The 115,000-nt window shown below is 40.2% G+C and carries 117 protein-coding genes, 4 tRNA genes and 1 pseudogene (2 of these 122 cut by a window edge); 87 read left to right on the top strand and 35 right to left on the bottom strand.

Annotated features, from left to right (window positions below):
* The 4 genes from AC25JC_RS01830 to AC25JC_RS01815 form a co-directional block, all read left to right on the top strand.
* Nucleotides 1–168, top strand: partial view of a LysR family transcriptional regulator gene (locus AC25JC_RS01830; protein WP_078189020.1) — the end only. 753 nt of this gene lie to the left of the window's left edge; 168 of the gene's 921 nt are visible here — the last part of the coding sequence; its start codon lies beyond the left edge, outside the window; the stop codon is at nt 166–168.
* Between the two features lie 69 nt (nt 169–237).
* Nucleotides 238–504: a gamma-glutamylcyclotransferase family protein gene (locus AC25JC_RS01825; protein ID WP_227591810.1), complete on the top strand. Its 267-nt coding sequence runs from the start codon at nt 238–240 to the stop codon at nt 502–504.
* Between the two features lie 251 nt (nt 505–755).
* Complete coding sequence (locus AC25JC_RS01820; protein WP_180115275.1) at nt 756–1,766, top strand: sensor domain-containing diguanylate cyclase; 1,011 nt, start codon at nt 756–758, stop codon at nt 1,764–1,766.
* Between the two features lie 321 nt (nt 1,767–2,087).
* Nucleotides 2,088–3,254: an MFS transporter gene (locus tag AC25JC_RS01815; RefSeq protein WP_257223710.1), complete on the top strand. Its 1,167-nt coding sequence runs from the start codon at nt 2,088–2,090 to the stop codon at nt 3,252–3,254.
* Between the two features lie 32 nt (nt 3,255–3,286).
* Here the strand turns inward: AC25JC_RS01815 and AC25JC_RS01810 are convergent, their stop codons facing one another.
* Nucleotides 3,287–3,742: a DUF441 domain-containing protein gene (locus tag AC25JC_RS01810; RefSeq protein ID WP_111885075.1), complete on the bottom strand. Its 456-nt coding sequence runs from the start codon at nt 3,740–3,742 to the stop codon at nt 3,287–3,289.
* 151 nt (nt 3,743–3,893) lie between these two features.
* On the opposite strand from AC25JC_RS01810, the gene AC25JC_RS01805 reads away from it, so the two are divergent.
* Nucleotides 3,894–4,613 (top strand): pseudouridine synthase, encoded by a 720-nt coding sequence (locus tag AC25JC_RS01805; protein WP_486923336.1) that lies wholly within the window; start codon nt 3,894–3,896, stop codon nt 4,611–4,613.
* Nucleotides 4,614–4,746: 133 nt separating this feature from the next.
* Here AC25JC_RS01805 and AC25JC_RS01800 read toward each other — a convergent pair whose 3' ends face one another.
* The 3 genes from AC25JC_RS01800 to AC25JC_RS01790 all read right to left on the bottom strand — a co-directional run bounded on the left by AC25JC_RS01800 (nt 4,747) and on the right by AC25JC_RS01790 (nt 6,653).
* A complete protein-coding gene (locus AC25JC_RS01800; protein WP_168378877.1) occupies nt 4,747–5,190 on the bottom strand; it encodes a GNAT family N-acetyltransferase in 444 nt (147 codons plus the stop codon).
* Nucleotides 5,191–5,287: 97 nt separating this feature from the next.
* Nucleotides 5,288–5,635 (bottom strand): type II toxin-antitoxin system RelB/DinJ family antitoxin, encoded by a 348-nt coding sequence (locus AC25JC_RS01795; RefSeq protein ID WP_427987438.1) that lies wholly within the window; start codon nt 5,633–5,635, stop codon nt 5,288–5,290.
* A 112-nt stretch (nt 5,636–5,747) separates the two neighbouring features.
* Nucleotides 5,748–6,653 carry a pseudouridine synthase gene (locus AC25JC_RS01790; protein ID WP_486923335.1) on the bottom strand — a complete coding sequence of 302 codons (906 nt, stop codon included), beginning with the start codon at nt 6,651–6,653 and terminating at the stop codon, nt 5,748–5,750.
* A gap of 135 nt (nt 6,654–6,788) precedes the next feature.
* On the opposite strand from AC25JC_RS01790, the gene tsaE reads away from it, so the two are divergent.
* The 4 genes from tsaE to hfq all read left to right on the top strand — a co-directional run bounded on the left by tsaE (nt 6,789) and on the right by hfq (nt 10,823).
* Entirely contained in the window at nt 6,789–7,268 is a 480-nt protein-coding gene (gene tsaE, locus AC25JC_RS01785) for a tRNA (adenosine(37)-N6)-threonylcarbamoyltransferase complex ATPase subunit type 1 TsaE (RefSeq protein ID WP_486923334.1), read from the top strand.
* Entirely contained in the window at nt 7,258–9,270 is a 2,013-nt protein-coding gene (mutL, locus tag AC25JC_RS01780) for a DNA mismatch repair endonuclease MutL (protein ID WP_486923333.1), read from the top strand. The genes tsaE and mutL overlap by 11 nt, the downstream gene beginning before the upstream one ends.
* A 6-nt stretch (nt 9,271–9,276) precedes the next feature.
* Complete coding sequence (gene miaA, locus AC25JC_RS01775; RefSeq protein ID WP_180034682.1) at nt 9,277–10,221, top strand: tRNA (adenosine(37)-N6)-dimethylallyltransferase MiaA; 945 nt, start codon at nt 9,277–9,279, stop codon at nt 10,219–10,221.
* A 92-nt stretch (nt 10,222–10,313) separates the two neighbouring features.
* On the top strand, nt 10,314–10,823 hold the full coding sequence (gene hfq / locus AC25JC_RS01770; protein WP_180023922.1) for an RNA chaperone Hfq: 510 nt from the start codon (nt 10,314–10,316) through the stop codon (nt 10,821–10,823).
* A gap of 153 nt (nt 10,824–10,976) precedes the next feature.
* Here the strand turns inward: hfq and AC25JC_RS01765 are convergent, their stop codons facing one another.
* Entirely contained in the window at nt 10,977–12,284 is a 1,308-nt protein-coding gene (locus tag AC25JC_RS01765; protein WP_486923332.1) for a peptidylprolyl isomerase, read from the bottom strand.
* Complete coding sequence (locus AC25JC_RS01760; protein WP_180115268.1) at nt 12,284–14,764, bottom strand: LPS-assembly protein LptD; 2,481 nt, start codon at nt 14,762–14,764, stop codon at nt 12,284–12,286. The genes AC25JC_RS01765 and AC25JC_RS01760 overlap by 1 nt, the downstream gene beginning before the upstream one ends.
* Before the next feature lie 120 nt (nt 14,765–14,884).
* On the opposite strand from AC25JC_RS01760, the gene AC25JC_RS01755 reads away from it, so the two are divergent.
* The 28 genes from AC25JC_RS01755 to pyrF all read left to right on the top strand — a co-directional run bounded on the left by AC25JC_RS01755 (nt 14,885) and on the right by pyrF (nt 36,917).
* Entirely contained in the window at nt 14,885–15,898 is a 1,014-nt protein-coding gene (locus tag AC25JC_RS01755) for an aminoglycoside phosphotransferase family protein (protein WP_180115267.1), read from the top strand.
* Nucleotides 15,898–16,587, top strand: a complete 690-nt coding sequence (gene murU / locus AC25JC_RS01750; protein WP_180115266.1) for an N-acetylmuramate alpha-1-phosphate uridylyltransferase MurU — start codon at nt 15,898–15,900, stop codon at nt 16,585–16,587. The genes AC25JC_RS01755 and murU overlap by 1 nt, the downstream gene beginning before the upstream one ends.
* A gap of 84 nt (nt 16,588–16,671) precedes the next feature.
* Nucleotides 16,672–17,304, top strand: coding sequence for a 16S rRNA (guanine(527)-N(7))-methyltransferase RsmG (gene rsmG / locus AC25JC_RS01745; RefSeq protein ID WP_180003083.1), 633 nt, complete (start codon nt 16,672–16,674; stop codon nt 17,302–17,304).
* Between the two features lie 24 nt (nt 17,305–17,328).
* Nucleotides 17,329–18,111: a ParA family protein gene (locus AC25JC_RS01740; RefSeq protein ID WP_180034688.1), complete on the top strand. Its 783-nt coding sequence runs from the start codon at nt 17,329–17,331 to the stop codon at nt 18,109–18,111.
* On the top strand, nt 18,108–18,995 hold the full coding sequence (locus tag AC25JC_RS01735) for a ParB/RepB/Spo0J family partition protein (RefSeq protein ID WP_111885065.1): 888 nt from the start codon (nt 18,108–18,110) through the stop codon (nt 18,993–18,995). The genes AC25JC_RS01740 and AC25JC_RS01735 overlap by 4 nt, the downstream gene beginning before the upstream one ends.
* Nucleotides 18,996–19,026: 31 nt before the next feature.
* Complete coding sequence (locus AC25JC_RS01730) at nt 19,027–19,668, top strand: MotA/TolQ/ExbB proton channel family protein (protein ID WP_078188956.1); 642 nt, start codon at nt 19,027–19,029, stop codon at nt 19,666–19,668.
* A 13-nt stretch (nt 19,669–19,681) separates the two neighbouring features.
* Complete coding sequence (locus tag AC25JC_RS01725) at nt 19,682–20,104, top strand: ExbD/TolR family protein (RefSeq protein WP_078193671.1); 423 nt, start codon at nt 19,682–19,684, stop codon at nt 20,102–20,104.
* Entirely contained in the window at nt 20,104–21,831 is a 1,728-nt protein-coding gene (msbA, locus tag AC25JC_RS01720) for a lipid A export permease/ATP-binding protein MsbA (protein ID WP_486923331.1), read from the top strand. The genes AC25JC_RS01725 and msbA overlap by 1 nt, the downstream gene beginning before the upstream one ends.
* A 3-nt stretch (nt 21,832–21,834) precedes the next feature.
* Nucleotides 21,835–22,848 (top strand): tetraacyldisaccharide 4'-kinase, encoded by a 1,014-nt coding sequence (gene lpxK, locus AC25JC_RS01715; RefSeq protein WP_078193669.1) that lies wholly within the window; start codon nt 21,835–21,837, stop codon nt 22,846–22,848.
* A 3-nt stretch (nt 22,849–22,851) separates the two neighbouring features.
* Nucleotides 22,852–23,613, top strand: coding sequence for a 3-deoxy-manno-octulosonate cytidylyltransferase (kdsB, locus tag AC25JC_RS01710; protein ID WP_486923330.1), 762 nt, complete (start codon nt 22,852–22,854; stop codon nt 23,611–23,613).
* Between the two features lie 13 nt (nt 23,614–23,626).
* Nucleotides 23,627–24,610, top strand: coding sequence for a DNA polymerase III subunit delta' (locus AC25JC_RS01705; protein ID WP_486923329.1), 984 nt, complete (start codon nt 23,627–23,629; stop codon nt 24,608–24,610).
* 15 nt (nt 24,611–24,625) lie between these two features.
* Nucleotides 24,626–24,967, top strand: coding sequence for a PilZ domain-containing protein (locus tag AC25JC_RS01700; protein ID WP_111885061.1), 342 nt, complete (start codon nt 24,626–24,628; stop codon nt 24,965–24,967).
* 31 nt (nt 24,968–24,998) lie between these two features.
* A complete protein-coding gene (locus AC25JC_RS01695; protein ID WP_111885060.1) occupies nt 24,999–25,772 on the top strand; it encodes a TatD family hydrolase in 774 nt (257 codons plus the stop codon).
* Nucleotides 25,773–25,814: 42 nt separating this feature from the next.
* Entirely contained in the window at nt 25,815–26,429 is a 615-nt protein-coding gene (locus AC25JC_RS01690) for a TetR/AcrR family transcriptional regulator (RefSeq protein ID WP_078193665.1), read from the top strand.
* A 9-nt stretch (nt 26,430–26,438) separates the two neighbouring features.
* Nucleotides 26,439–26,996, top strand: coding sequence for a prepilin-type N-terminal cleavage/methylation domain-containing protein (locus tag AC25JC_RS01685; protein WP_486923328.1), 558 nt, complete (start codon nt 26,439–26,441; stop codon nt 26,994–26,996).
* On the top strand, nt 26,986–27,378 hold the full coding sequence (gene gspI / locus AC25JC_RS01680; protein WP_111885058.1) for a type II secretion system minor pseudopilin GspI: 393 nt from the start codon (nt 26,986–26,988) through the stop codon (nt 27,376–27,378). Before AC25JC_RS01685 ends, gspI begins: the two co-directional genes overlap by 11 nt.
* Before the next feature lie 46 nt (nt 27,379–27,424).
* Nucleotides 27,425–28,054, top strand: coding sequence for a type II secretion system minor pseudopilin GspJ (gene gspJ, locus AC25JC_RS01675; protein ID WP_486923352.1), 630 nt, complete (start codon nt 27,425–27,427; stop codon nt 28,052–28,054).
* A 39-nt stretch (nt 28,055–28,093) separates the two neighbouring features.
* Nucleotides 28,094–29,041: a type II secretion system minor pseudopilin GspK gene (gene gspK / locus AC25JC_RS01670; RefSeq protein WP_486923327.1), complete on the top strand. Its 948-nt coding sequence runs from the start codon at nt 28,094–28,096 to the stop codon at nt 29,039–29,041.
* Nucleotides 29,042–29,171: 130 nt separating this feature from the next.
* Nucleotides 29,172–29,768, top strand: coding sequence for a 6-pyruvoyl trahydropterin synthase family protein (locus tag AC25JC_RS01665; RefSeq protein WP_180077646.1), 597 nt, complete (start codon nt 29,172–29,174; stop codon nt 29,766–29,768).
* A 36-nt stretch (nt 29,769–29,804) separates the two neighbouring features.
* Nucleotides 29,805–30,518: a uracil-DNA glycosylase gene (gene ung / locus AC25JC_RS01660; RefSeq protein WP_078193660.1), complete on the top strand. Its 714-nt coding sequence runs from the start codon at nt 29,805–29,807 to the stop codon at nt 30,516–30,518.
* Nucleotides 30,515–31,636, top strand: a complete 1,122-nt coding sequence (locus AC25JC_RS01655; RefSeq protein WP_078188941.1) for an enoyl-CoA hydratase/isomerase family protein — start codon at nt 30,515–30,517, stop codon at nt 31,634–31,636. The genes ung and AC25JC_RS01655 overlap by 4 nt, the downstream gene beginning before the upstream one ends.
* Nucleotides 31,637–31,643: 7 nt before the next feature.
* Entirely contained in the window at nt 31,644–32,252 is a 609-nt protein-coding gene (gene tadA / locus AC25JC_RS01650) for a tRNA adenosine(34) deaminase TadA (protein ID WP_486923326.1), read from the top strand.
* Entirely contained in the window at nt 32,221–32,652 is a 432-nt protein-coding gene (locus AC25JC_RS01645) for an SRPBCC family protein (protein ID WP_486923325.1), read from the top strand. The genes tadA and AC25JC_RS01645 overlap by 32 nt, the downstream gene beginning before the upstream one ends.
* Nucleotides 32,653–32,669: 17 nt before the next feature.
* The gene (gene cmk, locus AC25JC_RS01640; RefSeq protein ID WP_078193656.1) at nt 32,670–33,353 is read left to right on the top strand and encodes a (d)CMP kinase; all 684 of its coding nucleotides are present in this window, start codon (nt 32,670–32,672) and stop codon (nt 33,351–33,353) included.
* A 107-nt stretch (nt 33,354–33,460) separates the two neighbouring features.
* Entirely contained in the window at nt 33,461–35,140 is a 1,680-nt protein-coding gene (rpsA, locus tag AC25JC_RS01635; RefSeq protein ID WP_078193655.1) for a 30S ribosomal protein S1, read from the top strand.
* Between the two features lie 162 nt (nt 35,141–35,302).
* Nucleotides 35,303–35,605 carry an integration host factor subunit beta gene (locus AC25JC_RS01630; RefSeq protein ID WP_067767464.1) on the top strand — a complete coding sequence of 101 codons (303 nt, stop codon included), beginning with the start codon at nt 35,303–35,305 and terminating at the stop codon, nt 35,603–35,605.
* A 24-nt stretch (nt 35,606–35,629) separates the two neighbouring features.
* Nucleotides 35,630–35,995, top strand: coding sequence for a lipopolysaccharide assembly protein LapA domain-containing protein (locus AC25JC_RS01625; RefSeq protein ID WP_180023907.1), 366 nt, complete (start codon nt 35,630–35,632; stop codon nt 35,993–35,995).
* Nucleotides 35,996–36,236: 241 nt separating this feature from the next.
* Nucleotides 36,237–36,917, top strand: a complete 681-nt coding sequence (gene pyrF, locus AC25JC_RS01620; RefSeq protein ID WP_078193653.1) for an orotidine-5'-phosphate decarboxylase — start codon at nt 36,237–36,239, stop codon at nt 36,915–36,917.
* A gap of 84 nt (nt 36,918–37,001) precedes the next feature.
* Here the strand turns inward: pyrF and AC25JC_RS01615 are convergent, their stop codons facing one another.
* Both AC25JC_RS01615 and AC25JC_RS01610 read right to left on the bottom strand, forming a co-directional pair.
* Nucleotides 37,002–37,910, bottom strand: coding sequence for a LysO family transporter (locus AC25JC_RS01615; RefSeq protein ID WP_233944295.1), 909 nt, complete (start codon nt 37,908–37,910; stop codon nt 37,002–37,004).
* A 49-nt stretch (nt 37,911–37,959) separates the two neighbouring features.
* Nucleotides 37,960–39,489 (bottom strand): flavin-containing monooxygenase, encoded by a 1,530-nt coding sequence (locus AC25JC_RS01610; protein ID WP_180024001.1) that lies wholly within the window; start codon nt 39,487–39,489, stop codon nt 37,960–37,962.
* 157 nt (nt 39,490–39,646) lie between these two features.
* Here AC25JC_RS01610 and AC25JC_RS01605 point away from each other — a divergent pair, with 157 nt between their 5' ends.
* From AC25JC_RS01605 to AC25JC_RS01585, 5 genes are all read left to right on the top strand, one after another.
* Nucleotides 39,647–40,654, top strand: a complete 1,008-nt coding sequence (locus AC25JC_RS01605) for an AraC family transcriptional regulator (protein ID WP_180007330.1) — start codon at nt 39,647–39,649, stop codon at nt 40,652–40,654.
* A gap of 84 nt (nt 40,655–40,738) precedes the next feature.
* The gene (gene zapE, locus AC25JC_RS01600) at nt 40,739–41,890 is read left to right on the top strand and encodes a cell division protein ZapE (RefSeq protein WP_111885050.1); all 1,152 of its coding nucleotides are present in this window, start codon (nt 40,739–40,741) and stop codon (nt 41,888–41,890) included.
* Between the two features lie 526 nt (nt 41,891–42,416).
* Entirely contained in the window at nt 42,417–44,579 is a 2,163-nt protein-coding gene (locus AC25JC_RS01595; protein ID WP_486923324.1) for a malate synthase G, read from the top strand.
* An 89-nt stretch (nt 44,580–44,668) separates the two neighbouring features.
* Nucleotides 44,669–45,145, top strand: coding sequence for a hypothetical protein (locus AC25JC_RS01590; protein WP_486923323.1), 477 nt, complete (start codon nt 44,669–44,671; stop codon nt 45,143–45,145).
* 111 nt (nt 45,146–45,256) lie between these two features.
* Nucleotides 45,257–46,699: an aldehyde dehydrogenase family protein gene (locus AC25JC_RS01585; protein ID WP_486923322.1), complete on the top strand. Its 1,443-nt coding sequence runs from the start codon at nt 45,257–45,259 to the stop codon at nt 46,697–46,699.
* Here AC25JC_RS01585 and AC25JC_RS01580 read toward each other — a convergent pair.
* A complete protein-coding gene (locus AC25JC_RS01580) occupies nt 46,665–47,762 on the bottom strand; it encodes a hypothetical protein (RefSeq protein ID WP_486923321.1) in 1,098 nt (365 codons plus the stop codon). The genes AC25JC_RS01585 and AC25JC_RS01580 overlap by 35 nt on opposite strands.
* A gap of 38 nt (nt 47,763–47,800) precedes the next feature.
* Here AC25JC_RS01580 and AC25JC_RS01575 point away from each other — a divergent pair, with 38 nt between their 5' ends.
* On the top strand, nt 47,801–48,460 hold the full coding sequence (locus tag AC25JC_RS01575) for an SOS response-associated peptidase family protein (protein WP_180063125.1): 660 nt from the start codon (nt 47,801–47,803) through the stop codon (nt 48,458–48,460).
* Nucleotides 48,461–48,481: 21 nt separating this feature from the next.
* Here AC25JC_RS01575 and AC25JC_RS01570 read toward each other — a convergent pair whose 3' ends face one another.
* The gene (locus AC25JC_RS01570; protein ID WP_078193646.1) at nt 48,482–48,946 is read right to left on the bottom strand and encodes a MarR family winged helix-turn-helix transcriptional regulator; all 465 of its coding nucleotides are present in this window, start codon (nt 48,944–48,946) and stop codon (nt 48,482–48,484) included.
* 616 nt (nt 48,947–49,562) lie between these two features.
* Here AC25JC_RS01570 and AC25JC_RS01565 point away from each other — a divergent pair.
* The 3 genes from AC25JC_RS01565 (at nt 49,563) to AC25JC_RS01555 (ending at nt 52,762) form a co-directional block, all read left to right on the top strand.
* Nucleotides 49,563–51,083, top strand: a complete 1,521-nt coding sequence (locus AC25JC_RS01565) for a TerC family protein (protein ID WP_180084229.1) — start codon at nt 49,563–49,565, stop codon at nt 51,081–51,083.
* A gap of 379 nt (nt 51,084–51,462) precedes the next feature.
* Nucleotides 51,463–52,191: a hypothetical protein gene (locus AC25JC_RS01560; RefSeq protein ID WP_486923320.1), complete on the top strand. Its 729-nt coding sequence runs from the start codon at nt 51,463–51,465 to the stop codon at nt 52,189–52,191.
* 19 nt (nt 52,192–52,210) lie between these two features.
* Nucleotides 52,211–52,762: a hypothetical protein gene (locus AC25JC_RS01555; RefSeq protein WP_486923319.1), complete on the top strand. Its 552-nt coding sequence runs from the start codon at nt 52,211–52,213 to the stop codon at nt 52,760–52,762.
* Between the two features lie 101 nt (nt 52,763–52,863).
* Here the strand turns inward: AC25JC_RS01555 and thiM are convergent, their stop codons facing one another.
* From thiM to AC25JC_RS01540, 3 genes are all read right to left on the bottom strand, one after another.
* Nucleotides 52,864–53,733, bottom strand: a complete 870-nt coding sequence (gene thiM / locus AC25JC_RS01550) for a hydroxyethylthiazole kinase (RefSeq protein ID WP_486923318.1) — start codon at nt 53,731–53,733, stop codon at nt 52,864–52,866.
* 11 nt (nt 53,734–53,744) lie between these two features.
* Complete coding sequence (locus AC25JC_RS01545; protein ID WP_486923317.1) at nt 53,745–54,902, bottom strand: hypothetical protein; 1,158 nt, start codon at nt 54,900–54,902, stop codon at nt 53,745–53,747.
* A gap of 148 nt (nt 54,903–55,050) precedes the next feature.
* Nucleotides 55,051–55,314 carry a hypothetical protein gene (locus AC25JC_RS01540; RefSeq protein ID WP_078193641.1) on the bottom strand — a complete coding sequence of 88 codons (264 nt, stop codon included), beginning with the start codon at nt 55,312–55,314 and terminating at the stop codon, nt 55,051–55,053.
* Between the two features lie 495 nt (nt 55,315–55,809).
* Here AC25JC_RS01540 and AC25JC_RS01535 point away from each other — a divergent pair, with 495 nt between their 5' ends.
* The 6 genes from AC25JC_RS01535 to AC25JC_RS01510 all read left to right on the top strand — a co-directional run bounded on the left by AC25JC_RS01535 (nt 55,810) and on the right by AC25JC_RS01510 (nt 63,173).
* Nucleotides 55,810–56,085: a hypothetical protein gene (locus AC25JC_RS01535; RefSeq protein ID WP_486923316.1), complete on the top strand. Its 276-nt coding sequence runs from the start codon at nt 55,810–55,812 to the stop codon at nt 56,083–56,085.
* A gap of 353 nt (nt 56,086–56,438) precedes the next feature.
* Entirely contained in the window at nt 56,439–59,048 is a 2,610-nt protein-coding gene (gene pepN, locus AC25JC_RS01530; protein ID WP_486923315.1) for an aminopeptidase N, read from the top strand.
* Nucleotides 59,049–59,379: 331 nt separating this feature from the next.
* Nucleotides 59,380–59,592 (top strand): hypothetical protein, encoded by a 213-nt coding sequence (locus AC25JC_RS01525; RefSeq protein WP_078193638.1) that lies wholly within the window; start codon nt 59,380–59,382, stop codon nt 59,590–59,592.
* Nucleotides 59,593–59,819: 227 nt separating this feature from the next.
* Nucleotides 59,820–60,596, top strand: a complete 777-nt coding sequence (locus tag AC25JC_RS01520; protein WP_486923314.1) for a Rossmann-like and DUF2520 domain-containing protein — start codon at nt 59,820–59,822, stop codon at nt 60,594–60,596.
* A gap of 62 nt (nt 60,597–60,658) precedes the next feature.
* A complete protein-coding gene (locus AC25JC_RS01515; RefSeq protein ID WP_486923313.1) occupies nt 60,659–61,342 on the top strand; it encodes a class I SAM-dependent methyltransferase in 684 nt (227 codons plus the stop codon).
* A gap of 214 nt (nt 61,343–61,556) precedes the next feature.
* Nucleotides 61,557–63,173 (top strand): GMC family oxidoreductase, encoded by a 1,617-nt coding sequence (locus tag AC25JC_RS01510; RefSeq protein ID WP_486923312.1) that lies wholly within the window; start codon nt 61,557–61,559, stop codon nt 63,171–63,173.
* Between the two features lie 104 nt (nt 63,174–63,277).
* On the opposite strand, the gene trmB is transcribed toward AC25JC_RS01510, so the two are convergent.
* The 3 genes from trmB to AC25JC_RS01495 all read right to left on the bottom strand — a co-directional run bounded on the left by trmB (nt 63,278) and on the right by AC25JC_RS01495 (nt 67,843).
* Nucleotides 63,278–63,994, bottom strand: a complete 717-nt coding sequence (gene trmB / locus AC25JC_RS01505) for a tRNA (guanosine(46)-N7)-methyltransferase TrmB (protein ID WP_078188891.1) — start codon at nt 63,992–63,994, stop codon at nt 63,278–63,280.
* A gap of 174 nt (nt 63,995–64,168) precedes the next feature.
* Complete coding sequence (locus AC25JC_RS01500; protein ID WP_486923351.1) at nt 64,169–66,109, bottom strand: sensor histidine kinase; 1,941 nt, start codon at nt 66,107–66,109, stop codon at nt 64,169–64,171.
* A 291-nt stretch (nt 66,110–66,400) separates the two neighbouring features.
* Nucleotides 66,401–67,843, bottom strand: coding sequence for a SulP family inorganic anion transporter (locus AC25JC_RS01495; protein ID WP_486923311.1), 1,443 nt, complete (start codon nt 67,841–67,843; stop codon nt 66,401–66,403).
* Nucleotides 67,844–68,058: 215 nt separating this feature from the next.
* Between AC25JC_RS01495 and AC25JC_RS01490 the strand changes: the two genes are divergently transcribed.
* On the top strand, nt 68,059–68,670 hold the full coding sequence (locus AC25JC_RS01490; RefSeq protein WP_180115241.1) for a glutathione binding-like protein: 612 nt from the start codon (nt 68,059–68,061) through the stop codon (nt 68,668–68,670).
* 81 nt (nt 68,671–68,751) lie between these two features.
* Here the strand turns inward: AC25JC_RS01490 and AC25JC_RS01485 are convergent, their stop codons facing one another.
* The 6 genes from AC25JC_RS01485 to AC25JC_RS01460 all read right to left on the bottom strand — a co-directional run bounded on the left by AC25JC_RS01485 (nt 68,752) and on the right by AC25JC_RS01460 (nt 72,301).
* Nucleotides 68,752–69,324: a hypothetical protein gene (locus AC25JC_RS01485; RefSeq protein WP_180115240.1), complete on the bottom strand. Its 573-nt coding sequence runs from the start codon at nt 69,322–69,324 to the stop codon at nt 68,752–68,754.
* Nucleotides 69,325–69,505: 181 nt separating this feature from the next.
* A complete protein-coding gene (locus tag AC25JC_RS01480) occupies nt 69,506–70,291 on the bottom strand; it encodes a thiazole synthase (RefSeq protein WP_111885685.1) in 786 nt (261 codons plus the stop codon).
* A gap of 12 nt (nt 70,292–70,303) precedes the next feature.
* Nucleotides 70,304–70,501: a sulfur carrier protein ThiS gene (gene thiS, locus AC25JC_RS01475; protein WP_180007313.1), complete on the bottom strand. Its 198-nt coding sequence runs from the start codon at nt 70,499–70,501 to the stop codon at nt 70,304–70,306.
* A gap of 57 nt (nt 70,502–70,558) precedes the next feature.
* Nucleotides 70,559–70,924, bottom strand: coding sequence for a DUF423 domain-containing protein (locus AC25JC_RS01470; protein ID WP_180115239.1), 366 nt, complete (start codon nt 70,922–70,924; stop codon nt 70,559–70,561).
* 170 nt (nt 70,925–71,094) lie between these two features.
* Nucleotides 71,095–71,964, bottom strand: a complete 870-nt coding sequence (gene rpoH / locus AC25JC_RS01465; protein WP_078188879.1) for an RNA polymerase sigma factor RpoH — start codon at nt 71,962–71,964, stop codon at nt 71,095–71,097.
* A gap of 142 nt (nt 71,965–72,106) precedes the next feature.
* Nucleotides 72,107–72,301 (bottom strand): sulfurtransferase TusA family protein, encoded by a 195-nt coding sequence (locus AC25JC_RS01460; RefSeq protein WP_078189214.1) that lies wholly within the window; start codon nt 72,299–72,301, stop codon nt 72,107–72,109.
* A gap of 415 nt (nt 72,302–72,716) precedes the next feature.
* On the opposite strand from AC25JC_RS01460, the gene AC25JC_RS01455 reads away from it, so the two are divergent.
* Together AC25JC_RS01455 and rhlB are read left to right on the top strand one after the other, a co-directional pair.
* Nucleotides 72,717–72,929, top strand: a complete 213-nt coding sequence (locus AC25JC_RS01455; protein WP_005014923.1) for a cold-shock protein — start codon at nt 72,717–72,719, stop codon at nt 72,927–72,929.
* A gap of 99 nt (nt 72,930–73,028) precedes the next feature.
* On the top strand, nt 73,029–74,180 hold the full coding sequence (gene rhlB / locus AC25JC_RS01450; RefSeq protein WP_180003018.1) for an ATP-dependent RNA helicase RhlB: 1,152 nt from the start codon (nt 73,029–73,031) through the stop codon (nt 74,178–74,180).
* Nucleotides 74,181–74,278: 98 nt separating this feature from the next.
* On the opposite strand, the gene AC25JC_RS01445 is transcribed toward rhlB, so the two are convergent.
* Nucleotides 74,279–74,668 (bottom strand): hypothetical protein, encoded by a 390-nt coding sequence (locus tag AC25JC_RS01445; RefSeq protein WP_078188876.1) that lies wholly within the window; start codon nt 74,666–74,668, stop codon nt 74,279–74,281.
* 212 nt (nt 74,669–74,880) lie between these two features.
* Between AC25JC_RS01445 and AC25JC_RS01440 the strand changes: the two genes are divergently transcribed.
* From AC25JC_RS01440 to AC25JC_RS01375, 14 genes are all read left to right on the top strand, one after another.
* Entirely contained in the window at nt 74,881–75,471 is a 591-nt protein-coding gene (locus AC25JC_RS01440; protein WP_171525909.1) for a nitroreductase family protein, read from the top strand.
* A gap of 60 nt (nt 75,472–75,531) precedes the next feature.
* The gene (locus AC25JC_RS01435; RefSeq protein ID WP_078188874.1) at nt 75,532–76,605 is read left to right on the top strand and encodes an NAD(P)H-dependent glycerol-3-phosphate dehydrogenase; all 1,074 of its coding nucleotides are present in this window, start codon (nt 75,532–75,534) and stop codon (nt 76,603–76,605) included.
* A gap of 79 nt (nt 76,606–76,684) precedes the next feature.
* Nucleotides 76,685–77,140 carry a phosphoglycerate mutase family protein gene (locus tag AC25JC_RS01430; protein WP_180102679.1) on the top strand — a complete coding sequence of 152 codons (456 nt, stop codon included), beginning with the start codon at nt 76,685–76,687 and terminating at the stop codon, nt 77,138–77,140.
* A 27-nt stretch (nt 77,141–77,167) separates the two neighbouring features.
* A complete protein-coding gene (gene gspL, locus AC25JC_RS01425) occupies nt 77,168–78,307 on the top strand; it encodes a type II secretion system protein GspL (protein ID WP_486923310.1) in 1,140 nt (379 codons plus the stop codon).
* Nucleotides 78,307–78,786, top strand: coding sequence for a type II secretion system protein GspM (gene gspM / locus AC25JC_RS01420; RefSeq protein WP_168378926.1), 480 nt, complete (start codon nt 78,307–78,309; stop codon nt 78,784–78,786). Before gspL ends, gspM begins: the two co-directional genes overlap by 1 nt.
* 90 nt (nt 78,787–78,876) lie before the next feature.
* Nucleotides 78,877–79,878: a quinone-dependent dihydroorotate dehydrogenase gene (locus AC25JC_RS01415; protein WP_078188867.1), complete on the top strand. Its 1,002-nt coding sequence runs from the start codon at nt 78,877–78,879 to the stop codon at nt 79,876–79,878.
* Nucleotides 79,879–79,883: 5 nt separating this feature from the next.
* Nucleotides 79,884–80,471, top strand: a complete 588-nt coding sequence (locus tag AC25JC_RS01410) for a CvpA family protein (protein ID WP_078188866.1) — start codon at nt 79,884–79,886, stop codon at nt 80,469–80,471.
* Between the two features lie 24 nt (nt 80,472–80,495).
* On the top strand, nt 80,496–82,034 hold the full coding sequence (gene purF / locus AC25JC_RS01405; RefSeq protein WP_180115235.1) for an amidophosphoribosyltransferase: 1,539 nt from the start codon (nt 80,496–80,498) through the stop codon (nt 82,032–82,034).
* A 91-nt stretch (nt 82,035–82,125) separates the two neighbouring features.
* Nucleotides 82,126–84,015: a M48 family metalloprotease gene (locus AC25JC_RS01400; RefSeq protein WP_180007308.1), complete on the top strand. Its 1,890-nt coding sequence runs from the start codon at nt 82,126–82,128 to the stop codon at nt 84,013–84,015.
* Nucleotides 84,016–84,189: 174 nt separating this feature from the next.
* Nucleotides 84,190–84,837, top strand: coding sequence for a hypothetical protein (locus AC25JC_RS01395; protein WP_180106617.1), 648 nt, complete (start codon nt 84,190–84,192; stop codon nt 84,835–84,837).
* 20 nt (nt 84,838–84,857) lie between these two features.
* Nucleotides 84,858–85,829, top strand: coding sequence for a 2-hydroxyacid dehydrogenase (locus tag AC25JC_RS01390; protein ID WP_180133013.1), 972 nt, complete (start codon nt 84,858–84,860; stop codon nt 85,827–85,829).
* Between the two features lie 85 nt (nt 85,830–85,914).
* Nucleotides 85,915–87,354, top strand: coding sequence for a M48 family metalloprotease (locus AC25JC_RS01385; RefSeq protein WP_486923309.1), 1,440 nt, complete (start codon nt 85,915–85,917; stop codon nt 87,352–87,354).
* 121 nt (nt 87,355–87,475) lie between these two features.
* The gene (locus tag AC25JC_RS01380; protein ID WP_180023875.1) at nt 87,476–87,835 is read left to right on the top strand and encodes a hypothetical protein; all 360 of its coding nucleotides are present in this window, start codon (nt 87,476–87,478) and stop codon (nt 87,833–87,835) included.
* A gap of 47 nt (nt 87,836–87,882) precedes the next feature.
* Complete coding sequence (locus AC25JC_RS01375) at nt 87,883–88,440, top strand: GNAT family N-acetyltransferase (protein ID WP_180023874.1); 558 nt, start codon at nt 87,883–87,885, stop codon at nt 88,438–88,440.
* A 114-nt stretch (nt 88,441–88,554) separates the two neighbouring features.
* Here AC25JC_RS01375 and AC25JC_RS01370 read toward each other — a convergent pair whose 3' ends face one another.
* The gene (locus tag AC25JC_RS01370) at nt 88,555–89,001 is read right to left on the bottom strand and encodes a GatB/YqeY domain-containing protein (protein ID WP_078193617.1); all 447 of its coding nucleotides are present in this window, start codon (nt 88,999–89,001) and stop codon (nt 88,555–88,557) included.
* Nucleotides 89,002–89,040: 39 nt separating this feature from the next.
* Nucleotides 89,041–89,256, bottom strand: a complete 216-nt coding sequence (gene rpsU, locus AC25JC_RS01365; protein ID WP_001136722.1) for a 30S ribosomal protein S21 — start codon at nt 89,254–89,256, stop codon at nt 89,041–89,043.
* A gap of 146 nt (nt 89,257–89,402) precedes the next feature.
* Between rpsU and tsaD the strand changes: the two genes are divergently transcribed.
* Nucleotides 89,403–90,419, top strand: coding sequence for a tRNA (adenosine(37)-N6)-threonylcarbamoyltransferase complex transferase subunit TsaD (gene tsaD, locus AC25JC_RS01360; RefSeq protein ID WP_180023873.1), 1,017 nt, complete (start codon nt 89,403–89,405; stop codon nt 90,417–90,419).
* 38 nt (nt 90,420–90,457) lie between these two features.
* Here the strand turns inward: tsaD and AC25JC_RS01355 are convergent, their stop codons facing one another.
* Nucleotides 90,458–91,426: an Lrp/AsnC family transcriptional regulator gene (locus AC25JC_RS01355; RefSeq protein WP_486923308.1), complete on the bottom strand. Its 969-nt coding sequence runs from the start codon at nt 91,424–91,426 to the stop codon at nt 90,458–90,460.
* A 97-nt stretch (nt 91,427–91,523) separates the two neighbouring features.
* Here AC25JC_RS01355 and AC25JC_RS01350 point away from each other — a divergent pair, with 97 nt between their 5' ends.
* Both AC25JC_RS01350 and AC25JC_RS01345 read left to right on the top strand, forming a co-directional pair.
* Complete coding sequence (locus tag AC25JC_RS01350) at nt 91,524–92,819, top strand: MFS transporter (protein WP_486923307.1); 1,296 nt, start codon at nt 91,524–91,526, stop codon at nt 92,817–92,819.
* Nucleotides 92,816–94,159 carry an amidase gene (locus AC25JC_RS01345; RefSeq protein ID WP_486923306.1) on the top strand — a complete coding sequence of 448 codons (1,344 nt, stop codon included), beginning with the start codon at nt 92,816–92,818 and terminating at the stop codon, nt 94,157–94,159. Before AC25JC_RS01350 ends, AC25JC_RS01345 begins: the two co-directional genes overlap by 4 nt.
* Before the next feature lie 70 nt (nt 94,160–94,229).
* Here AC25JC_RS01345 and AC25JC_RS01340 read toward each other — a convergent pair whose 3' ends face one another.
* Entirely contained in the window at nt 94,230–95,102 is an 873-nt protein-coding gene (locus AC25JC_RS01340) for an ATP-binding protein (RefSeq protein WP_486923305.1), read from the bottom strand.
* A gap of 189 nt (nt 95,103–95,291) precedes the next feature.
* Here AC25JC_RS01340 and AC25JC_RS01335 point away from each other — a divergent pair, with 189 nt between their 5' ends.
* From AC25JC_RS01335 to AC25JC_RS01310, 6 genes are all read left to right on the top strand, one after another.
* Entirely contained in the window at nt 95,292–96,803 is a 1,512-nt protein-coding gene (locus AC25JC_RS01335) for a DUF3336 domain-containing protein (protein WP_180102671.1), read from the top strand.
* Nucleotides 96,781–97,605, top strand: a complete 825-nt coding sequence (locus AC25JC_RS01330) for a protein kinase domain-containing protein (RefSeq protein ID WP_486923304.1) — start codon at nt 96,781–96,783, stop codon at nt 97,603–97,605. Before AC25JC_RS01335 ends, AC25JC_RS01330 begins: the two co-directional genes overlap by 23 nt.
* A 107-nt stretch (nt 97,606–97,712) precedes the next feature.
* A tRNA-Leu gene (locus AC25JC_RS01325) sits at nt 97,713–97,797 on the top strand.
* A gap of 37 nt (nt 97,798–97,834) precedes the next feature.
* Nucleotides 97,835–97,908, top strand: a tRNA-Trp gene (locus AC25JC_RS01320).
* A gap of 36 nt (nt 97,909–97,944) precedes the next feature.
* A tRNA-Leu gene (locus tag AC25JC_RS01315) sits at nt 97,945–98,029 on the top strand.
* 72 nt (nt 98,030–98,101) lie between these two features.
* A tRNA-Leu gene (locus tag AC25JC_RS01310) sits at nt 98,102–98,186 on the top strand.
* Between the two features lie 304 nt (nt 98,187–98,490).
* Here the strand turns inward: AC25JC_RS01310 and AC25JC_RS01305 are convergent.
* Nucleotides 98,491–98,694 (bottom strand): hypothetical protein, encoded by a 204-nt coding sequence (locus AC25JC_RS01305; RefSeq protein WP_078188846.1) that lies wholly within the window; start codon nt 98,692–98,694, stop codon nt 98,491–98,493.
* Nucleotides 98,695–99,135: 441 nt separating this feature from the next.
* Here AC25JC_RS01305 and AC25JC_RS01300 point away from each other — a divergent pair, with 441 nt between their 5' ends.
* Nucleotides 99,136–99,402: a hypothetical protein gene (locus tag AC25JC_RS01300; RefSeq protein WP_249748755.1), complete on the top strand. Its 267-nt coding sequence runs from the start codon at nt 99,136–99,138 to the stop codon at nt 99,400–99,402.
* Between the two features lie 91 nt (nt 99,403–99,493).
* On the opposite strand, the gene gloB is transcribed toward AC25JC_RS01300, so the two are convergent.
* Both gloB and AC25JC_RS01290 read right to left on the bottom strand, forming a co-directional pair.
* Nucleotides 99,494–100,225 carry a hydroxyacylglutathione hydrolase gene (gene gloB / locus AC25JC_RS01295; protein WP_078193608.1) on the bottom strand — a complete coding sequence of 244 codons (732 nt, stop codon included), beginning with the start codon at nt 100,223–100,225 and terminating at the stop codon, nt 99,494–99,496.
* A gap of 109 nt (nt 100,226–100,334) precedes the next feature.
* A complete protein-coding gene (locus AC25JC_RS01290; RefSeq protein ID WP_180034732.1) occupies nt 100,335–100,943 on the bottom strand; it encodes a flavin reductase family protein in 609 nt (202 codons plus the stop codon).
* 104 nt (nt 100,944–101,047) lie between these two features.
* Between AC25JC_RS01290 and AC25JC_RS01285 the strand changes: the two genes are divergently transcribed.
* Nucleotides 101,048–101,869 carry a PhzF family phenazine biosynthesis protein gene (locus AC25JC_RS01285; protein WP_180063096.1) on the top strand — a complete coding sequence of 274 codons (822 nt, stop codon included), beginning with the start codon at nt 101,048–101,050 and terminating at the stop codon, nt 101,867–101,869.
* A 149-nt stretch (nt 101,870–102,018) separates the two neighbouring features.
* Nucleotides 102,019–104,787, top strand: coding sequence for a M16 family metallopeptidase (locus AC25JC_RS01280; RefSeq protein WP_486923303.1), 2,769 nt, complete (start codon nt 102,019–102,021; stop codon nt 104,785–104,787).
* 81 nt (nt 104,788–104,868) lie between these two features.
* Here the strand turns inward: AC25JC_RS01280 and AC25JC_RS01275 are convergent, their stop codons facing one another.
* Together AC25JC_RS01275 and AC25JC_RS01270 are read right to left on the bottom strand one after the other, a co-directional pair.
* Nucleotides 104,869–105,933 (bottom strand): amidohydrolase family protein, encoded by a 1,065-nt coding sequence (locus AC25JC_RS01275; protein WP_486923302.1) that lies wholly within the window; start codon nt 105,931–105,933, stop codon nt 104,869–104,871.
* A gap of 172 nt (nt 105,934–106,105) precedes the next feature.
* Nucleotides 106,106–106,507 (bottom strand): DUF3144 domain-containing protein, encoded by a 402-nt coding sequence (locus tag AC25JC_RS01270; protein WP_078188837.1) that lies wholly within the window; start codon nt 106,505–106,507, stop codon nt 106,106–106,108.
* Nucleotides 106,508–106,613: 106 nt separating this feature from the next.
* Between AC25JC_RS01270 and AC25JC_RS01265 the strand changes: the two genes are divergently transcribed.
* Complete coding sequence (locus AC25JC_RS01265; RefSeq protein ID WP_180034736.1) at nt 106,614–107,246, top strand: hypothetical protein; 633 nt, start codon at nt 106,614–106,616, stop codon at nt 107,244–107,246.
* 35 nt (nt 107,247–107,281) lie between these two features.
* Here the strand turns inward: AC25JC_RS01265 and AC25JC_RS01260 are convergent, their stop codons facing one another.
* Complete coding sequence (locus AC25JC_RS01260) at nt 107,282–108,526, bottom strand: MFS transporter (protein ID WP_486923301.1); 1,245 nt, start codon at nt 108,524–108,526, stop codon at nt 107,282–107,284.
* A gap of 120 nt (nt 108,527–108,646) precedes the next feature.
* Between AC25JC_RS01260 and AC25JC_RS01255 the strand changes: the two genes are divergently transcribed.
* A complete protein-coding gene (locus AC25JC_RS01255) occupies nt 108,647–109,333 on the top strand; it encodes a TetR/AcrR family transcriptional regulator (protein WP_486923350.1) in 687 nt (228 codons plus the stop codon).
* A 67-nt stretch (nt 109,334–109,400) separates the two neighbouring features.
* On the opposite strand, the gene AC25JC_RS01250 is transcribed toward AC25JC_RS01255, so the two are convergent.
* Nucleotides 109,401–109,832, bottom strand: a complete 432-nt coding sequence (locus AC25JC_RS01250) for a hypothetical protein (RefSeq protein WP_180034738.1) — start codon at nt 109,830–109,832, stop codon at nt 109,401–109,403.
* A gap of 222 nt (nt 109,833–110,054) precedes the next feature.
* A complete protein-coding gene (locus AC25JC_RS01245; RefSeq protein ID WP_486923349.1) occupies nt 110,055–111,515 on the bottom strand; it encodes a CYTH domain-containing protein in 1,461 nt (486 codons plus the stop codon).
* Between the two features lie 320 nt (nt 111,516–111,835).
* Between AC25JC_RS01245 and AC25JC_RS01240 the strand changes: the two are divergent.
* From AC25JC_RS01240 to AC25JC_RS01225, 4 genes and pseudogenes are all read left to right on the top strand, one after another.
* A pseudogene (locus AC25JC_RS01240) lies at nt 111,836–112,218 on the top strand (Mpo1-like protein).
* Between the two features lie 591 nt (nt 112,219–112,809).
* On the top strand, nt 112,810–113,430 hold the full coding sequence (thiE, locus tag AC25JC_RS01235) for a thiamine phosphate synthase (protein ID WP_078188828.1): 621 nt from the start codon (nt 112,810–112,812) through the stop codon (nt 113,428–113,430).
* 35 nt (nt 113,431–113,465) lie between these two features.
* A complete protein-coding gene (gene hemL / locus AC25JC_RS01230) occupies nt 113,466–114,764 on the top strand; it encodes a glutamate-1-semialdehyde 2,1-aminomutase (RefSeq protein ID WP_249735040.1) in 1,299 nt (432 codons plus the stop codon).
* Between the two features lie 103 nt (nt 114,765–114,867).
* Nucleotides 114,868–115,000 carry the start of a GlcG/HbpS family heme-binding protein gene (locus tag AC25JC_RS01225; RefSeq protein WP_249748748.1) on the top strand. It continues 284 nt past the right edge of the window, so the window shows 133 of its 417 coding nt (coding positions 1–133); its start codon is at nt 114,868–114,870; the stop codon falls past the right edge of the window.

Below are 115,000 nucleotides of genomic sequence, written 5' to 3'. Positions count from 1 at the left end.
AAAGGTTGGGTGACCTCTCGACGTTTAGATTGTGTTTCACCTGAAGGTTTAAGACGGACATTGTACGCCGGTTATCGTACCGAAGAGGCTGAAAAAAGCTATTTTGAAGGCTTCCTAAAACAGTTGGCCAAATTCTCACAAAAACGCAATCAATATTATTCCAACTAAGGAGGAGCTATGACTCAGAGTCTTTTTGTATACGGGACATGACGTCTAGGTCAGCCCAATGCACACGTGATGGAGCGTATTGGTGGCGAGTGGAAGAAAGGTGTAGTTTGGGGTGAATTAGAACATAAAGGCTGGGGTGCGGCGATGGGCAGTCCGGGTATTCGTTTATCGAAGGCAGGTCAAGCCATTGAAGGCTATGTTTTTATCTCTGAAAACTTAGCCGCACATTGGGCGGCTTTAGATGAATTTGAAGGGGCTGAATATCAACGTGTGGCTGTCGATGTGCAATTGGAAGGCGGAGAATGGATGCAGAGTGAAATTTACGCCTTGAAATAATATTGAGGGGAGAGTCGTAAAATACGTGGGTCATCCATACATCATGACTTTCCCCTAACCTTCGAAATATTTATCGATGATTCTGCTTGCTCTGTTTTTTCCTTGAGTGCTTTTTTTTAAGAGCAGTATTTGAAAGAGTTGTATCTAAAGTGCTTGAATGAACAGAAATCACTTTAAGATTGCTATACAAGTGGATGAATAATTTTTAGAATTGAGCTGTATCTCATACTGAACACTGTTTGAACTCAATCATGCCGAATACTATAGAACCCTCACCAACTCAACTCATGTCTGTGATTCAAACGCAGACAGCTATTGCCAAACTGGGTTTAGATCTAAATGCAGTGATGACCGTGGTCGCAGAACAGGCGCAGCAGATTACACATGCTAAAGGTGCAGTTGTAGAGTTGGCTGAAGATGGTGATATGGTCTATCGTGCAGTGTCTGGTGGGGCGAGCCATTTACTAGGTTTAAGACTACATATTGAAAACAGCTTATCAGGTCTATGTATTGCACAAAAACAAACACTGTATTGCCAAGATTCGGAAAAAGATGCACGGGTAGATCGCGTGGCATGTCAACGTGTTGGATTGCGTTCGATGGCAGTAGTGCCATTGATTCACTGTGATGAAGGTGTCGGTGTTTTAAAGATTTACTCTGATCAAGTCGATGCCTTTCAGGAAGCTGATTTACATATATTGAGTTTGATGTCTGAGTTGATCGCTGCGGCGATGTACCATGCGACACGTTTCGGTGCGACAGAGTTATATAAATTGGCGACTCAAGATAGCTTAACAGGCTTAGCCAATCGGGCTTTGTTTGTCGACTTTTTACGCCAAGGGATAGAAAAAGCACGTGCGCAGAAAAAAGTACTGGGTATCTTGATGATTGATATGGATGGTCTGAAGCCGATTAATGATCAGTTTGGACATCGCATTGGGGATGCTGCACTGAAAGAAATTGCACAGCGCATTTTGCGTGAAACACGTCAAGATGACTTGGTTGCACGCTTGGGTGGTGATGAATTTGCTGTGATCTTAACCAATATTGCCAACCTAGAACGTGCACAAACGGCGATGAATCGAATCGCAGAAAGTTGCGGACTGCCGTTTGCATTTGAGCAAATGAGCTTGAAAATTGGTGCCAGTATAGGCATGGCTTTATTTCCAGAAGATGCTCAATCTATCGATCAATTGGTCGAAATGGCTGATTTAAAAATGTACGCCAATAAGCGTGAACGGAAACAAATCAATCCTGAATAACTCACTGCCTAAATATCTCACTGCTGAAATAATTCACTCATAGTTATGCAGGTGAATTCCTTCACTACCGCCAAATTATTGAAAGTATCAGAAAAAACATTTTTGATGGGAATACGTGTTGTCTCAAACAATTGCAGATGACATGACTAAGTATCGTTGTTTAATTTAAATCAAAGTGCGCTTAGCATGTGACGGTGCAAGATGATTAAATAATTGAAAAATCATCTAAGGTCATTTGTTTTTTGACTCAAAATAATATTTTGAATTGTTAAGCTGTGCACTATTGCATGGCGAAAAGAGCATGACAATTCAATGAAAGGGATGTCAAAAGATTTATTCATTATTGCGGCAGGTTTTATTGCTGCAATGCATATCGGGAAATTACCGCCCGCGATACCTGTATTACAGCAGCAACTTGGTATTAGCTTTATTCAGTCTGGTTTATTGCTTTCATTGGTACAGGGCGCAGGAATGTGCTTTGCATTGTTGATTGGTAGTTATATCCAAAAAATTGGATTTAAACTGTGTATCTTATTGGGCTTAAGTCTATTGACGATAGCAAGTGCATGGGGGAGCTTTGCACAAAGCTTTGATGTCTTATTGCTACTGCGTGTCATAGAAGGATTTGGCTTCTTATTGGTGACACTCACAGGGCCTGCATTTATCCGTCAGCTTGTACCGCTACAGCACATCAGTGCAAAGATGGGACTGTGGAGTGCTTATATGGGCGGAGGTATGGGCATAGCCTTATTGGTTGCGCCATTTCTAATTGCTCAATATGGTTGGAGTGTGGTTTGGCTCAGTTTCGCTATGATTACTGCAGCATTACTACTCTGTATCGCTATGTTTATTCCTCAGCCTAATGTGGCGCTGAATACAACACCTATTGTTGGTCTCATTCGGGATACTCTGAAACATCCTGCAGCATGGCTTTTGGCGCTCATTTTTGGGACATATGCAGGGCAGTGGTTTGCATTGGTGGGCTTCTTACCGATGATTTATGCCCAAAACCAAATTTCAGCAGAACTGGCGGGTGCTTTAACAGCCAGTGTTGCCGTTGCGAATGCTGTGGGCACATGGGGGTGTGGACTGCTATTGCAGCGTGGTTTTCAAGCTAAAACTTTAGTCCAACTGGGTTTTGCTGTTTTGATCATTTGCTCCTTAGGGTTTTATCTCTCTAAAGATGCGTTACCTTTTTTACTGCAATATTTAACGGTGTTTAGTTTTTCGCTTTTTGGAGGCTTGGTTGCTGCGACGGTCTTTGCGCAATCACTGCATTTTGCACCTTATCCTGCGGCAATTAGTACGACGATCGGCATGATTTTACAATGCTCTGCCATTTCCCAATTTGTTCTGCCACCTGTGATTGCCACCGTAGTTTCACAAACTGGAGCGTGGTTTTGGGCGGGGATCTTGATGTCAGCATTATCATTCGTTGGAATCATGCTTAGTCGACGTTTATTTCAAATGCAGCATGGCTCAAATTAAAATTTTGTTAAACCGCTATGTCAGCAACGGCCTTATTGTTTAATCCCAATCAGTAGCGACAAGATGCCTGCTGCAATGAGTGGGCCGACAGGTACACCACGCAGCATGGCAACACCTGCGACTGTCCCAATTAATAGTCCGGCAACCACATCTGGCTGATTGGACATCAGTTTGACACCACGTCCGCCTAGCCATGCGACAAAGATGCCAATGGCGATTGCGACGAGGGATTTCCAACTTAAAAAGGATTTTAAAATCGAATCACCGGGTATTTTTCCGCTAGCGATCGGCGTGAGTACGCCAATGGTTAAAATAATAATGCCAATGTTTAAGCCATATTGTTGCAGATAGGGGAAAAATTCACTTAAAGGCGTGATGCGGAAAACAATCAAGACACCTGCTGCTATGGTGATCGCTGTATTGTGGCTAAAGATGCCACAAGCCAATAACACCAATAACACGATCAGATTTAAATCCAACTGAGACATAGGATATTCGTGAGAAACTTCAATAAATAATCAATAGTGTAGCGCAGAAACATTAAAAACTGGCGTTCAAGATCATTTCCGCTATTTTTCCTGCAAGTTGGCTCGTTGTTCAGTATAAAATAGCAATATATGGTGTTTATTAGGTTGTTCTATGGTTTTGGAAAAAATGCTGCAATCACAAGGTTTTGGTTCGCGTAAATATTGCCAACAGTTGATTAAAAATGGTGCGGTCGAAATACACGGTGAGATTGTAGATAATCCAAAGCAAAAACTGGACTTGAATGATTTAACTTACAGTGTGCATGGACAGGACTATACCTATCGTGAGCATGTTTACATCGCGTTAAATAAACCCCAAGGTTATGAATGTTCACATCAGGCAACTCATCATTTCAGTGTTTTTGAATTATTTGATGATGTGCTGTTAAATCGTGGTCTGCAATGCGTCGGGCGACTGGATCAAGACACCACGGGACTGTTGCTGCTCACGGATGATGGTCAATATCTACAAGCGCTGACACACCCTAAAAAGCATGTTGCCAAAGTATATTCAATGCATACAGCAGATCCTGTGACGCCTGAGCAAATACAACAATTAGAACAAGGCGTGGAGCTGCGAAACGAAAAAGGCATCTTTGCTGCAACCGACGTACAGCTATTGGCTTCACATCAATTGCAAATAACTGTTCATCAAGGGGTATATCATCAAGTGAAGCGGATGTTGGCGGCTGTCGGCAATAAAGTTGAAACTTTACATCGTGCTCAAATAGGACAATTAAAGCTTGATGATCTAGCTGAGGGTGAATGGATCTATTTGAATGCAGCGCAGATTGAACAATCGAAATTTCGCGAAAATATCGCTCTACAGTAATGGGTACTGGGCTTTGATAGGTCATCATTTGAAGGATGAATGTGCGGTATTAAAGCCCATAAATATGTCTGCTAATTATTTAAAGATGCGTTTCTAATATGCGTTGATGATGTTTTTAATGCCTAGCAGAGCATTAGCGAATAAAGTAATGATAGGTTTGAAATTCATCATCTTTAATGAAGCCCATCGATTCATAGAGTTGATGTGAGTGATAGTTATTTTTTTGAGTTTCGAGGCTGATTCGAAGCGCACCTTCATGTTGAGCAAAGAGAACCGCAGTATCGATCAATTGTTTGGCTGAACCTTGACGACGATATACAGGGCTGACATAGACATCATCTAAAATATAGTAGGTTGAACAAGCTACAGATGAAAAGCCTAAATACAGTAAGATAAACCCAGTAATGACATCATCTTTTAAGCAAATAAAAATTACGCTTTCATTATTTTCAAAACGTTGTCTTAGAAATTTATATGAAATATCAAGATTAGAAGAGGTGCCATAAAATTGGCGATATTCATCAAATAAAACAGCAAGTGGATGAAGGTCTGCTTCTGTTGCGCGTCGAACGATCATTTTTTCTATACTCCATGCTATTTTTATCAGTCTTGCATGAAGCATATCGAAATTTCGAAATTGGTTGATTTATAAATTGTTTATAAATGCGACAGTGTTAAGTTTTGTCACCTTCACCCAAAATTGCATTGAGTTCTTCAAACAAGTCGAGATGATCATCATCTAATAATGGATCATTATTTAAAATTTCTAATTCAGCAGGGCTAATTTCAATGGTTGAAATGGATTGGGCTTCTTGTTGTTTTAATTTGCGTAACTTAATCAATTGTTCAATATTGATATTTTGGTTTTCAATAGAGAAGGGGATCGATTTGGTTAAAACAACTTGTTTAAAGAATAGACGTACAGCCTGTGCAGGTGTAATGCCTAATTGTTTAAACACGGCAAAGGCTTGTTTCTTTTCCTGTGAATCGAGACGGATTTGGTAGACTTCAGTTTTTCTCATATTCTTAGAAAGCTTTTAAATACTTAACTTTTCGCATTTATTCTAATCAAAACTGTTATAAATTCAAGAAAGTTTGGCAGTATTTTCTCAATTTAATGTAATGACAATAGATTTACAGTGTCAATTCATAGGCAGAACTGAATTGAAAAGCCTGCTCTGTCACAGGATCGATAAACTCAAGCTGTTTCGCAAGTAGTTGTAAAGGTTGGCTGAAATCGTCATCTGCCTTATGTTGTACTACTGGATAAAAGGGATCATTTTGAATTGGAATGCCCAAAGCATTTAAATGCACACGAAGTTGGTGTTGCTTGCCGGTATGGGGATTTAATTCATACTTTGCATGGTTTCCATGCTGCTGGAGGAGCTTAATGTATGTTTCACTATTAGGCTCACCATCTACCAGTTGCATTGTATAAAATGGCTGACCTTTTTCCATACGATAGCGAGTTGTGATTGGGAAATTTAAGTCATCTCGATAAGCTGCAATGGCATGATAGGTTTTTTGAACTTGCCGCTTGGCAAACATCTGTTGATATAGCCCACGGCTTTCGACACATTTGGAGAAGAGAACCACACCGGCAGTTTCACGATCTAAACGATGAATCGGTGTCAGGTGTTCAAGCTGCGTTTGTTTTTTGAGTCGAACCAACAAGGTTTCTTGTACATACTGACCGGTCGGACTCATGGTGAGAAAATGCGGTTTATCGACCACGATGAAATGATCATTTTCAAATAAAATCTGATGCTCAAAGGGAACATGGATTTCATGCGCTAAGAATCGATAATAATAAACATGACGATTTGCTTCAAAAGGACTGTCTATCGTTAAAGCGTCACCATCTGCAGCATAGACTAGACCATCCTTAAATCGTTGTTGCCACTCTGCTGCTTGGATATGAGGAAATTGCTCACACAAATATGCATAGACCGTTGTGGCTTGTGTGTGTTGACCGTCAAGGAAGACTTTACTGGCACTAACACCATTGATCATCGGGGGAGTAAATTCAAAACTATGCATGAAGAAAGATCTAAAAACTGAGCAAATAAAGCAGAGAACACATCATGAAAAATGCTCAATCTATAGTGTGAACATATCCATTTTAGCCAGTGCGATGCTATCATATTTAATTCTTATGTACATGTTGTGAGTAATATGCAGTATTCATTCAGTCTGGAACTTAATAGTGAAGTCGATACCCAAAACTTAGCTACCGTACTGGCGACGCATTTTACGACGGGTGTAGCGTATTTAATTGGTGACTTGGGTGCAGGAAAGACCACGTTAACACGTTATTTTTTACAACACTTGGGTCATCAAGGTGCGGTAAAAAGTCCAACCTATACATTGGTTGAACCTTACAATATTCAAGGACAAGATATTTTTCATTTTGATTTATATCGTCTGAATGACCCCTATGAGCTTGAACTTATGGGTATCCGTGATTATTTAGAAACGCCGAACGCCCTATTTTTATTTGAATGGCCATCTAAAGGGGGCGACGAAATCCCTGCGGCTGATTTAATTATTAATATTGAAAAGTCTGCGGATGAAAGAACCCGTACAGCGACTTTAAGCTCTTCTTCAGAAACTTTGCAAAATGCTTTGGAGCAAAAATTTAACCATGCTGAATGAAATCAGTGCCCGCCGCATTCGAACGCTTGATCCTGCCTTAGCCAACCAAATTGCCGCAGGGGAAGTGATTGAACGTCCTGCTTCTGTGGTCAAAGAATTACTGGAAAATGCCATTGATGCAGGGGCGACTGAGCTGATTGTTCGTATTGAACAAGGTGGCAGTACACTGATTGAAATAATAGACAATGGTCGGGGCATCCACCCTGAAGATCTACCTTTGGCGGTCATGCGCCATGCCACCAGTAAAATCCAAACTGCTGAAGATTTGCATGCCATTGTAAGTCTAGGTTTTCGTGGGGAAGCCTTGGCTTCGATCGCTGCGGTGTCTCGTTTGACATTGACCAGTAGCCAAAATGATGACGGTGTAGGCTATCAGGTCGAAGTAAATGGCACTGCATTTGATTCACAAGAAATTCAGCCTGTGGCAGCGACGCAAGGCACCACCATTCGTGTGCAAGATTTATTTTTTAATGTGCCTGCACGGCGTAAGTTTCTCAAAAAACCGGGGACTGAGTTTGGACATATCGAAGAAATTGTCCGTCGTTTGGCACTGACCCATTTTGATATACGTTTTGTCCTTGAGCATAACAATAGTATTAAGCTGAACTTGCCTATTGCAGACAGTGGTAAGCTGCGTTTTCAGCGGGTGCAGCAGTTACTAGGCCGTCAATTTACTGAAAATGCGTACTGGATAGATGCTGATAGCGTCAATATGCGTCTCAGTGGTTGGTTAGGCCATCCTTCAGATGCGCGTGCGCAGGCCGATATGCAATACGTCTATGTGAATGGACGTATCGTAAAAGACAAGACAGTTTCACATGCACTTCGCATGGCTTATGACGGTATTTTGCATGGACATCAACATGCCGCTTATTTGTTATTTATGGAAGTGGATCCTGAAAATATCGATGTGAATGTGCATCCGACCAAGCATGAAATTCGGTTTCTAAATCAACGTGAAGTACATGAGTTTGTTCGTCATTTTGCCAAATCGACATTAGCGCAATTTCAAACTGCGACAGCTGAATTGTCATCTGCAATGAAAATTGATGGGCAGGCACACGAAAATATCATTCCGCAGCCCCGTCATCAGGAACAATTTTCATTACATCAACCCCAGCCAGTTGCAGAGCAAGGCACAAATTTTGTCAGTCCAGAGATCGCAGGTGGACTCACTGACTTTAGTTCGCCAGCAACGGTGCAATATGCTTCAAATCATGCGCCAACAGGTCAGGAAACTTATACACAGCAATATTCAAATGCGTCGAACAATAGCACTGGATATCAGTCAAATATAGCGGGTTCCAGACAGCTCAATAATGCATTGCAAAGTTATTTAGCGCCTTTACGTCAAACTGAGTCGTTAAATGATCCGGATACCGCTTTAGCTGAACATATTCAGCAGAAAGTTGATGAGCATCCTTTGGGGATTGCCATTGCGCAATTGCATGGTATTTATATTTTGGCCCAAAACACCGAAGGTTTAATCATTGTTGATATGCATGCGGCACATGAACGCATTGTTTTGCAACAGATGAAAACAGCTTGGGATAAACCTGAGTTTTGGACATCACAGCAGTTGCTGATTCCTAAAGTCGTCAGTATCAGTCGGATGCAAGCGATGCGCGTCGATGAGCTCAAAGAACAATTGGCACGCCTAGGTTTAGAAATAGACCAATATGGCGATGAGCAAGTCATTGTCCGAGGTGTTCCTGCCATTTTGCATAAAGCAGACTTTGATGCGCTGATTCCAGATTTATTAAATGATTTAGACCCAAGTGATCAGGTTGCAGGGTTACTACAAAAGCGTGATCAAATATTGGCAGGCATGGCCTGTCACGGCGCTGTACGCGCACACCGTATTTTAAGTCTATCTGAAATGAATGCATTACTGCGTCAGATGGAACAAACTGAATTTGCCAGCCAATGTAACCATGGGCGTCCGACGTGGCGTGCGTTTCCATTGGCACAGCTAGATAAACTTTTTGCTCGGGGAGAGTAGTTTTACATGTCAAATCAATTGCCGGTCATCAACTTAATGGGACCAACTGCAAGCGGTAAAACCGCCTTGGCATGTGAGTTATACGAGCAAGGTGGATTCGAATTAATTTCAGTCGATTCTGCTTTGGTTTTTCAGGATATGGATATTGGTACGGCCAAGCCGAGTAAAGCTGAGTTGGAGAAATATCCACATCATTTGATTGATATTATCAGTCCGCTAGAAGTGTATTCGGCAGCGAACTTTGTGGAAGATGCGTGTGTACTGATTGATGATATGCATGTACGAGGTAAAACACCGATTTTAGTCGGTGGTACAATGTTGTATTACAAGGCTTTATTGGAAGGGTTGTCTTCAAACTTACCAAGTGCAGACTATGCTGTACGTGCTGAAATTGAAGCCAAAGCTGAGTCGCAAGGTTGGGATGCTGTATATGCAGAACTGTGCAATGTAGACCCATTGGCAGGTGAAAAATTTAAACCGAGTGATAAGCAACGAATTATCCGTGCGCTCGAAGTTTTTAAGTTAACAGGTAAACCCATTACGCAGTTACAAGCTGAGCAACCTAAAAACGTACCATACCGTTACAATTTTCATAATTACGCATTATTGCCCGACCGATTAGAATTACATGAGCGTATAGCTCAACGTCTAAAAACAATGTGGGAAATTGGATTTTTAAATGAAGTGAAAGCTCTCATTGAAAAATACGATTTAGATGAAAATTTACCCTCTATGCGCTCAGTTGGATATCGTCAAGCTTTAGATTTTTTGAAAAATAGTGATCAAAGTAGCGAAAAACAGCGTGAAATGGAGGATAAGGCACTTTTTGCAACACGACAACTTGCAAAACGTCAATATACTTGGTTAAGATCTTTGCAAGAAACGCATAAATTTACTACATATTTAACTGCGCAGCAGGCTCAAGAAGACTTGCGAAAGTGCTACGGATAAAGCAAAATTTACAGACTACCTTTTTGATAATTTTTAATTGAAAAGTAAAGGTAGCTTTTGCGCTGATTTTTATTATTTTTTGGAGTTATAACATGTCTAAAGGTCAAACTTTACAAGATCCGTTCTTAAATTCTCTCCGTAAAGAACGTATTCCTGTGTCGATCTTCCTTGTCAACGGTATTAAATTACAAGGTCATATTGAATCTTTCGACCAATACGTTGTTTTATTAAAAAATACTGTAAGCCAAATGGTTTACAAACACGCTATTTCAACTGTTGTTCCAGCACGTAACCCACGTCCTGCTGGTGCTCCTGCTGGTGCTCAAGGCGCTGCCGGCTTCGGTGGTCAACAAGGCGGCTTCGGCGGTCAACAAGGTGGCTTTGGTGGCCAAGGCGGCTTTGGTGGTCAAGGTGGCTTCGGTGGTCAAGGTGGCTTCGGTGGCCAAGGTGGCTTCGGTGGTCAAGGTGGCTTTGGCGCTCAAGGTGGCTTCGGTGGTCAAGGTGGCTTCGGTGGTCAAAGTGGATTCGGCGGTCAAAATGCTGGTTTTGATGGCGAAACTAAATTTGAAGATGCTCAAGACGACGAAAACAACAATCGTTAATTGAATTAAAAAAACCTCCCAAATGGGAGGTTTTTTTTGCCTATAAAAGAGTAGATTGTTTTCACAAAGGGTATGTAATAATTACTAAAGTGCTGAATGATGATAAGAATCGACATAAAAAAACCAGCCGAAGCTGGTTTTTTGTTTATTCACTTATTTCTTTTTACGATCTAGAGTAGGATCTTTAATTTCAACATAGGCATTGTTGCGAATTTCACGTAACCAGCTGTCCAGTTCAGTGTCAAATTGACGCTCACCTAAAATCTGACGGGCCATACGTTCTTGTACTTCATGTGTCATATCTTGTTGACGTGTATCGGTCACTTGAAGGATGTGCCAACCAAACTGTGACTGAAAAGGCTTGCTGATTTCACCTTTCGCTGTTGATTTCATCATTGCTTCAAATTCTGGAACCATCACACCTGGGCTAACCCAACCTAAACTACCACCATTGGCAGCAGAACCAGTGTCATTCGAGAACGTTGAAGCCAAGACCGCAAAATCTTCACCCTTTTGCAGGCGATTATACAAGTTGTCGATCATTTGCTTGGCATTTTCAGGACTCACGACCTCAGATGGTTGAATCAGGATATGGCGAGTTTGGTATTGAGGAACAATGGCTTTTTGTTCTCCACTTTTACGGTCGACCAATTTTAAAACATGAACGCCATCACGTACTGAAATTAGTTCAGTGGTTTGACCAACTTGCAAAGGTGCTACACGTGCAGCAAGTTCATCTGGAATATCAGATAAGTTGCGGAAGCCCATATCGGCACCGTCAACTTTAATGTCTTTGGTGCTGTATTTGCTAGTAACCGCTTTTACATCGTTGCTTGCTGCAAGTTCTTTACGAATTTCTTCCGCGATTTTAACGGCATTATCACTGCTAGCTACACGTACATGTAAGACATGAACTTGATTACCTAACGCAGCTTGACCTTGTGGTGAGCTTAAGAAGTTTTTCACATCTTGGTCACTGATTTGAATGCGAGAAGTGACCAACTGTTGGCGTAGACGTTGTAAAGCGATGTCTTCAGCGATACGTGCACGTAAACCTGCATAGGTATTTGGTGCAACAGCATCTAATTTTTGCTGAAACGCTTCTAAGCTTGGAGAGCCGGCATCTTTCGCAACTTTAAGTACGGCTTCATTGAGCGATTTTTCATCCGCTTTGACATTATATCGTTTAACCTGTTCAAGCTGTGCTTGGCGCGAAATCAGCTGTTCTAAAGCTTGTTGCTGCAAATATTCAGTCGGTGGGACGGTTTGTTTTTTTGCTTGAAATTGATGAGTGATCTCGGCAATGCTTTGATTAAGATCACTACGTAGAATCACGCTATTGTCAACGACAGCTACAATTTCATCTTTAGGTTGCGCAGCAGCAAATACAGATACAGAAGTCGATAGGCAAAGTGCCAAGGCTGACGCTTTAAAAATTTGTTTTAACTGTTTTGTCTTCATTAACGTTCTGTCCAAGATTGATTAATATTGTTAAAACCCAACACTCGGTTTTCAAGCAAAGAGGTTAATTTATTGTTGAAGCCACCTAAACCTTTTAGGGTGAACTCCGCCATAATGGCACGTTTTGGTTTAACATCTGAAGATGTTACATCATCTAAATCGTTATAGTACGAACGACCATAAACTGAAACACCCCAGCAGCATGACTCGTAGTTCACACCAAGTAAATATTCACGCGCAATACTGTTGTCGAGGTCATATTGTGCATGACCAATAATACGCCAGTTATTGTGTATAGGTTGAATAAACGATGCTACTGCTTGGTCATAGCTGTCTTGGCGGTTAGGAATGTATTTACGATAGAAATAACCGACATTGTATAAATTGCCTTTATTTCCTGTGTAATACATTTGAATATCACGCTGAGCATTATCACCATTCGCCATCCATGCTGAATTGGCATTCACACTGATGCTGTCAGATAATTGGCTAGAAATGCTCACGACAGGGCCGGTATGGCGTTCGGTATCAAATTTATCAGAGACGTTGTTCAGTGTGACACGACGGTCTTCAAAATAGAAACTTTGACCCACGCTAGCTTTTAAACGCTCAAGACCAACATCATCAAATAAACTATAGCTCAAGCCTAGAGATGCGAAGTTGTTGTCTTCTAAACGGTCATTACCATAGAACCGACGCGGGCTAAACAATTGGTCATAATTAATTGACGCTGTGGTTGAGTCAAAGTTCGGGTTAGCGTCTTGGTTTTTGTATGGAGAATACGCATAAAAGAAACGTGGCGTTAAGGTTTGTAGATAACGACCTTCACGCTCCATCACAAGACCCGCATCTAAAGTTAATTGCGGTACAATGACCGATTTACTTTCACTACTAGAGTGATTGTTATTTGTATTTGCACGATCAACGGTATCTTGGTCGTAAATCGTGTTGACGTTACGAATAGACACTTCTGGTATTACAAAAGACCATGGGTTACGATAGTTATAACGCACACTAAAGTCGTTATAAATACGTGCACCACTTGGCTCATACATTGTCGCATCACTATTGTTTTGCGGAATATTATCGCCACGCAGATTCTTTTTAAAATACGCTGTATCGTTATTGAATTCGTACTGTAAGCCGAGCGGATTACCATTCTTGTAGTTCAGTAGGAATTGCGGCAAGCGCGCATATGGACGGTCTTCATCACTGACAGTTTTATCCAGTGTTTGGAAGTCTTCAACTTTAAGCTGTGCTTTTAGGCCAGGGATACCATTTTTATAATTGAGTTCCCATGCACGGCGTAAGTTTAGGTCAGTTTTTGAGTTTGGATTATTATTGAGATCTGAGAAATAGTCTTTATCAGATGCATAATTGTATTCTAAATTGGTTGTAAATTGATCGTTAATTTTCCAGTTATGTAGGAAATGTAAGTCTTTACGATCCTGATCATCATACTTTTGGTCGGATGGTAAATAACCACCCCACACCATCCCTGAACCAAAGTTTTTTGTCAAATAACGGAATTCGCCTTCCATCATTGCGCCACGGTCTGCAATATAACGTGGTGTTACTGTAGCATCATAGTTTGGCGAAAGGTTTAAATAAACTGGAACTGCAAGTTCAATACCGCCATCATTGGTAAAACCAAAGGTTGGGGTCAAAATACCTGTGGTACGACGGTCATCAATCGGGAAGTTGAAATAGGGCACAGCCATCACAGGAACATCTTTTACATAAAGTGTTGTTCCTTTGGTTTCACCACGACCGGTTTCTTGATTCAGCTTAATTTGGTCTGCTTGAATTTTCCATGTCGGTTTTTCATCGGGTGGACAAGTGGTATAAACAGCGTTTTCTAATTCGAGTGTTTCGGTTGAAGTGCGTGAAATTTTTTCAGCACGACCATGTGCATGTTGCTGTTCAGCAATAAAGAAGCTGTTATTTAAATCACCCTGTTGTGTTTTTAAATTGTAATCAATCGAATCACTTTGTGAAATCAGCCCAGACTGTGCCATTTGCACGCGGCCTGAAGCATTGGCATAGGTTTGGGTTTTATCAATTTTGATTTGATCGGCACGAATTTGACGACCTTCTTGGTCAATCAGAACATTACCTTCAAGAATGGAATCGCCATTCGGATCAAAATGACCATAGTCTGCGGTAATGGTAGAGGTTGCATCTTCTGGGGCAACAGCTTTTGTTGTTGGAGCAACTGGGGTAATCCATGTGCCTGTACAAAACGCAGAACTTAATTGATTGGTGTTACGAATCTGTGCTTCAGGTGCAGATTTATCGACATAATATTGTTCGAAGAACTGCTGCCCTGGATAAGCTTCTGAAATGCTTTGTTTGAGTTGTTCTGTATCGTCATCCGTGGACGGGTTTGAAACAGGTGCTGCATAGCTTGGTAACGAGCTACCACATAGAAGGGTTAAGATCGCAGTCGCTAAAGGATTAAATTTAAACTGATGCTTCATTTGTCTCATTAACCAGGTATGCTTAATCGCAATTAATTATTGTCGCATCATAGAGAAAAAGTTGATAAGTAGCTACACTTAGCACTTTAAAAACTCAGCCTGTATTAGAATTTATCGCAAATGAATACACAACGTGAACAATTGATACAAACATGGATTTCATCTGTACTCGGTTCAGATCAATTTGAAATTAACTTCTTAGCAGGCGATGCAAGCTTCCGTCGTTATGCACGAATCAAATTGAATAATAAAACATTTATGCTCATGGATGCACCACCAGAAAAAGAAGATTGTGGTCCTTTTGTGTCGATTGATGAATTTTTTGATGCACATGGCGTGCGTGTACCACATATCGTGGCCAAAGACCTCGATCAAGGCTTCTTATTGTTGGAAGATTTTGGTGATGTTTTGTTGTCTACGCTGTTAAATGATCAAACCGTAGACGCACATTATGCTCAAAGTTTTAAACAGTTGATTCAATTGCAGTCAATTGATGGAACTGCTCATTTTCCTGCATATGCCTATGAAAAGCTGATTTCTGAAATGGAGCTGTTAACCGATTGGTTATTGCCATCTCTACAAGTGCAGCCAACTGCAGAAGAATCGGCACTCATTAAACGTACCTTTGCTATCTTAGCCAATGCTGCATTGGCTCAGCCTCAAGTGGTTGTGCATCGTGATTTTCATAGCCGTAATTTGATGGTACTTGATGGTGAGCAAGATCAAGGCGTGATTGATTTCCAAGATGCAGTGATTGGTGCAGATACTTATGATTTGATTTCTATTACACGTGATGCTTATGTGCAGTGGAATGCAGATCGTGTTTATGCATGGTTTAAGACGTTCTATGATTTGTTACCTGCATCGGCTAAAGAAGATCGTAGCTTTGAGCAATTCAAACAAGACGCCGACCTGATGGCGATTCAACGTCATATCAAAATTTTAGGTATTTTTGTGCGCTTATTTGAGCGTGATGGTAAGTCAGGTTATCTCAAAGATTTGCCTCGTGTGATGTGGTATTTACTTGAAGAAAGTAAACCATATGCAGAATTACAACCTTTTATGCAATTTATTCGCGCTAAAGTATTGCCGAAATTTGAAGCCAAATACGGCACTTATGAGGTTGTTGCATAATGAAAGCCATGATTTTAGCGGCGGGTCTCGGAAATCGGATGCGCCCTTTAACATTGTATAAGCCAAAGCCTTTGCTTGAAGTGGGTGGAAAACCACTGATTGTTTGGCATATAGAAAAGTTAAAAAAAATTGGCGTAACTGAAATCATCATCAATTCTGCATGGCTTGCAGATATCCTGATTGGTACTTTGGGTGATGGTTCGCAGTTTGGTGTGAATATTCGCTGGACACGTGAAACGGAAGGTCTGGAAACAGCCGGTGGCATTATTAATGCTTTACCTTTGCTTGGGACAGAACCGTTTATTTTGGTGAATGGTGACGTTTGGACGACCTACGATTTTTCAGCCTTGCTCAATATTGAGCTAAAAGATGACTTGGCACACTTGGTCTATGTGACTAACCCAGCGCAACATCCGAAGGGTGATTTTATCTTGGATGCTGGGCGTAGTTATACCTTTGAGCAAGAACATGCAGGCGAGGCACTCACCTATAGTGGGATCGCAGTTATACATCCAAATATGTTTAATGGATTGGAAGCTGGTAAGCGTCCGCTCGCACCTTTATTGAAACAGGCTATGTTGGATGGAAAAATTTCTGCAGAGAAAATGCAAACTGCGTGGGTTGATGTTGGCACACCTGAGCGTTTAAGTGATCTAGATCTACAGATTCGCCAAGGCATGTACGATTAAGTGCATATTCGCTAAGCGTTAGCTACTGTTCCACGGCTTAGAAATCGGTATACTTCAGTTAATTTTTATTGAGATGTCTTCTTTATGCATCCTTTTTTTCAAGACTTAAAGCAAGGTAGTCAAAAGCTTGGCTTAGATTTGAGTGAAGAAGCATTAAATCTATTGCTGAAATACCAAGATGCCCTAGTGCTGTGGAACAAAGCGTATAACTTGACTGCTATTCGTGATCCTAAAGAAATGTTGGTTAAACATTTATTGGATAGCTTAAGTATCCTAAATGATTTGCCTGCAGGTCGTTTATTGGATATCGGTACGGGTGGTGGCATGCCGGGCATGATCATTGCACTGTGTCAGCCTGAACGTGAATGTGTGCTTTTAGATGCCAACGGTAAAAAAATTCGATTCTTAAAACAATTTATTGCTGACTTAAAACTAAAAAATGTCATTGCGGTACAAACACGTGTCGAAAATGAAGACAGCATTAATGAACTGGGACAGTTTGATGTGATCACCAGTCGTGCTTTTGCATCGTTAACGGATTTTGTGGATGCGTCTAAACCGTATATGCATGCGCAAAGTATTATCGCGTCGATGAAAGGCTTAATTCCTGAAGAAGAAGTTGAAACACTAAAAAGTGATTTCAAGATTGATATCGTTGCATTAAAAGTTCCACGACTTGATGAGCAGCGTCATTTAATTTTTCTTAAACGTATTTAAAATTTTCAAAGGACTGGGGTTACCATGGCTCAAATTATTGCGATTGCAAACCAAAAAGGTGGCGTAGGTAAAACCACAACGGCTGTGAACTTGGCTGCATCTCTAGCCATATTAAAAAAACGAGTTTTACTTGTGGACATGGATTCACAAGGCAATGCCACGATGGGTTCGGGCATTCAAAAAAATGATTTGTTGTATTCAGTCACGGATGTCTTACTTGGTGAAGTGCCAATTGAAACCGCTATTTATAAAGCGGAAGTGGGCTATAAAGTTTTAGGTGCAAACCGTGACTTAGCTGGCGTTGAGCTTGCAATTGCAGATCAAGACGGTCGTGAGTTTATTTTACGTGAAGCGTTGGCAAGCGTTGAAAAAGACTTTGACTATATTATTATCGATTGTGCGCCAAGTTTAAGTTTGATCACTGTCAATGCCCTTGCAGCAGTACGTGCTGTGCTTATTCCAATGCAGTGTGAATATTATGCCCTAGAAGGTTTGGCTGACCTAACCCAAACCATTGATCGTATTCAGCAAGCTTTAAACCCAGATCTAGAGATCGTGGGTGTGCTTCGTACCATGTACGATGCGCGTAATGCCTTAACACGTGATGTGTCTGCTGAGCTTGAACAATACTTCGGTCAGAAACTTTATGACACGGTCATTCCGCGTAATATTCGTTTGGCTGAAGCGCCTGCGCACGGTTTGCCAGTGATTTATTTTGAAAAAAGCTCGAAGGGTGCAGTTGCTTATTTGAACTTGGCAGCTGAGATGTTAAAAAAAACCAAAGTAAAAAAAGGAACTAAAGCATGACCGTAAAAAAACGCGGACTGGCTAAAGGTCGTGGTCTGGATGCCTTACTCGGCTCAATCCAAAAAGAAAAACTACAGCTCGAAGCAAAAGCTTTAGATCATGGACAGTTAAAACAAATTGATGTGCATTTATTGAAACGCGGTGAGTATCAACCGCGTCGTTTCATTAAAGAACAAGATTTACAAGAACTTGCTGCATCGATTGAAAAGCATGGCGTCATGCAACCAATCGTCATTCGTCCTGTCGAAGATGAAAAGCATCCCTACGAAATTATTGCAGGTGAGCGTCGTTGGCGTGCGGCTCAGCTTGCAGGTTTAACCGAAGTTCCAGCCATTGTTCGTGACTTGAGTGACCAAGTGGCAATTGCCTTGGCATTGATTGAAAACATTCAACGCCAAGATTTGAACCCAATCGATCAAGCCATGGCTTTACAACGCTTCCATGACGAATTTGGTTTAAGTCATCAAGAGATTGCTGATACGGTCGGTAAAGCACGTACCACGATTAGTAACTTGCTACGCCTCTTGTCTTTAGCGGATCAAGTCAAAGACTTTATGCAGCAAGGTTTGCTCGATATGGGGCATGCACGTGCGATCTTGACGTTAAAAGCCAAAGATCAGCTTAAAGTTGCTGAAATGGTGATTGAAAAAAGTATGTCTGTACGTCAAACCGAACAATTTGTTCGTGATTTGAATGCACCAAAACAACAAAAAGCTAAACCAATTGTTTCATCAGACATTCAACAACTGACACAACGTCTCTCTGATCGTTTCAGTGCAGACGTGAAAATTGATCATAATAAACAAGGGAAAGGCAAGCTGGTGATTAGCTACCATACTCTTGAAGAGCTAGATGGTATTTTAAATATTTGTCTAGCTGAATAATTTTTAAATTCGATTTATTGGGGAAAATCAAATGTGGGAATTAGTCAAAGCGGGCGGGTGGTTAATGATCCCGCTCGTCATTTGTTCGATCTTTACGGTAGCCATTACCATTGAGCGCTTTATTCGTTTAAAGAAATCAATGGTGTTACCAAAAGACTTGATGATGAATGTAAACACATCGGTGAAAGATGTGGTGCAGCAGCTAAAGCAAAGTCCAACTTTACAACAAAGTACATTGGGTCGTGTATTGGGCGCAGGTTACGCTAGTAAAGATCAAAACGAGCAATATGCACGTGCGCAAATGGAAGTCACAGCGTCACAAGAAATTGGTTATTTAGAAAAAAATATCAACTTTTTGGGCACTTTAAGCGCTGTTGCACCTTTACTAGGTTTGTTGGGTACGGTGATCGGTATTATTGAAGCATTCTTAATGATTGATATAGGCACCAATAGTGATCCAGTGTTGATGATGCCAGGTATTTCTAAAGCCTTGATTACCACGGCTGCCGGTATGTTAATTGCTGTACCTGCATTATTTGCGCATCGCTATTTCCAACGTTTGGTTCAGGAATATGTGGCTGAGTTAGAACAGCAGTCGACGTTATTTCATGCCGCTTTGTTTTATAAAAAAACACCTGAAGTAGAAAGTCAGGACATTCAGAAAGCCAGCTGAGTGGAGACTGCGCATGAAATTTAAACGTCGTCAGGTTGAAGATATTCATATCAACCTCACACCGATGATTGACTGTTTGATGTTCATTTTGGTGTTCTTGTTGCTCTCGACCACCTTTAACCAGATGAGTCGAATGAATCTGACTTTGCCAGATGCACAGGGTGTTCCACCTAAAAACTATGATCAAAAGATTGAAGTTGTGGTGGATTCAACTGGACATTATTCTGTCAATGGTCAGTCATTGGCGAGTAAAGAAGTCTCTGATTTGAATACTGCAATTAAACAGACAGCCAATGATCGTCGTGATTTAATGTTTGTGATTGCCGCAGATGCAAAAGCAACACATCAAGATGTGATTCGGGTGATGGATGTTGCAGGTCAACTTGGATTTGTGAATATCAACATCAGTACCAAAGTTCCAACTCGAGGTTATTAGTGAAGCACGATTTTAAGGTCTATTTACGCCTATTAAGTTATTTAAAACCTTTTTGGGGAATCGGCCTGCTGGTTTTGCTTGGTTTCGGTATTAATGCTGCGACAGAAGTTTCTGTCGCAAAATTATTGGAACGCATTATTGAAGCCATTCAAAACAAAGATCAAAGCTTTACAACCTTATTTCCACTCTTGGTGGTTTTATTGATGTTCTTCCGTGGACTCGGTTTGTTCATGGGGGGATATTTTACCGCAGTGATTTCTCGAAACTTAATCTTTAATATTCGTCAGCAAGTATTCGCAAAACTCATGCGTTTACCTTCGCAATATTATTTAGATAATTCGAGCGGTCATATCACTGCAAAAATTATGTATAACGTTGAACAGTTGACGGCGGCATCGTCTGAGTCACTGAAAACGATTGTACAACAGGGTCTGATTACCATTGCATTATTGGGTTATTTGCTCTATACCAATTGGCGTTTAACCCTGTGTATTTTGATTTTTGGCCCGATTATTGGTCTTATTATTCGTAAAGCGTCCAAGCGCATGCGTAAATTATCCATGCAAGTACAAAATACCATGGGTGATGTTAACCATGTGGTGCAAGAGACAGTACAAGGCAACTTGGTGGTGAAGGGCTTTGCAGGGCAAGATTATGAACAAAAACGTTTTTATGAAAGCTCAATGGAGAACTTACGCCGCGGCTTAAAAATGGTTGTGGTGCAGCAACTCAATAGCCCAATTGTTCAGCTGATTATGTCGATCGCACTCAGTATCGTGATGTATATCGCGCTACGCCCTGAGATTTTACAAGATACAACAGCGGGTGAGTTTGTAGCGTATATCACTGCCGCAGGTATGCTGAGTAAACCAATTAAAACCTTGACGGATGTCAACGAAAAACTACAACGAGGTATGGCAGCAGCTTATTCAGTTTTTGAATTGCTTGATATGCCTGAAGAAGTAAATAACGGCACGCTGAAGCCTGCTTTGAAAGGCGATGTCGAATTTAAAAATGTTAATTTGATCTATGCCGATGGTCACCATGCGATTCATGACTTCAATTTAAAAGTTAATGCAGGGCAAACCGTTGCATTGGTTGGGCGTTCAGGTGCAGGTAAAACCTCACTGGTCAATCTGTTGGTGCGTTACCAAGAGGTGTCTTCTGGACAATTGTTGCTTGATCAGCATGATATTCACGACATAGAACTCAATAGCTTGCGTACTCAGATTTCGATGGTCAATCAGCAAGTGGTTTTGTTTAACCGTACTGTGCGTGAAAATATTGCTTATGGACAGCTCGAGCATGCAACAGATGAACAAGTCATTGCTGCTGCTAAAGCTGCATTTGCACATGATTTTATTATGGATTTACCGCAAGGTTATGACACGCCGTTGGGTGCCCAAGGTTTAAATCTGTCTGGTGGTCAACGTCAACGGATTGCGATTGCGCGTGCGATTTTGAAAAATGCACCGATTTTAATTTTAGATGAAGCGACCAGTGCGCTCGATAACGAATCTGAATTTTTCATTCAGCAAGCATTTGACGCTGCGATGCAAGATCGTACCACGATCGTGATTGCGCATCGTTTATCGACCATTGAAAATGCAGACTGTATTGTAGTGATGGATAAAGGGCGTATTATTGAACAAGGTTCGCATACGGAATTGATGGCACAACGTGGTGCATATTACCAACTTCATCAGCGTAATTTTGAGGAAAAATAAGTCATGTCTTTTGCACAATTGATTCAGGATGCTTGGAATGAACAGGCAAAGTGGCTCGTTGTGTTTAGACCTTTGTCATGGCTTTATCGTGGCGGCTTTTTACTCAATAAAAAACTCTATCAATCAGGTATTAAGCAAAGCTATAAAGCGCCTATTCCAGTCATGGTTATTGGAAACATCACAGTGGGTGGGAGTGGCAAAACCCCCTTGCTCATTCACTTGGTCAGTTATTTAAATAGCTTGAACCTGCGTGTTGGTGTGATCAGTCGTGGCTATGGTGGTCAAGGACCATTTCCGGCCTATGTGGATTTAGACTCGACGGCTGAAATCGTGGGTGATGAACCGAGCTTAATCGTTCAGTCTACAGGTGTGCCAATGGCGGTCGGTCCAAATCGCCAGCAAAGTATTGAGCTGCTACTATCCAAGCATGAATTGGATTTGATCATCTGTGACGATGGTTTGCAGCATTGGGCGCTTCAACGTCAGTTGGAATGGATCGTACTGGATAATAATCGTGGTTTAGGTAATGAAAAATTATTACCCGAAGGTTATTTGCGTGAACCGAAAAAGCGCCTTGCCAGTGGAACGGTCATTGAGCATTCAGCAGATCCAAGTTCTCCACTGAATATGCACCTAGAAGCAGCGCAGCCTTATTTGCTCAATAAAGATCTTGTGACGACATTTGATGCAAACAAAGATTTCTATGCTGTGGTGGGTATCGGATTTCCGCAACGATTTTATAAAACTTTGGAAAATATAGGGATTCATCAATTTCAATGTCATGAATTCCCAGATCATTATGAATATGAACTGAGTGATTTGCAGTTTGAAGATGCCAATCCCATCATTACCACTGAAAAAGATGCAGTGAAAATTTTAGCGATCCTCAAAAATAATCCAGATTTTAAAAGAGAAATATGGGTTGTTCCTGTAGATGCAGTGTTATCACCTGCGTGTTATGAAACTTTGCATGCGCAGTTGAAACAACTGGGTCTGAAACTTCCCGAAGGCATTTAATTTATGAAACATATTGTTATTCCTGCACGTTTTTCAAGTTCACGTTTACCAGGTAAGCCATTGCTTGAAATTCACGGCCGTCCGATGATTTTACGTGTGGTTGATCAAGCCAAAAAAGTTGCAGGATTCGATGACCTTTGTGTCGCTACAGATGATGAGCGTATTGCAGCAGTATGTCGTGCGGAAGGGGTTGATGTGGTATTGACCTCTGCAGAGCATCCATCTGGGACAGATCGTTTAAGTGAAGTTGCACGCATCAAAGGTTGGGCGAGTGATGACATTATTGTCAATGTGCAGGGTGATGAACCTTTGCTTCCCGCTCAACTAGTAAAACAAGTTGCACAATTACTTGTAGATCAGCCGACATGTTCAATGTCGACACTCTGCGAGCCGATTCATAGTCTAGATGAGTTTCAACGTAACAGTATCGTCAAAGTGGTGATGTCAAAGCACAATCAAGCGCTGTATTTCAGCCGGGCGACTATTCCTTATGACCGTGATGGTGCAAAGCAAGTAGAACAAACCTTGCATGATCAAGCCTTTCGTCATTTAGGACTTTATGCATACCGCGTAAAACTCCTTCAAGAATATGTCACTTGGGATATGGGTGTACTAGAAAAATTAGAAAGCCTTGAACAATTACGCGTTTTGGAAAATGGTCATCGTATTGCCATTGCTGTGGCCGAAGCGAACCTTCCACCGGGTGTAGACACTCAAGCAGACCTTGATCGTTTGAACTACATGGATGTTTCAAACTTCGAATAAGGTTAAACGATTTATGCAAAATGAAATTGTGGCGCAAGTGTACCCTTGGCAGCAAAACACATGGAATACATTAACCAGCCGTTTTCCACAACTGGGACATGGCGTACTTTTGTATGGCAAAAAAGGCTGCGGTAAAGAGGCATTTGCAAAACAATTTCTTGCATGGGTGCTGTGTCAAAAACGTGATGAGCGGACTGAGCCATGTGGTGAGTGCGGGAGTTGCCAGTGGTTAAAGTCAGATACACATCCAAATTTTGTCCACATCAGTACAGATGAAGACAATAAAAAGCAAAACGCCAAAATTAAAATCGAAAAAATTCGTGATTTATTGCCCTTTGTGCAGCAAACCGTAGACGGTTGGCGAGTTGTGTTGATTGAGCCTGCTGAAGCATTAAACATTGCGTCATCAAATGCTTTGCTCAAAACATTGGAAGAGCCTGGCGAACGCATTGTGATTATGTTGTTGGCAGAGCATTATTTGAAATTGCCGGCAACTATTCGTAGTCGAATGCAGCACTACGCATTGGATCGTATTGAACCCGAACAATTACAGCAATATTTACAGCAGCATTTGCCCGATAGTGGTGAAACCCAGCGCAAAGTTCTCATGAACTTAGCCAGTCAAATGCCATTACAAGCGATTTCATTGGCAAATAGCGAATGGCTAAATATGCGCCAAGAGTTTTTACAAGATTGGCAAAAACTTGTGACACAAAAAAACATGCCGATGGCAATTGCGAGCAAGTGGAATAAAGCACTGAGTTTTAGTGATTTTAGTCAAATGTTTGAATACTTGTTGTCCGATATAATTTGTGTCAAGCTAAATCAATCCATAAAAAATATAGATTTGGATTTTGGGGTGTTGGCAGAGCAATATTCGCTCGAAACACTCTTTGGGATTTATACAGAATTACAGCAGTCTAAGCGGTTCATCGAGCAGAACGTACAGGGGAATCTGGTCGTAGATGAGCTTTGCATCAAACTGATGAATGTTTAATTAAGGGGAAACATCATGCAACCACGTATGGGCGGGATTGTTCACGCTAATATTCCAGATGTGGAAACACTTTTTGCGAGCTACATGCCTTATGTCGTTGGTGGCGGTTTATTTGTACCATCAAAGCAAGCTGTGAAAATGGGTGATGAGGTTTTCTTATTGGCGACTTTGCCTGAACAAAGTATAAAAATTCCTTTGACAGGAAAAGTGATTTGGATTTCGCAAAAGCAAAATGGCATTAAACCACAAGGCTTTGGAATTCAATTAAGCGGCGAAAAAGGCGTTTATTTCAAAACAGAAGCAGAACGTTTACTTGCAGGGCTTAAATCTGAGGGGCGTAGAAGTTACACTATGTAGTTACAACAGTGAAGACTTGTAGGTACATATTGTGTTTGTAGATACCCATTGCCATTTAACCATGCTCGACTTAAGCCCTTACGAGGGTAATTTAGATCTTGCATTGGATCAGGCTCGTCAAGCCGGGGTCTCAAAATTTATGAGTATCTCGGTTGATCTAGATGACCATATTGAACTTTCAAAAATTGCTGCACGTCATGCCGATGTAGGTTATTCCGTTGGGGTACACCCGTGTGAAGATCCTGCAACGATGGCTCGGGCAACAGAAGAATATCTCATTGAATTAGCACAACCTGAAAAGGTTTGGGCGATTGGTGAAACAGGGCTGGACTATTTTCATAGTACAGACTTTATTGCAGAGCAAAAAGAATGCTTTGCCCGCCATATTCACGCATCACAAGCTGTAAAAAAACCAGTGGTTGTTCATACCCGTTCTGCAAAGCATGATACGGTGGATATTATCCGTGCAGAGAAATCCACTCACGGGATTTTGCATTGTTTTACTGAAGATTGGGAAACAGCAAAAGCGGTCTTAGATTGTGGTTATTACGTGTCATTTTCAGGCATTGTTTCTTTTAAAAATGCGCAAGATTTACGTGATGTGGCTAAGCAAGTACCACTGGATCGCGTGCTGATTGAAACAGATAGCCCATACCTTGCACCGATGCCCTATAGAGGAAAGTCTAATGAACCAAAATACGTTCCTTATGTAGCCAAAGCCTTAAGTGATGTATATGATAAGTCAATTGAAGAGATGGCTTTCATTACAATGCAAAACTTTGAAAATCTCCTCAATCTTAAGTAAATAATTTGAATTGATATAAGAGTAAGAGAGTATAGGGTGAAGATGGATCGTCAAGCTCAGTTTAGAGCAAGAGAGGCATTAATTTTCCAAGTGGCAGAGCAGCTGCTATTGGAAAATGGCGAAGCAGGGATGACACTAGATGCGCTAGCGGCAGAACTCGACTTGGCAAAAGGGACGTTATATAAACATTTTCAAAGTAAAGATGAACTATATATGTTGCTCATTATTCGTAATGAACGCATGTTATTGGAAATGATTAAAGACACCGATAAAGCTTTTCCTGAACACCTTGCTTTCTTTATGTTGCATCACTTACATCACCCAGAACGTACAGTGTTGTTTCATCAAATTGAAGAGCGTTTATCGACAACGGGTGTGGGTATTCAACACTTGTTTAGTGAACTTTATCAAGTGCGCAAACAGCGTCTAAGATTGATTATTCGTATGACTGAGCATTATTTGGAGTCGATTCAAAGTAGCATGCCAGTACGTGATTATCTTGCTTCGATTTGGTCACTTACACATGGCGCTGCAGCAATTTTGAACTCTAGTTTTTATCAGCGTTATTTGGGTTCAAGAGACACCTTGCGGGTTGCGTATATTGATCAAGCCTTGGCCTTACCAAAACAAGTGCATGCGGTTGCTCAATTCGCTTAAAGGCTACTTATGAAAATAGCATCACCATCATTGGTTCGTGGCTTCACCCTCGTAGAATTGATGGTGGTGATTGTGATTATGGGCATCATGGCCTCATTGGTGCTTTTGAATATCGGTGGGACAGATCAACGCAAAGCCATGCAGGCACGTGAAGTGTTTGTGATGGATCTGAAACGAATATTACGTGATGCAAATGATCAAGCTGTGATATTGGCCTTGCAGCAAAAAGCTGGAACAGATGCCAACACGCAAAGCTATGCGGTACAAGAATATTTACCAGAACAAAAACGTGTAGAAAATAGTATTTTAAATCAGAATAATAAATGGCAAAACTATAAAAACTTTGAAACCCGAGTATTACCTGAAAATGTCTCTTTTACGATTCAGCCTTTAGACCAGCAGTATGAAAATGCCAATAATGATGATTTGTTAAATACCAATGCACCCAAGTTGATTTGGTTAGGTAATGGGGAAGTGAAGCCTGTGCGTATACAGTTTTATTTTGAAGAACGTCCCATTGGCAATGAAATCGAAATCGATCATTTAGGGAAAGTTAATGGGGGCTAAAGGATTTACGCTACTTGAAGTCATGGTGGCATTGGCGATTTTTGCGACTGCGGCAATGGCTTTGTCTAATGTTGCGATGCAGTATACACAGTCGACAGCACACGCAATTTTAAGAAATAAAGCACAATTCGTTGCGCTGAATGAAATCGCTAAGATGGAAATCAATCGTGAATGGATGACGGGTACTGCATCTAAACAAGTCACTGAACAAGGCGAACAATGGCAAATTGACAAAAAAGCCCAAGCCACCATTAGTCCAAATGTACAACGGATTGATATCCAAGTGAGTTTGATGAATGCTGAAACTGGGGATGTAGAAGCAGGGATTAGTAGTTTGGTGTTCTTTAACTATAAGGCTCCGTTGGATGAAAATAATAACTAGAAAAAAACGTACATCTCAAGATATGCCTGTGCTTGTACAGCAAGGAATGAAGAATCAAGCAGGATTTACCTTAGTTGAGCTTTTGGTTGCGATTGCTATTTTCGCAGTGCTGTCTGCTTTGGGTTGGAAGGTTTTTGATTATGTCTCGAAAGTGAAGGAACGAAACGTAACCCATGAGGCAAGGCTGAGTCAGTTGCAAGATGCCCATCAGCAAATACTCAGAGACACTGTACAAGCTGTGCCCTTAACTGCCAATATTAATGGAGATATTCAACCAGCGTTAGTATTGCAAAATGGCCGATTTAATTTCAGTAAGACAGGTGTCACTGATCCATTAAATCAGGGCATTGCACCTGACGAGCGAGTGGAATATCAATACAAAGCTGATGAAAAAAAATTGTATCGGCTAAAATTTAAAAATCTCAACCAAACGGGGCATGATCAGCCAGATTCGAGTGTTTTACTGGATAATGTTGAACAATATAAAATCACGGTACTCAATCCAAATGAGTTAGAGAATTGGCCAGATGCTGCCGCTGATTTGAATAATGAAAAAACCATTCAACTGTTACCGCGGGGTATCAGGATGCAGCTCACAGTTGATGGGACAAACTACGAATGGTTATTCAGTTTGTTAAATACTGATTTTTTATTGGATAAAAATAAGAATGGTTAGCGGTCAGGTAGTAGAGTCATTTGAAGTTCGGAGTTACGTATGAAACAGCAACGTGGCATCGCTTTGTTAACTATCCTGATGATGGTAGCTTTGGCAACCATAGTTGCAGCAGGCATCGCAAAACAACAAGCCAATACTTCTGAAAACACCGCCTATGTGATGCGCCAAAATCAATCGATGTTATATGCGAAAAGTGCTGAAGCATTTTTTGCTGAACTTTTGGTAAATGATGCCGAAAATGCAGGGCAGGTGGATCACCTCCAAGAAAATTGGGCTCAGCCTATGCCAGCCTTTCCTGTGGAAGGTGGAACTGTTGCAGGTGTGCTCCAAGACGAATCTGGAAAATTTAACCTCAATAGTTTGGTTTCAGAAGAGGGTGTGGTAAATGACAAAGCAAAGCTATGGTTTGAAAAAATATTGCAGCGTGTTGGTTTACCCGCAGAATTAAGTCAAGCCGTGATTGATTGGCAAGATGAAGATGATGAGACCTCTGGCCCGATGGGCGCAGAGCTAGCGTACTATCGTGGTTTAAATAATGCGGCGCTACCACCAAATGCAAAATTTCATAGTGTGGAAGAGCTGAAATCAGTCCGTGGTTTTGACGGTGCTCAATATAAACTGATTGCGCCCTATGTGAGTAGCTTGCCCTCGCATGAAACAACGGTAAACATTAATACCGCTCCTGCATTTTTGTTAGCGACTATGGATGATCGTTTAGATGTCAATGCAGTTGAGCAAGCTTTGCAACAAAAAGCTGCCAAATTTGAACATTTCGAAAATATCAATGATTTATGGGCAATGGAGCCATTTGCACAGGTGAGCACAGAAAATAGGGAAGTTTTAAATTCACAATTGGGTGTGCAGTCGAACTATTTTAAAGCGCAAATTGAAATTATTTTAAATGAAAGAAAGCGTCAATTTACCAGTGAGTTAGTGCGAAAAGATAAAGATGTATATGTGGCTTTTCGCAGTATGGCACCATTTTAGGTCTTAAAGGTCGCTAAATTTTCATGATGCCTTTTCCCAATTGTGCTGAATAGCAAAATTAATGCCTCTTGTTAGACTTTTGCATTATAATCTCTGAGAACCCATAGATTATTTGATTGCATTACGACATATGTTAATTCGTAAGTTATTTAAGTTTGAAAACGCGCATATCGTGCGTAATTGCACGTCAGACCGTTGCAAACGTTCCATTCATGGACACAGTTATAAAGTCGAACTATTACTTAAAGCGTCGAAACTTGACCATGGGCAAATGGTTTACGATTTCGGTTTGCTCAAAGGGGTAATTAAAGACTTATTTGACAGTTTTGATCACGCGATTTGTTTTTGGCAACACGATGATGCCGAGTACATTCGTGCCTGCAAACAGTTCAGCGCACGTTGGGTTGAACTACCTGTATCGCCTTCAGCAGAGCAGTTTTCACGAATCTTCTTTTACTTGGCACAACAAGTTCTAAAATCAACAGAAACTCAAAATGGTGAGGGTGATGTTGAGGTGTATTCTGTGATTGTGCATGAGACAGACACAGGCTATGCGCAAAGCTTCTTAGAAGATATCGACAACGCACAAATGGGGTTGTTGCAGTTAGATCAAATTATCTTCTCCGAACAGGTTCAGTCGGAATGGAACGATACTCAGATGTATGAAAAATTAAAACAGGGTCAAAAATTTTTAAACCCTGCAGTTGATTTACAAGTTAGAATTTAAGTAAATATTTGGTTTTATTAGGATTGGTTAACAGTGATGTCTTTAACAGAAGAGCAACAAGCAAAACTAGCTAAAGTGCAGCTTGAGCCTAGCTGGAAATATGCCCTAAGTGAGTTTTTGCTTAGCCCTCGCATGGATGAGTTAAAAGACTTTCTGCTACAACAAATCAAACAGGATAAAGTGATTTATCCACCGAATCCGCTGATCTTTAATGCCTTAAACACGACGCCTATGGCGAATGTAAAGGTGGTGATTTTAGGCCAAGACCCGTATCATGGGCCAAATCAGGCACATGGCTTGAGTTTTTCGGTACAAAAGGGGGTTGCATTACCACCTTCTTTACGTAATATTTTCCATGAGTTAAATACCGACCTTGGGGTACCAGTGTCAAAACATGGGGACTTAACACGCTGGGCAGAACAAGGTGTTTTGCTTTTAAATGCGGTACTGACTGTTGAGGCTGGGCAACCAACTTCACATCAAAAACGTGGCTGGGAAGATTTTACAGACCATGTGATTGATGTTTTAAATGAACAACGTGAGCATATTGTCTTTATTTTATGGGGGGCATATGCACAGCGTAAGGGACAACGCATTGACCAAAATAAGCACTTGGTGCTAAAAGCCGCGCATCCATCACCTTTGGCTGCAAACCGCGGTGGATTTTTTGGTTGTAAGGTGTTTTCAAAAAGTAATAATTATCTTAAACAAAATGGCATTGAGCCAATAGACTGGCAGCTGGACGCATGACTTATTCTCCCGTTTCAAAAAATTATCACCCAGATCTGATTGTTGAAGAAGCGAAAAAGGGCTGGCGCATTGTTCGCTTGAATCGCCCAAAATCGCTTCATGCATTAGATGAATCAATCTGTACAGCGTTGCTTGAAGTCTTTCAGGACTTTCAACACGACGATGCAGTAAAAGCGATTTGGTTAGATTCCACTACGCCAAAAGCATTTTGTGCAGGTGGCGATGTACGCAAATTGCGACAATTGGTGGTCAATGATGAAGTTGAAACGGCGAATAAATTCTTTGAACAAGAATATGCCCTAGATTTGCTGCTGCATAATTATGCAAAGCCGATTTTGGTTTGGGGTGAAGGTTATGTCATGGGTGGTGGTTTAGGTCTGTTTATGGCTGCACCTTTCCGTTTGGTCACACCTTATTCACGTTTAGCAATGCCTGAGATTAATATCGGTTTGTATCCAGATGTGGGTGCGACGCGTTTCCTCGCTGACCGTGGTGCCATAGGGTTGTTTACTGGGTTAACCGGCTCGATTATGACCGCAGCAGGTGCTTATGGTATCGGCTGGGCAACGCATATTTGTGATGCACAGCGTGATAACGTACTTGAAACTGTCATCAATATTGATTGGGATCATTATCCAGCGGGTGATTTTCGTGCCATCGATGACACTTTAAATAGTATGCATCGTCCTGTGGGGCCTGGGCCATTACAAAACTCGTTAGATGTGATTCAAAGTGTGTGCCGTGGGCATAATTTTGAACATGACTATGAATCAATTATAGGTTTAAGTGATGCGCGTAGTGATTGGTTACGTCAAGCCAGTGAAAATCTACAAAAAGGTTCACCTGCAACCGCCGCATTAACATGGTTGTTATGGCAGTGGGGCAAGCAGGTACATTCTTGGAATGAAGTGTTTGAACTTGAAACCCAAATTTCGGATTGGAAAATTCGTCATGCAGACTTTGTGGAAGGTGTGCGCGCACGTCTAGTCGATAAAGACCTGTCTCCAGAATGGAAAAAAGGTACAGATCTTTCCCTTAAAGGAATTCTGGCTGATGAGCCTCCTGTAACCAATATTGACAGTTGGAATGCACTGTTAAGACAGTATGGTGTAATTTAATTAATTGATGTCTGAACAAAACCAATATAGTGATGAACATTGGATGCAGCTTGCTTTTGAGCAGGCTGCACAGGCTGCCGAATTGCAAGAAATTCCTGTAGGTGCAGTCATTGTGAGTCAAAATCAAGTCATAGGTGCAGGGTTTAATGCGCCGATTTCTTTGAAAGATCCCACCGCACATGCGGAAGTACAAGCTTTGCGTCAAGCTTGTTTGAATATCGATAATTACCGTTTACCTGACGATGCAACCTTATATGTGACTTTGGAACCATGCACAATGTGTGTGGGCGCTTTGGTACATTCGAGAATTAAGCGTGTGGTATTTGCGACGACTGAGCCTAAAGCAGGTTCTTTGGTCAGTTCGCGTCAATTATTAAATTCAGGCTACTATAATCATATCTTTGAGTTTGAGCATGGTTGCCTACAAGAGCAATGCTCCCAACAATTAAGTGATTTTTTTAAAATGCGTCGTGAACAAAAACGACTGATGAAGTTACAGGAAAAAGCTACTTTGACTGAACTTAATTTAAAAAATCAAGTAAACTCTACTGACAATTTATATTGTCAAAAAAATAGGGTACACCATGAAATCCATTCAAGTAAAAAAAGAATTTAATGCACCGGTCGAGCAGGTTTTTGAATTACTTTCAAAACATTCGACCTATAACGTGGCTTTTGCGCCGATTCAAGTGGTGCGCATCAAAGATTCAGCAGATCCTGAACGTCCTGATGGTGTGGGTTCTGTACATCGTATGGGCTTTGGGCCAGTGAAGCCGTTACAAGAGCAAATTACCTTGCTTGAGCCAAACCAACGCATTGAATATAAGATTATTAAAAACCCTTTGGTTAAACATCATTTGGGTGTGATTCAATTCGAAGCGATTGATGCTGCGCGTACTTTAGTCACTTATACGATTGAATTACAGGCGCGTGCGCCATTCGTTAGTCAATTAATCCTTGCGCAACTGAAGTCAGCGATTAAAATTGGTTTTTCAAAACTTGCAAAAACCGTATAAACAAAAGTGGAAGAGCAATGACAGTTCAAATCATTACAATTGATGGCCCAAGTGGCTCAGGTAAAGGAACATTGGCAGCAAAAATTGCGGCACATTATCAGTTCCACTTACTCGACTCAGGTGCGTTATATCGTCTGTTGGGATTGTCATTGCATAAGCAAGACTTAATTGATGCATTAGACTCAAAGCTCGATGAATGTGTAAAAATTGCAACAAATTTAGACATACAATTTGTGACAAATGAAGCAGGTGTTTCGGTGCTTTTAGATGGTGAAGATGTCTCAAAAGTTATCCGTACTGAGAGAGTCGGAGAGTTTGCCTCAAAAGTTGCTGCAATTCCTGCACTTAGAACTGCGCTTTTAGAACGTCAGCATGCCTTTGCCCAAGCACCTGGTTTGGTTGCAGATGGCCGTGACATGGCAACTACGATTTTTCCAAATGCTCAAGCCAAGATTTATTTAACGGCTTCTGCTCAGTCCCGTGCGGAGCGCCGTGTAAATCAGTTGCAGGCTATGGGCGTGGATGTTAAAATAAACGACATTTTAGCTAATATCGAAGCGCGTGATAAGCGAGATATGGAACGCGCAGTCGCTCCACTCAAGCCTGCGCCAGATGCTTACTTCATTGATAGTTCAACTTTAAGTATTGATGAAGTATTCACGCTGATGACGAATTACATCGATCAGCAATTAGCAAACTAAAGAATTTTCAGCAGAAGCATAGCTTGATCAGTCTTATACGGACTATGTAGACGCTTAATTAAACCGGCCTTGTCTGATCCAAGACCGCTGACTTTACTAGGTATATCATGACCGAATCTTTTGCAGCCCTCTTTGAAGAAAGCGAATTAAACCTCAACGTTGAAAAGGGTGCTGTCATCCAAGGCGTTGTAGTAAGCATCGACTCTGACTGGGTAACAGTTGACACTGGCCTTAAATCAGAAGGTATTGTTGACCGCGCTGAATTCTTAAATGAACAACGTGAACTTGAAGTTCAAGTTGGCGACACTGTTGATGTAGTTGTTGAAGCTCTTGACAACGGTATGGGTCAAACAGTTTTATCACGTGAAAAAGCTAAACGTGCTGAAACTTGGACTAAACTTGAAAAAATCTTTGAAGACGGCGAAATCGTTACTGGTGTTATCTCTGGTAAGGTTAAAGGCGGTTTCACTGTTGACATCGGTCCAGTTCGTGCGTTCCTTCCAGGTTCTTTAGTTGATACTCGTCCTATTCGTGATACTACTCACTTAGAAGGTAAAGAGTTAGAATTTAAAGTAATCAAACTAGATGCTAAACGTAACAACGTTGTTGTATCTCGTCGTGCTGTTATGGAAGCTGAATCTTCAGCTGACCGTGAAGCTCTTCTTGCTCAGCTTGAAGAAGGTCAAACAGTTACTGGTACTATCAAAAATCTTACTGACTACGGCGCGTTCGTTGACCTTGGTGGTATTGATGGTCTTCTTCACATCACTGATATGGCTTGGAAACGTATCAAGCATCCTTCAGAAGTTGTTGAAGTTGGTCAAGAAGTTACTGTTAAAGTACTTAAATTCGACCGCGAACGTAACCGCGTATCTTTAGGCCTTAAACAATTAGGCGAAGATCCATGGTTAGCGATCATGAACCGTTACCCTAAAGGTTCTATCGTTAAAGCTCGTGTAACTAACTTAACTGACTACGGTTGCTTCGCTGAAATCGCTGAAGGCGTTGAAGGCTTAGTACACGTTTCAGAAATGGACCATACTAACAAAAACATCCACCCATCTAAAGTTGTTCAGATCGGTGACGAAGTTGACGTTATGGTTCTTGAAGTTGATGAAGAGCGTCGTCGTATTTCTCTTGGTATCAAACAAACTCGTGCTAACCCATGGGAAGAGTTTGCTAAAGAACACGACAAAGGTGAAAAAGTTTCAGGTACTATCAAGTCAATCACTGACTTCGGTATCTTCATCGGTTTACCAGGCGGTATCGATGGTCTAGTTCACTTGTCTGACATTTCTTGGAACGAACAAGGCGAAGAAGCTATCCGTCGTTACAAGAAAGGTGACACAGTTGAAGCGGTTATCCTTTCAGTAGACGCTGAAGGCAACCGTATCAGCCTTGGCATCAAACAAATGAACAGCGATCCGTTCAACGATTTCTTAGCTGCTAACGAACGCGGTGCGCTTGTTAAAGGTACTGTAACTGCAGTTGACGCTAAAGGCGCTACTGTTAAGTTAGCTGACGAAGTTGAAGCGACTCTTAAAGCATCTGAAATCAACCGCGACCGCGTTGAAGATGCAACTAAGTTCCTTGAAGTTGGTCAAGAAGTTGAAGCTAAAATCATCAACGTAGACCGCAAATCACGTTCTATCAACTTGTCTATCAAAGCGAAAGACGAAGCTGAAGAAAAAGAAGCAGTAGCTAACTTGAACAAGACAGCTACAGCAACTTCAGACAATGGTCCTAAGACTATTGGTGATTTGATCAAAGCTCAAATGAACCACTAAGTAAGTGTTTGAATTGTATTGTTAATGTAAATTAATTAATATATTTTACACAATTACTGTAACGGTAGCGTAGTAAGTGATTATTACGCTACCGTTTTGTATTTAAACAGGTTATTATCAGGAAACTGATCCTAGGTAGCTTGATAATTAAAGAGGTCGCAGATGACTACTGAAGCACTTAATAAGTCTGACTTAATAGAGCGTATTTCTCTTAAAAACCCACACTTAGCTGAACCCTTAGTGGAAGAGGCCGTTAAGATAATGATCGATCAAATGATCGAAGCTTTGTCTACAGACAACCGAATTGAAATCCGTGGTTTTGGTAGTTTTGCATTACATCACCGTGAGCCACGTGTGGGTCGTAACCCAAAAACCGGCAAATCTGTTGAAGTTGCAGCAAAAGCTGTTCCGCACTTTAAACCTGGTAAAGCTTTACGTGATGCGGTAAACGAATCTGCAAACTAATTTAAAACATAGTTAGGGGTGTTTATGCGTTACGTATTGGTCGTAATTCTATTAGTCCTATTTGGATACTCATTGGCTTTGGTACTGCAAAACGGAACTGAACTTTCAGTCGATTTGTTGTTTACACAAGTGCCTGCAATGCGTTTAGGGCTTTTATTGCTATTAACATTGTCATTAGGTTTGGTTTTAGGTCTTTTATTGGCAGTGCAAGTATTCCGAGTATTTCAAAATAACTGGGAAATTAAACGTCTACGTAAAGATATTGAGCGCCTACGTAAAGAGCAAATTCAAACTGCTCAACTGGCTGCTGCTGAAGCGGCTGCACATACACGTCATGAAAAAACAGTTTTAGATATTGATGCAAATGAGCGTCCTTCTAACCCGTTATAATTGGGTTTATGAAGTAAATTAACTACTTTTATGAGTATAGTTAAATTTTATATTAAACACTCTGGTGGATCATCGGGGTGTTTTTTTTATGGGCTGAAAAAATAAGCCATATATCTTAAATAAAATAATGAGATAGCTCAATTCAAATTAATCATTTCAATTAACATGAGTTTTATGACTTTCTGATCAAGTTGAATCCATCTATAATGCACTAATTTTGTCAAAATGAAGGGTAAGTCTCTTGAGTATCATCGTTGCACTAGATGCTAAAAGCCAATATGACGCACTTACAATTGCAGAGCAGTTAGATCCTGCATTATGTCGAGTTAAGGTTGGTAAAGAGTTATTTACCCATGAGGGTTCAAGTATCGTTAAAGCATTGCACGATAAAGGTTTTGAAGTATTTCTAGATCTTAAATTCCATGATATTCCAAACACCACAGCACAAGCAGTTTGTGCAGCTGCGGATATGGGTGTGTGGATGGTCAATGTCCATGCATCAGGTGGCCGTAAAATGATGGAAACCTGTGTAGAGCGCCTAAAGGCGGGCAATTACAATACTCAGTTAATTGCTGTTACGGTTTTGACATCAATGGGTCGTGAAGATCTTGCGGAATTAGGCTTAGATGTGGAACCTTTTGAACATGTGAAGCGTCTTGCGACTTTAACGAAAGAAAGTGGTTTGGATGGTGTAGTTTGTTCGGCACAAGAAGCGAAAATGTTACGTGAAACTTTGGGTGCTGACTTTGCATTGGTAACACCGGGTATCCGTCCTGAGGGTTCTGCAGCGGATGATCAAAAACGAATTGTGACACCTAAACAAGCTATGCTTGATGGTTCTACACATTTGGTGATTGGCCGTCCAATTACTAAATCGGACAATATGCGTCAAACTTTAAAAGATATTTTGGCGACACTTTAAAATTTACCCTCTCTCTAACTCTCTCCCAAAGGGAGAGAGGAAGTCCTTTCCCTCTCTGGGAGAGGAAGAGGACTTAGGTGAGGGTTAGATAGCTGCTAATATACTCACCAATATAGGTGCAAGTACAGAAAGGATAAAGCCGCTGACCATGGCATGTGGAATAAAATCATTACCACAGGCTTGTTTGACCATAGGTAAGGTGACATCCATAGCTGTTGCACCCGCAGATGAAATTGCAGAGCGTGGGTAACGCCAGCCAATAATATACATAAACACAATCGCAAAGATTTCTCTGAATAAATCATTCATCAGCGCGATACTGCCTAGATGCGCATTTTTTAATTCAGTCACGACGATGCCTGTCATCGAATAGAAACCATAGCCTTGTGACAGCATAATCAAATCTTTCAGGCTGATTTGTGGCAATAGATAGGCTGCAGCAAAAGCGCCCAAAAGTGAACCGACGATACAGCCCAGAGGAACAAGTAGAATTTTCCAATTTAACCAAGAACGATCGAGCGGTGAGTAGGCGAGATCTAGACCAATCAGAAACATGAAGACTAAAAGTAGATCCCAAGTACTCATATGTGGCTGAAGACTAAAATGTGCTGCAATTTCGGCAAAAGCATAACCTAAACCTAATGCAATAAAAGCATAGCTAATATTGATGAGTGAGCTTATTACTAACTGCATGGACACTTTGCCATGACTGGGTTTATAGCCTAAAAGCTTAAACAAAATATAGCAGCAAATAAAAGCACCCATTGAGGTCAATAGTGCAATAAGTACTGATGAAGAGAGGATTTGCAGAGGTGCTGGAATAGTGTGTAATGTTTCAGAAAATTCGATCGCAATCGCAAATAACAAAATATAAGTAAAGTATGGCAGGAGTTTAAAGGCGATTTTTTCAAGCCAAGTGGGTAGGCGACGTGCAAGAATAAAACCAAGCCCTAAACAGGCTAAGAGCTGGAAAATCAACCAGAAAGATTGCATACAAAAATAGGCAGATAATGAATACCTGCCTATTATGACCTGTTATTGCTTAAGCTGCATGACTAGATTTTGTTTTACTGAGGAGTCGAAAATCGGCTGGATTTATTTTTCGAGTAGCCAGCCAATATTTCCATGTATAAGTTGGCCACAGTGCAAAATTTTTACCGCCATTTTGCTGATACCAACTCACGCAGCCTGATTGCCATACCGTACCATCAAGCATGTCTTGTACATGAGTGTTAAATTGATCTTGCACCTGATCTTTGACAGCGATGGCTTGAACATTAGATTTTGAAACCAATTGCATCATTTGTAAGATGTAATCGACTTGTGCCTCAATCATAAATACCACTGAATTATGGGCAAGCACAGTATTGGGGCCTAATAATTGGAATAGATTTGGAAAGCCTTTGGTGCAAATGCCATAAAAACTTTCTGCGCCAGCTTGCCAAACTTGTTTGAGTTCTTGAGCATTTTCACCAATACATTCAAATGATTTTAAATAAATTCTTGGATCGGTAATAAAGCCTGTACCATAGATCAGACAATCGATTTCACGGGATTTTCCATCTTTGGTAATAATGGCATTTTCAGTGATTTCTTGTATTGCATCACTGACCAATTCCACATTAGGTCGATTAAAGGTTGGAAAGTATTTATTAGAAATTAAAATGCGTTTACAACCCATGATGTAGTTTGGCGTTAGTTTCTTGGCAAGTTCAGCATCTTTCACTTGATACTTAATATACAGTTCTGCCAGTTTTTGCGCATATTTCATGGTAGTTGGTTTAACAATTGGCACGACACGTGATTCGTTGGTCCAATACAGGCGAGCGCGGTGAATTTTTCGAAACCAATCATATTTTTTAAATAATGATTTTTCTAAACCATGATAACTGCGTTCATCTCGTGGAATGACCCAAGCCGCGGTACGTTGAAAAACATACAGTTGTTTTGTTTGTGGTGCGATTTCAGGAATGTATTGGATGGCACTGCCGCCTGTACCAATAGATGCGACTTTTTTACCTTCTAATGGATATTGATGATCCCATTGAGAAGAATGAAACACTTTGCCTTTAAATTTTTCAATGCCCGGAATGTGTGGAATTTGCGGGACATGTAGCGGGCCAGATGCAAAAATCACGTATTGAGCGGTAATTTTAACGCCATCTTTGAGTTCTAAATGCCAGTCGCAGGTTGATTCATTGTATTGGCTTGAAAGTACTTCACTGTTAAAGCGACAGAATTGTTTTAAATTATATTCACGGGTGACCTGTTGGATATAGTCAAATATTTCCGGCGCTTCAGCATAACGTTTTGACCAATCTGTTTTGGGTGCAAAAGAAAGCGAATACATATGTGATTGCACATCACACGCAGCGCCAGGGTAGCGGTTTTCACGCCAGGTTCCACCAAAATCATTGGCTTTTTCGAGGATCAAAAAATCTTGATTACCTTGTTGTAAAAGGCGTATCGCCATAGCAATACCACCAAAACCACCGCCGATGATGGCGATTTGTGTATGTATTTCAGAATTGGCTTTTGGGGTTTGCACTGTTTTTGTTTGCGCTTCCTGCATCATTTTTTTAATTCCAAGCGAGATTACAAGTTAAGCATACTTGAGTTCGTGATCAGAACAATATGATTGAGGTGACAGAAAAATTGATCGAAACGGCAATGTTCATAATTGCAATTTTGTAGTAAAAAAGAAGAAATTTAATGTCATTTTACGATTTATGAAACGATCTATTCTAAGCCTGATGTATTTAGTACAAGGAATGCGTAAAGCAGGCGTAGATGTCGATCAACGTTTGCAAACTATTGGGCTGCGTGTCGATGCACTCGATCCTACTTCGGTGATTCATCCGAGTTTGGAGTGGGATGTACTGAAAGTCATTGGTAAAGATGTAGAACCTGAGCAAGGGTTATTTATTGGTCAGCATTATACATTGGCGGGTTATGGCCCGTTGCTGATGTTATTGGTCACCAGTGATACTTTACGCCAAGCTTTAAATCAGGGGATTCGCTTTCAACAGTTGACGCATCTAACTGGGCGTTTGAGTTTGCAAATCAGCCAGCATAAAGTGGCTTTATGTTATCAACCACAAGATGTGTATGCGACACTGGGTGCATTATTGGCGCATTCAGAGATTTCAGGAACTTATAAATTCATCCGTGATCTGTACAAAATGATGGGGCTATCTACGCCACAAGTTCAAATTGATTTGCCATTTGCTGAACCCAAAGATCCCGAAAAATTAAAAATGTTTACTGATTATTATGGCTCTCAAGTTCGATTTGGTGCGCCATTTGCGGCATTTTGGTTCGATGAAGATGTTTTAGATATTCGGATCCCTTCCGCAGATATTATTACTTTTCGATTATATGAGTCGAAATGTATTGCGGAGTTAGAACGTTTAAGCGCCGATGAAGATGCGCCATCATTGGTTCAACGTGTGCAAGATTATTTGGAATTACAAAGTGGTGCGATGCCAAGTATGGCAGCAACTGCTCAAGCGTTGAACTTGCCTGAAAGAACTTTGCGTCATCAACTGCAACAGTTAAATACCAGTTATAAGCAAATTCGTGAAGATATTATTAAAGATAAAGCACTCCGTATGATTGAATATAATGAATATTCAATTGAAATGATTGCAGAATTGCTGGGCTATTCAGAACCTGCGGCGTTTAATCATGCGTTTAAACGTTGGTTTGGGCATAGTCCGAGACAATATAATAAATAGCCAATGCGCTTTACTGCCAAAGTGTTATATCTTCGAGTTTATTCTTCGTTATAATTCATTTAGCCCAAAAAAGTATTTAATGATATGTCAGATTTTCAGTCACCACACAACACCGCATTTACTCCGATTTCACCGGCTGAGCGTTATGCTCAAGCCTTAGCATCTGGTCAGTTTTTACCAGATCAGGAACAGGCGCAAGCGGTGCATGAGTTGGATCGAGTTTGGCAAGAATTAATCCAACGTTTTAAGGCTTCTAAAAAAGCGTTTCGTCGTTTCCGTCGTCAAACTGCACCGAAAGGGGTGTATATGTGGGGCGGTGTAGGACGTGGTAAAACGTGGCTGATGGATCAGTTTTATGATTCTGTGCCATTTCGACGCAAAACACGTATGCATTTCCATCACTTTATGCAGTACGTACACCGTGAATTAAATAAGCTTTCAGGTCAGCGTAATCCACTAGACCTTGTTGCCGACCAAATTTATAAAGAAGCGGTCGTGATCTGCTTTGATGAATTCTTTGTATCCAATGTTACGGATGCGATGATTTTGAGCGATCTGTTCCAAAAATTATTTACGCGTGGCATCACTCTTGTTGCAACATCTAACATCGCACCAGATGGTTTGTATAAAAACGGGATCCACCGTGACCGTTTTATCCCAACCATCGAAATGGTAAAAAAGAACTGTGTGATTTTAAATGTAGACTCAGGCGTAGACTATCGTTTACGTGTATTGAAACAAGCGCAGTTATTTAAGTCGCCTTTAACACATGAACATAAGTTGTGGATGGCACAGCGTTTTACAGCATTAACGCAAACCCAAACAGTTTCACAAGAGCCAATTATTATTAATCAGCGTATTGTGGAAACCATTGGTCATACGGAAGATGTACTGTGGTGTGAATATTCTGAACTTTGCCTAAAACCACGTAGTCCAGCGGACTTTATTGAAATTGCCAATATTTATAATACGGTCTTGGTGAGTAATGTGCCGCACATGACGGATTATTTGTCTGAAGGGACTCGTCGTTTTATCTATCTAGTTGATGAGTTTTATGACCGTGGTGTGAAGTTGTTGCTTACTTCAGAAGATACGATTATTGAATTATATCAAGGTGAAAAATTGGCATTTGAAATTGAGCGTACACGTTCGCGCTTATTGGAAATGCAATCTGATGATTATCTACATACCTCTCACCGTCAAATCAATGCACCAGAATCTACGGCAGAAAATTAAGCGTTTCTGTTGGAATGAAAAAAGAACGTCTTGATGGCGTTCTTTTTTTTTGATTTTTAGTTTTAGATTACATGCATAGATAAGAAAAAGTATAGATCGAACAATCGACTTTAAAAGCGAGGTCGGAAGATAAAAGCATCATTTAATAAGAAGAAGGGTTGTTTAATAATTCATCGATAAAAGCGTTAAATTTAAACTGATTGGTTGAAGTTGTAGCATCGACATTGGCAGCATTTCATGGCTTAATCGAGTGAGTTTGTTTGACGCTTGGGTCTATTTGTTCAGTTTTAGAACAAAATTCTGCACTTAAGTCTAATTTCGACATTTCAAAAACTTTATACACTGTAAAAAGGTATTCAGGCTGATGATGACGTCGTATTTCTGATCTTTATTATGTTGAATGATGAGGGTATTTCATTACATAGAAAATGATCATTATTTAGGAATGTGATAGTACTATTCAGCAAAGTATAAATGGGTATACTAGAATCTCTTGTTATAAAAAATAGCAATATCAGGAAAGACAATGACTGCACGTATTCAAAAAGGCAAGTTAGCGATTGCTAAAGAACTTTACGATTTCATCGAAAATGAAGCACTACCGGGTTCAGGTTTAGACAGTGAAACTTACTGGAAAAACTTTGAACAAGTCGTTGTCGATCTTAGCCCAAAGAACAAAGCACTATTGGCTAAGCGTGACGACATTCAAGCTAAAATTGATGAATGGCACCGCAACAACAAATTTGAACTCGAAGCTTACAAAGCTTTCCTTACTGAAATTGGCTACTTATTACCAGAAGTAGAAGATTTCCAAATCAGCACAGAAAATGTAGACGAAGAAATCGCATTATTGGCTGGTGCGCAATTAGTAGTGCCTGTACGTAATGCACGTTACTGCTTAAACGCTGCGAACGCACGTTGGGGTTCACTCTACGATGCTCTTTACGGTTTTGACGTGATCTCTGAAGAAGACGGCGCGGAAAAAGGTAAGGGCTATAACCCAGCTCGTGGCGCAAAAGTTATCGAATTTGCTAAAAACTTCTTAAATGAAACTTTCCCGCTAGCTAATGGTTCGCATGCAGATGCAACTAAATATGCTGTAGAAGGCAAAAAGTTAGTTGTAAGCCTAAAAGATGGCTCAACTGCAACTTTAGCGAAAGAAGCTCAGTTTGTTGGTTTTAATGGTGAAGAAGCTGCGCCAACTGAAATCGTACTTTTAAACAATGGTTTGCATGTAATCATTGAAATTGATGCGACGAGCCCAATTGGTTCAACTGATGCTGCGGGTGTTAAAGACTTAGTTCTTGAAGCTGCGGTAACCACAATTCAAGACTTAGAAGACTCAATTGCAGCAGTTGATGCTGAAGAGAAAGTTGAAGGCTACCGTAACTGGTTAGGCTTAATGAAAGGTACACTTTCTGAGTCAATCGAGAAAAATGGTAAGACCATCACGCGTACATTAAATAAAGATCGTACGCACAAAAATTTAATCGGTGGTGAAACTACGCTTCACGGTCGTTCATTGATGTTGCTTCGTAACGTAGGTCATTTGATGACAAACCCTGCGATCCTTGTAGATGGTGCTGAAATCTACGAAGGCATCATGGATGCATTGATCACACCGTTATTGACGTTTGCAGATATTAAAGGTGAAAACGAAAACAAGAACTCTCGCAAAGGTTCTATGTATATCGTTAAACCAAAAATGCACGGTCCAGAAGAAGTTGCATTTGCAGTTGAATTATTTGAGCGTGCTGAACAAGCGCTTGGTCTACCTGCGAAGACTTTGAAAATCGGTATCATGGACGAAGAACGTCGTACTTCTGTGAACTTGAAAAACTGTATCGCGCAAGCGAAAGATCGTACGATCTTTATTAATACAGGTTTCATGGACCGTACGGGTGATGAAATCCATACTTTCATGGAAGCAGGTCCATTCGTTCGTAAAGGCGAAGTGAAGTCTCAAATCTGGTTCCCTGCATATGAAAACCGTAACGTGATGATCGGTCTTCAAGCCGGCTTACGTGGTAAAGCGCAAATCGGTAAAGGCATGTGGCCAAAACCAGATATGTTGCTTGATATGTATAAAACTAAGATTGAGCATCCAGAAGCTGGCGCAAGCTGTGCATGGGTTCCATCTCCATCTGGTGCTGTTATTCACGCGATCCATTACCATCAGTGCAATGTTTCTGAGCGTCAAAAAGAGTTGTTGAATACTCAACCGCTATCTTTAGATGACTTGTTAACACCGCCTTTAGCGACAGATACAAACTGGTCTGAAGAAGAGAAAACCAAAGAACTCGAAAATAACCTTCAAGGTATCTTAGGTTATGTGGTTCGTTGGGTTGATTTGGGTGTAGGTTGTTCAAAAGTTCTAGACATCAACAATGTTGGTTTGATGGAAGACCGTGCAACTTTACGTATTTCTTCTCAACACGTTGCAAACTGGTTACGTCACGGTATCGTAACTGCTGAGCAAGTTGAAGAAGTATTTAAGCGCATGGCGAAAGTTGTGGATGAGCAAAATGCCAACGATCCACTTTACACGCCAATGGCACCAAGCTTTGATGGTTATGCATACAAAGCTGCTTATGACTTAGTATTCAAAGGTGGCGAGCAGCCTTCTGGTTATACAGAGCCTCTATTACATGCTTACCGTTTAAAATTAAAAGGTTATACAGGTGACTAATCTGTAAATCAAAAAAAGCCTCTTCGGAGGCTTTTTTTATTGCTTGAGAAAGTTAGAATGTCGACATAAAAAAATGAAAAGGAATCTCCATGTATTTATGGAATGTAAGTCGGTTGGTGGATGATATAAGACTGAATAAAGTCTCAGAAACCCATTATAAAAACTACTATATTGCCAGCTCAATATTGATTTTCTTTAGCTACTTAGCACTGACCTTAACCCCAGAATCCAAACCTACAGAAGCTTGGGCTTCGTTTGTTTTACAAGTTGGTCTGCTGATTAGCTGGGTGAATGCCATATTTAAAGCCAATGGCGGCGAGCAAGGCCGAGATTTTTTAAAGCGCTTTATTGCATTGTATTTGCCCGTAACGATTCAGAGTTTAGTCCTCTTTATCTTGATCGCTGTTGTTGTCGAAGGGCTGTTACCCATGTTGACCCTAAACATGGAGGAGGCTGTGCTTGAGCAACTCACCACAGTTAAAGATCTAAGTTTTGAAGTCATCATTAGCTGTTATATTTATTGGCGAATCTATAAAGCGATGCGGCAGATTCATCAGCCTGTTTAAAGTATAAGGTTGTAAAAGAAATTAATTATAAAGTTTTATCCTGTTTTTCTCATAGCTTTTCAATGCTGAAGCCTTTACATTGGGATGAATGATAAAAATAGGATGGAAACGATGTCAGCATATACCGCATTAGATTTGCAATATATTGGTGGACAATGGCGAGCAGGGACTTCAACGCGTCACATCAAAAATATAAATCCCTTTAGCCAAGCACAGATTTTTGAATTGCAGGCAGCCAGCAGTGTCGATGTAGACAGTGCTTATAGTGCGGCAGAAGCTGCATTCAAATCAGAAATGACCAAGTCTATTAAAGTACGTCAGCAAGTTATCAATAAATTAGCTCAAACCATTCAGCAACGCAGAGAAGAAATTATTCAATGGCTGATAGATGAATCTGGGAGTACACGTTTAAAAGCCAATATTGAAGTTGATGCTGCGCTCGGCATTATCCAAGAATCGTTGTGTTTTCCTGAAAAAATGCAAACTATGGAGCTAGAGAGTAAAGACCCTAGCCGCAAGAGTTTTGTACTGCGCAAACCCTTGGGAGTCATAGCAGTGATTAGCCCTTGGAATTTTCCATTTCATTTGTCGATGCGTTCTGTGGTGACTGCGATTGCTTGCGGCAATAGTGTGGTGCTGAAGCCTGCAAGTGACACGCCAGTGACAGGTGGAACGTTGCTCGGAAAGTTATTTGAAGAAGCGGGTTTGCCGCATGGCGTATTAAATGTCGTTGCAGGCAGCGGCAGTGAAATTGGCGACTATTTTGTAGAGCATCCTGTACCTAAATTGATTTCATTTACAGGTTCAACTGAAGTGGGTCAACAGGTGGGGGTGAAAGCGCTAGGAAGTTCACGGATTAAGCGTTTAGCGCTGGAACTTGGCGGTAATGCGCCTTTGGTCATTTTAGATGATGCAGATTTAAATTTAGCCGTTGAACTGACCGTGATGGGGCGTTTTTTGCATCAAGGACAAATTTGCATGAGTACCAATCGAGTGATTGTGGATGAATCCTTGCACGATGCTTATGTTGAAAAATTAATTAAACGGGTAAAAAACATTGTGGTCGGTAATCCGAATGATGCTGAAACCCTGATAGGGCCCATTATCAATAAGTCGCAAATCGATAAATTAAAAACTATTATTCAAAATGCCATTCAGCAAGATGCAATTTTAGCCTACGCGGGGGGTATTGAAGGTCAATTGGTTGCACCGCATATTTTCACCCATGTGGATGCACATGCTGATATTGCATTAGAAGAAAGCTTTGGGCCAATCTTGCCGATTTTAAAAGCGCGAGATGAAGCGCATGCACTAGAATTGGCAAATTCAACCCGATTTGGTTTATCGAGTGCGGTATGTACCTCAAATTTAGCACGTGGCGGAGAGTTTGCGGCCAAACTCGATATAGGTATGACGCATATCAATGGCATCAGTGTGGCGGATCATTCTAATGCACCCTTTGGCGGTGAACGGAATTCAGGCCTTGGTCGTTTTAATGGTGAGTGGATATTTGAGGAATTCACCCGCACCCATTGGCAAACTTTCCCTGCTTAAAATACTCAAAGTGAAGTCTATTTAATCTTGTGCAATAGACTTCACTGCAGGTTCTGTTACGCAGGACATTTTTAGTGTATTTCCATGAAATATCAGGCAGAATATAGTCCCAAAAACGGCTCCAACGTGTCTTGTAATACAGAAAAGCGCCAATATCTTGGCTTGAACAATTATCCTGATAGTACATTTTGTGATTCATCAACAGCATGGGCTCTCGCTGCAAGGCCGTCATATACAGTTTGACCTGAACCTTATAATTGTAGATTGAATAATTAGAAGAAATAGTCTCGGTTTTCATTTTTTGTATATTGTTAATATGTAGATCAAACTTCAAGCCCTTTTTGTAATGCGTAGCCTCATGAATTGTTCGATCTTCGATTGGAATAAGCGGATTGTTATCACTAAACGCTAAATATGCGTTATGTATTTTGTTTCCTTGTTGATAATTAAACTGAAGAGCTGAATTTGCAGTAGTGAAATAGGGGAGCGCATCTTGAGGGTTGATTTTAAACGTGCCAGTACAAGAAGTCCTGACACGCCCTTCATCTTCGTTCACCGTAAACCAGCCAAATTGATCTTCTAATTCTGTCGTATGGGCTTCATCTGCGTCAGGAAAAATCACGCCAAACTGATCTCTTTGTCTTTGCTGATTTTGCATCAAGCGATAACTATTTTGAGCACGTTTTGCAAAACGGATTTCAGGAAACATCTCTGGAGATGTAATTTTAAAATCAGAGACATTGATTACTTCACCATCAGGCAAGATGACCAATGAAAATTGTTGTTCTTGGGTGTTGGGAAGATTTTTGACCGTAACCCAATGATGTGTACTGATCATTTGCTGATTGCGAAAATGCTTATATTGAATGCGGTACTTGCCTGCCGGAATCTCAGTCTCATTGATTAGGTCTTGTTTAAATGGATATTCGTTGAGATAGAGCGCGTCGAGACTAAAAGGTAGAAATGAAACGGTATGTACAGAGACTTTTGCGGCATGTGCGGTTGAATATAGGCTTGAAATTAGAATTAAAATGATAAAGCGACTTCGGTCTAGATTTTTCATTTATTATAAAGATTGATTTTTTGCGGATTATGGCAAATATGTGTGCTAATTTCAAACCGATTACCTTATCGCAATTAAAGTCTCAAAACTTGCCTGAAATCAGCTTTGAATATCCTGAGGAAGTCTATCCAAATTATGATTTGCCGTTACTCTTTAAGTCTGAACAAGGGTTAGAGTGGCGAAAAGTGAATTTTGGCATGGTGCCTAAATGGGCCGCAGACAAATCAATCGCACTTAAAACCTATAATGCTCGAAATGAAACTTTGTATCAAAAGCCTACTTTTATTAATGCGATCTCAAAATGTAAGTTTGGCGTGATACCCGTGTCTGAATTTTATGAGTCAATGTATATCGATAATAAGCCGCAGCGTTGGAGTGTTAAGCGCAAAGATGGAGAAGCGTTTTATATTGCTGCCTTATATGACATTTGTAGACAAGGTGATGAGATTGTACGCTCAAGTACCATGATTACGATGGATGCTATTCAGCATGAGATGATGAAGCACTTTCATGAACCGGGCAATGTTAAACGTTCGGTGATTGTAATTCCGCATGCGAGGTTAGAAGAGTGGCTGAGTTGGAAATCACCCAACATCCAAAGTTTTGTACAAGGTTTTCCTGTTGATGAGTTTGAATGTGCACACGCACCCAAAATAAAAATCGAAAAAATCAGTCCCCAACTGAATATTTTCGATTGATATTTCGGTGATGCAGAATGCTTAGCGCGCTAAGTTTTTGAAAATATGCTTTAAGCTTTCCATGGTTTTTTCAATTTGTAGCGGTGTTAAGCCTTCAAAAGATTGCTCTAGAACGACATTCGTTAGATCGTTAATCTTCTGCGTCATAGCAGTGCCTTTATCGGTTAACACGACGCGGGTAATACGCGCATCATCTTCACAAGAATAGGTATCTACTAAGCCTTCATCTTTTAAACGATAAACGATCTTGGTTGTCGTCGACATTTTAGACACGACCATTTCAGATAAATCTGAAACGCTAGCATGTGGTTTAGACTTGAGTGCGAGCAGGATACGACGACGTGAATTATCAACGCCATACTTTTTCAATGCATGGTCGACGTTTAAAACATATTGTGAATGCACCTGAGTAACCCAGTAGAAAGGAAAATTTTCTAAACTAAAGTCATCGGTGGATGGTAAAAATTTTGAATACTTTTTTGTCATAAAGGAGTCCCCTGAATATTTGTTTTAATTTTATTTAATGTTTTAACATTCTATTGAAAAATAGAGGGTAATAGCAAGAGTTCACAATAAAAAAATAGAAAGTAGAAGATATCTCATTTTTAGATTATCTAAATAGATTATATTGATATTCTGTCTAAATGCTTAACAGAAATTAAAACTAAGGTTAGGTATAGAGATAGTGTAGTGAAAATAAATAAGTTTTTAATTTGAATTGAATATTAATATTTTTTACCAAAAGGTAGAAATAAATAATTCATTAGATTTGTCATACAATCTATTACAAGCGTCCTTAATTACATTTAATTAAAAGTCAGGTGAATTCAAGCTTTTTTTTAAAATTGGAAGCAATATTCTCAAAAAATAGGTTTAACCATCTTGCTGTGTATTTATATCAGCTAAGTGATATATAACTCACAGTGTTTTTAACATTTTGTCATATTGTTGCTGCGAAAAAATATGCTTGAATACATTACAAATGCGCAAGATTGTGCATAATGGAATGGTTTATAGTTACACAGGTTAAATTTATGGATCCGTCGCCGTGCGTTGGTCTGATTGAAGATATTCTTACAATCCAGAATGAGGAAGAGAGCTAATGGAATTTTTGTTAGATCCCGGAATCTGGGTTGGTTTACTTACATTAATTATTTTAGAAATTGTACTAGGGATTGATAACCTAGTCTTTATTGCCATTTTGGCAGAAAAACTCCCTCCAGAACAACGTGACAAAGCCCGTATACTTGGTCTTTCACTCGCATTGTTAATGCGATTAGGATTGTTATTTGCAATCTCTTGGTTGGTCACATTAACAAAGCCCCTGATTACTGTTTTTGATTGGACATTCTCTGGTCGAGATCTCATATTATTGTTCGGTGGATTGTTCTTAGTTTATAAGGCAGTCACAGAGCTACATGAGAAATTAGAAGGAAAACCAGAAGTTCAAGTGACAACAAAAGTGGCATATGCCAGCTTTACAGCAGTTGTTGCGCAAATTGTTGTCTTAGATGCGGTTTTCTCTTTAGACTCTGTCATTACAGCGATCGGTATGGTCGACAACATTTATGTCATGATGGCAGCAATGATTGTGGCAATGGCAGTGATGTTACTTGCATCTAAACCGCTAACGGCTTTTGTAAACCGACATCCGACCGTCGTGATCCTATGTTTAAGCTTCTTATTACTGATCGGTATTAGTTTGATAGCAGAAGGTTTTGGTTTCCATATTCCGAAAGGCTATATCTACTCAGGTATTGGTGTTGCGATTGTCATCGAAGCCTTTAACCAGTTTAGTCAACGCAATGCTCAAAAACATGAAGCGAAAATTCCATTACGTCATCGTACTGCGGACAGTATTTTAAAACTGATGGGTGGGCGCTTAGAATCCGATCAAGTTGGTAATCAGGCGCAAGAAACCTTTGCAGACGAAGAGCGTTACATGATTGGGGGGGTGTTGACGCTTGCAGAGCGTTCAGTTGCGTCGATCATGACTCCCCGTAATCAAATTTCTTGGGTGGATTTAAATGACACACCTGAGCAAATTCGTGAGCAAGTCCTTTCTGTGCCGCACAGTTTATTCCCTGTGTGTCGTGGTAGCTTGGATAAAGTGATTAGTATTGTCCGCGCGAAAGAACTTATTGATGTTCTAGACAGTGAAGATGATCTAAAAGCATTGATTAAACGTCATCGTCCGATCTTTATTTTCCAAAAAATGAAGGTGATTGATGCGATTAATACCTTGCGGACTTCTAAAGGCTCTTTGGTATTGGTTACGGATGAGTTTGGTGCGGTACAAGGTCTGATTTCACCACTCGATGTGTTTGAAGCGATTGCTGGTGAATTCCCTGATGCAGATGAACAACTTGATTTGATTAAAATCGATGATGAACATTGGAAAGCTTCAGGCATGCTCGATCTGTATCAGTTAGAACTTGAATTGGAAATGCTGGATTTGATCGAAGAAGATGATGGTTATATCAGTGTTTCAGGTCTTATTTTAGATCAGACCCACGGCAATGTAGAAGTCGGTACTGTGGTTGATTTTAAAGGCATTCAATTTAAAGTCACGGCAATGGATGAAAACCGCATTAAAACGGTTGATATCTATTACCAAGCTTAATGCTTAAATTTTAAAAATAACTCAAAGACAGCTTTTCGAAGCTGTCTTTTTTGTATGACTAGAAAGTATAAGAAATCCTATCCAAGGAGGCTGTAATTCACTATGTTAAAACGTATTATATTTACATGATGTAACAGTCAAAAAACGCTGCAACTTTTGGGCTTTTAGAGGGCTAAAACGATTCAAAAGTAAGAAATATTGATAGGGTTGGTTTTAAAAAAGCATGAGGTTAAATAGCGATTCATTTTTAACTCGGGGTTTTAATCATCATAGATGATCTATGAATAATTTTATTTCATTTAAATACCGCTTCGGAAAACTTTATAACTAGGTACTTTGAAGAAATTCAAAGTTAATCCATTAAAAAATGGGTGTTGGTATGGCGATCACTGAGAATATCATTGATTTTAGTAAACTCACGACTGAAGAAAAACATGAGTTGTTTCAACGGCTCTGGGAGTTTGATCAATGTATTTTCCCAACTTCTAAGATTGAGCAACTCTATCAATACATGCATGACCCCGATATTGTTGCATTACCAATTATTCAGTATTTTGAGCACGATAAACTGATCGGGCAAAACATTGTGCGTATATTAAAAATTATGCATCGCAATCGGCCGATTTTTATTTTTAATTCACGAGCTGGGGTATTGGTTGATTATCGTCGGAAAAACCTGACCTTAAATTCGGCGATTAAAGTGGCGATGCAGTATCAGATTCGATTTCCAGCGATTCCAATGTGGTTTGTGGCTACATTGGCACAACCAAAGGTATATACATTATTTGCCTCGCGCTCTGTTAAGTTTTATCCAAGGCACGGTGCCCCGATGCCCACTGAGTATGCGGATGTTTTAGATAGTTATAAAATCCGTCAGCATGATGTGCAGCATCGCGCTGAGGATATTTTTGTTCATCGTTGTGATTTACCGAAGGTGACGCCTGAGCAGTTGGTTCGGCTACGGAACAAATCTGATGAACATGTTCAATTTTTTATGCAGCACGTGCCAGATTATTTTGATGGCATGGGTTTAATGTGTATTTGTAAATTAAATGTTTCAACCATTTTCGAAGCAAGTATGAATCTGGCAGTTGGGCGGGCAGTTTAATGATGGACATGGATATGTTATGCGACAAATGACGATATATCGATTATTAGGTTTCGGCGCGGCGATCTTTTTAACAGCTTGTCAGCCAGCAGAGCAAAAAGTACAGGAGCAATCGCAGAAATGTGTTGCCCCCGAAAAACTGGTCAAACAAATTTATGATCAAGAGTTGAAATTGCATGCTTTGAGTAAAGATCAACTTACTGCCTATTTTGAGCCATCGTTAGCGGAACGTATGCAAGCAGAAATTAACTGTAAGCAGTCGCAACAAGCGTGTAATGTGGATTTTGATATTTTCACGGATAGCCAAGATTCGCAGCAAGATTCGAAAAAAGGTGTTCAGCCTAAACTGAGTTTTGATGAAAATAAAAACGTCGTTCGTGCTGAGTTTAAAATTGGTGATGAAGCCAAAGTCTTAAATTATGAAATGAGTGATGGCGACTGTTCAAAAATCAAAAATATTGTTTATGCGGGGGACTATGACCTCGACATGATTTTGAGTAATCCAACAGAAACGATCGAAGATTCAGAAATGTTTGATGCCAATGCTGCAAGTGACAGTACGGCACAGTAAATTTTTTGTCGCATATTAATTTAGTACAAAACAGTATGAATCCCTGAACAGCTTGAGTCCTTTACTCAAGCTGTTTTTGTTTTTCTCAAGCTATAATAGCTTCATAGTGCATAAATTTGCATGTTGGCAAGTTGATTGAAATCATCTTCATTGAGATTATAAATTTCATCTAAAAATGCAACATTAAAACTGCCGACACTTGAGCTAATTTCATAGGCTTTTTGACCCGCAATCGCAAAGTGCAAATGTGCTGCGACCGTGCCAGCAGTTAGCGATTCACTTACGGCGCAATACGCCGCTGTTAATGCACCTAAAGCGCAGCCAGAAGCCGTCACTTTGGGTTGTAAGTAAGATCCACCATTAATCTGTATCACCGCATTCATTTCTTTCGATAAGATGAAATCCGATTCGCCTGAAATTGCCACACATTCACAGTGTTCTAACAAGGGCGCAGCATTTAAGTAAATTTCTGCACTATTGAGCGTGCTATCGACACCGCGTGACTCACCTTGATTACCTGCAAGACCACTGATTTCTGATGCATTGCCACGAATAATACTTGGCTTGTACTGGAGTAATTGGTCAACCATTTCAGATCGCCATGGCAAAACGGGGCCATAACCGACAGGGTCAAGCACCCAAGGTTTATTTAAATTTTGTGCTGTTTGTGCAGCAATTTGCATGGCCTGCATTTGTTCAGACGTTGGCGTACCTAAATTGATATTCAAGGCACTGGCAATTGAGGCAAAGCTTTCAGCTTCAAAGGGATTGTCAATCATTGCAGGAGAAGCACCCGCAGCTAAAAGGACATTGGCCACATAATTGCTCGCGACTGCATTAGTGAGGATATGCACCAAAGGTTGTTTGGATTGAAGTTCAATCCACGCATTAATAACGCTTTGCAAAAGCGGGCTATTTAAGTCAGTCAATTCACTGTTCATGGTCGTTTCAAAATTTTCAGATTGATTCATCGTTTTCTCCCTTAGCGGGTGAAGTAATGGTCTTGATGTTTACAATTACGGCAGAACAGGGTCACATAATCTGCGGCATCATAATCGACAGAGAGTTCTTGTGAACCACAGTACATGCAGCGCTTTGTGGAATAAAAATTTAAGCGAGGTTCGATTTTTTTCCAAGCATGGCGTATTGGTTGCACAAAGATACTTTCATCGAGTCCTAAAAAGTTAAAGAGCAAAATTTCACTCATTTTACTAAACGGTAATTGTGGCGGACGAGGGAGGGTAAAGGTTTCCCATTTTTCCTGTAAGCCACGTTCACGGTATTGCTGTAAGGTCTTTTTTAACAGATTAGTATTAATGAAGTTTTCATTACGTACTTGCAGAGCTTTTTGTTTATGTAGGTATTCGAGTGCTGACTGAATCATATAGTAAATCTGCCCAACCGCTAGATGGTCGAGTAGGCGATAACAGAACACTTGAAAGCTTTTATTCCCTGCAATTTGAATGCCCCAGGTCTTACAGTAAAACTGCATGAATTGCACAATTTCTTGAAACAGTAGGAGATACAAGCACTCTTTCACTTCGTCAGCGCTTTTAAAAGGAACACCCAGAGCTAAATTTTCATAAAACCAATGGCGCAGTTGCTGTGCTACGCTAAAAAGGCTGGGCTCTGAATATCCATCCAAACGGACATTGATATAATACTGTTCAGCTTGTAGTGCATCATCTTTCACAATCAAAATTTGCTCATGCACGAGATGCTTTTTGAGTGATTGTTGGAAGAAATAATTCGGGCTGATGTTATGATACTTAATAGCGTCCCAGTCGATAAATTCTTGATGCGCCGTATGTTCTTGGACGTGATTATCCAATAAAGCCAGCAAAAAGAGTTTCTGTAAAAAACTCAGTTCACTTAATTCACGTTCAACGATATCTTTATTTTTGAGTTTACGCTGTTCTTGTAAACGGGTTTCTTTCAGTAGTTTTTTTCGCGCAGCCTGACAGTTTTCACAATGACAGTTGTATTGCTGTTCTGGAAATATTTGATGATGACAGTGGCTACACTGGTAATAATTAAATTCTTGCTCATCTAATTTTTCAGCATCTACCCAATACATAGATGCACGACACAACGGGCATTGCGTACTTTCATCCATTTGTTTGCGTAGAATATTGAACATGTTGCCAGCGTTTCTTGAAAGGTTAAATTGATTATACACATCTCTGTTTAAAGACGGGTTTGCAATTTCAGTTGCGGCAGCTCAGGCGATATGTCGACAATTAAAAAAGCTGCATCGTGATGATGCAGCTCTTAGTCAGAATGGATTATTAATAAGCGGCTGGGCATGGGATCGATTCGTCCTCCTCTCCAAGTTGTTTGGCTTGTATTAAGGCTTGCACTTTTTTAGACGCGACTTTTTTAGTGCCTAATGCACTATATGAGTTAAGTAATGAACTGACCTCAAAGGCTTTGAGTGGAATCCCTTCGCAAGTCATAAACATTGCAATTACTTGATGGTCGATATTTGCAGCATCAAGCGCTTGCAGGGTCTTCATATTTTCAATACGGATGATGTGTTCTTTAATAAACATAATGCACCTCTTTTTGTTTTAGCCTGATGATTTTGCTTTTGGCAATTAAGTAGATGCAAAACGCATGCTCAAATGTTTTGAGTAGACATTTTAAAGCAGATAAACGGCATATTGTTTTATTAAGATATTGAAAATAAATTATTAATTTAAAAGTAACAAAATAATATTGATGCGTATGGCTATGTCTAATGAATTCTCAAAATGCTTAAACTGTTGAAAAAGAAACATCTTGGTGCATCGTTTAAACAGAAGTATGCAATCAAATCTAAATCAGAATATTGATATGATTCGAGAGTTAAGGTGCTTTTTTGGAAGGAATCAGCTAAGCGATTGGATTTGAAAAGTATATTTGTATATATTGAGCTTATAATTCTAATGATCTGGGCTTCTAGGATTGAAACCAAGCGGAATCTACTGAAATTGATACACAGCATGATTCAGCTGGATTTCTAAAGGTTTTGATCTTTTTTTATCCTTTCTTTGTATGGAATACATATGTCAGACGCACTTAAAAACAGCAATATCACCCATATGCAATTATATAAGCAGTCACAGGGTACGGTTGGTGCGCTGATTATTGGGCATGATCAAACACTGGAAAAGACGATCGAGTTACTTGGCCTGGCGCAGCAACATCAAGTATCTAAAATTTATGTGGCGGGTGCGACGGAAGAAATTCAGCAATTCCTCACTTCAAAAGTCACGGCATTTCAATTTTACTTTGCTGCAGACTATGACAGCGCACTCGATTTAATTTTTGCAAATCAATAATCGTATAAGTCTTAAGCAGGTAAGTTTGAGCGCAATAATTTGAACGTACAGATGGATTAAGCACCTGTACTTTCTCTGTCTAGTATATAGGCGCTTTATTTATTTTAGGTAGATAAAAAATTTGCACATTGTCATAGCTGTACTCAACTCAGGCATTTATTTTGCTTAAACATGGCGAAAATATGTGCCAGCCTTTAAATTATTCTATAAAGATGATTGAAAACAACATGCGCTGAGCCCATATATAAATCATTGTAAATGCGAAGACAGCTTATGCATCTTGTCGTATGATCAAGTCATTCACAATGTGTTCAAAAAGCTGATGAAGCAATAACTAAGGAATAGGACGAGATATGAATATTGCGGCAAATCCAGTGGTCGAAGCAGACCAAACTGTTTATTTAAAAGATTATCAAAAACCATCATTTGTCGTAGATAGTATCGATCTTGATATTCAAGTCTTTGATAAGCATACCAATGTCAATGCAAAATTAGTGATGCAGCGTCAAACGGCTGGAGATTTGGTGTTATTGGGTCGTGATTTGGAACTCAAATCAATTCGCTTAAATGGTCAAGTTTTGCCAGCAGATGCCTATGTGGTAGATGCAGAACAACTGGTAATTTCAAATGCACCTGACCAAGCTGTCATTGAAACCGAAGTCGTGATTCATCCTGAAAGCAATACTCAACTCGAAGGTTTATACCAAGCGGCAGGCGATTTATTCGTTACCCAAAACGAGCCTGAAGGCTTCCGTAAAATTACCTATTATCCTGACCGTCCAGATGTGTTGTCAGTATTTACCACACGTGTCGAAGCGGATAAAAAATTCCCTGTATTACTTGCCAATGGTAATTTGATTGAAGCGGGTGAAACCGGTGAAGGTCGTCATTATACCGTTTGGCAAGATCCAACCAAAAAACCATCGTATCTTTTTGCCTGTGTGATTGGTGATTTGGCAGTACTCAAAGACTCATACGTGACGTCTGAAGGTCGTAATGTTGCTTTAGAAATCTATGCAGAAGAAAAAGACATTCCAAAATGTCATATTGCGATGGAAGCTTTAAAACATTCGATGCGTTGGGACGAAGAGCATTATGGTCGTCCTTATGATTTAGACAATTATATGATCGTGGCAACCAGTGCATTTAATATGGGTGCAATGGAAAACAAAGGTTTGAATATTTTCAACACCTCTTGTGTGCTTGCTGATGAAGAATACACCACAGATGCAGCGATCATGCGTGTTCAGTCTGTGATTGCACATGAATACTTCCATAACTGGACAGGTAACCGTATTACCTGTCGTGATTGGTTCCAACTTTGTTTAAAAGAAGGTTTGACGGTATTCCGTGATCAGTCGTTCTCAGAAGATTTACAATCTGCTGCGGTACAACGAATCGATGATGTTGCAGTATTAAAATCACATCAGTTCCCAGAAGATTCAGGCCCGCTTTCACATCCACCGCGTCCAGATCATTTTGTTGAAATTAATAACTTCTATACCGCAACAGTGTATGAAAAAGGTGCGGAAATCAACCGCATGATGGCGACTTTGCTAGGCAAAGAAAAATTCCGTGCAGGTACTGACGAATATTTCAAACGCCACGATGGTCAAGCTGTGACTGTTGAAGATTGGGTAGCAGCACTGACAGCAGGTTCAGGTGTAGATTTATCGAGTTTCTTGATTTGGTATAACCAACCGGGCACACCAAAACTTGAAGCAAAAGGTGAGTACGATGCTGCAAATCAAACTTATACTTTAAGCTTCAAACAAAGCTTAAAAGCGCATCCAAAATATCCAAATTTAAAAGCAGTGCCTATTCCTGTGGCTTTGGCATTGTTTGATGCGACGAGTGGTGAACAGTTAGTTCTCAGTTCAGATGCATTGGTTGAAAATGGCATTAAAGATGGCGTGTATTTATTTGATACCGATACTGCAACCATTACATTTAGCGGTGTAAAAACCCAGCCTGTTGTGTCTTTACTGCGTAACTTCTCTGCACCCGTTAATCTTGAATTTAACTATTCAGATAAAGAGCTTGCTTTCCTGATGCAGTACGAGCCGAATGGTTTTAACCAATGGCAAGCCAGCCAAACCTTGTTAGAACGTATTTTGTTAAATGGCCATGATGCCGACATCTATGTTCAAGCTATTCAAAATACATTACCAGCATTGGTTGAGCGTGATCCACTACTTGCTTCACGTTTATTCGATGTACCGACAGAGGGTTATTTAGGTAGCCGTATTGATGCCGACTACAGTCCTGCCCAAGTGCAAGAACAGCGTGAAGCACTGTTAAGTCGTGTGGCACGTGAGCTAGGTTCATTCTTTAAAGAGACTTATGCAACTTTAGACCCAGATGCGCAGAAAGAGTTTTCACAAGCTATGGGTGTTCGTGCATTGAAAAACATCATGTTGAGTATGATGGCACGTCAAGGTGATGCTTCTGTATTTGAATTGGCTTATGAACAATTCAGCTCAACAGGCAATATGTCTGAACGTCTTGGTGCTTTAAAAGTATTGGTTTGGAATGATGCACCACAAGCACAGCAAGCTTTAGAAACCTTCTATACACGCTTTAAAAATGAAGCTTTGTCGATGGACCAATGGTTTATGTTGCAAGCGGCACATCCGAAAGCAACTGCGGAAACCATTAAGGCACTGACTGCTCATCCTGATTATGACTTGAAAGTGCCGAACCGTATTCGTGCGGTTACTGGTGGCTTAAATAGCAATCCTGTCAACACTTGGAGCTTTGGTGTGCAGCATATTGTTGAATTAGCAAAATTCCTCGATGAGAAAAATCCAATTGTCGGTTCACGGTTACTGCAAATTTTGTCCCGTTGGTACACGTTGGCAGAGCCGCAGCGTAGTGAAGTTAAAGCCGAACTTGAAGCGCTTAAACCTGTCGTGAAATCGAAGAATGTATCAGAAACCTTAAATAGCATGTTAAGTGTTTAATCATTCAACCTCTCTGTACGATTGATTTGAGTTAAATCAGTCGTACTGAAATGAGCCTGTTGCCATGGCTATGGCAGCAGGCTTTTTTTATATCCAGTCTTTTTATCCAATCTTTAGCTAGAATTGAAAATCAATCATGTTTAGATGGCTGAAACTCAAAAATTTTCTCTGAGAATTTATTTAAATTACATAATAATTGCAATATAAATCACATAATGGCGCTACAATAAAATAGGTCTAACATATGAATGACTGTATGCGGTAAGGCATCCAAGTTCATGAATGTTTAGATTTTTTATCTATTTCATTGTGCAAGATTTTGAGGCGGGTCATGTTAGTTAAGGTTGATGAAGGTTTTTATTTAAACTCACATCATATTATTGCAATTCGGATTAATAGAGATTTGCTTGATACCTTTGTTGTTTCGGTAGAATACACACCCAACAGTGTGCAAAACACAGGTGTATTTGAAAAGAAATTCAATGCGCGCCGAGATGCAGAACAATACCTACAGACTCTGAATCAAATCATTGGTAAATCGTAAAGGCTCAAATGCATATCGTGGATATTGTCTAGATTGAAAGCGATATGATATGAATTACACTCAGATTGATATCTAGCAAAAGGGATGGAGCGCATCCCTTTTTTTGTGCTTATCTGAGCGAAATTGATGGGAAGTATTGAAAATAAATCATTCTATCAATACGACTCGATTTGCACGTCGGATATTTTCCTGACATGCTGTAGCCATCCAAAATGAGTTAAAATTATATGCGAATCAGTATTGTGGGTGCAGGTCGTGTTGCACATCATTTGCTCAATGTGCTTCATCCACAACATCACATTGTGCAAATTTATGCACGAAATCTTGATAATGCAGAAAAACTTGCAGCCAGAGTAGGTGCAGAAGCTATTCATAACCCAGCTAAGTTGAATGCTGAGATTGATCTTTTGATCATTGCGGTGAGCGACCAGTCGATTGCAACCACTATTCAGCAAGTTACAGCCTATGTGCCACAGGTTTTGATTGTGCATACGTCTGGTAGCACCAATATCACGGTACTGACCCAACAGCATTCGCGAGCAGGTGTGTTTTATCCTTTACAAACCTTTAGTTTAGACCGAGATGTGGACTGGACGTCGACACCGATCTTTGTAGAAGCGGCGGATTCTACAGATTTGAGGACACTTACAGATTTAGCAAACAGCATAAGCCAAAGGGTTTATCAATATGATTCGGCACAGCGTTTAAGTCTGCATCTCGCTGCGGTGTTCGCATGTAATTTTAGTAATTATTGTTATGACATGGCAAAGCAGATTGTCGATGCAAAAAATGTCGATTTTAGTTTGCTTTATCCTTTGATTTTAGAGACAGCCAATAAAGCTACTCAGGCTGAACCACGTAACATGCAAACAGGCCCTGCAATGCGTGGGGATCAAAATATCATGCAGATGCACGCCAATATGCTCAAGCAAGCTGATCAAGTCGATCTGAAAGTGGTCTATGAAATATTGAGTCAGCAGATTTTTGAACTTCATCAGAAATAAACAATCCATATAGAACACTGAATATTTATTAGCTTAGACATACATGTCAAACAGGATGTTACATGGCAAAAGATTTTAATAGACCACAAGTGGTCGAAAGTTATGATGCACATATTCGAAAATTAATTCCCGGCTATGAACTTGTCCATCAACAAATTCAGGCGGTGTTGAATTGCCATGTCGCTGAAGATGCCCATATATTGATTATTGGATGTGGGACGGGTTATGAATTGGGCTATCTCATTGCCTTGAATCCAACATGGTCATTTACCGTTACAGAATTGTCTGAAAACATGCTGAATCAAACACGCCAACGTGTTGAAGCTGCTGGACAGTTGCATCGCGTTAATTTTATTTTGGGCAGTCATACTGCTTTTGAGCAGTTGAGTTGTTTCGATGCGGTGCTGAGTATCTTGGTGACGCATTTCATTGCGTTGCCAGAGAAAACGAATTTTTTAGCAAAAGCATTTGAACTGCTTAAACCGCAGGGCATTTTTTTAAGTTTTGATTTGATGCAAACTCATTCGAATTTTGAGCAGCGTGTCCTGCCTGAATTTTGCCAAATGCAAGGTTTATCTGCTGCGCAAGCGACAAAAATGATGCAGCGTTTAGAAGATGATTTTGAACTGATTAGCCAGCAGCATTATCAAAGCTTACTGACGGAAATAGGCTTTGATCAAATTTATTGTTTCAGTCAAATCTTTAGCTATGCGGCTTACAGTGCATTTAAAACGGCTATGGATTAAAAGAATAAAGACCAAGTTTGAGTGTATTAAGTTTATCGATCATTTTCACCGATATTTTTGCTACCTTGCATGAGTGAAACTTGCATCATAATTTTGATCATTAGTTTCATCCTTCTTGCACAGTAGCACGCTTACAATTTTAAAAAAGAAACTTTTCAGTCAGGGTTAAATCCCTTATTGTGCATTTATAAAAAGAATCAATTGGATGAAAATAATGTCAAAAATGGAATTTGATTACATTGTGATTGGTGGCGGAAGTGCGGGATGCGTACTGGCTGCACGCCTCAGTGAAGATCCGAATATATCTGTGTGCTTGCTAGAAGCAGGTGGGCAAGGTGATCAGTGGACGGTCAATATTCCAGCTGCATGCGTGGTGAGCTTGCCGACCAAGATCAATAATTGGGCCTTTGAAACTGTGCCTCAAGCTGGCTTGAATGGTCGTAAAGGCTATCAACCACGTGGAAAATGCCTTGGTGGTTCATCGAGTATTAATGCCATGATTTATATTCGTGGACATAAAAATGACTATGATCAATGGGCGGCACAGGGAAATACTGGCTGGTCATATGATGAGGTCTTACCATATTTTATTCGCTCAGAAAATAACAACCGAATACAGAATGAATTCCACGGTAATGACGGCCCTCTGTCCGTCACAGATGTACAAAGTGACAATATTTTCCATCAACGCTATACCGAAGCGGCTCGTGCACAAGGCCATAAATTTCTCGATGATTTTAATGGCGCAGAACAAGAAGGCTTAGGGGTTTATCAGGTAACACATATCAATGGAGAGCGTTGTAGTGTGGCGCGTGCTTATTTGTTTCCGCATTTAAACCGACCAAATTTAACGGTATTGACCAAAGCCACAACACATAAAATCATTATAGAAGATAAAGTGGCCACAGGTGTTGAAGTCCAACATGCAGGGCAAATGAAACACTTAAAAGCAAGACGAGAGGTCTTGCTCAGTGCCGGTGCGATTCAATCACCGCAGATTTTAATGTTGTCTGGAGTGGGAGATCAGGCCGAGCTCCAAGCGCATGGCATTGAAGTGAAACACCATCTACCGGGTGTAGGAAAGAACTTCCACGACCATCCCGATTTCATTTTTGGTTATAAAGTCAAAGAATACCAAGGCACATTTGGCGTGTCCTTACCTGGCTCAATTGATATGTTCAAGCAGTTCAGTCGCTATCGTAAGGAACGACGGGGTATGATTGCTTCAAATTTTGCAGAATGTGGTGGTTTTCTAAAGTCTTCACCCGATTTAGCCATTCCAAATTTGCAATTACACTTTGTCGTGGCGTTAGTAGATGACCATGCACGGAAATTTCATGCAAGTCATGGTTTGTCGTGTCATGTGTGTCTGCTCAATCCAAGAAGTCGCGGTACGATCAAACTAAGTGGTTCTAGTGTCAATGATCCATTATTGATTGATCCAAACTTTTTAGGGGATGAACAGGATTTAGAAGATTTGGTACAAGGCTTTAAGTTGACGCAGCAATTAATGATGTCGCCGTCTTTATCGAGTCATTATCAGCAAGATTTATTTACCTCACTGGTCAAAACAGATGATGATATACGTGCAATCTTACGTCAGCGTGTGGATACGGTTTATCACCCTGTCGGTAGTTGTAAGATGGGTGTGGATGAGATGTCTGTGGTTGACCCTGAATTGAAAGTCTACGGGATTCAAAACCTTCGTGTCGTCGATGCATCTATCATGCCTTCTGTGGTGAATGGCAATACCAACGCACCAACAGTGATGATTGCTGAAAAAGCCGTGGATATGATTCGACAAAGTCAGCTCCAAGCGCAAGTAGCTTAGTGGTTATTCATTTTATGTGATTTGATACAACACAGATAAATCTTAGATCAAAAACAGCAATAAAAAAACCACCGCTAGAGGTGGTTTTTTGCTTCATTCAAAAATTAGTTTACTTTTTTGAAGATGAAGTCATTAATTTTATGGCCTGCTTCAATTCCGCGACGTTCAAACTTAGTTTGTGGACGCCAGTCTGGACGAGGGTAGCTATTGCCTTTACCTGCAAGGTTTTCAAGACGTGGACGTTCTTCAAGAACTTCAATCATCCATTCCGCATACGGTTCCCAGTCAGTCGCTGAGTGGAATGTACCGCCGATTTCTAATTTTTCTTCAACCAATGGCATACGGTCATGAGATACAAAACGACGTTTGAAATGACGTTTCTTCTGCCATGGATCTGGGAAGTATAATTGCACAGTGTTAATACTGTTATCTGGCATTTCACGTAGCACTTGGATGGCATCAGCATCCAATACTCGAAGGTTAGTTAAACCTGCAAGACCGGCTTCATACACACATTGAGCGATACCCGGAACATGCACTTCAATGCCGACAAAGTTACGTTCTGGATTTGCTTTTGCCATCAGTACCAAAGAGCGGCCCATACCAAAACCGATTTCGACAGTCAGTGGGCGTTCAGGATGTTCAAAATGCTGACGCAAATCACCAACAGGGTATTCCAAAATTAGATGACCATATTGTTCCAGCGCAGTACGTTGCGAAGTATTAAGTGGCGCAGAGCGGCGCATAAACGTCACGATTTCACGGTGTTCGTTTAGGTTATCCAGATCTACAGCGTGCTGGTCTAATTGATCGTTCGACATAACTTTGGCAAATGTAAAAAATTCGAATGCCGTATTTTAAGTCCTGAGATGCACAAGTCAAATTTTTACCGTGAATATATCCGCTTTTTACTCAATATCACCGACTGAAGCCGTGCTTCGCATTTGCCATGTACAGTGAATTACTTAGCTCAAAAGTCATGAATTAACATTAATCTAGGCTGTTTTTTCATCAAGATCTTCACTGTCAGCACCATCAGATTTAAATGGCAAAATGGCCTCAAGAACGGTAGAACCCGGCTGTGACTGTATTTTAAATTCACCACCGATACGATGGATTCGCGTTTGCATACTGTGTAGGCCGACATGTAGCCCTTGTTCAACTTCGTCAGGATTGAAGCCGATACCGTTATCTTCAATACGTAATATCAGTTGAGTCTCTGTTTCGCACAAACTGACCTGAACTTTGCTTGCCTGACTATGCTTTAGAATATTGGTCAGGGTTTCTTCTGCGACACGAGTCAAATTGAGACATTGGGTCGCAGAGGGTGAGTGAATCCATTCGGTAGCAAATTTCCAGCTTGAGCTCATGTCTAATTCTTCAAAGAGCTGTACAAAGCGATGGCGAATCGGCGCCGCCCATTCGATCGGGGTGTCTGGAACTTTCGTCCCTATACTTGAACCTGAATCGATGACTTGTCTTAAATCATTACGGAACAGTTTAAGCATCGACATGATTTGTGGTTTTTCAATTTTGTCATTTTGTTCTAACAGTAAAATTGAACGGACAATTGATCCGCCTAAACCATCATGTAAGTCATGAGATAAATGAATTCGTTCTTGAAGTCGTGCATTTTCAAGCGCGAGTTGATGTTGTTGACCAAGTGAGGTAGCGAGTTTCAGTTCAGCTCGTTGTACATTTTCAGTTAAGGTCTTATTAAAACGCTCAATTTGACGGGTGTGTCGAGCTAAACGCAAAGCCAGTACGCCGCCCAAAACGAGGGTGGTTAGTGGGCCAGTATATGGTGAGAGCGCATGGCCTTCCATGGTCATCATAAAGTGCGCATCATGTACCGCAATCGGTAAATAAATCAGATACAGCGTTGCAAGCAAATAGGTTTCTGCCATTTTGGCTTTATACGCCAAGTACGGATAGCTAATACATTTGGCCACAAAGACCAAAACAAAGAAGCTAAAACAAATTTGGATGACGGTCTTTAAATAAGCCTCTGGTGCAAAACCGATACAGAGTGCGGCGATAGTGGCTAGGCTTAATAACAGCTTTTGAATTTTCGGGAAAGGATGGTTTGCAAAATACCACGCACCAATACAGCCAAAAACCGTATAAAAACAGAAAATGATATTTTGTAGGCGGTCGACCTGTACGGTGGTTAGAAATGCAATTGGCCCATTAAAAATAATACACAGGCTATAAAATACCCAAGCCATGCCTGTGATGGTTAACCATAAGTAAGCTCTTTCATTACGATTGGCGAGCCATGCTAAAAAAAAGAACACAGCCACGACGAAATTAATCATCGTATTGAGTTCGACTAATTGTCGTTGTTCGAGTAACCAAATTTTAAAGGTGTCATAGACTTGCTGGTATTCCCCAATTTGAACTGAACTGAGTCCTGATTTTTGGGTCACTGAACCATACACTTGCACCCAAATGGTATTAACACCTTGCTTTAAACTCGAGTTAGGCAAGTTCAAAATTCTTGGTTGATGTTGGCTTCGTGAAAAATGTTCTGCTGAAATGTAATCTTGCCAAAGTAGGGCATCGTTGATATAAACCCGACCACTTTGGGTGATGCCTTGTATAGCGATAGCAATGGGTTGATTTAACTGATGGAGGGCACAGTTCAACTTAAATTGGATTTTGTACCAAGCGATACCATGATAGTCCGGCCAACGTTTATTCCATGTGTCTGGAAGCTTTTGCAGATTTTGCCAACCTGTACGTGGGCGCTCTTGCTCGACAGCGCTTTTAGCTGTGGCAATATGGGTAATTTCAACAGGACAATGACTGCTTGAGAACTGAGGGGTGGCATTGGCAAAACTGGGTATAGCAATACAACATAGCAGGCAAAATAGACTCGCTAAGACCAGCAGCCGATTTGCTTGAATGCAGTGTCGTGACCAAAACCATACCATCAAAATCCCCCCCAATTTTGTGTATCCACAATTTAAAAAAATAAATAGAAAGTCACATCAAATCTTTATTTTATTTTTGATAGTTATAATTTTATGAGATGAATTATACAGTTAAATCGAATGAATGGTGAATTTTTCTCTTTTTTATAGGCTTAGTATTATATGTAATGTCATTACACGTCAGAGCTTCGATCTTTGAAACCCTTTGCTATATACATCCTGCATAGGGTTTCAATAGGTCACACTTTATTGAAAATTGATTTGATTCAAAGTGAATATTTTAAAAATCCATTAGTCACTGACACGGTCAAGTAAAGTGTTACTTGCTTCATTTAAGCCAAAAACCTCTACTTGAATCTGTTGTGATTCAAATTTTTGTACGACATTCTTCAAAATATTAACGGAAGTAATATCCCAAATATGGGCATGACTCAGATCAATTCGCACTTGAATAACCGTCTCCTGAAAATCAAAAAATTGATAAAAACTCTCAGAGCTACTAAAGAAAATTTGCCCATAGACCGTGTAACTACGGACGTTGTCTTTAAGTTCTGATGTGACTTTTACCGAACTTTCTAGTTGATTGATAATAAACAACGCAGAGAGAAGCGCACCAACCAATACGCCAAGCGCCAAGTTATGTGTTGCAAGCACCACGATCACCACAGCAATCATCACGACATTAAAAGACATTGGATGCTTTGAAAATTGCTTGACAGAATTCCATTGAAACGTAGTGAATGACACCATGACCATAATCGCGACTAAGGCCGCCATTGGGACATAGGTCAACCAGTCTTTTAAAAACACCACCAAACACAACAAAAATACACCTGCAACCAAAGTGGAGAGGCGAGTTCGCGCGCCAGAGCCAACATTAATAATCGACTGCCCAATCATGGCACATCCAGCCATGCCGCCCATAAAGCCACTGACTATATTGGCAATTCCTTGACCACGACATTCCTGATGACGATCTCCTTCAGTTCCAGTGACTTCATTGATCACTGTCGTGGTCATCATGGTTTCTAATAGGCCAACTGTTGCTAGGGTAATGGAATAGGGAAAAATAATCGTGAGGGTTTCAAGATTAAAAGGAATTTCAGGAATCAAGAAAATAGGTAAAGTCTCTGGAAACTTACCCAAATCACTGACAGTACGCAGGTCAGCACCTAAAAATAATGCCAAGCCACTGAGGACAATAATGCAAATCAGCGGTGATGGAATGGCTTTGCCAATTTTAGGTAGATATGGAAACAGATAAATAATTGCAAGTCCTAAAAGCATAAAGACATAGCCAAAACTATCCATTTTTGACATTTCAGGTAGCTGTGCGACAAAAATCAAAATCGCGAGTGCATTTAAAAAACCATACACCACTGACTGCGAGACGAAGCGCATAAGTTTTGCTACTTTAAAATAGCCAGCAATGATCTGAATCACACCCGTCAAAACCGTGGCAGCCAAAAGGTATTGCAAACCATGATCTTTGACCAAAGTGATCATAAGTAAGGCCATTGCACCCGTAGCAGCTGAAATCATTGCTGTACGACCACCAAAAAAGGCAATGGTGGCGGCAATACAAAACGAAGCGTACAAACCAACCTGAGGGTCAACCCCAGCAATAGCTGAAAAGGCGATGGATTCTGGAATCAACGCAAGTCCAACCACCAAGCCAGCGAGTACATCAGTACGAATATTGGAAAACCATTGTTCTTTTTTAAGTTGTAACACGGTAACTTTTCATCAAATCTTAAACGCGGCTATGTTAAAACAACTAAGTATAAAAATGCATAACACAGTGACTTGAAATCTTCTTAAATATGGATAATAGTCAATGAGTATATGTGTTTCAGCATTTACGCTTTTTTGCAATTTACAGGTTTGATCACTTGAAAGTTTGACAGAAGAGATTTAAAACATTGAATAGTACATAACAAGGATCAGATATGAAGCTTTATTATTCTCCAGGTGCATGTTCATTAGCATCACATATAATTTTAAATGAAATTAATGTCGATTTTGATTTGGTCCGTGTTGACCTAAAAAACCATAAAACAGAAAAAGGGATAGATTATTACGAGATCAACCCAAAAGGTTATGTACCTGCATTAGAAATTAACCCAGGTTTGATCCTGACCGAGAATGTGGCCATTTTACCGTTCCTTGCACAGCATGATCCAAAACAAGATTTAATTCCGCCATCAGGTTTAGGTCGTGCCAAAGTTTTAGAATGGCTTGGCTATTTGAACTCAGAATTACATGATGCTTATGCAGTATTCTTTGGTGCTCCACTAGATGCAGACGCTAAAGAAAAAGCTTATGCAGAAATTGATCGTTTATTGACATACATCGATAAAGCGATTGGTGAATCGGATAACGACTATTTGGTCGATGATAACTTTGGCCCAGCAGATGCTTATCTCTTTGTACTGACAAATTGGTCAAATGGCATCGGTCATGATTTAACGCCATATAAAAATATCATTGCATTACGCAACAAAGTTGCAGAGCGCCAATCAGTTCAAATTGCGATGCGTGATGAAGGATTAATTCCTTAAGTTGTGTATTCAAATTGAATTAAAAAAAACCGCCGAAATTGGCGGTTTTTTATTGCTAGATTTTTATTGCTCAGGTTCAACTTAGTACTCGAACTGTGTATAGAAATCATCAAAGTTAATATTTTTAAGCGTCAGTTGTTGTGGTGCTTTGAAGGTTGACCATTTGGTTTGAGTTTTGGCATCTTCAAACATATTGCCGCCTACAATTTCCTTACGTTTTAAGGTCGAAAAATTATAGCTTTTCGATGTTTCTTCACCAGAAGCTCGATGAAAGCTACTGTAGTCAAAACCAATCAGGTCAAAGCGTTGATTTTGCCAACGGAAGGTATAACTATGTCGGGGCCATTCCCAGCCACCACAAGCCATAAAATAACTAAAATGAACGAGTAAATTGCCTTTACTGATTTGGATGTCTTCTGCTTCAGCAAGTGGGTCTAGTAGGCATGAATTCGGTTGCTGAGCGACTGGGATACTGTTGTTTTCAACGATACGTTGATATCCCTTTGCGGTTTTAAAAAATACGATGAGTTGTCGTGGATGGTTATGAACGACTTTGCCATCGTCATCATAGGTCACCACATCGACTTTTTGTTTTTCCACGATCATCGCAATATCTGGCATTTGATCTTTGTTTAGGTCGCCAGTCGTAGCCATCAAAATGTCCCAACCTTGAGGCGCGAGTGATTTGGCTGTGCTGGGCACTTGGGCAGACAGCCAACTAGATGCGACACAAAGACTCAAAGTACAAAATATATGGGATATTTTCATTGTTATCAGGTTTTCAAAATCAAAAAAAGGACTCAATAGAGTCCTCTTTTATACCGTGAATGAGTTCTTATTTAAAGAAGTATCCAGTTTCAGGTGAACTGGCATTTGCCATGCGTTTACGCGGCATACGTCCTGCTAGGAATGCTTCACGGCCTGCTTCAACTGCTTTTTTCATCGCTGAAGCCATCAGAACAGGGTTTTGTGCAGCTGCAATTGCTGTATTCATTAATACGCCATCACAGCCCAATTCCATCGCTATCGCTGCATCACTTGCTGTACCTACACCGGCATCGACCAAAACAGGTACTTTGGCATTGTCTTTAATGATCGAAATAGTATGTGGGTTGAGAATGCCTAAACCTGAGCCAATAAGACTACCTAAAGGCATAATCGCTACACAGCCCATGCTTTCCAGTTCTTGTGCCACAATTGGGTCATCTGAGGTATAAACCATGATTTCAAAGCCATCGTCAATCAATGTACGTGCAGCTTTTAAAGTCTCAGTAATATTTGGATATAGGGTTTTCTCATCCCCTAAAACCTCAAGTTTAACCAAATTGTGACCATCTAAGAGTTCACGTGCCAACATACAAGTACGAACCGCGCTGTTCGCATCGAAACAACCGGCTGTATTTGGCAAAATCGTATATTTCTCAGGTGGAACTACAGAAAGCAAGTTTGGCTGGTCTGGATGTTGACCAATATTCACACGGCGAATGGCAACGGTCACAATTTCAGCACCACTGGCTTGAATGGCCTGGTCAGTTTCCGTTAAGTCCTTGTACTTACCTGTACCAACTAAAAGTCGTGAATTAAATGTACGTGAACCAATGATTAGGGGTGTATCTTCCATGGGAGCTCCATTTTAGCCGCCACCTACGGCATGAATAATTTCAATATGATCTTGCTCAGTAATTGGGGTTTGTTCCAATTTACTTTTCGAGATGATCATTTCATTTTTTTCAACAGCGAAGCGTTTGCCTTCCAGTTGTAATTGTTGAACCAATTGCAAGAGGTTGACACATTCGGTTTGTGTAGCTTCGCCGTTTAAATAGATTTGCATTTGCGGATTCCGTTCTTGCTGCCTTACCTGTTGAGTAAGACCAATATCTGCTGTTGATTATTTTGCGTATTTAAACGCATTCCATGCCAATATGAGCCATCCAGCAATCATCAGCGCTCCACCAATCGGGGTAATTGCACCGAGACCACGTGGTAAGCCTAGAGCCATCACATATAAAGAACCACAGAAGAAGAAAATACCAACTTGTATAAGGAGGAAACTAGCTTTAATTGGAAGTTGGGGAATGACTTTGGATAAGATCGCGAGGGCAAGTAAGCCCAGTGCATGATAAAAGAAATAGTCCGTTGCAGTTTGCCACCAAGCCACTTGGGCTTCAGTCGCGCGAGCTTTTAATCCGTGTGCACCAAAGGCACCAAGCATTACAGCAAAAGCTAAGTTAAGTGCGGAAATGGCAATCCACATGTGCATTCACCTTAACAAAATTTGCGCATAACCATAGCATATTTAGAGTGCAGGATTAAAGCAAAAATGCCCAAAGTTTTTGTGTTACAGCCTGTCATTCAATACTATTCAGAAACAAAAAAAGAGCATCGAAATGCTCTTTTTTGGAATGACTGGGAAAAGCCTTCAACTTAGTTTGAAGACATTGCGACTTTGATTTTCTCCATCGCATTTTTTTCTAACTGACGAATACGTTCAGCAGATACATTATATTCTGCCGCCAATTCATGCAGCGTCGACTTTTCGTCATCTAACCAGCGACGTTGTAAGATGTTACGTGAACGGTCATCCAACTGATCCATGGCTTCATGTAAAGCTGAAGTGCTTTGTTCTTCGTAATCTTCATCTTCAGCTAAACGCGCAGGGTCGTAACGGTTATCTTCGAGATAAAGGGCAGGAGCGACATGGGTCGAACCTTCATCGTCGTCATCACCTTGAGCTTCAAAGGCAGCATCATAAGCGGTTAAACGGCCTTCCATTTCCAAGACTTGTTCAGGTGTTACATTTAAGTCATTGGCAATCGACTGTGCTTCAGCCAAAGTTAATTTTTTAGATGACTTTTTTAAGCTACGTAAATTAAAGAATAATTTACGCTGCGCTTTAGTGGTCGCAATTTTGACAATACGCCAGTTACGAATCACATATTCATGAATTTCTGCTTTAATCCAATGCACAGCAAAAGATACGAGACGTACGCCCATGTTTGGGTCAAAACGTTTTACCGCTTTCATTAAGCCCAAGTTACCTTCTTGAATCAGGTCACCTTGTGGCAAACCGTAGCCTGCATAGCTACGTGCGATATGCACAACAAAACGAAGATGTGACATCACCAGCATTTTAGCTGCGTCTAAATCTTGGTCATAATAATAACGTTCGGCCAGCTCTTTTTCTTGTTCGGCCGATAAAATTGGAATCTGATTAACAGTACTAATATAAGCACCAAGATTCACCCCAGGTGCCGATAATGACAGGGGCATCAATTGATTGCTGCTGTCACTCATGTTTTCTCCTTGAGAATTAAAATGGGTAAGCCCAATAACTAAGATTCATCTTAATCCAATATTTCCGTAAATTATGGAAAATTGGGTATAGAAATGTAAACTTTTATTCAATTATGAAGCAATTTAGTTTAACTGAATCTTTTTAAGATTCAATCAAGTAATGAAACTCAGAATCGGAAATTTTGCGCATTTCACAGTTTAACTGATGTATTTGACAGTATCGTGATACATCTTGTTGGCTGTGCGGATCGGATGACTTTAACAATAAAGATTGGTCTGGACTTTTCTTTAAAGCTTTTTTGAGCATCAATAGTGGCATCGGGCAGGGTTTACCCATTGCATCCACAGTTAAAAGCGAATTTTGGCTGTCACTCACGAAGCAGATCCAACATGTTTACATTTCAATGGAAATATTAGCAAATACAGTGCCAAATCCCAACCTAAAATAGGTAAAAATCCTTTGTGATTTATAACTCAAACGATGTGAAAAAATAAGAATATTCAAAAGGAAAATAGATCAAAAAAATCTATTAATTGCGGTAAACCCGTGTTAAGCTCGTTGCGTTGTTAAGATTTTTGTTGGCTGTGAAGCCTCTTAACTCTTGATATATTTGGATGTAACCGGGATTTTGTTGATAGTTTTACAGAATGATTACAAGCTTAGAAATAAAAATATTTTTTTTAACCTTGTTTGGTCTGCTGTTTGCAACACCGGGTGGTCCTTCTTTTTTAAATACGATAAGGATTAACTTATGACAGCTCGTGAACAAGGCGTTGTTAAATGGTTCAACGACACTAAAGGCTTTGGCTTTATTCAACGTAACGGCGGCGACGACGTATTCGTTCATTTCCGCGCAATTATGGGCGAAGGCCACCGTTCACTTCGTGACGGCCAACGCGTAGAATTCAGCGTTGTTAAAGGTCAAAAAGGCTTCCAAGCTGAAGAAGTACAACCTTTAGACTAATCGTCTGAATGTACTCAAAAACGCTCCAATGTAAATTGGGGCGTTTTTTGTTTATAATGCTTTAGCAATTTTGTGATTATTCAATTAGGGCACATCTATATGTCATCAGGTTTTGAAACCTTAAATTTACATCCGAACCTTAAAAAAGCCATTGATGCTTTAGGTTTTAAGGATATGACGCCTATTCAGCAAAAGGTTTTAAAATTTACATTGGCTGGACATGACGCTATTGGTCGTGCTCAAACTGGTACTGGTAAGACTGCGGCTTTCTTGGTCAGTGTGATCAATGACTTGTTGAATAATCCAATTAAGGAACAGCGTTATCGTGGTGAACCGCGTGCATTGATTCTTGCACCAACGCGCGAACTTGCTTTGCAAATTGAAAGTGATGCAAAAGAATTAGTGAAATACACTGATCTCAATGTCATGACTTTGCTCGGTGGGGTAGATTTTGATAAGCAAAAAAATCTATTAAATCGTAATTTTGTCGACATTATGGTGGCGACACCGGGTCGCTTAATTGACTTTGTTGAACAAAAAGAAGTTTGGCTCGATCAAATAGAATTTTTAGTGATTGATGAAGCTGACCGTTTATTAGATATGGGCTTTATTCCTTCAGTGAAACGTATCGTGCGCTTTTCACCACGTAAAGAACAACGACAAACTTTGATGTTCTCTGCAACATTTAGTTATGACGTTTTAAATTTGGCACAGCAATGGTTGTTTGAACCAGTAACTGTTGAAATTGAACCTGAGAAAAAAACCAATGCAGATGTAGAGCAACGTGTCTACATGGTGGCGAAGTCTGATAAATATAAATTATTGGAAGACATCTTACGTGATGAACCAATTGAAAAGGTCATGATCTTTGCCAACCGTCGTGATCAAGTGCGTAAACTTTATGATCACCTCAAAAAAGATGGTTATAAAGTGGTGATGTTGTCAGGTGAAATCGCTCAAGATAAACGTTTGAAAATGCTTGATCAGTTCAAAAATGGTCAACATAACATCATGATTGCAACAGACGTTGCGGGTCGTGGTATCCATGTCGATGGTGTTTCTCATGTAGTGAACTTCACACTTCCTGAACAGTCTGATGATTATGTACACCGTATCGGTCGTACAGGTCGTGCGGGTACTCGTGGTGTGAGTATTAGTTTCTTGTCTGAAGATGATGCTTTTTCATTACCTGAAATTGAAAAAGCCATTGGTCAAAAATTACCTTTAACCCGTTTAGACGGTTATTGCTAATTTTGCTTCTAAAAAGCCTGCAGATTTGCAGGCTTTTTTATTTCATGTCGACTATTTCATTTTGAGTTAATGGCAAAACAAAATCACAGACTAGCGTTTTAGTTTGCACGGCAACTAAAGGTTAGTACGGTTTGGTAATCATCATCTTTGCTGATGCTGCCGCTATTTCCAGTAATGGTGCCAAGTACGCCAGCCGCCGCCTGAATCATTTGACCTGTCTTTTCATCGACCACGCCTTTTAAAACTCCGTTGTATTCTTGCTTTTCATCCACCACGACAGGGGTCGCATTTTTACCACAGGTACTATTTGCAGCTGCAATTGCATTATTTTTTGCCGCTAAACTGGTTTTACCTACGGCAGTCACTTCATATTGATTATTTGGTTTTTGAATCGCTAAAGATTTTGTTGGCGTAGATGTACATGCAGCTAAAAGCACAGTTGCGCTTAGCGTGCTAACAATGGCAACAGTTTTGTTGAATTTTTTCATACGGTGCCCCGAGTTAGAAACAATTTGATTTATTTGAACATAAAATTTCTTATAGAACAGGGAACTGCTGTACAAGTTATGCGGTTTTTTTATAGTAAATCTGTGAATAAAGCTGACTTAACAAATAAGCACCGAGTCTGATGCAAACATTCTAGAGTAAGTTATTGAGAATATGCTAATCTTGAGCAAACGTTTTAAAGTACAGTGTATAGATGTCAATTCTAAAATCAGCAGTTGATACAGTTCATCAAAATATTCATCAGCGTCAGTCGATTGGTCATTTAATTGAACCTGCGCCGAATGCTGAGCAATTGGAAAATGCGTTTCAAGCCGCTTTAACGGCGCCAGATCATCATCGTCTTAAGCCTACGCGTTTCGTGATTATTCCTGAAACTGAACGTGAAGCATTTGGTGAGTTGCTTTCACATGCTTTAGCCGATACTGGACAAACAGAAGAAGCGCAGTTGGAACGTGTGAAACACCATCCATTTCGTGCGCCACTATTGGTTTTGGCTTTAACTCAATTACAAGATCATCCCAAAGTTCCGCATTTCGAACAAATTTTAAGTTCAGGCGCAGCAGTACAAAACTTTTTGCTCTCTTTACAAGCACAGGGCTTTTCAACTATGTGGCGTAGTGGGGCGGTGGTTGAATCTAAATTGTTTAAACAAGCCTTGGGTTTAACGGAAAACGATTTGATTTCAGGCATAATTTATATCGGTACAGCAGTGAAAGCAATTCCACCGCGTGCTGAAATACAGTCTGCTGATTTTGTAAGCCATTGGCATAAAGCAAACCAATAAAAGTGAAAAATAGGTCGATTGAACAAGACCGATCAGTAAAGAAATTAGGATAAAAGAACAATGTCAGAACTTGATTTTGCAAGTCTTGTTAGCCCTGTGTCAGTAGACCAAAAAACGGCACTGCGTGTTACGGTGTTGGGTGGTGGGAGTTTTGGTACTGCGATGGCCAATACTGCAGTACGTAATGGCTGTGACACCATGATATGGATTCGTGATGAGGCGGTGGCTGCGGATATCAATGCAACACATATCAATAAACGTTACTTGCCAGATTTTCAATTAGAAGCCGGTTTGCTCGCTGTTTCAGATTTAGAAAAAGCAGTATGTAATCGTGACATTATTTTAGTGGCTATTCCGAGCCATTCTTTCCGTAGTGTTTTACAGCAGATCAAACCTTTTATAACCTCACAAGCAGTGGTGTCTTTAACCAAAGGTATTGAAGCCAATACCTTTAGCTTTATGAGCGATATTATTCGTGAAGAACTTCCTGAAGTCCCTTATGGTGTGCTTTCAGGGCCAAACTTGGCGAAGGAAATTGTTGCAGGACAACCTGCGGGGACTGTGATTGCAAGCCAATCTGAACTGGTTCGTTATGCAGTTCAACAAGCGCTACACAGTGCGTTGTTCCGTGTATTTGCCAGTGATGATGTGCATGGCGTGGAATTGGGCGGTGCTCTGAAAAATATCTATGCAGTCGCGATGGGTCTAGCTGCGGCTTATGGTGTCGGTGAAAATACCAAGAGTATGATTTTGACACGTGCTTTGGCAGAAATGAGCCGCTTTGCAGTGAAATTAGGCGCAAACCCATTAACATTCCTAGGTTTATCTGGTGTCGGTGACTTATTTGCAACTTGTAGTAGCCCACTCAGCCGCAATTACCAAGTCGGCTTTGCACTCGGTAGTGGTAAAAGCTTAGAACAAGCCACCAAAGAACTGGGACAAACTGCGGAAGGGATTAATACCATTGTGCAAGTACGCGCACGCTCTGAGGAGTTGGGTGTGTATATGCCAATTACCAGTGCCTTGTACGAAGTGATTTTTGAAGGTGCACCGGCACTGAATATTGCATTGTCACTGATGAAAAATGGCCATCGCAGTGATGTTGAATTTGTCTTGCCACATCAGCAAGTTTAAGTTTGCTGATTAATATGCAATACACATAGCTTTGTCATACTGGCTGTATATAATGTGCGGAATAGAATAAGGAAATTTTATGCAACTGACATTGGTTAGGCATGGCGAAGCTGCTCCGCCAGTAATGGGGATTGATGAAAAGCGTCCTTTAACAGCGCGCGGACAAACTCAAGCGGCAGAAACTGCAGCATATTTGAAAGATATAATTCAACCAGACGTTTTTGTGGTGAGTCCGCTACTGCGTGCGCAGCAAACACTTTCATCTTTGCAAAAACATTTTCCACATGTGCCTGTGGTTATTTGTAATGCCATCAAACCGGAAGATGATGCCAAAGTTGCAGTGGAATGGTTGTCACATTTACCGTATGAGTCTATTGTGGTGGTGTGCCATATGAACGTTGTGGCACATATGGCCAGTGTTTTGGTCTCAGAATATTTTAATCCCTATGCTTTGGCAGAAGCGCGCATTTATGAACAAGCGGTCATTGCTCCAGGGTTATCAACACAAATTAAAACGTTTATACCATCAACATAAAAACCAATTAAAACGGCAGAAAAATTAATGTTGTATTTATGGATGCCCGAAGCCAATGGGGTTTGGCAATGGTCAGAAGGGGATTTCTGGAAGCAGTCATCGACACTTGAACAATTGATTCAGGAAATTCAGCCATATGCGGGAAAGGAAGCGGTTGTTTTCTTTCCAAGTCGTGATGTACAAATCATTCAGCAAAATTTTCCAAAAAACCAATATAAAAAACTTGGCCCAGACGGCGTAAAATATTTACTTGAGGAATATGTCATTTTGCCTTTGGATGCAATGAAAGTATTGCATCATTTTCAAAGTCCAGATGAATTAACGGTCATGGGGGTTGCGCATAGTGCAGTCGAAACGATGCAGCATGCTTTGACACTAATCCCTGTGAAAGTCATTTCGTTATTACCTGACTTTTTGGTCTTGCCAAGTCCAGAAGCAGGGCAACATGTTTTGGCAAATGTCAGCGGTCATTTATTGGTCCGAAATAGTGAATATGTCGGTCAGTCTGTTGATGATTTGGCATTGTACTTAGATTATCAAATTGGTCAGCCGAACTATAAGATTTCAAATCTAAGTTCAGATCAGACGCATAGTCTTGAAGCCACTGTAACGCATGATCACATTGAATCGTTTCATTATGAATTACCCAATATAAAAAAACCGAAACAACATCCACTCAATGTTTTGCCGAAAGCCAAAACCAATACGGGTGTAAGCGGTTATTGGAAAGCATGTGCAGCAGTTTTGGTCGCGGCTGTAATTACACAGTTTAGCTATGATGCAGTTCGTTGGTATCAATACAAAAAAGTGGCCAATATCACTGCGGCACAAGCGATTGATCAGTTTAAATATTGGTTTGGGCAAAGCTATCCTGTCACTGAACAAACGCTGAAAAGCCAGTTCGAGTCACAATTGCGTCAGAGTCAAACCGGCAATGCGCAGGCGCTGTCCTTACTGAGCCGTGTTGGTCCTGTTCTAATGCAAAACCAAATTTCTGCAAATCGTGTGAGCTATGAATCCTCGATGCTGAATATGGAGTTAAAAGCTAATTCCGCAGAAGTATTACAAACCCTAACTAATCAATTAAAACAACAAGGTTTTAAAGTCGAATTAGGGAATATTCAACCAAGTGCCAACGGCGCGATTGGATTGGTGAAAATACAATAATGATAAAAATGGAAAACCTACAGCAACGTATAGATGGGCAAATTGAGCGCATCACTGATTATTTAGACCAACTTTCTACTCGTGAACGAGTCATGGTGATCTTTACCACAATTTTTGTTGTAGTGGCAGCGATTGGTTCGGCACTGTTTTATATGAACAAAGCTGCAAATTTTCAACAAAAGCGCGTGAATGAACTCAAAGATACTGTTGTTTGGATGCAAAGTAATGCCGTCACGATGAAGCCAGCAGGTGATACACAACTGAGCGCGTTGGAAAAAGTTCAGCGTGTATCGCAACAACAGGGCTTGTCAGTAGCATCTCAACAAGTCGGTGAGCAAATACAGATTGCAGTGATGCATGAAAATTATGCAATTCTGGCCAATTTTTTGACGCAATTGGTTCAAATGGGCTTAAGTATTGAAAAGATGGAATTAAGTTCTGAAGCAGGACAGGTTAAATTAACAGCGAGTGTACAATAATCGGTAAAAATAAAGATCTGCTAAGCATGGTGTTTTATCTGTGCTGTGCCTATAATATGCCGACTTAAAAAGCAGTAGACTTTTATAGATATGTTGTATTCTCTAGCCCGCCCTTTGTTGTTTACTTTAGCACCAGAGCGTGCACATGAGCTGACATTATCGCTGTTGAAATCTTCTCACAAGATGGGAATGATGCGTCAAAACGTGGCGTCTAAACCAGTGACATGTATGGGAATCGAATTTCCTAATCCTGTTGGTTTAGCAGCCGGTCTTGATAAAAACGGTGCTTATATCGATGCGCTGGCGAGCCAGGGCTTCGGCTTTATTGAAATTGGTACAATTACACCACTTCCACAATCAGGGAACCCTGAACCTCGTTTATTTCGTTTACCGAAAGCAAAAGCCATTATTAACCGCATGGGTTTTAACAACGATGGCGTGGATCAGTTGATCGAAAATGTCAAAGCTGCAAAATTTAAGGGTGTACTTGGGATCAATATCGGTAAAAATGCAGTCACACCTGTTGAAAAAGCAGTTGACGATTATCTGATTTGTCTAGAAAAAGTTTATAACTACGCTTCTTATATTACCGTTAATATTTCATCTCCTAACACAAAAAATCTTCGCAGCTTACAAAGCGGTGATGCTTTGACTGAACTGTTAGAGACGCTCAAGAAACGTCAACTCGAGTTGGCGGATGAAAATCAACATTATGTACCCTTAGTACTTAAAGTTGCACCAGATCTAGAACCTGAAGACATTAATTTTATTGCCCAACAATTGTTAAAATTTAAAATTGATGGTCTGATTGTCACCAATACGACTTTGTCACGGGAAGGTGTTGAAGGCCTTCCATTTGGCGATGAAGCTGGTGGTCTATCCGGTGCACCAGTCTTTGAAAAAAGTACGGCATGTTTGGCGGCTTTTGCTAAAGTATTAAACGGTCAAATTCCATTGATCGGTGTTGGTGGTATTTTGTCGGGCGCGGATGCTGTTGCGAAACAAAAAGCAGGAGCAAGCCTTGTACAAGTGTATAGTGGCCTCATATATACAGGTCCGACACTTGTAAAAGACTGCGTAGACGCATTGTAAATATCATGAATACCATTGATATCTTTATACTGATTATTTTGCTCATTGGAGGGCTTAACGGTTTGCGTCAAGGATTTGTAAAAGCCTTTGCGAACTTCATTGGATGGATTCTTGCACTTGTCATTGCGGCAAAGTATGCAACCGTCCTTGCACCTTCGATGACATCTTTAAGTACAGATCCAGTGGTACAGAAGATTGCCGCGTTCGCATTTATTGTATTGTTGATTGTAGTCATGACTTGGGTCGCGACATGGTTATTGAACAGTATTTTGAAAACATTAAAGCTCGGTCCGTTAAATCGACTGGCAGGTGGTGTTTTTGGAAGCTTAAAAGGATTGTTGGTGGTGCTGATCACTATGCAGGGGCTAGGTCCTTGGGTAGAAAGTTCACCACATTGGAAACAATCTAAAATGGTTCAGTCATTATTGCCATATGCGCCTTGGGCAACCGAATTGTCCAAAGATGCTGCAAATCAAGCACTTCATCATATTCAGTCTGAAGATGCTCAGAAATCTTCAGACCTCCCATCTGAGTCGCAGAACAAGCACGGACGTTCTGGATCGGGTGAGTCAACAAATAATCCTTTTTATTAACCCTAGCTTGTCTGCGAGGTTGCTATGTGTGGAGTAGTTGGTATAGCTGGTAAATCACCTGTTAACCAAATGTTGTTTGATGCGTTAACGATGTTACAACATCGTGGACAGGATGCAGCCGGGATCGTAACTTGTCAGGATGGTCGTTTATTCCTGCGTAAAGATACGGGTATGGTGCGTGATGTGTTCCACACACGTCATATGCGTGCATTACAGGGTAATTATGGTATTGGCCATGTTCGTTACCCAACTGCTGGTTCTTCAAGCAGTGCTGAAGCTCAGCCATTCTATGTAAACTCACCTTATGGCATCACGCTTGCACATAATGGTAACTTAACTAATGCTGCTGAAATTCATGATGACTTGTTCAAGACTGACTTACGTCATATGAACACCGATTCAGACTCAGAAGTATTATTAAACGTATTTGCTCACGAATTGCAAAAACGCGCAAAACTTACACCAAGCGCTGAAGATGTATTCCACGTGGTATCACGTGTGCATGAACGTTGCAAAGGTGGTTATGCGGTTGTTGCTATGATCACCGGTCAGGGCCTTGTTGGTTTCCGTGATCCAAATGGTATTCGCCCATTGATCTACGGTTCGCGTGAAACTGAAAATGGTATGGAATATATCATTGCGTCTGAATCTGTCGCAATTACCGCGCTCGGCTTTAAGGTTGAACGTGATATTGCACCGGGTGAAGCAATTTATATTACTGCTGATGGCGTGATGTCGACCAAGCAGTGTGCAGTAACCCCTGAATATCGTCCTTGTATCTTTGAATACGTATATTTTGCGCGTCCAGATGCGACTATTGATGGTATTTCAGTTTACAAAGCACGTTTGAAAATGGGCGAAAAACTTGCTCAGAAAATTCTACGTGAATGGGGCGATGAGCACGATATCGATGTCGTGATCCCAATTCCTGATACTTCACGTACTTCGGCGCTAGAACTTGCAAATACCTTAGGTGTGAAATTCCGTGAAGGCTTCATGAAGAACCGTTATATCGGTCGTACCTTCATTATGCCGGGTCAGCAACTTCGTAAGAAATCTGTGCGTCAAAAGCTCAACCCTGTAGAGCTAGAGTTCCAAGGCAAAAACGTACTCTTGGTTGATGACTCGATTGTACGTGGTACGACTTGTAATGAAATCATTCAAATGGCGCGTGATGCGGGTGCGAAAAAAGTATTCTTTGCATCTGCTGCACCGATGGTGAAATATCCAAACGTGTACGGGATTGATATGCCAGCCAAATCTGAACTGATTGCGTCTGAACGTAGCGTTGAAGAAATTCGTGAAATTATTGGTGCTGATCGCCTAATTTTCCAAGACTTGGAAGATCTAAAATCTGCAGTACGCACCAAGAAAGTCCCTGAGTTACAAGACTTTGATTGCTCGGTATTTGATGGTAAATATGTGGCAGGTGGTATTGATGCTGAATATTTGGCAGCATTAGAGCGTAAGCGTAATGACTCTGCAAAAAATGAAAAGCCAGCTTATATCGATGTTAACATTGATGCAGCTTCTGTGGATTTAACAGGTGTTCGCGAAGAATAATCTGCTGAAAACATACTGAAAAAGCGGGAATTTCCCGCTTTTTTCATTTATGATGAGCAAACAAAAGACAATGTAGCTTAAGGGTATTACATTGAGACGTGTGGGTTATGATTTTATAAAAAACAAAAATATGTTTTGGCCTGTCACCATGTGTATGGCGGCAGTGTTTTTGACCGTCGCAATTATTAATGTAATTGTCGGTTTAATTGTGGATTATTATGATTCCACTCAGTCTATCTATTGGCATGTCCTTAGCCCATTTTTAGTGGCGGCTGTGCTGCTGATTATGTTGGTTTCTGTTCTCTATGATTTTTACACCTTTCGTTTAGGTGGTTATTCACTTGCCAAACAGTTAGGTGCGCGACGTCTGAGTCTGATTGAAAGTATTCCTGAAGAAAGTGTTGCACTGCGTATGACTGAGCAGCTGGCAGATACCTTTCTAATCGATACTCCCGCACTTTATGTCTTACCTGATGAAGTGGGTGTGAATGCGCTCACCGCTGGTTTTAGCCCTCGAGATACATCGATCATTTTAACTTGGGGCGCCTTACAAACCCTAGATGAGATGGAAATGTATGGTTTGCTGAGCCATGAATTTAATAAGATCTTGTCGGGGGAAGCTGCGGAAAATACCCGTTTGAAAATCTTATATAGCGGGTTGACGACCTTTAGTCAGTGGGGCAGTAAAATTGCAAAACGTGGCTTCTATAAAAATGGACAAGCACGGGACAATAAGTTTGAAACCCTTTTTGTTGCGATTGGCGCGGTCATTTGGTTGATCGGAAGCTTAGGTGTATTGATTTCCCGCTTTATTAAATATATCTCTTTGGGTTCTCGAACCTATCGTAATGATCAGAAAACCAAACGTCTGATTCAAAATGATGCCAATATTCAAACCTTATTAAGGATTTATGTGCATCATTCAGGTTCGCAAATTCATAGTGAATATGCGGAATCGATTTCTCATATGTGTTTTGCAAACTCACTCAGTCCGCAAAACTGGATGAATATTCATCCGAGTATTGAACAGCGCATTTTTGAATTAAATCCAGCGCTCATTCATGACCTGCAACTAGAAAATTTAAAAAAACTGCGAAACCAGCCGCTATTTTATTTATTCCGTTCACTAGAAGAAGCTAGTCCAGATGTTGCAACACCATGGAACTCGCCACAACCATTACCTTTACTGCGCTTGTCACCGATTAGTTTTGCGATAAGAGATGCAATTAAACCGTTGAACCCTGAGATTCGTGAAAATTGGCAGCGGCCTGAATTGATCCAACGTGCCTTACAAACTGCAACCGGTTCGCGTGAGGTGATGGTTGCGATTTTAATGATTCGTCAGTATCGAGAATTTATTCCGACTGAAGCTGAAGTCAGTCGTGCGATTGTGGATGCCTTATTGAATCTTGATGGTCGTGTGCATATCTCAATTTTTCATGAGGCATGTAAAAATATTGGTACCATGCCAGCAACAATTTCACGGCAGTTCTTAACCAAGCTGGCCAAAATTATTCAGGAAGATGGTGAAATCGGTTTGCTCGATGCATTATTACTTGAAACAGTCAAATATGAGTTAAATCTGTTGCCTGCACATACACCTACATCTTTAGAAGATGTAAAACCGAGTATTGTGCGTTTGATTGATGCCTTGTTGCATGTGCAACAAATTAACAGTGACAACCAACTCGAAGTGCGTGAAAAAATCCTCAATCGAATCTTAACGAAAGAAGAACTTGAGTTCTATCGCGATATATCTGATGAGCCAATTGATTTGGCTGAAATCCTAAATGATATTTCTGGGCTGCTGCTGCGTGAGCGGTTAAGCATTCTTGGGGTTGCTGAAATATGTTTATGGAATGATCGAATTATCACGCAAGATGAGTTGGATGTTTTGCAACTATTATATTGGCGTATTGGATTTGAATCAGCTGAGATAGTTGAACTAATGCAAAAGAAAAATAGTTTGATGATCGTATAATTATTTATAGCGGCTTGATTTATGAATAAATTGTTTAATTTTAAGTCAAAATTAGTCTGAGCAAGTCTACAGAATCTTTAAAGAAATAGTATGATCTAATTGATTTATAAAAGTTCAGCAAAACAGAGTGAATCCCGTTAGAATATCAAGCCTTGAATAGGTGAAAATGAAAGCATGATTGGGCATCAGCGAAGCATAATGGCGGCAATGGGAATTGATATATGGATTCCTCAGGCAGCACCGTGTCAGCAATTTAGCTCAAATATTTGGCGAGATCAGGCGGCTCCTGAAATAGTCTCTGAAATTCTAGTCAAAAATGAGTCTCAGCCAACGCCTGTTTCATCACAGACTGAGCTTAAAAAGAACGTTGATATTGTTGTAAGTCAATCTGTAGAAGCACCTAAAGATGAACCAAAGGTTGTTGAGCCTGTTGAAGTTCGTCCAATTGTTCAAATCCCTTCGTTTAACTTAGAAGCCATCTGTTTAATGCACTGTGTCATTGTCATTGATGCCACAGAATTAACGGCAGAGCAGCAAGTTTTGTGGAGCAATATTCAGCGCGCAGTCAGTGCCGATTTTTTTGCCTTACAGTGGCCTTTTGGCTGGGTGAATTTGCAAGATGGTCGTGGTGCAGCATCTTATGTACAGGGTTTTATCGATGCGATGAGCTTGGATAAAAATGTCATTTGCCTAGGCGATATTCCGCATTTAGAGCATGCGAAGGTGTATCCATTGGCATCTTTACAGCAAATGATTGAACAGCCTTTATTGAAAAAACGCCTATGGCAATTTATGCAAAACAAGGCAGGACAAAATACTTAAATTACGTAAATGGAAAATTTATGCAAAAAAAAGTAGTGGTTTTTAGTCAAATAGATCAAGAAATAATCCAACGTTTAGAACAACAATTTAAAGTTTTCCAAATTAGTCCTAAATTGGGCGATGTGAATCAGCAAATTCTTGAGCATTCAAAAGATGCTGATGCCATGATTGGTGCGGGACGTTTGTTGAATGCCTCAAATTTAGCCCATGCATCACAATTAAAAGTCATCTCAAGTGTAAGTGTCGGTTATGACAACTATGATCTAGCATTTTTAAATCAAAAAAATATCTGGTTGAGCCATACTCCGCATGTATTGACGGAAACTACAGCAGATTTAGCATTTACCTTGTTGATGAGTGCAGCACGTAAAGTGCCTGTATTGGATCAATGGACCAAACAAGGGCAGTGGAAGCGTACAGTGGGTCCTGAGCAATTTGGCATGGATATCTTTGCTAAAACCATCGGAATTATTGGCTTAGGACATATTGGCGCAGCCATTGGGCGTCGTGCTCGCTACGGCTTTAATATGAATGTACTCTATCATAATCGCCGAGAAAAAATTGAATTGGCTGAATCTTTATCAGCGCAATATTGCGATTTGGATGATTTGTTGCAACGTGCTGACTTTGTGGTCGTTGCAGTGGATTTAAATGCAGAATCGAAAGCTTTAATTGGTGAACGTGAGTTGGCCTTGATGCAATCGCATGCGGTATTGGTCAATATTTCACGCGGTTCAGTGATTGATGAAGCCGCTTTAATCGATGCATTAAGTCGTGGTCAAATTTTTGCAGCAGGCTTAGATGTGTATGAGCAAGAGCCACTTCAAGAATCGCCATTATTTACATTAGCCAATGTCGTGACATTACCCCATGTGGGTTCAGCAACAGCGGCAACCCGTAAACGTATGGCAGAGTTGGCTTATCAAAATCTAGTGGATGTTTTGGTACATGAACGCGCGCCACGCTATGTGGTCAATCCAAAATTTGAATAAACAATCACAACAGTTTTCTCCATAATTCACCAAAATTCAATGCTATATTCGATGAAGTACGAATATGAAATTTAGAGAATAGACTTTGAAAAAGATTTTACTGGCATGTGGTCTCGGGCTTTGTTCGACATTGGCGCAGACGCAGTCCGTAGATTTTAGTTCATCCCCACAATTTTCTGTGCCTGAAATAGGTAGTGGCGTTGGCTTGTTGGATCAACAAAAAGAACGTGCCATTGGTGAGAAAGTGTATCGTGAGGTGCATCGTCAACTTCCTGTGACTGAAAATCCGTGGATGGAAGATCGTCTTTTATCTGTCTTTACGCATATTTTGAGCCAAACTCAACTTAATCAACCGGTCGGCTTGTTATTAATTAATGATCCACAAATTAACGCTTTTGCTGTGCCTGGTGGTTTATTTGCATTAAATGCTGGATTAATTAATTCAGCTCGCAACATGGATGAAGTGGCAGGGGTGATGGCGCATGAAATTGCACATGTCTCACAACGTCATTACAGTCGTTCACAAGAAGCTTTTAATGGGCAAGGTTTATTGTCCCTAGCCGGTATCTTGGTCGGGGCCTTGGTGGCCTCACAGGCAGATGGTGATGTGGGTGCGGCTGTAATGATGGGTTCACAAGCCGCTTTAATGGATAAACAGCTAACCTATAGCCGAAACCAAGAACGTGAAGCAGACCGCATCGGGATGCAGTATATGTACTGTGCAGGATACAATCCGCAAAGCATGGCTGACTTTTTTGAAGTGATGCATCGCTCTACGAGTCGAGTGAGCTTTCTGCCTGATTTTTGGTTGACACATCCTTTAACCACGGAACGTATGAGCGAGGCACGCTTACGTGCCAATCAGTTGCCTCAAGTTAAAACTAGTTTGGTTGATCAAGATTTTGAAATTCTGCGCTGGTATAGTCGAGTACTCTCAGGTCAGGCGACTGAATTGCAATTAAATGCGATGGTGGCGCAAAAGAATTATGCAGCTGAGTTGGCTTTGGTGAGCTTGCATATTAAACAAGGCGACTTTAGTGCTGCTCAAAAGTTATTGAATGAAGCGGCAAAACAAAATGCATCGCATGCACTTTTTACTATTTTGCAGACCGATGTGCTGTTGGGACAAAACAAAGCGGCTGAAGCCGTGAACGCTGTGAAAAGTTCGGCAATCATCATGCCTGAAAATCGTGCATTAAATTATAAATATGCAGAGGCTTTGATTCGAAACAAAGAATATGCGCAAGCACAACTGATTCTACAGCGATTTTTACAAGCAAATCCACGCGACTTGAGTGGTTGGCGACTGATGTTGCAAATGGCTGATGCAGATAAAGATGCAAGCTTCCGTTCGGTCAATGTGCTGCGATATCGAGCTGAGGTAGAGTATTGGGGCGGGGATGAAGAACGGGCGATTAAATCTTTGCTACAGGCGCAGCGCATCGCCAAAGACTCGAAAAGTCTTGCTGCGAAAATCAAGCAGCGTGTAGACGAAATGCAAAATGAACGGAAATTAAAAATATAAAGATTTCAACTGTGATGCACTTATCTATGTTGATTATAAAGTGCAAATTGTAGTTTTAGTGGCTTAGATTAATCAGTGTAAACTAGCTGGATGTAAAATGTTTATGATTAAGAACTTACAAATGAAAAATATGATTTTGGTGGCCTGTCTGTTGGGTTTAGCAACGAATATTGCAGCAGCTAGCGCAGAACAATATGTGATTGCTGTGAATGATATTAACGAAAAATATAAAACTGATGTACGCCAATTTTTTAGTCAGTTAGACCCACAGCAACAGGGATTTAAAGCAGACCAGCAAGTGAAATACTGCGGTATTGTTCAGACTTATGTAAATGATCTATATCGTGCTGCAGACGAAAATCGTGCATTTTTAGATCGTGAGTACCGTAATATGAATAAGCAGGATGTGATTCAGCAGGTGATCGCATCAAAAGAGATGCAATTATTAAAAAAATATAATGTGCAATGTGCCCTAAATTAAAAATAAATTGATAAGCATTTTAAATCATCACGAGAAACTGAATAAAAATGAAACTCGATGATTTTGGTATGAGTCATGGCAGAATCACGCTTCAGTTGATTCAGCGCCACGATGCAAAAGCACTTTATGAGGCTATTTGTCAAAGTATAGAAACCTTACGAATATTTCCTGCAAGTTTGGCTTGGTCCTTACAAGAACCTAATTTAGATGCTTCATTGGCATGTTGTGATTCGAGAGTGTTGGCAGCGTTAAATAAGGAAAATTTTGTTTATGTGATTCGTGAGCAACAGTCGCATAACTTTTTAGGTGTCATGGATATTCATCAAATCAATTGGATGGAAAACCAAGCTGCCGTTGGATTTTGTGGAAATGTTGAATTTAAAGGGCAGGGTTTGATGACAGAAGCTTTGCAGTTATTTGTGGATCAATTATTGAATGATCTAGGATTTCAGCAATTAAACGCTTTTGTAGATGTAGAGAACAAGCAAGCACGACGTCTATGTGAACGAGCAAATTTTAAATTGATTGAAATCGAACAAGCTGCAATTCAAAATCCAGTAGATGGAAGTTGGCGAGATATTTGTAAGTATGAAATCGTTAAATAAGAAAGATAATTATAAATGATGAATGAATTTGAATTATTTTTGAATTTGGATAATTTGGCTATTTAAGTCATCAGCGTACTTAAATAGACCAAATCAAACAATATAGATGAAAGATTAAGAGAGTTTCGCTTTAATTTTAGCTGAAACTTGTGCAGGATCGGCACGTCCGGCTATGAGCGGACGTAGAGAGTTCATCACCTTACCCATATCTTTCATGCTAGTAGCTTCTTGCGCAGTAATTGTTTGCGCAATGATGGAATCAAGTTCTTCCTCAGTCATAGCTTCTGGTAGAAATTGAGATAACACCTCAATCTCGGCTTGTTCCTTACTAGCTAAATCATCTCGATTTGCACCTAAAAAGGCTTTAACCGATTCTTTGCGTTGTTTGATTTGCTTTTCAATGACCGCAAGAACTTGCTTATCGTCAAGCTCTATGCGCTCATCGACTTCGATTTGCTTGATTGCTGCCTGAAGACTACGTATTACCGTTAACTTGTCCATTTCTTTAGCACGCATAGCGGCTTTTAAAACTTCAGTTATTTGGTTTTTTAAAGTAGTCATTTATCTTGTCCAGGTTAGTCAATCAATCACAAATTAATCTTAGTAAAGGCGAGTAGTACGTACTGATTCGCGAGCCAATTTCTTTTGGTAGCGTTTAACAGCAGCAGCTTTTTTACGTTTACGTTCTTGAGTTGGTTTTTCGTAGAATTCACGTTTACGAACGTCAGCAAGAACACCCGCTTTTTCGCATGAACGTTTGAAACGACGGATAGCTACGTCTACTGGTTCGCCTTCTTTCAATTTAACTTGTGGCATGAAGAATCCTCATTAAGTTATGGATAAGATCTCGGGTCGAATTACCCTTGATCACAAGTGAAGGTCAGTATTTTACTCATTTACATCTCATATCACAAGTCTATAATAGGTTTCGCAATATTTTGAAATGGGCAAAAGGCAGTTTAATGATCGTTTTAGGCTTGGAAACTTCGTGTGATGAAACAGGACTCGCACTCTACGATAGTGAGCAAGGATTACGCGGACAAGTATTGTATAGCCAAATCAAACTGCATGCAGAATATGGTGGTGTGGTACCTGAATTAGCTTCACGTGACCATGTGCGTAAGTTAATTCCGTTATTAAAACAATTGCTTGAAGAAAGTCAGATGGATAAATCTGAAATTGATGCCATCGCATATACTCGCGGGCCGGGCTTGATGGGTGCATTAATGACAGGCGCATTGTTTGGTCGTACGTTGGCATTTGCACTGAATAAACCTGCAATTGGTGTACATCATATGGAAGGTCATATGTTGGCGCCGCTGTTGTCTAAAACTCCACCAGAATTTCCATTTGTGGCACTTTTAGTCTCTGGCGGACATACTCAATTGATGGCTGCTTATGGAATTGGTCAATATGAATTATTGGGTGAGTCGATTGATGATGCAGCAGGTGAGGCATTCGATAAAGTCGCTAAAATGATGGGTCTACCATACCCAGGTGGTCCAAATATTTCGAAATTGGCGATCAATGGCGACATCAATGCCTTTGAATTTCCACGTCCAATGCTACACCAAGGTTTAGATTTTTCATTTAGTGGTTTAAAAACTGCCGTTTCAGTTCAATTGAAAAAAGTTGAAGGCGAAGGTCGTGAGGCGGATATCGCTGCATCATTCCAAGAAGCGTTGGTTGATACATTGGTGAAAAAATCAGTGAAGGCCTTAAAACAAACTGGTTTAAAACGTTTAGTTATTGCCGGTGGTGTAAGTGCAAACAAGCGTTTACGTGAGCGCTTAGAAGCTGACTTGGCAAAAATCCGTGCAAATGTGTTTTATGCAGAACCTGCGCTGTGTACAGATAATGGTGCAATGATTGCGTTTGCAGGTTATCAGCGTCTTAAAGCGGGTCAGCATGATGGTTTGTCTGTTACAACTACACCGCGTTGGCCGATGACGGAATTGAGTAATCCAAACGAAGCGTAAAAATCGTTAAAAAAAGAACCGCATTTGCGGTTCTTTTTTTAATCTAAATTTGAAAATAACTGCGCGCTGCTGATTTTTCGCATAAATCCTGCACGTTTTAATGCCAATGTCACCATGTTGGTATTGCAAGATTGAATGCCTTCAAAATTACCAAGATCTTCTGTAATGAGTTTCCATAAATCACTTAAATCATTACATAGGACATGCCAGAAAAATTGTGAATCTCCACTAATGCCAAATAGGCAGCGTGTGTTTTTAAGTTCAGACAAGGTTTTGGCAATTTGATTTGCTGCATCTGGACGAGCTTTAATCAAAATAATCGCTTCGGACTTATAGCCCATCAAACTGGGTTCTACATCGACACGAATGTTGAAAATGCCTTCTTCCAATAAATCATTCAATAATTTCTGAGTTTTATGTTCACTGAGTTCGATTTGCTCTGCCAAACTTTTAATAGATGAACGCCCATCAATAGACAGAGCATGAATCATTTTTAATTCTATTTCAGTCAAACTTCTAAAATTGACGTTTTTATCGCTTGTACCTTCTAAAGCTTTGGGTTTGCTTGCCCAAGTAAATGGTTTTAATACGGCTTGGGTTTCTACGGTTTTAATATCCGGAATATGCGTAACAAAATCATGCATCCAAACAGAAAGATCGGCGGCCTTTTCTAATCCAATTTCAAGGAAAATATCTGCAAGTCCTGTGGTTAGAAAAACAATGCGTACTTCTGGACGGTTTGCAAAAAATTGCGCAACTTCTTTTTCCTTCCCAAATTTCACACTGATCCAGACATGAACGGTGTAACCCTTATTAGCAACCACAGGATTTAATTCAATTGCAGTTCGTATAACTTGGTCATCTAGCAACTTACCTAGACGTCGAGACAACTTTTTTTCAGGGACATCACTAATCTGGCTCAGTTCTCGCCATGATCCTCTCGGATTGGAGATAAGAGCTTTGATGCATGCAGTATCGATTTCGTCGAAACTAAAAGATTCACTCATGATGATTGACTTGTCTAAAAACTAATTATAATCTAAATTTAAGTCTAGAAAATAAAATACAACCTGTATTTATGTCTAAATATTAAATGAGACGCTTATGGATGAGTCAAAAATGCAAAACTCAATTTCCACACAAGGAAATGTATCACAAAAGAAAGTTATTCTTGCAGGAACTGTAGGAAATGCTATTGAATGGTTCGATTGGACGATTTATGCAACTTTTGCAGTATTTTTCGCGAAACAATTTTTCCCATCAGATGATCCAACTGCATCCTTGCTTGCGACCTTCGCAATTTTTGCTGTAGGTTTCTTCATGCGTCCATTAGGTGGAATCGTATTGGGGATCTTTTCTGACCGCTATGGTCGAAAAGCAGCTTTGGCCGCAACTATCATAATGATGGCAGGTGGTTCTTTGATGATTGGTCTTTCACCAACCTATGAATCAATTGGTATTTTTGCGCCGATTATTTTGGTATTAGCGCGATTACTTCAAGGTTTATCTTTGGGTGGTGAGTTCGCTTCAGCGGCAACTTATCTTTCAGAGATGGCACCAAAAAATAAACGCGGATTCTATTCAAGCTTTATGTTTTTCAGTTCAGCGATTGGTATTTTGATGGCCTCAGGTCTTGCTTGGGCTTTAACAAGTACTTTAACTGAAACGCAAATGAGCGAATACGGATGGCGTATTCCGTTTATTTTGGGTGCGATTGGCGGCTTGGTGGGTATGTGGATTCGTAAATCAGTACCTGATAGCGAAATGCCCCATAAAAAAGAATCAGTAAAAAATCCTTTGGTTGTACTGATTAAACGTCATCCGAAAGAAACGCTTCGTATTGTGGGTATTTCTATCTTAACAACATTTGCATTCTATATTTTTGTGGTCTATGTCCCGACCTATGCCATTAAAGTTTTAGGCGCAGAGCCACAAACAGCCTTTGCTGCAAATACTGTTGGCTTAATTATCTTTATGTTGTGTCAGCCTGTATTTGGCTGGCTATCAGACAAAATTGGGCGTAAACCACAGTTGATCGTATTTGCCGTGGGATATTTAGTGTTCTTTTATCCAATCGTTAAATGGATGGATGGCACGTTTGCATCAATTTTATTGGTCGAGCTTTTCGGCTTGGTTTTATATGCTTTATATACCTCCATTGGCCCAGCTGTCATGTCTGAACAGTTTCCGACAGAAGTTCGTGCAGTTGGCATTGGCGCACCCTACAACTTGATGGTGGCTTTACTCGGCGGCACAACACCGTATGTGCTAACTTGGCTACAAAGTATTGGTAAACAAGATTATTTCTACTTTATGGTATTGGTTGGCGCATTATTAACATTAATCACATTTATGAAAATGCCTGAAACGGCAGGAAAAGGTTTGGAAGATATAAAATGAATATTGTGAATTTATCTGCACTTGAGCTTGGTCGCCAGATTGCCTGCAAAAAGATAACTTCAGTAGAGACAGTTCAATTTTATATTGATCGAAACCAAACATTTAAACATCTAGATTGTATTTCGGAATTATTCGAAATTGAGGCTTTGCAACAGGCACAACATTTAGATGAGCTGCTTCAGCAAGGCACACGATTGAGTCCATTTCATGGTGTGCCAATTTTACTAAAGGATAATCTGGATGTAGCGGGTCATATCACCTATGCAGGTACGGTTTATTTAGATCAAAAAGCGCAAGCGAACTGTAAACTGGTTGATCAATTGCAAGATTTAGGTTTTGTGATTTTAGGTAAAACTAAAATGACCGAGTTGGCTTTTGGTTTGTCTGGTCAAAATCCAATGCAAGGCACACCTAAAAACCCGTGGGCAGAGCAGCAATTTGCACCGGGTGGATCATCTTCAGGTTCAGCGGTTGCTGTGGCTAGTGGTCTTAGTCCTATGGCCTTTGGCGGTGATACAGGTGGTTCGATTCGTACACCAGCAGCATTAAATGGCATATTTGGTTTTAAACCTTCAGCCCATAAAATTGCCGACACGGGTGCAGTACCTTTATCCAAAACTTTAGATACTCTAGGGCCTTTTGCACGATTTGCAGATGATATTAGCGCTTTAGTCAATGTACTGATGGATGTAGATGTTGGAGCGGCATCAAGTCAAAATGTAATTTATGCTTTAGATGAATCTGCATTTCCATATCCGCTTGAGCCTGAGGTATTAACCCTTTGGCGCGAAGGGCTAAAACGCATTGAATCATTGGGAATCGAAATTAAAAACTGGCAACCACCTGCACATTTCGATTTTCATAATTTATCGGACCGGACGTCTGACATTATTGCTTATGAAAGTTATTTATATCATGGCGATACAGCTGAAAATGCTGGAACACAGATGTGGGAATTAGTTCGTCAGCGTGTGCTACGCGGTAAGAGTATTTCACAGGAAAAATACGAGTCATTGATTGCAGAGCGAACTGAGTTTCAGCAGACATTTAAAGCTTCTTTAAATGGTCAATGTTTGCTGTTTCCAGTGAGCCCCTTCCTTGCAGCTGTGTCAAGCTCAACGGATACCGAGTTTAGTCATGTGGGTGAATACACGCGTCCATTTAACTATTTAGATGCACCAAGTTATGCTTTTCCAATGACTCAAAGTGAAAGTGGACTGCCGATGGGTATTCAGTTGGTTTCATATCAAGCTAATGATGTTAATGTGGTAAACACAGTGCAGAAAATTGCCAATGGTTTAGGTATTCGTTCTGTCCTTCCACCTATTTGTCAGAATTAAAGAATCATTTGTCATATTCAATAATAAAAGAACCGCTATAGCGGTTCTTTTTTTATTTAGTTTTTTGGCTCTAGGCTTGTTTAAGTTGTTCTGACCCAATCCAATGCTTTGAAAATTGATAAGCAGCACGCCCTGAACGTTGCCCACGACCTTGACACCAACGTAGTGCCTCAGCACGCGCTTCATCTGTCCATGGCATCTCGGCTTTAGCCAAATAATGTTCAACAATTTCTAAATATAAATTTTGATCCATTGGATAAAAAGACAGCCACATCCCAAAGCGGTCAGAAAGAGATATTTTTTCTTCAATCGCTTCTTGAGGGTGAAGTTCGGTATATTGAGGCACATCTACCTTGGTTACAGGTGTGTTTTCATGCATGAATTCAGGCAATAAATGACGACGGTTACTGGTAGCATAAATAATAAAATTACTCGAACCTGATTGTAATGAACCATCTAAAACACTTTTTAAACTGCGATAGTTTTCATCTTCAGCATTGAATGCCAAATCATCACAATATACGATAAATTTTTCAGGGCGATGTTCAATCAACTTTTGGATTTCTGGCAAATCAGATAAATCATCACGCTCAATTTCAATTAAACGTAAACCTTGGTCTGCATAATGGGTGAGCAGAGCACGGACGATGGATGATTTACCTGTACCACGAGAGCCAGTGAGTAAAACATCATTGGCAGGTAAGCCATTTAAAAACTGTAAAGTGTTTTGAATCACTTTTTCTTTTTGACGCTCAATTCCTTTTAAATCTTCTAAATACATGACTTTGGGCTGTTGAATGGCTTTAAGCTGTTTATCTTGCCATTTAAACGCGATACTCGAAAAATCGGGTGCTTGTTTAAGCTCAGGCAAACTGTGCTGTAGTTGTAAGAGTACAGTAGATAGTGATTGAAGGATGTTGTCAGGTAAATCAATTGTAGCCATGATAAGTCAGCTTGTCGTGTCTTGTTGTTGGTTGGTATATGACAGCAGTGTACATCAATAATGCAGTTATAATCGCCTCAATATGTCAAAGTTAAATGATTGTTCTGGCAGATCAGCGCTATTCGAATAACCAAAAAGTTGTTATAAATCTAGCTGAGTGAACAGTTTAAAGTGTGCTGAGGGATAGTCATGTTGTTTACAGGGTTTTCAAAAAGTATTAATCCACATCAGGCATATCGGATAAAAAAATTAAAGCGTCAGCTCGACCGTGCTGAATGTTATGAAGAATGGAAAGATATCGCACTTAAAATAGATGAAGAATCGGGTGCGCAAGAATGGAAATTCGATAATAGTTCACCGTATTTTGATGCAGAAATTATTACTCATCGTTTAGGGTTACTGAGACGATATCGTGCTCAGAAACGTACTCGAGATTTGATGTACATTTTAAGTGAAGGTTTAACTTATGATGTGGGCAATATTGCTCATCCTTTACTGTTTACAGAAGCCTACGTCGGCACCAAAAAAATTATTGAAGACTATGTTGATGAGGTGAGTCAAAGTTTGGCATTTATCGCATCTGAAGAATGCGTTTGTCTCAATGCTGCACAAAAAATTGAATTCTTTGAACAAAGCCAAAAAGCCTATGGACAACCTGTATTGATGTTTTCCGGCGGTTCAACTTTAGGCTTGTTTCATACCGGTGTGTGTAAAGCACTAATGGAACAAGATTTGATGCCAAAAGTTCTGTCTGGTTCCAGTGCTGGCGCAATTATGACCGGGATGTTGGGTGTATCTAAACCGTCAGAGTTTACCAATTTATTAAACGGACAAAATTTCTTTAGTGAGGCATTTCACTTTCGTAAATTGACTGAGTTAGTGCAGGGTAATGGCGGTTTGGCAGATGTAAAATATCTGAAAAAGTTTTTGGTTGAAAACTTAGGTGACTTAACTTTTGCCGAAGCATATAAGCAATCAGGTCTGCATATCAATGTGGCAGTTGCGCCTTATGATGCATCACAAGATGCACGAATTATGAATGCGTATACATCACCCGATTTGTTGGTGTGGAGTGCGGTGCTGGCATCATGTGCAGTGCCTATTCTATTTCCACCGGTACGACTGACCAGTAAGCGTTATGACGGGCAATTTACGCCATATATGTCGGCAACGCGTTGGGTGGATGGCAGTGTGCGCAGTGATTTCCCACAGGAGAAAATGGCGCGTTTGTATAATATTAATTACAGTATCGCTAGTCAGGTCAATCCGCATATTGTGCCGTTTATGCAGGATGATGCTTCACGCTTTCGTAAAAGCATGTTGAGTTGGCCTGAGCGGATCGTTCGTCGTCAAGGTAAGGTGATTAGTAAAGGGGTGATGGATTTTGCCCGTGAGCGTGCAGGAAGTATCCCACCTGTTAGACGTTTGCTTGATCATGGTTATGGCGTGGTGGATCAGCGTTACTATGGTGATGTCAATATTGTGGGGAAATATGGCTTAAGACACTATAGTTATATGTTGCAAAATCCTCGACCTTATCTGTTTAAAGTATTGCAGCGTGAAGGTGAAAGAGCCACTTGGCCGAAGATTTCATTAATCGAAACGCAAGCCCGCATTGGTAAGACCATTCAGCATTGTTTGGAATTATTAAATTATCAAAATGAACCCAGTCAACGACATGCAGAATTTATTGCGGTTTAAATCTACAGATTTAGCGCAAACCATTTGCGAGCCAAAAACCAAAACCAAAAGTTTGGTTTTTGGCCGTCGTCTATATCAATTTCAATTCAATCAACAACGTTATTGGCTCAAGGCGCAAGTCAGTGACAGCAGCCCTGAACATGTAGCTAGTTTTGGTCGAGAAATTGAGCTGTACCAGCTATTCAATCAAGCGTCTACACAAAACAGTATCACGCTACCTTTTCAAGTGATAAAAGAGACGCATCTCAGTATTCAGCAAGAGCCTATTGATCGCCTATTAATACTGCCCAATGCTGAGCTTTGGTTCTTACAGCCTGTATCGAATTTGAGCATTGAGCAGGTGAGGCAGGTGCTATGGCAAGCTCTCGATGTGGTTGAACGATTAAGCTTGCACGGTTGGATACATGCAGATTTAAAACAAGAGCATTTTGTGGATTGGCAAGGGCAGTGCAGACTCATCGACTTTGAGCAAGCGCTACCATTAGATTTTGATCAGCAAAATGCCTTAACTGCGACACCACGTTATATGGCTCCAGAACTTTTCCATGGACAAGCAAAATCTTTGCACAGTGATATCTATGCGCTGGGGATTATTTTCTTGGAATGGCTGACATCACAGCGTTTAGATGCAAAAAACTATCAAGATTGGGCCTATTTACATTGCCAACGCTTAAAGCTTGATCTGCCAATGCAATATCAAGGGTTTAGTCAGCTATTGCAACACATGTTGATGAAGCAAAAAAATGACAGATTGGTGGATTTTTATCGCTTAAAAAGCGACTTAGTTGCTGAATTTGCTTAAGAAAAATACAAAAAAAGCACTATTGTTTTTTATTTAAACAAACAAGATGCTTTTTTATAAAAAAGGCTTGTCATGTAGGGGTGATCTCTATAATATACACAGCCATCGGGGACGTGGCGAAATTGGTAGACGCACTGGATTTAGGTTCCAGCGCCGCGAGGTGTGAGAGTTCGAGTCTCTCCGTCCCCACCACTGAATTACTAAACATGAGTTTGGTAATGAAGGTCACAGAGGATTGGTGTAATGGTAGCATGACGGTCTCCAAAACCGTTCGTCAAGGTTCGAATCCTTGATCCTCTGCCAAGTTTTAAAAAGTCTGACATTGTCAGTAACCCTGTTGGGGACGTGGCGAAATTGGTAGACGCACTGGATTTAGGTTCCAGCGCCGCGAGGTGTGAGAGTTCGAGTCTCTCCGTCCCCACCACTTAATTTATTAAGTTGCCAAATAAACAGGTTTTTAAACAAATTAAAGTCTGACGTTGTCAGCACCCGAGTTGGGGACGTGGCGAAATTGGTAGACGCACTGGATTTAGGTTCCAGCGCCGCGAGGTGTGAGAGTTCGAGTCTCTCCGTCCCCACCATTAGATTAAGCAAGGTTTTATACCTTGCTTTTTTGTTTTGAAATTCGAAAAACTCAGTGTCTTAAACATGGTCTTTTTTGAAGACTAATTCTAATAAAAAAATCTAATGAAAGAATGATGAACCAGAGATACAGCAAGATGTCTAATCTTGCTTTTTTATTGTCTGAAATTTATCTCGTTAAAATGAGTCAGTAAAACAAAGGTGAAAAAAAGCCCGAATATACGGGCAAATTTTGAAATGCGGATTCGAATCAATCGAATTAAATCATTTATTTCTAATCGTTCGAATAAATTATAGAGAAGATTATGCCTTTAAATGATCTTCAAACTCTTCACCGAGCTGCATGGCCAAAGCATTACCAGACAAGTCTACAGTCACTAGACCATATTCTTTTTTAAAACTGAATGTAAATCCACGATTATCTGCCAGTGTACGAACAGAATATCCTAACTTTTCTAACCAAAGACGGAAGGCAACCAAATTTTTTGCTTTAACCACTTTTTTCACGAGCGAACTCCTTATCAATCATTAAAATATTAAATAGGGGTGTCAAAATATTTTTTAAAGGGGAAATGGAAAACTTTTATTTAAAATATGAAATTTTGATGGATAAATAAACAGATTATCGGCTTGTAAACTGTATAAACTCATTTAACTTGCTGTTTTATAACAAGCTAAACTTAATGTAAGTAAATATAACGTATTTTAAAAATTAGGTTTTTAACTGCTGGCTTAAAATCTATCCTATGCCTATAGAGAAGCTGTGCGCAAAATAAACGATTGCTTGGCTTAGAATGCACAGCTGTTTGGTTATGCAGTTGTGGATTGCAAATAACAGCTTGTTCAAAGCCTAATTCGCTGGATAGGTGAGCTAGCAATGCTATTTCTCATCAAGATTTATCGAAAAGCTTTTATACTATGATCTATTGGTATAAGTAGATTGAACGCATGCAGAACATTGAGCACGCTGTAAAAGCAAAAATTGAACAGATGCAACAAGTGGGACAGACGCCTGTTGCGGTGATGCTTGGACATGAAGATTGGTTGGTCTTTTCGGAGCAATCTAAAGTGGCATATACACCATTTGGTAGTGCAAGACGTTATCAGCCTGCATTAGGTGGTTTATTGATGGTACGTATCGATGAAATGCAAGCCGTACGAGTTGTGACTCAAGCTGAATTGGATGAATTTGCTGCCACCAATCAAATTTTATAAATATAAAATGATGAATCGGCCCGAAATATTCATCACAAATAAAACAGTTTATTTGTGATGAAATCTAAAATGCTTATAACTCGCAATCCAATTAAAAATTGTCTTTAAGTTCTCTTAAGCGCTGAAACGTTTCAACACTTTCTGCGCGTAAAAATGGATTGGTTTCTAATTCTAATTCAATACTGCTTGGTAAAGTACATTGTCCGAGCATGCGCATTGATTCAACCTCATCAAAACGCTGTTGTATGGCAAGGTTGTCAGGTTCAACATGCCGCGCAAACTGAGCATTTGATAGGGTGTATTCATGAGTACAATACACTTGAGTTTCAGCAGGGAATGCGGCTATACGGTTCAAGGAATCGTACATTTGTTGAAAAGTACCTTCAAATACACGTCCACAGCCCATAGCAAATAATACATCGCCACAGAACAGTGTATGAATGTCATCGATAAAATATACGATATGACCGAGGGTGTGGCCGGGCGTTGCTGTTATTTCGACTTCAAGACCATGAAATTCAAATCGGTCATTATGATCGAGAGGATAATTCACCCATGGAATACGGCTTAATTCTGCACGGGGACCATAAACGGCAATGTTTTTATCCTGAATAAGTTCCGGTACGCCACCGACGTGATCTTTATGCCAATGCGTTAACCAAATTTGTGTGAGATTGAGTTGATGTTCCTGACAATAGCGCTCGACTAAGGCAGCTTCAGTAGGATCTACCGCAATGACATCATGGCTTTCGGTGTGTTCAAGCAGCCAAATATAATTTTGCAGTGAATTTTTGACATCCAATGTATGTATTTTAAACGCCATATCCATTCATTCAATATTTAAAATTAAGTTAAAGTTAGCATGAAAAAGCTCAAAACGGATGATTATCCATTTTTAGCCCTAGATAAACGACATATCTCACAGCGCTATTTTAGTCTGATGCCTCGTCTACAGATACAGGATTACCAATGGTATAAAAGTGCCCGCCAGCAACATGGTGTAGGCTTTTCCATTCATCTTCTACTTCATGATAATACCAATGTCCGTTACGGAAGACGCGGTCATCAGCATAGGCAGCAATGACTTCGCCAATAAACAGATCGTGCGCTTGTTGATTGTGAGGTTCGGGAATAAGTTTGCACAGTAGCCAAGCAGCACAACCTTCAACCACAGGAATATCTGAGGCATTAAATTGAAATAATTCCACGCCACATTGGCGTAATTTTTCTGGCGCATCACGTTGGCTCATCATGCCAAGTGCATAGACCAGTTTGAGTTGTTTCAGTGTCGGTACTTGTAAGGCGAAATAGCCTGAATTTTCAATAATCTCACGTGTTTTAGTTGATTTATCCAGTACTACTGTCACTTTTGCAGGGTTGAACTCTAAGGCGCATGCCCATGCAGCAGTCATCACACCAGTATGGGTTTGATCCTGAGCAGAGACGAGCACAGTCGGCCCATGATTTAAAAGTCGGTATGATTTTTCTAAAGGAACGGGGTGAATATGCGTTTTCAAAATTGTGCCTATATTTAAGTTCATCTAAAACTTAGATGTTTTATTAAAAAGTGTTGCTACATAGCATATAACGCATGAAATATTTTCAAAAGCCTTTAATATAAATCACTAAATCAGGAGTTCAATCAATGAAAATGTATCAAGTGGACGCATTTACCCAAGTGTTATTTAAAGGCAACCCAGCGGCGGTTTTGGTGTTGGATGAATGGTTAGATGAACACTTGATGCAACAGATTGCTTTGGAAAATAATCTATCTGAAACTGCATTTGTGAAAAAAATCGACAGCAGCAATTATGAAATTCGTTGGTTTACACCGACCACTGAAGTGGACTTCTGTGGACATGCGACATTGGCCAGTAGTTATGTGCTTTTTGAGTTTTATACGGCTGAAAAAAATATCCAATTTCATGTCAAAAATCTCGGTATTTTTAGCGTAAATAAAGCTGAAGATGGAAAAATTCTGATGAATTTCCCTGTGCGTCGGGCACAGGTCGTGAGCGAATATCCTGAAGAGCTACGTCTAGGGTTGAGTCAACCTTTCAAGCAGGTTTATTTGAATGAGCAGGCGTATATCGTGGAATACGAAACGGCTCAACAAGTTTTGGACGAACAACCGAATTTTGAAATTTTAAAACGTCTTGGCAAAATCCGCACCGCCATCACAGCGCCGGGTACGATCACTGATGTTGCAATCACTGCGGCAGCCCAGCAATATGACTGTATTTCACGCTATTTTGCACCGGGTAATGGCATCAATGAAGATCCTGTTACGGGTTCTATTCATACCGGAATCGTGCCAATTTGGGCAGAACGTCTACAAAGAGGTCAGATCTTAGCGTATCAAGCATCAAGCCGTGGTGGTGAGTTACATTGTCAAATGCTCGAAAATGACCGTATAGAAATCTCAGGCTATGCGTGTTTATATATGCAGTCGGACATTTATATCTGAACATAAATCAAATACATGCTGTCTCATTCTGCAGCATGTATATAATAAAAAGTAACTATTAATCCAGAAAAGCTCAGCATAAAATCAAAACCAATCTGATCGACAGCACTGCGCTGATCGATGCTAAATATAAAGGACACTTGAATTACATGCGTATTAAACATTTAACGCTTTCACTTTTTTTTGCAGGTTTAAGTACCAGCCTATTTGCTCAACCTATATTGGTTAAAACTGAACAAGCCATTGAAGAATATAAATTAGATAACGGTTTTCGTGTGGTTTTGGCGCAAAACGATAAAGAAAGCAAAGTGTTTATGAATACGGTGTATTTCACGGGTTCTTTAAATGACCCTGCGGGCAAAGGTGGTTTGGCACATTTGCTCGAACATTTGGCCTTTAAAGGCACTGAAAATGTCAAAGGTGATGAATTTCAGCGTCGCTTAGACCAATTCACGCTGATGACCAATGCCAGTACGGATTATTATTCAACGAAATACACCAATGTGATTCGTCCTGAACAAAGTTCGATTGACCAAGTTTTGCATTTGGAAGCAGAACGGATGGACAAATTGGTACTTCAGGAAAAATTTGTACCGACAGAAATTGATATCGTTAAGCGTGAACGTGAAATTCGTTTAGATCAGCCATTTTCAGTGTTAATCGACCAAGTTTTAAAAGAAGCCTATGGCAATCAATCTTTAGGCCGCTTACCGATAGGTGATTTGAAAGAACTTCAATCGATCAATATGAACGAATTAAACCAGTTCTATCGCCGTTGGTATGCGCCAAATAATGCAGTGATGGTGATTTCTGGTAAGTTTGATAAAGCGGCTGTATTAAAACAAATTGATCAACAATTTAGCCCAATTGCCGCACGTCAAATTCCTGAACAGGCCAAAGTCCCTAAATTAGATGGAACGAAATTAAAGCAACGCGAATTTACTGTTCATAAGGGTAGTGACTTTGGTAAATTTAATATTTATTTAAATGGTGCAGTCGAACCGATTAAAACTGCTTTGGCGGTATCTCCAACTTTGTATACCTTACAGCCAAGTGGGCATTTGTATCAAAGCATGGTGGAAACAGGGACAGCAACCGCAGTTCAATCGACCACATGGTTAGATAAAGATTTTAATTTGGTGTTTATGGGGGCGATATATGGCCCAAGTCATGATGCAAACAAAGTGGCAACCAGTCTTGCACAAGGTGTGGAGCAGAACAAAGCCTTTAACGATGTTGAACTGAACCGTGTTAAAAGCTTGACTCGAAATATGGCTGACAATGTTAAGAATAGCGCTACGGCTCTTGGCGAACGTCTCAGTTCTTATACTGTGGCTTATAACGGGGACTGGTCTCAATATTTCCGAGACTTAGATAAAGTACAAAAGCTGAGTGTAAGCGACGTGAATCAAGTGTATAAGGATTTTCTAAAGCCTGAATACCGTGTCACAGGAAATATTCTACCAACACCTGAAGACCAGAAGAAAGCACAGCAACAGGCTGCGTCGAAACCTGCTGAAACTTTAGATCAGCAAGCGCCTGCAGAAGAGCCGTTGAAAGATGCGAGTGTTTATCGTGCTGAAGTGAAGCAATATGTTGCAGAGTCTAAGCAATATTTAAATCAGAAAGAAAAGCAGATTCAACGCGCTAAATTTAAAAACGGCATTCAGTATGCGTTGTTTCCAACTAAAACACGTGACGACAAGACCTATGCTACGATTGCATTGGATTTTGGTACAGCGCAAAGCTTAATGAATAAAGGTGAGTTGCTAGATTTGACAGCTTATCTCATGTTCCGTGCATCTAAAGATCAAAGTTTACAGCAAATTGCCGATAAAATTATTGATGTTGGTGGTGGTGCAACGGTCAGTGCAAATGATAATGGCCTCATAATTCAAGTGGTTGCACGTAAAGAAAAGTTTGCTGAATTTTTGCAATATGTCATTGATGTTATTAAAGCGCCAGCATTTGAACAATCACAATTTGATTTAATCAAAGCGCAAAGTTTGTCGAGTTTGGATCGACCTTATACAGAGCCGGATACCGTTGCTGCAATGACTCTGTCGCGTATTGTCGAGATCTATCAGCCGGGGGATATTCGTTATCACTTCGAACCTGAACTTGCGAAAAAACAAATTGAGTCAGCTACACGTGATCAAGTGCAGCAGTTACATCAAAAATTCTTTAAAACACAGCATGCACAAATTGCGGTAACAGGTGATTTTGATACCAAGCAAATAGAAAAAATTCTGAAAAAAGAATTTGCAGATTGGAAAACCAGCGAGCCATATCAACGCTTAGAGTCTACATTTACAGCGTATCCTGCACAGAAAGTGCATGCATTGTCTGAACAGCGTGAGTTTGGTAGTTACCAAGCCATTATGACTCTACCTGTAGGTGTAGAGCATACCGATTCTCCTGCGTTACAAGTATTACGCCACATACTCGGTGATTCACAGTTGTCTTCACGTCTAGCTCAAGAGTTACGTGAAAAGAATGCACTGGTTTATGGTTTTAGTGCAGACATTAATTTTGATGAATGGGTGAATTCAGGTGTACTGAGTATTGATGCAAACTACACTGCGGGTAAATCAGCACAAGTTTCTCAGTCTGTTCATAAAGTGTTGCAAAACTTATTGAAAAATGGCGTGACGGAACAGGAAGTAGAAGCAGCCAAAGCCAGTATTTTGAAAAAGCGTTTAACTGCACTTGAAGATGACCGTCGCATTCATAGTATGTTGATTCCCCAGTTAGAAAAAGGTCGTGATTTAAACTATCGTGAAAAGCGTGATCAACACATTGCTAGTTTGACCAAAGCGGATGTTAATGCTGTCATCAAAAAATATATTCAACCTGAACATTTGGTTGAGGTGATGGCTGACCAATATGGTCAAGCCGCAAAATCTACTCAAAAATAAACTTAATAAAAAAATCCTCCAGATGGAGGATTTTTTTTGAGCTACAATGGATAACTTGATAGCGAGATTTTCTTAACGAACTTATAGGCGGTAGAACTGACGGGCATTTTGTTGGAAGACTAAAGTCAGTGCACCAGGATCATAACTCGCGACCGCATCTGAAAAGGCGTCAATAATATTCACCAAGGATGCACTCACACTATCCATCGGGAAGTTAGAGCCAAACATCACACGGTATTTCCCAAAGCATTGTAGAGCATGAGAAATAAGCGGAAAGGCGCAATCGAAAATCTCTTGTTTGGATGCAAGGCGTTGTTCTTTATGAAACTGATGACCCAGTACAGGCATGAATAAACCAGACATTTTGGTATAAACATTTGGGCAACTTGCCAGTTCGGCTAAATCATCTTTCCAACGAAACAAGATATTGTCACGTGAAGTTTGGGTTAAGCCTGTATGTGAGCCAACAGCGCCAAAGGCACCCACTGGTGTCCCAAAATGATCCAGCACGATAGATGTTTCAGGGAAAGCACGTGCTAAAGCGGTTAAATCACGAATTTGGTCTGAATAAACCCATGCATCAAAACTTAAATTCATTTGAGCAAGAGCTTCAAAACCTTTCATAAATTTTTTATTGGTATAGAGATGGGGCTCATTGGTCCATGCATGAACTTTTGGGTCTTCATGTACAGCTGCCATTTTTCGTATGCCACGAAAATGTGGGGAGGCTTGTTTATGCATTTTAAGAATTTTCTTAAAACTACTGTCACATGGGTCTGCAGTGCCGACTATGGCACCAAGTTTAATTTTTTGAGCATTAAAATCTAAGGATTCAATAAACTTGGTTTCACCAACCACCCCTTTGCCTTTATGGTCATGCCAGCTCGCTTCTACATGTACGATTTGATCAACCAAATAATGTCCTGCATCTTGCTTATAATTTTTAGGCAAATACGGTGTAGTCACATGTTTGGTTAAGCCAACCGTGTCAATTAATTCTTGCGGCTTAACCAAGCGCATCATTTTGTCGAGCAAGTAGGGATGTTTACCCAATAATTTCACGGCAAGTGAAGCGGCATGTGGGGTATTGTATGGATCCCATTGATGTATATGTGAATCCACGATGGCAAAATCGAGCGTCTGCATTGCTATCCTTGTCCTTAAAACCATGTCCATTTCTTGCGTATTTCATTGTATTTTCGAATACGCGAGGCACTGAAAATAGCATGAATGATGAAAATACAACGTTATGACTAAATATTAAATCAAAGCTTTGTGAAAGAGAAGTTGTATAAAAAAAGCCCCGAAGGGCTTTTGATTAATGCTGATGATCGTGGTCGTGATCATGCTTATTTGCATGGAATTCTTCGTTATGACGGAAGCGAAGATAGTTTTCAAACTGTTCGCAATATTCATCATAATTATCTTCAAGCATCATTTGAAATTGTTGAAGAATATAAGACATCACTTGATCTTTGGCATCACGCATTTCTTTGCCATCTTTGAAGCCATTTGCAGCAACCCAAGTATTAAAGCGAGCAGTACCAAATAACATGGCAGCACTCACTTGACCGCGCATTTCTGCAGGTTTGACTTGAGAACCTTTTTCAACACGACAAAATTCATTGGCTTGTTTAATAAATTCATCCGCACGTTCAAAGAAAGCTGCATTCAACGCTTCTTCTTCGGTTACATCAGTAGCTTCAATCTTTTGAACCATGAATGTGTCCTAGCATAAAAATCTAATGCAGTATTATAGGCAAAGCCTTGCAGAAACTAAACCTTTGACTTAATCTAAAAATAGCCTAAGTAAAGTGGAATACCCCATGCAAGATGCAATCGCAGTGCAAAGTCTGAAAAGTGATATTGCATTACTTCGACAAAATGTTTGGCCGCCCTCAACCTTAGCCAATGTAGAAGGGCTGCCCATTTATTATGGTACAGCGTCTGAAGTAGCCGAATATTATGCGCAGTGGACTGGCTTAATTGAACGTGCTCAGGACTTATTTCAGCCCTTTATGGAAGATGAAGTCCTCGATGCAGTCCATTTGCCGAGTCATTTGAATCTGCCGCTTTTTTATTTTCACGTGGATCGTATTCGAATCAACAAAACACGGGCGAAAGAATCTAAAACCTTTCGTGGTATTGCCAGCTTAGTTGAAAAATGTGGGCAATTTGAAGCAGATCAAATTCAAGCGATGCGGTTATGGCTAGACAGCGATGATACGGCAGCTTTGGTCGCACACCGTGAATTTATTGACCTCAGAACCTATGTATTTCAACATGGACAAAGTGAATACACCCGTACCCGTTTTTATGTGAATGGCATTGTACTCAGTGTCGAAAACGACTTTAAATTGGTGGATGCCCGTGACAAACCACGTAAAGCCCGTAGTGATAGCTATAGTGACCCTTTAGCAGATAACAATACGTGGAAAATCTTTGGGAAATATCGTTAATCAAATGTTTTGACGACATTAGTTAGAGCGTGGACTTAGTTCGCTGCACAAGGAAGCTTTGGATTATTTAATCCACGCCCTAATGTGAAAATAGCCACTATGGCGAAGGCGACAAAGATCATCACCGAATACAATAAAGTATTGGCATTAAAATGATCGACAATATAGCCGCCAAATAGAGAGCCACACGCAATCATGAGTTGGAAAATACCAATAAACAGCGGCATGCCTTTTTCAACAGCTTCAGGGGCATGTACTAACATCCAGATATTGGCCGTTGTAGGAAATGCACCAAAGGCGAAACCCCATAATGCGGTTAAAAGATATGCACCGAATAAATGAACTGCAAAGTGTGGAAAGCTAAAAAATACCACGATAAAACTGAAGGCGACAAAAACAAGGGTATAGCGGACATTGATGTTACTGCTATAACCCGCAAATAAATTACCAAAGAAACCTGCGATGCCGTAGATCAATAATAATGAACTGATGGTGGTCGCATCAAAGCCTGCATGATTTTTAAAAAATGGGGCGAGATAGCTATAAGAAGAAAAATGAGCAAAACCAATTAATAAAATAATAATCAGTCCTTTACGTGCTTTATCATGTTGAATCAGTGCAGGTAAATCACTAAATCGAATAGCCGATGTCGGTGGAAGTTTTGGGAGAAATTTGATTTCTAAAACTAAAATGATGATTCCGATTGCTGCAATGATTTGAAATGCACTACGCCAACCCAACCATTCACTTAGCCATGTACCTAGTGGAACACCTAATACCGTCGCTAGGGTAACACCTGCCATGACGATCGCAGTGGCTTTGGCTATGGCGAGATGACTTGGTGCAACACGTCCGCTTAAGGCTATGGCTGTTGCCCAAAATCCACCGATAGCAATACCCAGTAGAAAACGGCTAAACAACAACAGTGCAAAGCTTTCTGCGAAGCCAGTTATAAAATTAGAAATGACCATAATCACGGTTAAAGCAATCATTAAGATACGACGGTCAAGTTGCTTCACAGCAACAGAAAGCAGGGGCGCTGCGATCGCACCCATAATGCCAGGGAGGGTAATCACCCAACCTGCGGTACCTACACTAATTTTTAAATCCTGAGCGATGGCATTTAACACGCCAATGGGTAAAAACTCACTGGTGACAAGTGCGAAAGCTGTAATAGCAACAGTGAGGATTGCAAACCAATTCCCTTGATTGGGGGAAGACTCATCAGGCTGCTGCGTCAACTGTTCATCTTGTTTTAAAGCTGTAGCATGCGTATTCATAGCGTTACACCTTAATTATTTAATTAAATAGTGACTGTTATAAAAATAAACTATTTGATTAAATTGTGAGCGTCAATTATTTTATTAGTGAACGTTATAAAATATAAATGTTAGCTTATGATGAATGATTCAAAGCAAGAAAATCAGCACGCTAATTCAGCCGATTCGGTCAAGAAGCGTGGACGTCCTAAATGTTTCAATGAACAGCAAGCCTTGGAAAAAGCCATGATGTTGTTTTGGCAATTTGGCTATGAAGGAACGTCCATCAGTGATTTGACTCAAGCTTTGAATATCACAGCACCTAGCCTATATGGCACATTTGGCGACAAAACGGCGCTTTTTGAAAAATGTATTGAATACTATAGTGAACACGAAGTTCAGCCTGCAGAAAAAATTCTACAAGCAGGTCAAACGGCTAAAATTGCGATGGAATTGTACCTATATGACAGTATTCAGCATTTGGTACAAGCCAATAAACCTAAAGGTTGTATGGTGGTGGTGGCAACAATGAATTGTTCACAGCAAAACCAAACCGTACAAGAACAGCTCAAACAACGTCGTGCCTATACCAAAACAAAAATTATGGATCGGCTCGCTATAGGCGTGCAAAATTCGGAAATTGAAAGTTTGGCTCATGCAGAGCAATTGACTGATTTTTATATGACCTTATTACAAGGAATGACCATACAAGCCCGTGATGGTATGGCCTTGATGCAATTACAGCGCATGGTGAGTAATGCGATGAAATCATGGGGGTTATTAGCACAAGGTCAAATCAGTATGGATTATGAATTAAACCCCCAATAGCAGCGTAGTCTGAACGTACTGTTCTTAGTTTTTTTGAATGACTGTTATGCAAATACTATTTTGATGTTTATTTGCAGGGATGAATTTTAATGTCACCCAATTCCATCACACTTATATAACCATCAACCGCAATTAAATTGTCACTTTGACTCGATAGAGTTAGACATTCTCCAGACTTGACGCTTGACAGTAACTGACCTTGTTGCGGATTCAAGTTCATACTGTAAATACTTAGTATGCCAGCATTGGTTTTGATTTGGTAAGACTCATCACCATAGTCCTCATTATTATTGCGCAGGACTTTAAAGGTTCTTCGTGTCTGATCAAAGTTTTGAGTTGGAGAAAGCGGCTTTTCGACTTGTAAGGATGCCGTGCGCCTTAATTCGGTGCTTTGCACAGGCTTATGTTGTTCACTACAAGCACTTAGTAATGGGAAAAAGATAAAAATAAGTGAAAATGTAAATAGTGGATGAATTGCAGGTATGTGAATTTTCAACATAAAACCATCCTGAATCTAATTTTTCAGATAGCTTATTTTAAAAGTTTTTACTCAAAAAACAAAAATAATAGCTTCTCAAAATATTTCAATGTAACTGAGTCAAACTAAGGAAGTGATGAATTGTAAATAGCCGAATTCGAATCTGAATGTCCAATAAATGAATATCTATATAATAATGTGGGACGCAAATAAAAAGGGAGACTCATTGAATCTCCCTTAGTTTTATTTAATGAGTTTTCGACTGACAAGGAATTGTTCTGTCGCTTCTAAAAGTTTATCTGCATAAACTTCTTGCTTTGCAGTCAACCAACCGAGAACAAACCAATCGCTAGCTTCCAGCTCTGTTTGCTGAATATATTGTGCAGAAGAGGAAAGGACTTGGTATTCCTGTGCCGCAACTTGTGCATCATTGAGTGCTTTACTGTATTTCTGCAAATTTTTTACATCATAAATAGACGTCAAAATTGGGAAGCTAAATTTAAGCTCTTGTATGCGTTGAGAAAGCACGTCTAAGCTTTCAAAATTGTTAATGTCGGCATCATTTAAAGCCTCTTGGAGGGCTTTATATTGGTTTTGCAGGGTTGTTTGAGCATACCATTTAAAATCATGTTGCTGCGGCGCATCATCGAATTTCAAACTAAACATTAAAAGCTCAAGATAATGATGTACATTTTGAGTCGATTTAACCAAATTGCCTAACTTCTCTTTGGCATACAAAATATCTTTGGTTAAATTTTCTGAAGTCGTTGGGTTTTGTAAAAAGCCACCCAAGGTATTTTGCATGTGTTCAAAATGGTGTAATTGTTCAAATTGCTGCTTAAATGCGCCTAATTGCACAGCCCATTTTTCAACGATATCACTGTTCCAATCTTTAAACAGCGAAATGGTTAATTGTAAATGATGGAGTGCTTTCTGAGCTTGTGTAATGTGCTCTGCCTGAGCAACGCCTGCAGAAATTGCGGCAATATTAGGCAGAAGATGCTGCATTTCCTGTGCAATTAAAAGTCGTAAGTTTTTTGCGGCAGTGTCTTTTTTACTGAGTTGAAATTCTTTAGCCTCAACTGCTGGACTCACAGTTTGATTAAACGCCAGCAAATTCCCGATTTCCGCTTTACTGCGGACATCTAACCATAAATGATACTTTTTAACCCATTCGAAACTAAAGGCAAGGAGTGATTGAATAGAGCCACTTTTAAGCTCAAATTCAACTTCATGAACTTCTGTTTCTGTGCTGTTGCTGCGGATACAGCCGACATCTAAGCAAACTTCGATCTTGGCATCTTCAAACTCTATGACGCGATAAGTTCTGAGAATATCTGTTTCAAACTGAAGTTGTAACGAATCCTGCTGATCGCCTAAAGTGGTTTTTAAAACCGATTGAACTTCAGCTTCATTGGCATAGACCGATAAATCTAGGGCAGGGGCTTGTTCATGCTCGCCCAAATCTAAGTTATGTTCAAACCGTTCAATTTGACTTTTACCTGCAGCTTTCAGGGTTTGAATCCAGCGCGTTCCTTCTAAACGTTGACGCAAAGCTGCATGCTGCTGTGCCATTTTTCGATCTGGGGTATCAAAATATTTAGCTTTAAGTTGAATTTGTTCCGATTTTTTTGGATCGAGTGCTTTTAATAATGCAGTTCGACGTGCTTCTGGAATCTGGAACTTTAATTCAACTTCAACCATGGTTTTCTGTCCTGATGTTACAACTTCATAATCTGGCATGAAGCGATCTCTAAATTTTTATAAAAATGAAAAACTAAATCGTACGTAAATTTTCTATGAGCTAAACGCGTTTCGATTGTAGCGAAAAACAGTTGAGAAGTAAGACTTGACTGATTTGAAAGCGCTGATTTTGGCCAAAGAAAAGTTTTAAAAATGGATATTCCATCAATTGTATAATTCACAATAGTTCAATTTTCATTGGAACAAAATAAAATTTTACGCCTTTAAAGTGGGCGAGTTTTGAGCTATGTTGATTAAAATAAGTTCAGGATGAGCACAAAATGAATTCACAAGTACAACCCGAGTTTAATCGAGATTTAAAGCCCGAATTTCAGTTGCCTATTCGTGACTACTCGCAATTTTATCGATTTTATTTGACTGAACATCGAAATATCATGAGCCGACGTTTACATGCCACAGGCAGCAGTATAGGACTCTATTTCTTTGCAAAAGCAATTTTAAAAAGACAACCGAAGTATTTTGCTTATGGCCTGGTTTCAGGCTATGCCTGTGCATGGGTCGGACATTTTTTCTTTGAAAAAAATAAGCAGCTAGTTTCAAGCAACCTTTGTACAGTTTTATTTCCGATTGGCGCATGCTGTCTGATATTGTGAAGGGGAACTTAAGCTTAAAACACCGTAATTTAGATAAGATTGATAGTTAATTGTTTATTAATCAAACGCTTAATTTTTATGGATATGGGTGTGATTTTTTTGAGTAAATGACTTGCAAAATTAGAGTGATTAGTCTAATAATGTTCATATTGTTTATTTAATTCTTATCTAAAACATGAATAGTCGATAAACCCAGTTTTCCGAGCCTAGAGTGACCTTCTCTAGGCTTTTTTTATGGCCTTAGAAAAGTCTATTGTTTGAAATATATAACAATAAAAACTTTTATAAAATAGGCTAGACTTTTTGATGCTCTGAACGCTCCCCAAAACGTTTCTTACCAAGCACCAAAAAGTCTAATAGGTTACACATTTTTATTTTTATAAAAGTGTTGTGTTTTTATGCGCTGCGTTTTGAGTTCTTCTGGTGCACTATTAAATAATTTGTATCAGTTTTGTTCTATACCTGAAAATAGGTATTTTTTGCCATTTTCTACAGAAAATTTAATTAAACATTTATATAAGTAGTCCTGTGAAAAGGAATATAACTTTCTCAGCAGCAAAGCATTAAAATTTTATGCCCCAAGCAACATTTCACAGACCTAATCGTTATAATATTCAAAAGTTTTAAGTTGTGATTGAACTATGCGCGGTTTATACCTCATTACCAATGATGATCCTATCGAATTGCTTTTAGCCAAGCTTGAAGGCGCGATGGCAACTTATGAAGTTGCTGTTTTGCAATATCGTCGTAAAAAAGTGGCAAAGGAAGATCAGGCTTATGAAATTGAATACATGAAAAATATGTGTAATCAGTACAAAGTGCCTTTTGTCATTAATGATGATCTCGAAACTGCAGTTCAATATGGTGTGGGTGTCCATTTAGGGCAAGATGACGGTTCAATTGCTGAAGCTGTAGCACGCTTACCTAAAAATGTTTTGATCGGTCGAAGCTGCAATAACTCTTTAGAACTGGCTGAGCAGGCAATTGCAGACGGTGCAAACTATGTGGCTTTTGGTGCCATTTTTGCAACTGAAACTAAGCCTGAAGCAGGCAATATTGGCTTAGAAACGCTAAAACAAGCCAAAGCGAAACTAAATGTACCTATTTGTGCCATTGGTGGTTTAACTGTAGAAAATTCAGCAGAAGTCATTGAAGCAGGTGCTGATCTTTGTGCTGTGATTAGTGATGTATTAGGTCGTTCAATGTCTGCTGTCAGCAGTCGTGTTTATGAATGGTCTGAGCTTTTTGCTGAACAAGCTTAATTTTATTTTTTAGATTGAATAAGTAGAGAATTTTTATGAGCTTATCTGCTAAGCAAGAACAATTATTTAAACAAGCCAGCAAGCATATTCCTGGCGGCGTAAACTCTCCTGTACGTGCATTTAATGGTGTAGGTGGAACTCCGGTATTTATTGAAAAAGCGCAAGGCGCATATCTCTATGACGTAGACGGAAAACGCTATGTCGACTATGTCGGCTCTTGGGGCCCAATGATTTTAGGTCATGCTCAGCCCGACATTATCAAAGCAGTTCAAGACGCGGCTGTAGATGGTTTGAGTTTTGGTGCGCCAACCGTTCATGAAACGACTTTGGCGGATATTATTTGCGAAATTATGCCGTCTATTGAATTGGTTCGTATGACCAACTCAGGGACTGAAGCGACTATGACCGCCATCCGTCTTGCTCGTGGCTACACCGGCCGTGACAAGATTGTAAAATTCGAAGGCTGCTACCATGGCCATTCAGATTCGCTTTTAGTGAAAGCAGGTTCTGGCCTACTTACTAAAGGTGAGGGTGAAGCGACTTCTGCAGGTGTTCCGGCTGATTTCGCCAAACACACTTTAACACTGCCGTATAACGATATTGCGATGCTAAAAGAATGCTTTGCAAAATTCGGTTCAGAAATTGCAGGTGTAATTGTCGAGCCAGTTGCAGGCAACATGAACTTGGTTAAACCGATAGATGGTTTCTTGCAAGCAATTCGCGATGTGTGTGATGAACATGGTTCTGTCTTTATCATTGATGAAGTAATGACAGGTTTCCGTGTCGGTCTTGGTGGTGCGCAAGCGCATTATGGCGTAACGCCTGACTTGACCACATTAGGTAAGATCATTGGTGCTGGCTTGCCAGTCGGTGCATTTGGCGGTAAACGCGAAGTAATGGAATGCATCGCGCCGTTGGGCAAGGTGTATCAGGCAGGCACACTATCAGGCAACCCACTTGCAATGCGTGCTGGTATTGAAATGTTTAAACATTTGCGTAAACCAGGCTTCTATGAAACTTTGACTGAAAAATTGGCAGGCTTGCTTGCTGGTTTACAAGCTGCTGCAGACGAGGCGGGCATTCCGTTTTTTACGCAGCAAGTAGGTGGAATGTTTGGTATTTACTTTACAGATCAAACTGAAATCACTGGTTTTGATTCAATTTTGAAATGTGATGTAGATGCGTTTCGCACTTTCTTCCATGGCATGCTGAAACGTGGTGTTAACCTTGCACCGTCTGCATTTGAAGCCGGTTTCTTCTCAAGCGCACATAGCGATGAAGATATTGCATTTACCATTGAAATGGCGAAAGAAGTTTTTGCTGAAATGAAGTAATTTTCATTTAAATTAGTAATTTCTGCTTTAGAATAAAGCCCGCAGCCTGCTGTGGGCTTTTTTTGTTGTTTTAAGTTCAGTTTTTTAAGAAAAGGATTTTTAAATGAAAACCAAGCATTATTTAACTTTGGCAGATGCAGAATTTTTACTAAACACAGCACATGCTTATGCAGTCGAAAATGGCTTTAATGTCAGCATTGCGGTAATGGATGAAACAGGTAATTTGTTGGCAATGA

It is taken from the genome of Acinetobacter sp. P37 (genome assembly GCF_057480965.1).
This window is presented reverse-complemented; position numbering and strand designations above follow the sequence as displayed.

Excerpts from the sequence above, each read along its gene's own strand:
- AC25JC_RS01255 (WP_486923350.1), top strand. The coding sequence starts at position 108,647 with ATGAATGATTCAAAGCAAGAAAATCAGCACGCTAATTCAGCCGATTCG.
- AC25JC_RS01580 (WP_486923321.1), bottom strand. The coding sequence starts at position 47,762 with ATGAAAAATCTAGACCGAAGTCGCTTTATCATTTTAATTCTAATTTCA.
- cmk (WP_078193656.1), top strand. The coding sequence starts at position 32,670 with ATGACAGTTCAAATCATTACAATTGATGGCCCAAGTGGCTCAGGTAAA.
- tsaE (WP_486923334.1), top strand. The coding sequence starts at position 6,789 with ATGCAGTATTCATTCAGTCTGGAACTTAATAGTGAAGTCGATACCCAA.
- AC25JC_RS01300 (WP_249748755.1), top strand. The coding sequence starts at position 99,136 with ATGCAGAACATTGAGCACGCTGTAAAAGCAAAAATTGAACAGATGCAA.
- AC25JC_RS01810 (WP_111885075.1), bottom strand. The coding sequence starts at position 3,742 with ATGTCTCAGTTGGATTTAAATCTGATCGTGTTATTGGTGTTATTGGCT.
- AC25JC_RS01415 (WP_078188867.1), top strand. The coding sequence starts at position 78,877 with ATGTTGTATTCTCTAGCCCGCCCTTTGTTGTTTACTTTAGCACCAGAG.
- zapE (WP_111885050.1), top strand. The coding sequence starts at position 40,739 with ATGTCAGATTTTCAGTCACCACACAACACCGCATTTACTCCGATTTCA.
- gloB (WP_078193608.1), bottom strand. The coding sequence starts at position 100,225 with ATGGCGTTTAAAATACATACATTGGATGTCAAAAATTCACTGCAAAAT.
- tsaD (WP_180023873.1), top strand. The coding sequence starts at position 89,403 with ATGATCGTTTTAGGCTTGGAAACTTCGTGTGATGAAACAGGACTCGCA.
- AC25JC_RS01250 (WP_180034738.1), bottom strand. The coding sequence starts at position 109,832 with ATGTTGAAAATTCACATACCTGCAATTCATCCACTATTTACATTTTCA.
- AC25JC_RS01655 (WP_078188941.1), top strand. The coding sequence starts at position 30,515 with ATGACTTATTCTCCCGTTTCAAAAAATTATCACCCAGATCTGATTGTT.
- AC25JC_RS01820 (WP_180115275.1), top strand. The coding sequence starts at position 756 with ATGCCGAATACTATAGAACCCTCACCAACTCAACTCATGTCTGTGATT.
- AC25JC_RS01610 (WP_180024001.1), bottom strand. The coding sequence starts at position 39,489 with ATGCAGGAAGCGCAAACAAAAACAGTGCAAACCCCAAAAGCCAATTCT.
- AC25JC_RS01700 (WP_111885061.1), top strand. The coding sequence starts at position 24,626 with ATGCAACCACGTATGGGCGGGATTGTTCACGCTAATATTCCAGATGTG.
- AC25JC_RS01340 (WP_486923305.1), bottom strand. The coding sequence starts at position 95,102 with ATGGCTACAATTGATTTACCTGACAACATCCTTCAATCACTATCTACT.
- AC25JC_RS01410 (WP_078188866.1), top strand. The coding sequence starts at position 79,884 with ATGAATACCATTGATATCTTTATACTGATTATTTTGCTCATTGGAGGG.
- tadA (WP_486923326.1), top strand. The coding sequence starts at position 31,644 with ATGTCTGAACAAAACCAATATAGTGATGAACATTGGATGCAGCTTGCT.
- murU (WP_180115266.1), top strand. The coding sequence starts at position 15,898 with ATGAAAGCCATGATTTTAGCGGCGGGTCTCGGAAATCGGATGCGCCCT.
- gspL (WP_486923310.1), top strand. The coding sequence starts at position 77,168 with ATGTTGTATTTATGGATGCCCGAAGCCAATGGGGTTTGGCAATGGTCA.
- AC25JC_RS01565 (WP_180084229.1), top strand. The coding sequence starts at position 49,563 with ATGGAATTTTTGTTAGATCCCGGAATCTGGGTTGGTTTACTTACATTA.
- AC25JC_RS01490 (WP_180115241.1), top strand. The coding sequence starts at position 68,059 with ATGAAGCTTTATTATTCTCCAGGTGCATGTTCATTAGCATCACATATA.
- AC25JC_RS01615 (WP_233944295.1), bottom strand. The coding sequence starts at position 37,910 with ATGCAATCTTTCTGGTTGATTTTCCAGCTCTTAGCCTGTTTAGGGCTT.
- AC25JC_RS01800 (WP_168378877.1), bottom strand. The coding sequence starts at position 5,190 with ATGATCGTTCGACGCGCAACAGAAGCAGACCTTCATCCACTTGCTGTT.
- AC25JC_RS01345 (WP_486923306.1), top strand. The coding sequence starts at position 92,816 with ATGAATATTGTGAATTTATCTGCACTTGAGCTTGGTCGCCAGATTGCC.
- ung (WP_078193660.1), top strand. The coding sequence starts at position 29,805 with ATGTCTTTAACAGAAGAGCAACAAGCAAAACTAGCTAAAGTGCAGCTT.
- AC25JC_RS01645 (WP_486923325.1), top strand. The coding sequence starts at position 32,221 with ATGAAATCCATTCAAGTAAAAAAAGAATTTAATGCACCGGTCGAGCAG.
- AC25JC_RS01430 (WP_180102679.1), top strand. The coding sequence starts at position 76,685 with ATGCAACTGACATTGGTTAGGCATGGCGAAGCTGCTCCGCCAGTAATG.
- AC25JC_RS01590 (WP_486923323.1), top strand. The coding sequence starts at position 44,669 with ATGTATTTATGGAATGTAAGTCGGTTGGTGGATGATATAAGACTGAAT.
- hfq (WP_180023922.1), top strand. The coding sequence starts at position 10,314 with ATGTCTAAAGGTCAAACTTTACAAGATCCGTTCTTAAATTCTCTCCGT.
- AC25JC_RS01605 (WP_180007330.1), top strand. The coding sequence starts at position 39,647 with ATGAAACGATCTATTCTAAGCCTGATGTATTTAGTACAAGGAATGCGT.
- AC25JC_RS01445 (WP_078188876.1), bottom strand. The coding sequence starts at position 74,668 with ATGAAAAAATTCAACAAAACTGTTGCCATTGTTAGCACGCTAAGCGCA.
- AC25JC_RS01270 (WP_078188837.1), bottom strand. The coding sequence starts at position 106,507 with ATGGTTCAAAAGATTGAAGCTACTGATGTAACCGAAGAAGAAGCGTTG.
- rhlB (WP_180003018.1), top strand. The coding sequence starts at position 73,029 with ATGTCATCAGGTTTTGAAACCTTAAATTTACATCCGAACCTTAAAAAA.
- AC25JC_RS01395 (WP_180106617.1), top strand. The coding sequence starts at position 84,190 with ATGATTGGGCATCAGCGAAGCATAATGGCGGCAATGGGAATTGATATA.
- gspK (WP_486923327.1), top strand. The coding sequence starts at position 28,094 with ATGAAACAGCAACGTGGCATCGCTTTGTTAACTATCCTGATGATGGTA.
- AC25JC_RS01280 (WP_486923303.1), top strand. The coding sequence starts at position 102,019 with ATGCGTATTAAACATTTAACGCTTTCACTTTTTTTTGCAGGTTTAAGT.
- AC25JC_RS01685 (WP_486923328.1), top strand. The coding sequence starts at position 26,439 with ATGAAAATAGCATCACCATCATTGGTTCGTGGCTTCACCCTCGTAGAA.
- gspJ (WP_486923352.1), top strand. The coding sequence starts at position 27,425 with ATGAAGAATCAAGCAGGATTTACCTTAGTTGAGCTTTTGGTTGCGATT.
- AC25JC_RS01540 (WP_078193641.1), bottom strand. The coding sequence starts at position 55,314 with ATGTTTATTAAAGAACACATCATCCGTATTGAAAATATGAAGACCCTG.
- AC25JC_RS01795 (WP_427987438.1), bottom strand. The coding sequence starts at position 5,635 with ATGAGAAAAACTGAAGTCTACCAAATCCGTCTCGATTCACAGGAAAAG.
- AC25JC_RS01350 (WP_486923307.1), top strand. The coding sequence starts at position 91,524 with ATGGATGAGTCAAAAATGCAAAACTCAATTTCCACACAAGGAAATGTA.
- AC25JC_RS01435 (WP_078188874.1), top strand. The coding sequence starts at position 75,532 with ATGTCAGAACTTGATTTTGCAAGTCTTGTTAGCCCTGTGTCAGTAGAC.
- trmB (WP_078188891.1), bottom strand. The coding sequence starts at position 63,994 with ATGTCGAACGATCAATTAGACCAGCACGCTGTAGATCTGGATAACCTA.
- AC25JC_RS01460 (WP_078189214.1), bottom strand. The coding sequence starts at position 72,301 with ATGGGTAAACCCTGCCCGATGCCACTATTGATGCTCAAAAAAGCTTTA.
- AC25JC_RS01260 (WP_486923301.1), bottom strand. The coding sequence starts at position 108,526 with ATGAATACGCATGCTACAGCTTTAAAACAAGATGAACAGTTGACGCAG.
- AC25JC_RS01520 (WP_486923314.1), top strand. The coding sequence starts at position 59,820 with ATGCGAATCAGTATTGTGGGTGCAGGTCGTGTTGCACATCATTTGCTC.
- AC25JC_RS01265 (WP_180034736.1), top strand. The coding sequence starts at position 106,614 with ATGCAAGATGCAATCGCAGTGCAAAGTCTGAAAAGTGATATTGCATTA.
- gspM (WP_168378926.1), top strand. The coding sequence starts at position 78,307 with ATGATAAAAATGGAAAACCTACAGCAACGTATAGATGGGCAAATTGAG.
- AC25JC_RS01330 (WP_486923304.1), top strand. The coding sequence starts at position 96,781 with ATGCAGAATTTATTGCGGTTTAAATCTACAGATTTAGCGCAAACCATT.
- AC25JC_RS01570 (WP_078193646.1), bottom strand. The coding sequence starts at position 48,946 with ATGACAAAAAAGTATTCAAAATTTTTACCATCCACCGATGACTTTAGT.
- AC25JC_RS01725 (WP_078193671.1), top strand. The coding sequence starts at position 19,682 with ATGAAATTTAAACGTCGTCAGGTTGAAGATATTCATATCAACCTCACA.
- AC25JC_RS01595 (WP_486923324.1), top strand. The coding sequence starts at position 42,417 with ATGACTGCACGTATTCAAAAAGGCAAGTTAGCGATTGCTAAAGAACTT.
- AC25JC_RS01480 (WP_111885685.1), bottom strand. The coding sequence starts at position 70,291 with ATGGAAGATACACCCCTAATCATTGGTTCACGTACATTTAATTCACGA.
- AC25JC_RS01555 (WP_486923319.1), top strand. The coding sequence starts at position 52,211 with ATGCGACAAATGACGATATATCGATTATTAGGTTTCGGCGCGGCGATC.
- miaA (WP_180034682.1), top strand. The coding sequence starts at position 9,277 with ATGTCAAATCAATTGCCGGTCATCAACTTAATGGGACCAACTGCAAGC.
- AC25JC_RS01485 (WP_180115240.1), bottom strand. The coding sequence starts at position 69,324 with ATGGCTACGACTGGCGACCTAAACAAAGATCAAATGCCAGATATTGCG.
- kdsB (WP_486923330.1), top strand. The coding sequence starts at position 22,852 with ATGAAACATATTGTTATTCCTGCACGTTTTTCAAGTTCACGTTTACCA.
- AC25JC_RS01500 (WP_486923351.1), bottom strand. The coding sequence starts at position 66,109 with ATGGTATGGTTTTGGTCACGACACTGCATTCAAGCAAATCGGCTGCTG.
- AC25JC_RS01705 (WP_486923329.1), top strand. The coding sequence starts at position 23,627 with ATGCAAAATGAAATTGTGGCGCAAGTGTACCCTTGGCAGCAAAACACA.
- AC25JC_RS01390 (WP_180133013.1), top strand. The coding sequence starts at position 84,858 with ATGCAAAAAAAAGTAGTGGTTTTTAGTCAAATAGATCAAGAAATAATC.
- rpsA (WP_078193655.1), top strand. The coding sequence starts at position 33,461 with ATGACCGAATCTTTTGCAGCCCTCTTTGAAGAAAGCGAATTAAACCTC.
- gspI (WP_111885058.1), top strand. The coding sequence starts at position 26,986 with ATGGGGGCTAAAGGATTTACGCTACTTGAAGTCATGGTGGCATTGGCG.
- AC25JC_RS01285 (WP_180063096.1), top strand. The coding sequence starts at position 101,048 with ATGAAAATGTATCAAGTGGACGCATTTACCCAAGTGTTATTTAAAGGC.
- AC25JC_RS01380 (WP_180023875.1), top strand. The coding sequence starts at position 87,476 with ATGAAAAATATGATTTTGGTGGCCTGTCTGTTGGGTTTAGCAACGAAT.
- AC25JC_RS01335 (WP_180102671.1), top strand. The coding sequence starts at position 95,292 with ATGTTGTTTACAGGGTTTTCAAAAAGTATTAATCCACATCAGGCATAT.
- AC25JC_RS01470 (WP_180115239.1), bottom strand. The coding sequence starts at position 70,924 with ATGTGGATTGCCATTTCCGCACTTAACTTAGCTTTTGCTGTAATGCTT.
- AC25JC_RS01545 (WP_486923317.1), bottom strand. The coding sequence starts at position 54,902 with ATGTTCAATATTCTACGCAAACAAATGGATGAAAGTACGCAATGCCCG.
- AC25JC_RS01375 (WP_180023874.1), top strand. The coding sequence starts at position 87,883 with ATGAAACTCGATGATTTTGGTATGAGTCATGGCAGAATCACGCTTCAG.
- AC25JC_RS01575 (WP_180063125.1), top strand. The coding sequence starts at position 47,801 with ATGTGTGCTAATTTCAAACCGATTACCTTATCGCAATTAAAGTCTCAA.
- AC25JC_RS01535 (WP_486923316.1), top strand. The coding sequence starts at position 55,810 with ATGTCAGACGCACTTAAAAACAGCAATATCACCCATATGCAATTATAT.
- AC25JC_RS01825 (WP_227591810.1), top strand. The coding sequence starts at position 238 with ATGGAGCGTATTGGTGGCGAGTGGAAGAAAGGTGTAGTTTGGGGTGAA.
- rpoH (WP_078188879.1), bottom strand. The coding sequence starts at position 71,964 with ATGAGTGACAGCAGCAATCAATTGATGCCCCTGTCATTATCGGCACCT.
- AC25JC_RS01805 (WP_486923336.1), top strand. The coding sequence starts at position 3,894 with ATGGTTTTGGAAAAAATGCTGCAATCACAAGGTTTTGGTTCGCGTAAA.
- thiM (WP_486923318.1), bottom strand. The coding sequence starts at position 53,733 with ATGAATCAATCTGAAAATTTTGAAACGACCATGAACAGTGAATTGACT.
- AC25JC_RS01625 (WP_180023907.1), top strand. The coding sequence starts at position 35,630 with ATGCGTTACGTATTGGTCGTAATTCTATTAGTCCTATTTGGATACTCA.
- AC25JC_RS01755 (WP_180115267.1), top strand. The coding sequence starts at position 14,885 with ATGAATACACAACGTGAACAATTGATACAAACATGGATTTCATCTGTA.
- rpsU (WP_001136722.1), bottom strand. The coding sequence starts at position 89,256 with ATGCCACAAGTTAAATTGAAAGAAGGCGAACCAGTAGACGTAGCTATC.
- pepN (WP_486923315.1), top strand. The coding sequence starts at position 56,439 with ATGAATATTGCGGCAAATCCAGTGGTCGAAGCAGACCAAACTGTTTAT.
- AC25JC_RS01440 (WP_171525909.1), top strand. The coding sequence starts at position 74,881 with ATGTCAATTCTAAAATCAGCAGTTGATACAGTTCATCAAAATATTCAT.
- hemL (WP_249735040.1), top strand. The coding sequence starts at position 113,466 with ATGAGCTTATCTGCTAAGCAAGAACAATTATTTAAACAAGCCAGCAAG.
- purF (WP_180115235.1), top strand. The coding sequence starts at position 80,496 with ATGTGTGGAGTAGTTGGTATAGCTGGTAAATCACCTGTTAACCAAATG.
- AC25JC_RS01370 (WP_078193617.1), bottom strand. The coding sequence starts at position 89,001 with ATGACTACTTTAAAAAACCAAATAACTGAAGTTTTAAAAGCCGCTATG.
- thiS (WP_180007313.1), bottom strand. The coding sequence starts at position 70,501 with ATGCAAATCTATTTAAACGGCGAAGCTACACAAACCGAATGTGTCAAC.
- AC25JC_RS01665 (WP_180077646.1), top strand. The coding sequence starts at position 29,172 with ATGTTAATTCGTAAGTTATTTAAGTTTGAAAACGCGCATATCGTGCGT.
- AC25JC_RS01455 (WP_005014923.1), top strand. The coding sequence starts at position 72,717 with ATGACAGCTCGTGAACAAGGCGTTGTTAAATGGTTCAACGACACTAAA.
- AC25JC_RS01515 (WP_486923313.1), top strand. The coding sequence starts at position 60,659 with ATGGCAAAAGATTTTAATAGACCACAAGTGGTCGAAAGTTATGATGCA.
- thiE (WP_078188828.1), top strand. The coding sequence starts at position 112,810 with ATGCGCGGTTTATACCTCATTACCAATGATGATCCTATCGAATTGCTT.
- AC25JC_RS01690 (WP_078193665.1), top strand. The coding sequence starts at position 25,815 with ATGGATCGTCAAGCTCAGTTTAGAGCAAGAGAGGCATTAATTTTCCAA.
- AC25JC_RS01290 (WP_180034732.1), bottom strand. The coding sequence starts at position 100,943 with ATGAACTTAAATATAGGCACAATTTTGAAAACGCATATTCACCCCGTT.
- AC25JC_RS01740 (WP_180034688.1), top strand. The coding sequence starts at position 17,329 with ATGGCTCAAATTATTGCGATTGCAAACCAAAAAGGTGGCGTAGGTAAA.
- AC25JC_RS01275 (WP_486923302.1), bottom strand. The coding sequence starts at position 105,933 with ATGCAGACGCTCGATTTTGCCATCGTGGATTCACATATACATCAATGG.
- AC25JC_RS01510 (WP_486923312.1), top strand. The coding sequence starts at position 61,557 with ATGTCAAAAATGGAATTTGATTACATTGTGATTGGTGGCGGAAGTGCG.
- AC25JC_RS01730 (WP_078188956.1), top strand. The coding sequence starts at position 19,027 with ATGTGGGAATTAGTCAAAGCGGGCGGGTGGTTAATGATCCCGCTCGTC.
- rsmG (WP_180003083.1), top strand. The coding sequence starts at position 16,672 with ATGCATCCTTTTTTTCAAGACTTAAAGCAAGGTAGTCAAAAGCTTGGC.
- AC25JC_RS01525 (WP_078193638.1), top strand. The coding sequence starts at position 59,380 with ATGTTAGTTAAGGTTGATGAAGGTTTTTATTTAAACTCACATCATATT.
- AC25JC_RS01765 (WP_486923332.1), bottom strand. The coding sequence starts at position 12,284 with ATGAAGACAAAACAGTTAAAACAAATTTTTAAAGCGTCAGCCTTGGCA.
- lpxK (WP_078193669.1), top strand. The coding sequence starts at position 21,835 with ATGTCTTTTGCACAATTGATTCAGGATGCTTGGAATGAACAGGCAAAG.
- AC25JC_RS01735 (WP_111885065.1), top strand. The coding sequence starts at position 18,108 with ATGACCGTAAAAAAACGCGGACTGGCTAAAGGTCGTGGTCTGGATGCC.
- AC25JC_RS01790 (WP_486923335.1), bottom strand. The coding sequence starts at position 6,653 with ATGCATAGTTTTGAATTTACTCCCCCGATGATCAATGGTGTTAGTGCC.
- AC25JC_RS01760 (WP_180115268.1), bottom strand. The coding sequence starts at position 14,764 with ATGAAGCATCAGTTTAAATTTAATCCTTTAGCGACTGCGATCTTAACC.
- AC25JC_RS01630 (WP_067767464.1), top strand. The coding sequence starts at position 35,303 with ATGACTACTGAAGCACTTAATAAGTCTGACTTAATAGAGCGTATTTCT.
- AC25JC_RS01355 (WP_486923308.1), bottom strand. The coding sequence starts at position 91,426 with ATGAGTGAATCTTTTAGTTTCGACGAAATCGATACTGCATGCATCAAA.
- mutL (WP_486923333.1), top strand. The coding sequence starts at position 7,258 with ATGCTGAATGAAATCAGTGCCCGCCGCATTCGAACGCTTGATCCTGCC.
- AC25JC_RS01560 (WP_486923320.1), top strand. The coding sequence starts at position 51,463 with ATGGCGATCACTGAGAATATCATTGATTTTAGTAAACTCACGACTGAA.
- AC25JC_RS01585 (WP_486923322.1), top strand. The coding sequence starts at position 45,257 with ATGTCAGCATATACCGCATTAGATTTGCAATATATTGGTGGACAATGG.
- AC25JC_RS01245 (WP_486923349.1), bottom strand. The coding sequence starts at position 111,515 with ATGGTTGAAGTTGAATTAAAGTTCCAGATTCCAGAAGCACGTCGAACT.
- AC25JC_RS01815 (WP_257223710.1), top strand. The coding sequence starts at position 2,088 with ATGTCAAAAGATTTATTCATTATTGCGGCAGGTTTTATTGCTGCAATG.